Below are 96392 nucleotides of genomic sequence, written 5' to 3' on the forward strand. Positions count from 1 at the left end.
GTACCTATTCTTTCGAATAGATAGCCCTACACATTTGATTTGTCTAAAAACTTTGTTCAGTTTTCAAAGATCTACTTTTTTAATTGCCAATTGACAACCATTTAATTATATTTAATATTCCAGAAAAAGTCAACTACTTTTTTTAAATTCTCAATTACCATTAAATAATAATTTTGACAACTAAATTAGTTTAGCAATTTTATTATACAATGTCAATCATTTATTCAAATTTATTTCTATTAATTGTATATTAAAAACCATATTGAATATTCTAGTAATTCCAAAAATCTGATTTTTAGAACTATTTCAAAATTCAATATGGTTTTTTAGTCTTATCTGCTCTCTAAGTATTTAAAGTTTACTTTTCATCCAATCTTTCTGGGCGTAAGGTTGGGAATAATAGGACATCTCTAATTGAAGGTGCATCTGTCAATAACATAACTAAACGATCAATTCCAATTCCTAGACCGCCTGTCGGTGGCATACCATATTCCATAGCTTCTATATAATCTTCATCAATTCCTTCAGCTTCGTCATTGCCCGCTTGACGTTCTGCTGCTTGTGCCTCAAAACGTTGTCGTTGATCAATCGGATCATTCAATTCAGTAAAAGCATTCGCATACTCATTTCCTAAAATAAATAATTCAAATCTATCAGTAAATCTTGGATCTTTTGCATTTTTCTTAGCAAGTGGTGAAATTTCTACTGGATGACCATAAACAAATGTTGGATTGATAATCTTATCTTCACAAAATTCTTCAAAAAATGCATTAATAATATGACCTACTTGCCAATAAGGTTCATAATGAACATGCTTTTCATCAGCGATTTTTCTTGCTTGCTCTATAGTCATTTTTTGCCAAAAATCAACGCCTGTCATTTCTTTTATCAAATCAACCATGTGAACACGTTTAAATTTAATATTAAAATCTACATCTGCATTTTGATACGTAATTTTTCCATTATCAGTCACCACTTTAGCGGCAGCCTTAAAAATTCCTTCGGTTTCATCCATTACATCTTTGAAGTCAAAATATGCTGCATACGTTTCAAGCATTGTAAATTCTGGATTATGCTTGGTATCAATGCCTTCGTTCCGGAAAACACGACCAATTTCATAGACTCGTTCCATTCCACCAACAATCAAACGTTTTAAATGTAACTCTAATGCAATTCGTAAATACAGCTTTATATCTAAGGCATTATGATGCGTCATAAAGGGACGAGCTGCTGCACCACCTGCTTGATTATGTAAAACTGGTGTTTCAACTTCCAAAAAGTTCTCATTATCTAAATAATTTCGGACCGCTGAAATTATTTTACTCCGTTTTACAAATCTTTCGTAGCTTTCACGATTAGCAATCAAATCTAAGTAACGTTGCCGATAAATTTGCTCGACGTTTTGTAAACCATGAAACTTATCTGGTAAAGGTCGTAATGCTTTTGATAGAAATACCAATTTTGATACTTTAATTGTTAGTTCACCCATATCAGTTTTGATAATTTGTCCAGTAATTCCAAGATGATCACCTAAATCAGAACGTTTGAAGATATGATACATTTCTTCTCCAACTTCATCTTTACGAATATATAGTTGCATGCGGCCAGTTCGATCTTGCAAATCAGCAAAACCTACCTTTCCTTTACCACGTTTTGCAACCATACGTCCTGCGATTGTTACTTCAATCTGTTGATCATTTAATTCTTCTTTTGTCTCATCACCAAATTTTGCATGTAATTGTTCATTCATGTAGTTTCGTTCAAAACGATGGCCAAAAGGATCAATGCCTTCATCGCGTAATTCCTGAAGCTTTTCACGACGTACACGCAATTGATCATTCATGGATTGTTGACTTGTCATTAAATACTTCTCCTCGCTATCAATATTTTATACATTTTTTAGTATATCACAAAATAACTTTAATTTTTGTACGCTTTTAGCGTACTTCGCGTGCTAATGTATCTTCTAAAAATGCATCAAAAATAGATATCATCTCTAGTTCTGTCTCTGCAGAATTAAGTGCTGCTTTAGTCCTTGCAGAACGCGCAATCCCCTTCAAGTAATAAGCTGCTTGTGACCGGAATTCTCGTGGTCCCATTTTTTCACCTTTTACTTTAACAAGACGGTGTAAGTGTTCTTTAGCTACCGTTATTTTTTCTTCTGGCGTTGGTTCTGATAACATCTCTCCGCTTTCAAGGTAATGTAAAGTTTGTTTCACAATCCACGGATTTCCCAAAGCTGCTCTACCAATCATTACAGCGTCTACACCTACTTGATCTAACATAAATTTAGCATCTTGGGGTGTACGAATATCCCCATTTCCAATAAAAGGAATTTTTGTTACTTTTTGGGCAACATTATGCAATAAATCCCAATCTGCATGTCCACTATATAATTGCTTACGTGTCCTACCATGCATTGCTAATGCAGCCGCACCAGCTTCTTGTGCAGCCAAAGCATTCTCAACCGCCAAAATATGATCTTCATCCCATCCGGTCCGCATTTTAACAGTTACTGGCTTATCAATATTAGATGCTACTGCATGTATCATTTCATACACTTTATCAGGATCTAGTAACCATCTTGCCCCTGCATCTGTTTTTGTCACTTTAGGCACAGGGCAGCCCATATTAATATCAATTATATCTGCGCTAGTATTCTCAGCTACAAATTTTGCCGCTTGAACTAGCGTTTCTTTGGTCCCACCAAAGATTTGAACACTGACTGGATGTTCTGTTGGATCAACAAACAACATTCCTAATGTTTTTTTATTTCTAAATTCAATTCCTTTATCCGAAATCATCTCACATACAACTAAACCTGCGCCAAATTCTTTACAAATCAAGCGAAATGCGACATTTGTGACCCCAGCCATTGGTGCTACAACTACCTGATTAGGGATTGTGATGTCTGCAATTTTCCACTCCATTTTTTCACCTCATTAATTATTTTATTAAGTCTGACTTTTCTCACTCGTAGCATAATAACACATTTCATTTATAAATAAAAACACTTATGCTTTGGAACGTTGCACGATTTCTTTTAGCTCTTCTTCACTAAAGTTGTATTTATTGCCACAAAAGTGGCAAATTGCTTGAGCTCCATGATCCTGAGCTATCATTTCTTCAATATCTCCTACTGGTAAAGTCGCCAAAATTTGGGCAAAACGCTTTTTAGAACAATCACACTTATAAATAAACTTTTCTTTACTTAAAAACTTTATGTTTTTTTCAGTAAAAATTTCTTTCAAAATATCTTCTGGTGCTTTTTTCTTGCGCATTATTGTTGAGATAGGTTCCATATTTTGTAAACGTTTTTCGAGCTTGTTCAATATTTCATCTTGTGCACCTGGTAGCACTTGAATCATGAAACCTCCAGCTGTTTCAATACTATTGTCTTCATTAACAAAAACTGATAGTCCTACTGCTGACGGAATTTGTTCAGATTTTGCTAAATAGTAAGTGAAATCTTCACCTAATTCTCCTGACACTAAATCAACTTGTCCAGTAAAAGGTTCCTTTAAACCTAAATCTTTTGTTACAGATAAAAAGCCAGTCGTTCCAACTGCACCTTTCACATCTATTTTATGATTATTGTTGAGAGGCAAATGAATATGTGGATGTTGGATATATCCTTTTACTTCTCCTTTATAATTTGCATCTACTACTATTCCACCTACAGGTCCATCTCCGTTAATTCGAACCGTCATTTTTCCTTCATCTTTTAGTGACGCTGCAGATAACAGAATTGTCCCAACTAACGTTCTACCTAAGGCTGCTGAAGCTGCGCTCCACGTATCTTGTTTTTTTTGTGCTTCTCGAACTATCTGAGTTGCATCGACTGCATACGCTCTTAACTGTCCTTCATATACCAGACTCTTTACTAAATAATCTGCCATGTTATCCCTCTTCTCTATTCTCTATTCTCTATTCTCTATTCTCTCAATTATTTTTTACGATATCAATAAGTAACGCACGATGAAATTTCCACCGTGCGTTACTTAAAATATTAATCACCTAAAACTCAACAAGCCTTTTCTCATAAAGATGTAGCTATTATTCGTCTTTATTCTGCTTATCACTGCTATTTTTTGGATAGTAAGTGGTTGTTTGCATATCTTGTTTTTGTTCTTCAGCTTTATCGCCTGAGTTATCATCTTGATTACTTTCTTGCTTTTTTGCAGCTTCTTTACGTTCTAATGCTTCTTTAGATTCTTCAAAAGTTGCCGCTTTTTCACTTGGAAATTCATCATTAGCTTTAACAGGCATTTTTCCTGTATTGTATAAACTTAAAATTTGTTTTTCATCTAAAGTTTCATACTCTAATAATGCTTCAGCAATAATCTTATGTTGTTTACGATTAGCTTCAATGATTTCTTTAGCCTTTTGCATTCCTTCATCAGAAATACGTTTAACTTCTTCATCAATAATATTAGATGTTTGCCCTGAATAAGGAGCATTTCCACCCATTTCGCCAGCCATAATACTTGCATTACCTTCATATTGAACAGGTCCTAACTTAGAACTCATCCCATATTGTGTAACCATTGCCCGCGCTAATTGGGTTGCTTGTTGGAAATCATTTGAAGCACCTGAAGATTTCTGGTTAAAAATAATTTCTTCCGCAGCACGTCCACCCATTAAACCTGCTACTTGATCTTCCATATTCTTCTTTGAAAGTAACATTTGATCTTCTTTAGGTAACATGATAGCATATCCGCCAGCACGTCCGCGCGGTACAATAGTTACCTTATGTACAACACGAGCGTCATTTAATACTAAGCCTACAATTGTATGACCGGCTTCATGGTAAGCAACTGTCTCACGTTCTGTCTTACTGATAACACGATCACGTTTTGCTGGACCAGCGATAACGCGATCTTCTGCTTCATCTAAATCAGAAGAATCAATTTTCTTCTTATCACGACGAGCTGCTAATAAGGCCGCTTCATTTAACAGGTTCTCAAGATCAGCCCCTACAAATCCAGGCGTTTGTTTTGCAATCATCTTTAAATCGACATCTTTAGCTAATGGTTTGTTCCGTGCATGAACCTTTAAAATAGCCTCACGTCCCTTAACATCTGGACGACCAACTAAGATTTTACGGTCAAAACGTCCTGGACGTAATAACGCAGGATCTAAAACATCTGAACGGTTTGTTGCGGCCATAACAATAACACCTTCATCGCCTTCAAAACCATCCATTTCAACTAACATTTGGTTCAACGTTTGTTCACGTTCATCATGTCCACCGCCCATGCCGTTTCCACGACGACGACCAACAGCATCAATTTCATCAATAAAGATGATAGATGGTGCATTCTTTTTCGCATTTTCAAATAAGTCACGAACACGACTAGCACCAACACCGACAAACATCTCAACGAAATCAGAACCAGAAATCGAGAAGAAAGGTACCCCTGCTTCACCAGCTACAGCTTTAGCCAACAATGTTTTACCTGTACCAGGAGGCCCTTCAAGTAAGACACCAGAAGGAATACGTGCACCTAAAGCTAAGAATTTACGTGGATCACGTAAAAATTCAACAACTTCAACTAATTCCTGTTTTTCTTCTTCTGCACCCGCAACATCAGAAAAGCGAATCCGATTATTTTTCTTATCAACAGGTTTAGCTTTGGACTTGCCAAAATTCATAACTCGTCCGCTTCCGCCACCACCTTGACCGGCTTGGCCCATCATGATATAGAAGAAAATAACAATAAAAACTATAGGTAACAAGGAGACAAGTAACTGAATCCAAATGCTGCTTGATTCTTCCTCTTTAGTATTGTTTTTAATATTGTTTTTGGTAGCATATTTTTCAACTGTTTTAATAACAGTATCATTTGTTAAAACGTTACTTGTAAATCCACTGACCTTCGTGGTTGAAGCAGATAATCCTGCAAGCCCTGAAGAAGTCTTTGTTTTTTTAGCTTTGCGATAAGTACCTGTTATTTTATAGGTACTACCTGACGGTTGAATTGTGAAACTCTTGACATTATTCGTTTTCAATTCTTTGATAAATTGACTAGATTGAATTTCTTGAGTTGTTGAACTCTCCTTACTACCAAAGAAGTAGTACACCATTCCCATAAATCCAAGAAAAATCACAATATAAAATAGACTATTGCGTAACAGTCCATTTTTTTTGTTATTCATAGATTTCCTCCTCATTTACTCTTAAACAAAAAGTTTAATCATTGTAGACTATGATAGCATATTTGACTTTTATTGACTATTAATTTGGACTATTATTTATTTTCATAAACTTCGGGTTTTAAAATTCCCACATATGGCAAGTTTCGATACCTACCTGCATAATCCAATCCATATCCAACTACAAATTCATTTGGAACCTCAAAGCCAACGTAATCAGGAACAACACCTTTAACTCTTCTTTCAGGTTTATCCAGCAATGTACAAATCTTAACTGACTTTGCTTTGCGATGATGTAATAAGTCAGCTAAGCGTTCCAATGTCCGACCAGTATCAATAATATCCTCAACAATCAAAACATTGCGTCCTTCAACTGGCGTGTCTAAATCTTTGATAATTTTAACCTCACCGGTTGATTTTGTTCCATCTCCATAACTAGAAACATCCATAAAATCCATTTCACAATATGTTTTTATTTCGCGTGCAAGATCAGCCATGAATAAGACGGCACCCTTTAAAACACAAATCACTATCGGATTTTTATCTATATATTCTTCAGTAATTTGCTTACCTAGTTTTTCGGTAACAGCTTGAATTTCTTCGCGACTGTATAGTACTTTTTCGATATCATTATTCATTTCGTATCCTCTTTCCAAGTTTAACTTCTATGAACTACTATGTATTGAATTTTAGCATTTACAGACGCGTGTGACAAATTAGACTTTTTCAAATTAATAATCCAATAAATATTTTGCAATGCATCTGCAACTACCCAATACTCATTTCTTTGTTCAGTTGGTATTTTAGCATCAATCAATACTTTTTTGACTTTTTGTTTTCCAATACTTGTTAAAAGTCGATCTCCTGCCATTCGATGCCTAATCAGCAACTTAGTTTGCGGAAGTTGATTTAATTCTAAAATATCATCTTTTTCAGTTGCTTTAAATGTTTCAGACTTAAATAGTCCTATTTTACTGCCATCAGATAGCGTAATCCATTTATCAACATCAAGCTTATATTCAACTTTACTTACTTTTGTTTTTTGTGGTATCATTTCTAGCTTAAAAATTTGATACCTTTTCACCAAAAATAATTCAGATGCTAACTGTATTCTTCCTTGTGGTTTTGAATTATTTGCTAATAGTTTTACACATTCATGTATCTGCCTATAATTTAAAGTTACTTCTTTATTTCGGATAAGTTCTTTTAATATCAGTTTTTGCAAATATATTGGCACATTTCTCCACTTGTTTAATGAATAGTCTTTTGTTCCCTGAATCCGCAAGTTTCCAAGTTCATTTTGAACTAAATATTGGGTTGCTAAAGCCATATCATTCAGTTGCTCACTATAGCTTTGGATATGTTGTAAAACTTCCTTATTTTCATCCTTAAGCATTGGTACAAAATGGTGTCTTAGTCTATTTCTCTGAAAAGCATCACTTGAATTTGTTTCGTCTTCATAATATAACACGTTATGCTGCTTAGCATATATTCTTAATTGTTCTTTACTAATTCCTAATAAAGGCCGAATAAGCTTCCATTTGGTTTCAAAAGGCCGACACATTCTAATCCCGATTAGCTGTTCTAGTTCACCACCGCGAATTAGTTTCATTAAAAAAGTTTCTGCTTGATCATCACCATGATGCGCTGTCAATAAGTACATAATATCTTCTCGTTGCATAATTTTTGCAAAAAAAGTATAGCGCATCTCACGTGCTTTAGCTTCTACCCCTGTCATTGGATGCATGTCCGTTGTCCAAGTATAACAAAATAAAGGTAAATTCCGTTTATCACAGTATTGTTTAATGAACTTTGTTTCCCTTTTGCTTTGTGCACGCAAACAATGGTCTACATAGGCTACATTTATTTGAGGCCGCTCTTTTTCAGGAAGCTTCTGTAACATATCAAGTAATACCATTGAATCACAACCTGTAGAAACAGCTACTAGGATTTTTTTATGCGCTAGATTCAACTGTGACCATTTTTCTCTAAAACTATGCATTTTTCTACCTCTATTTTATTCATTAAAAAAGCAAATCAAATTTCTAATTAAAATTTGGTCTGCTTCTTTACACTATTCAAATTAACTAGTTGCGTCTTCCACCGCGACCACCACGTTTGCCTTCTGTATTTCTCTTTAAAGAAGTTAATCGATCTTCGCTTTCTTTCAAAAACCCGGCCATTAAGGAGTCAAAATCTTTTTTCTTATTTTCATTGTTACTACGTTTTGGGTTATTAAAAGAGTGACTTTTACTGTTATTATGATTTGCTCCAGTATAATTACTCTTTTTTTCATGATACTCTTTATGTCCATTACCTTGGCCATCATTTTGATGATGATAATGGTCGTTTTTTTGTGTATTTTTTTCAGATTTATCCATTGCTTTACGGATAGACAAGGCAATTTTGCCATCTTCTCCGATAGAGATAACCTTGACAGTTGTTTCATCTCCAACTGATAGCACATCATGAATATCTTTAACAAATCCATCTGAAACTTCACTAATATGAACTAATCCTGTTTTTTTATTGCCTAAATCAACAAACGCTCCAAATTTAGTAATTCCTGAAATTTTCCCAGTAACCTTAGCTCCTACTTCTACTGACATAAAAAAGTTTTTCCTCCTCAAAATTGTCTACATGGACAGTATAACACGTCAAAATAAAGATTTATACTGATAAATTTAATTTGAGTCATAAAAATTTAATTGTTAGCATCATCAGGTAAAAGATAAATTGTTTCTCCATTTTTAGAGTAGAAATATTTTGCACGAATTAGCTTTTGCAAATAGTCCGAATCCTTTAATTGTTCAATTTGTTGTTGCAATTCAGTATTCTTTGTTTGGTCTTTTTTCAATTGGCGTTTTGCTACCACCGTTTCTTGCCTAATTTCACGAATCTGTAAACGTGCTTGGACTACCCTAACTATTCCATAACAAATAATTAAACCACAAATAATACTGCCCCAAAAACGAATTCTTTTATGGCGACGTTCAAATTTAAGTTGAAGTGTGTGTTGTTTTGATTGGCGTTGTTTTCTATGAAAATATTCATTATCCAAAACTTTGATTTTAGATTTATTTTCTGCCATCTCGCTTCTCCTTTTATTTCCTAAATATACACAATTTTCCATTATATAAAACTAAAAATTCTAGCTAGCAAATCGTTATATTTGCATATTAAAAGCGATAATCTTCTTTATACTCTTCATTGAGAATCTCATACAAGTCATAAGCCTCATCTTTTTTAGTTGTATCTTTTAGCATTGTGACTTTTAATGTCGTTGTTTTATTGCCAAATTTAATAACAATCTGATCTCCCACGCTAACATCTGTTGAAGATTTTGCTATTTTGTCATTTATTGAAATTCTACCTTGATCCGCTATTTCCTTAGCTACCGTTCTTCTTTTAATGATACGAGAAACCTTCAAAAATTTGTCTAAGCGCATATTCTATCTCCTTTTTTGCCCTATCAAGTTTCCCCAAAAACGTAATAATTTTTTCCCGCCGGGGATTGTTAGCCATTCACGAATGGTAAAAGTTTTGGTTAAAACTGCACAGATAATAAATACAAAACCTCCAACAGTGATTCCGCATAATGTAATTACAAGTTCATCAAAACGACCACTAAACAAGTAGTGTTGCAGTATTTTAACAGTTAACTTTGTACTTATAGCCATGATACTAATTGTTATACCTAATTTTACCATAAAATTGTTGTTGCTAACTAATCCCTTGATTAACGAAGGCAATGAACTACTAATTACAATCTGAGCAACTAATAAACTTAGAACTGTTGCAATACTTGCTCCAGCAATTCCATAATGATAAATAAGCTGTGTATTAACACCCACTTTTACAACAATTGCACAAACTAACCCAATAATCGTTATCTTAAATTGATTCAGGCTCTGCAAAATGGATGTATACGTACTTACTAATGTTATCAATATGATGCTTAGCATATATATACTAATTGTTCCACTTAATGCAGCATTGCCAAATAAAACAGTATTTATTTCTGGCATTAAAACAATTAATCCTACCGTAGCTGCGCATCCAAGTCCTACACTTACATGCATGAAAGCACGAGCTGTTTTACGAAATTCATTTAATCTATGCGTCTGCAGCGTTTCTGTTAAAGATGGTAATAACGTTGATGAAAAACTTACAGCTACCACCATTCCTAATTGCACTAACGGTTGCGCTCTATCATAAGTTCCTTTGATATCCTTAGCTTGACTAGAATTTAAACCTATATCTTGAAGTGCTTGTTTTACAGTAAACGAATCCACTAATTGTAATAGCACCATCAACGAAGCAAATAGGCATATTATAAAACCTTCTGTAATCAAACGCTTGGCCAAAGTTAGTACATCGATGTCGACGTGAACCGTTTTTGTGTGAATAAAATCACGCATATAAAAGCGGACAAAACTTAAACTAGCACAAAATGCACCAAAAGTAGCACCACTCATTGCCCACGCTCCCATATGATAATATGTCCAATGGCGCTGAGTAAATAACCAAGCAGCAACAATAATTACAATAACACGTACTAACTGCTCTGAAACTTGTGAAATTGCCGTTGGAACCATGTTAAACACGCCTTGGTAATAACCACGACCAACAGCTAATATTGGCATAAATAAAAACATCCAAGCAACACTATTAATTAATTCAACTAATGAAGCATCACCCATTGAATTAGCAATAGCTGGTCCAAACATACGTAACATAACAAAAATCAATACTGCAAAACAGCTTAATATAAAAAATAAATAACGACTAAGTGTGATCTTTTGTTCCTTTGTTTGTTGTTCTGCTATCAATTTTGAAATAAACATTGGAAAACCACTCAAGGCAAACGTCATTCCTATCCCATAGATAGGATAGATTTGTTGATATACGTAAAACCCTGTATTTCCAACAATATTTTCAAATGGAATCCTGTAAAATGCACTCAATATTTTAGCAATTAATGACGCTACTGATAAAATAAGTGCTCCTTTCATTGCAGTTTTCATACGAAAATTTTTCTTCATTCATTACTTACCTTTTCTTTTTTTGCCGTTCTAGCATGCATCTGATCAAAGAGAACTTTAGTCAATATTTGTAATTGCTCAATAATATCTTGTTTTGACATTGTAGGCTGAACTGTAAGATCTATCTGCATACATTCATCTTTTATTCCCAGCGTTGCCGGAAATGTTGTTTGAGCAACTGCACGTAGCAATTCTTTTGCTGGTAATTGACTTGTTGTTTTTTTAGATAACTGTACTACTATTTTATTACCATTTTGCTTAATGCGGTTAATTAATGCAAAATCTGCATATAATTTTAATAAACCTATTTCAAGTAAATTAGCAACCTCTTGTGGATAATCTCCAAAACGATCAATTAAGTCTGCTTGAACTTCTCTGTACTGCTCTATATTCTCAAATTGACGAATACGCTTGTAGATTTCAATTTTCTGTCGCTGATCCTCAATATATTCAGCTGGTAAATACGCTTCAATATCCAAGTTAATTTCCGTATCACTCTTAGCCTGAATCTTCTTTCCTTGTTTTCTAGCAACTGCTTCATTAAGCATTTGTGTATATAAATCGTATCCGACAGAATCTATAAAGCCATGTTGTTGTTTACCTAAAATATTGCCAGCTCCTCGAATTGACAAATCTCTCATTGCAATCTTAAAACCTGAGCCTAATTCAGTAAAGTCTTTTATGGCTTCTAATCTTTTTTCGCTAACTTCTGTTAAAACCTTATCTGGTTGATACATGAAATAAGCGTATGCAACCCTATTTGAGCGACCGACACGTCCCCGCAATTGATAAAGCTGAGCCAATCCCATATGATCCGCTTCTTCTACAAACAAAGTATTTGCATTTGGAATATCAACCCCAGTTTCAATAATTGTTGTTGTAACTAGTACGTCGTATTCACCTGCAATAAAGTCTATCAAGATGCGCTCTAATTGAACTTCGCTCATCCGTCCATGAATATAAGCAACTCTTGCCTCAGGCACTAAACTATGCAATTCATTGACCACTCTTTCAATATCGTCAATTCGATTATGCAAATAAAATGTTTGTCCCCCTCTTGCCATTTCTCTTCTAATACCATCAACAATCACACCAAAGTTCTGTTCTAAAACATACGTCTGAATTGGGTATCTATTCATTGGCGCTGTTTCAATCACCGATAAATCACGTACTCCTAGCATAGAAAGATTTAATGTACGTGGAATTGGCGTTGCGGTTAATGTTAATACATCAACTGTTGCTTTTAACTCTTTCAAGCGTTCCTTATGCTTAACTCCAAAGCGCTGTTCTTCATCAACAATTAACAACCCTAAATCGGCAAACTTAATATCTTTTGATAATAAGCGATGCGTCCCAACAATAATATCAATCAATCCAAGACGTAAATCTTGCAATATCTTATCAACTTGCTTTTTAGTACTAAAACGAGATAGTACACCGATACTGACCGGAAAATTATCAAACCTTGTCATTAAAGTATCATAATGCTGTTGGGCTAATACAGTTGTAGGTGCTAAAAATGCAACTTGTTTACCATCTTGTATGGCTTTAAACGCTGCTCGCAATGCTACTTCAGTTTTTCCAAAACCAACATCACCAATTAAAAGCCGATCCATTGGTCGACTTAGTTCCATATCGTGTTTAATTTCCTTTGCACTACGTAATTGATCTGGTGTTTCTGTATATGGAAAGGCATCTTCAAATTCTTTTTGATATGCATCATCTAGCGAAAAGGCAAACCCTTTTTCTGATTCACGTTTGGCATATAAATCAACTAAATCATCTGCAATATCTTCAATTTTACTAGCAACTTTTTTCTTAGTTTTAAGCCACTTATCGTTACTTAAATTATTAATCCGTGGTGTTTTAGACTCTGAAGAAACGTATTTTTGAATCCTATTTAATTGAGTAACCGGAATAAATAGTTTTGCATCATCCGCATACAATAAAGTCATATAATCCTGATGCTTGCCATCAATTTTCATTGTTTCCATGCCCAAGTATTGTCCAATACCATGATTTACATGAACAACAAAGTCACCCTTTTTTAAATCTGTGTAACTTTTAAGTCGTTGTGTGTTACTCATAGTTTGTCTTTGTGCCTGTCGTTTTGTTGCTTGCGCAAATAGTTCATGCTCAGTTAGTACAATAATATGGCCTTGTGCTAATTCAAAACCTGTTTTTAAAGCACCTTTTGCTACTTGGATAACATTTTTTTGCAATGAGTTAGATGTTGTTAAAATTGCAGGAATAGAAAAATCATCTAACATCCGTGTAACTTTATCAATTCGTTCTTGTTCTGGTACTAAAATAATTACGGTTTGCTGCTGCTTTTTCCATCGATCTGCCTCTGTTTTTAAAAGTGGCATTTGACCAAAAAAGCGCTGAACTGAGCGTGCTTTTATATCAAGTTTTTGACTAAAACGCAATCCACCCATTCCTTTGCTAAATGGAGCAAGAAATACTTGTTTTTGTAGACAATTCTTTATTATTGGTTGAATTTCTTTGCTCCAGACAATTTCAGGAAACAATTCATTTTTTTCAAGTTTGTTTACTAACCAATTTTGATCATCCAGTACTAAATCTTGTTCTTTTTCTAAAATTCGCGCATAGTCATCTACCACAACTAAACTATCATCAACTAAATAATTAAGAATCCCATCTTGTTTAGGATAGATATACTCGGCAAAAGGCAGATGTTTAGCGACTAGTTCACCGTTATTCCACAAAGAAATTACTTCCTGGATTTTTTTCTCTAAATTAAGTCGGTCATCTTTTTTTATTAACGATTGTTTTTCTTGATAGAAAGTTTTGCTAATTAGTTCACTAGCATTTTGAAGTTGCTCTTTGGATGCAATAAAATCTGTTGCTGGAGATATTGTTACTTTTTCTATATTCTCTATACTTTTTTGACTAGCCGTATTAAAAGTACGCAACGAATCAATTTCTGTATCAAATAAATCAATCCGGACCGGATTATCCATATTCAGCGGATAGATATCCAATATAGACCCACGAACAGCAAAATCGCCTGGTCGATCGACTAATTTTTGGCGAATATACCCCATACTAACAAGGTTTTTTTCTACAGAGCCTAAATCAATTTCTTTCCCTAAATTAAATGTCAGCTGATACTTCGACCAATCTTGTGGGTTAGGTAAAATTCGTCTCAATCCACTTGTTGTGGTTAAAATGATTTTATGCTTTTTTTCTACTAAAGCATTTAGTGCACAAATACGTTGTTCTTTAAAATCTGGGGAACTTGTAGAAATTTCAGCTGCTAAAATTTCTTCCACTGGAAATTGACAAATTTCTTGTGGGCTAATTAAATTTTCCAAATCATCAGCTAATTGCTGCATGTGGTAAAGGTCATTTGTTATAATTAAAAGAGGTTCCTTTCTTTGCTTAAACAAACCTGCTAACAACACAGTCTTTGCTGAACCAACTAATCCAGTTAACAAATGTCTATGTCCTTGCTGACTTAGTTGTGTCGACCATTCAGCGATAGGAGATTGTTTGAACAAAGTTTCTATTAAATCCATTAACTACATTACTCCTTACTGTTGTGATTAAAATTATTCATTGTTTGCATAAAATCATTTTTTTCTATCCAATACTCCAGTGCTTTTAAAGCTTGATCTGCAGCGTTATTAAAAGCAATTTTTTGTTCATTATTGAACCTTGACAACACCCAATCAACTACACTCATTTTTTTAGGATGGTCAATTCCGATTTTTAATCGTTTAAATTGTTGTGTACCTAAATGAGCAATTATACTTTTAATTCCATTATGGCCACCAGCAGAACCCTTTTGCCGCAACCTTAGCTTCCCCACTTCTAAATCCATATCATCATGAACTACTATTATATTGTCGACTGGTATCTCAAAATAATCCATCAATGGACGAACTGCACGCCCAGACTCGTTCATATATGTTAATGGTTTAACTAATAAAATTTTTTCATTATTAATGAAAGTAGTTGCTATCAGTGCATCAAATTTCTGTTTATCAAATTCCACACCTTGTTGCTTTGCGAAGCGATCAACAATCATAAAACCAACATTATGTCTTGTCTCATCATACTTTCTACCTATATTACCTAATCCGACAATCATTTTCATTACTCTATGTTTCCTTTCAACTTTCATTATAAATTTTTATGTGGCAACTTTATATTAACAACACAAAAAGTGCTGGGACACTGTTGTCTCAGACAGATACGTTTGTAATTTTTACTAGTATAACATACTTTCAGAAAACATAATCAAAATTAAGCTGGTTCTGTTTTTGAATAAAAGGTCACAAACATTAGAAAGTAAGGGTTTTCAGTGATTTAAAATTAGTGAAAACTCATACAAATTTTCTTGAAACATGCTATAATGTGTTTGTATCAATTTAGTTTTCTTATGAAAGGATGAAGAACTGTGTCAAAAACACAAAATCATCAAAAAGTTATTTTAGTCGGCGATGGTGCCGTAGGTTCTAGTTTTGCTTATGCAATGGCTTTACAAGGTATTGCTGAAGAATTTGGTATTGTCGATGTTGTTAAAGCTCGTACAGAAGGTGACGCTTTAGATTTAGCTGATGCTACTGCTTTATCATATCCAAAGAAAATTTATTCTGCTGAATACTCAGACTGTAAAGATGCTGATTTAGTTGTCATTACAGCTGGTGCACCTCAAAAACCAGGTGAAACTCGTCTTGATTTAGTTAACAAAAACTTGAAGATCCTATCTTCAATCGTTAAACCAATTGTTGACTCTGGTTTTAGTGGTATTTTCTTAGTTGCAGCTAACCCTGTTGATATTTTAACATATGCAACATGGAAATTATCTGGCTTCCCTAAAAACAAAGTTATCGGTTCAGGTACATCATTAGATACTTCTCGTTTACGTGTAGCACTTGGAGATCTAATGGGTGTCCACGATCCTCGTTCAGTCCATGCTTATATCATGGGTGAACATGGTGATTCAGAATTTGCTGCTTACTCAGCTGCAACTGTTGGTGGTCTTCCAGTTTTAGATTGGGCAGAAAAGAACAATGTTTCGATGGATACATTGGCTAAACTTGAAGATGATGTTCGTAACAAAGCTTATGAAATCATTAACAAGAAAGGTGCAACATTCTACGGTGTTGCTACAGCCTTAGCTCGTATTTCTCGTGCTATTTTACGTGATGAAGATGCTGTTTTACCAGTTTCTGCATACATGGAAGGTCAATATGGATTAAACGATGTTTATATTGGCACACCTGCTGTTGTTAATGGTTCAGGTCTTGAATCAATTCTTGAAGTTCCTTTAAACGATGAAGAATCAGCTAAGATGACAGCATCTGCTAAAACTTTAAAAGAAGTTCTTACAGATGGTTTGAAATCTTTAGAACAAAATAAATAATTATTTTTAATCAGTTAGAAAAAGTCCAGGAATCAAAAAATCCTAGGCTTTTTTTCTGTCCAATCACATAATTTTTTATCCTTATTTAAATATAAAGCAGCCCCTCTGTATTATTAACTTTTCAATGTTAATTGCCTATTTTAATTTTATTAACTAACTCAAATCAATTTAAACTTAACTTATCATTTTTTATACTTAATCCTTATTTCTGAACCAACTTTGCTATTGCTTACACTGAACTACTAATGCTACAATAAATTAGGAAACACTTAGAAAAATACTTTATGAGGAGCCTTTATTATGCTATTAAAAACTCTAGTTAAACCTAAACAAGTTTTAACAACCATTCGTGAGGATGTTACTTTAGAAGAGGCTTTGCGTATCCTTGAAGAATCAGGTTACAGATGTGTTCCTATTTTAGATAAATCTGGTAAAATTTTCCGCGGAAATATCTATAAAATGCACATTTATCGTCACAAATCAAGAGGTGGCGATATGCAGCTACCGGTAACACACTTATTAAAAAATGCAACTAAATTTATCTCTATAAATTCAGCTTTTTTCAATGTATTCTTTTCAATTCGTGATTTACCGTTTATCGCTGTTCTTGATGACAATAATTATTTTTATGGTATTTTAACTCACAATCGTTTACTTGAAATGTTATCTCAATCTTGGAATTTCAATATTGGAAGCTATGTCCTAACTGTAATCTCATCAGGAGAACGTGGCGATTTAGTAGAGATGTCTAAAATTATCACTAAATACACTTCTATTGCTAGTTGTATAACGCTCGACGTTCAAGCAGGTGAGCTTGTTCATCGAACACTATTTACATTACCTTCTGACGTAACACCTAATAAGTTAGAAAGAATTGTCGCTAACTTAGAAAGACATAATTTTAGAGTTCCTGAAATTGAAGATTTACAAGCTTAAAAATTTGTTGCACCACTTTATTTTAAAAAGTATCCCCAAATCATCACATCTGATTTGGGGATACTTTGTTTTTTATCATCTATTACTATGTATATTGGCTAACCCAACACTTATCTTTAGTGCTTCGTCAACCTTTACCATTATGTCAACATCTGTATGTGTTATCCTATCTTTTAAACGCTGTTTATCAATTGTTCTAACTTGCTCAAGCAAAACAACTGAATCTTTTTCTAAACCATTTTTACTTGCTTTCAAACCTACATGGGTTGGCATTTTAGGTTTTGATATTCGAGATGTAATTGCAGCAATAATTACAGTTGGACTGAATTTATTGCCTATATTATTCTGCACAACTAGTACAGGTCTCATTCCACCTTGTTCCGAACCCACAACAGGAGATAAATCGGCATAAAAAATATCACCGCGCTTTATTTCCTCTTCTGCCATCGGATTCCTCTTTTCCTTTTATTTTTCTACGAGACCCAGGCCCATTGCTTCACATTCGCAATTCGAAAATTCACTGCAAATCTCACGATTTAAAGTGCCCATTTCACTATAACCCGTAATTAACGCATCTAGCTTATCACTACTCTTTTGAATATAGTCTAGCGCTTGCGAATCAACCGCTAGCGTACTAATATCATAAAAATCACAATAGCTAACGAATTTTTGATTATCTGAAACAAACTTTGCATTGATATTTTCTTCTGACCTGCCATCCATAGTAATATACCCCTCAACATTTTTTCTAACTTAAATATAACATAAAATTAAGAATTTGTAATCCTTAGTCCTGATATTTACGTAAAATTCTTTCACTTAGACAGCACGTAATTTCATAATGGATCGTTTGGGCATAATTTGCTACATCCTGCGCAGTTATTTCATTTTCCCCATCTTTTCCAATTAAGGTTACTTTAGTACCTATAGGTAATTGCGATGGTAAACGCACCATTAATTGATCCATACAAACACGCCCAACAGTCTCACAATACTTTCCTGCAACTAATAATTTAAAACCTTGCATACGACGAAGCCAACCATCTGCATAACCAATCGGAACCGTTCCAATCCATTCAGACTTTTTAGCTGTGTATGTTGAACCATATCCAACTGACTCACCAGCTGCTATTTTTTTAACATGGACTAGTTCACTGTATAAACTTAGTGCCGGTTTTATTGGTAATGGTACTTCGAGTTCATTTCCTGACGGATTCAAGCCATACATAGTAATACCATAGCGGATAACATTTCCTCCACACGCTTTATGCCATAAAGCTGCTGCGGAATTAGCTACATGCACATATCTTGGTAATGTAAGTCCCTCTGTCAATTTTTTAAACTTAGCAAGTTGTTGTTGATAATAGCTACTATCAGCAGAGTCAGCTTGTGCAAAATGTGTAAAAATGCCTTCAAATTCAAATTGTTCAGGATACTCATGCATATAATCAACTGCTTTTCTCAACGTTTGGCTTTCTTTAAAACCAATGCGGCCCATCCCTGTATCCAACGATATATGCACCCGTAATTTAAGCCCTGCTTGTGACAACTGTGGTTGTGCTGCTTGTAAAAAATCAATTGTGCTTACCGCAGTTGAGAGATTGTTCTTGGCCAAATAGACAGCTTCACTTGAAGGACTAACTCCCAATACTAAAATTGTTTCATTCACAAAACCTGCTTGACGAAGTGCAATTCCCTCATCAATTACGGCTACACAAAATCCAGTCGCTCCTGCTTTTCTCGCTGTTTTAGCAACCGGTAAAAGTCCATGACCATAAGCATTTGCTTTTACCACCGCAAAGATTTCTTGTCCTTGCGCTAATTGCTTTCTTTCTAAATTTACATTCTCAGCAATTGCTCCTAAATTAATAATTGCTTTTGTATTTCTGTGTCTTCCTACAACCATTAATTATTCATCTTCTCTCAGTTTTTCTAAAATTACTTCTGTCATTACCAACTCATCTGTATGCGATATAGAGATATGTGCTCTTAATTCATCAAAACAGGGCTGCTTTGTCATTATAGGCTTACCACTTAAATCATTCAACACTTCGATATCCAAAAATGATACTTTACTCCCTATCCCTGTTCCAAATGCTTTAGCATATGCTTCCTTGATTGAAAAACGACCAGCTAAAAATTCATTTTTTCGCTTACTGCCTAATTGATTGAAAATATCAAACTCATCTTTTGTTAATATTTTTCTTGCAAAATTACTATTTTTTTCTTGAGCTTGTTTTATCCGGTAAATACTAGCTATATCTACACCAACACCATAAATCATAATAATAGTTTGCCTCCGTATTTATTCTAGCAAATTAGCAACCTAATTGTACAATTAAAAAGTTTTTAACCACACTTGATTTTACCACTATTTTATAAGCAATACTTCTTAATTTGCTATCAAAAAAGAGGGCCGATTCCTCGCCCTCTACAAACTAGTTATTTAGTTTTTTGCTTTTTTGATCTAATTGTAAAATTACGTTTGTTAGCTTGACGACGTCCATATTTTTCACGATCTTGATCTTTTTTACTTCCAGATCTTCTTTTATCGTCACGTTTTCCGTGCCAATTGCCACCGCCACTATTGTTTCTTCTGTATTTGAATTTTCCACCATTACGTGAATCACCTTTTCTTCTTGGCAATGGACGTTCTGGTGTTATCTTAACAGGAACCTCATTAGCGTCGTCTTTAGTCATATTGTTTAATAATGCTGCGACTAAATCAACTGCATCATATTTTTCTAACAATTGTTCTGCTTGCGTTGCATATTTATCTGTTTCTGTTGTTTCAACTAGCTTTTTAATATCTGTTAAAGCTGCAGAAACTTGACCAATAAATGCCTCTTTTTCAGTTGGTGGCTTCAATGGACCCATCTTTTTCTTGGTTAACTTTTCAATAACTCTTAAATAATCCATTTCATTAGGTGTTACAAATGTTACTGAAGTGCCATGGTGACCTGCACGACCTGTTCTACCAATTCGATGAACATAACTCTCTGGATCTTGTGGAATATCATAGTTATAAACATGTGTTACTCCAGATATATCTAATCCACGCGCAGCTACATCTGTAGCTACTAAGATATCCAACTTGCCAGATTTAAACTTCTTTAAAATACTCATTCGACGTTGTTGTGTCAAATCTCCATGGATACCCGCTGCATTATAACCCCGAGCCTCTAATCCCTTAGATAATTCATCAACTCTTCGCTTAGTACGTCCAAAGATAATTGTTAATTCTGGTGCCTGTACATCAAAAATTCTTGTCATTATATCAAATTTCTCAAAATCACGCGCACGTACAAAGTACTGATCAACTAAATCTGTTGTTAATTCTTTGGTTTTGATCTTTACAATTTGAGGTTCTGTCATAAATTTCTCGCCAATTTTTAAAATTGCCTTGGGCATTGTTGCAGAGAATAGTAACGTTTGTCGACTAGCTGGAATTGCTCTAATGATACTTTCAATATCTTCCAAAAAGCCCATATCCAACATTTCGTCAGCTTCGTCTAAAATTAAGGTTTTAGCGTTACTCAAATCTACCGTTTTTCGATTAATATGGTCCAATAAACGACCTGGTGTTCCAACCAAGATTTGTGGAGTATGATGTTTTAACTGCTGAATCTGACGTCTTATATCAGCTCCTCCATAAACTACTTGAACCTTTGCACGCTTATCTTTGCCTAAACGAAACAATTCTTCTTGCGTCTGAATTGCCAGTTCACGCGTAGGTGAAATAATAACCGCTTGTATTGCATTTTGCTTAACATCTGTATGCTGCAAAATTGGTAATCCAAAAGCCGCTGTTTTTCCAGTACCAGTTTGTGCTTGTCCAATCACATCTACCCCAGATAATACCAACGGAATAGTAGCTTCTTGAATAGGCGTTGCTTCTTCAAACCCACTACGCTTGATGGCTTTCAATAAATCTGTTTCCAGACCAAGTTCACTAAATTTCAAAAAAATTTCCTCCTAATGTGTTTCATAGCTTTTTAGCTATAGTCGCATAATTGTGAATCCTAAAAAATTCACTTCACTGCTTCACAACACAGGATCGTGAAATTTTCCGTTCTGTCTTGTAAAGTAATATTTTTCTTTTGCTAAATTGCAATATCTTATTAATTATACAGGTTAATGGGATGTAAAACAAGTTTTTTTATAAGTTAGTTAGAACTTCCTCTAAATGAATCCCATGACTTCCCTTTATCACAACAATATCTTGCTTGGAAACCTCCGCTTGTAAATCAGCAATTAGCTGCTTTTTTTCTGTTGTCTCATAATAATGAACCTTATTTTCCGGATACTTTTGTTTTAAAGTAATTGCTAATTTTTCCATCATTTTTCCACATAAATAAACACTTGTTATCTTCTCTGGATCAATTGAAGACGCTAACCCTACATGCATTTGTTCAGATTGTTCTCCCAACTCCAGCATATCACCTAGAACAGCAATTCTATTTCCATCCGTTTTAACTTGTGAAAAAGCCTTTAATACTTCTTTTACTGCCGTAGGATTAGAGTTATAAACATCACTTAAAATTCGTTCACCCTTACTTCCTTGTACCCATTCAGTTCTATTCGCAGTTAAATCAAATTTTGCTAAAGCTTCTTGCATTTTAACAATGGGGATATGATACAATTCACCTACCGCTAACGCAGCCATTGCATTATTAACATTATAAGAACCTATCATTGGAATTGTAAAATTAGTGTTTTCCCAAGCAACCACTCTAAATGCTGTCTTTACATCATCACTAACTATATTAGCAGCTTGAAGATCATCATCTGCACTTGTTCCAAAAGTTCTTTTTTCCTGACTCAGTTTAGCTGTTCGCTCTCTTAATAATGGTTCATCCCCATTATATACTAAAATACCATCTTCTTTTAACCCATGTGCTATTTCCATTTTTGCATCTGCAATTCGGCCACGGTTACCAAAAAACTCAATATGAGCTTCACCAATCATTGTAATAACTGCTACATCGGGATTAACTAATTTGCTAAGTTGATCTAATTCTCCAAAATGATCCATTCCCATTTCAACTACTAAAATTTCTGTATTTGGCTCCATACTTAAAATCGTCATAGGAACACCAATATGATTGTTAAAATTGGCATGTGTTTTTTTCACATTGAATTGCGTTTTTAAAATAGCAGCAATCATATCTTTTGTTGTTGTTTTTCCATTACTACCAGTAACCGCAACAACTCCTGGATTAATTTTTTCTAAATAGTACTTACCAAGTTTCTGCAAGGCTTCAATCGTATTACTTACAATCAATTTAGGTACTTGTGTTTCAACTTGCGTATGATCTTCTTGCCACAAAGTTGCAACTGCCCCATTTTCTTGTGCATTATTGATAAAACGGTGTCCATCATTTCCAGCTGTGATAGGAATAAATAGTGCCCCTGGCTTTAAAGAACGACTATCAAAACTAACACTCGTTACACTTATATCTTCCCATTCTTCTTTTGGTTCAATCCTTAACGATCGTGCAATTTCTGCTAACTGCATTTTCATATGCTTTAGTCTTCCTTTCTAATCGATATTCGTTTAAATAATATATCACTAAATCAGCTCGTATTCTTAATCATTGTAACACACATAAAAAAAAACGATTTCCATAAAAAAATCTAAGAAAAAGAACATTTTCCTTTTTCTTAGACACTAACATATTTATTTATTCTTATAAAGTTTGACCATCAAACGCTTGCGGCTTCAACATCTCTATCTCCCATTTTCGTTTCTCTATTATATATACTAGATTACCAACTAATTTAGAATGTTCTGTCAATAATAGTGGTTCATGCCACTTTACATTGTAAGTATTATCAGATGCAATCAACAAGGGGAGCTGTATTTTCTTATTAGCTATATATAATCGACTAAAATCAAGGACTAGCCCTTCCGCAAAAAGTACTGCTAATTGTTCACCTATTTTTTTTTCGAGCGGCTCAACGTGTAAACGTAAACTTAAGATTGGTTTACGTTCACGATATACTTCCAATATTTTTTTAGTTACAGCTTGCACAAATATACTATAAAACACATCTAAGCGCCGATAATATACTTTTAATGCACCATTAGGTAGTGTAAGAAAAATAAAATTATTTTGTAACTTATAATAAAAAGGTGACTGTAAATTGGTGTATGCATGACCCAAATATAATAATTCTGAAACCTCACGTGGCGTTATATATTCTAAATCTCTAATATCATCAAAATCAATCCATTTTTGATTTTTTGTCTGTTTACTTAACAAATATGCTTGAACATTCTCCGCACCTAAAATCATGTTAAAGCCAGTGTTTATATCAATTTCACGTGTTGAATCTACTTTATTAATTAACAAAATATTTGGAGGAAAAAAACTCAATGCTGACATAAAATCACGGATTGTAATCCCATAAGATAACACCATATGTGAAACATTTTCCATTCGAATATAAAAAATATTCCCCCTCAACCTTAATTCCTCCATTCAAAGACACTACATATTACGTAAGCGTTCAATTCTTTTTTCAGTTGCTGGATGTGTATCAAACAAATGCGTCCACGAATCTGATTTAAAAGGATTAGCTATATATAATGACGAACTACTTGGATCTGCTGCTTGCATCGGTTCACTTTGCGAAATTTTTTCAAGCGCACTGATAAGCCCCTGCGGATTTCGTGTTAATTCAACAGCAGAAGCATCTGCTAAATATTCTCGATTACGTGATAAAGCCATTTGTGCTAAACTAGCCGCTAACGGTCCTAAGATAATTGCCAAAATAGACACAATAATCATTATTATCCCTAGTGCTCCACCGCCATCACGATCATTATCTCGACGACGGCCTCCACCCCATAAAAAAGAATTCGTTGCAAAATTAACCAATATTGAAATTGCTGCCGTCAAAGCTAAAGCCGTTGTTTGTAAACGAATATCGTAATTGCGGATATGCGAAACTTCATGAGCCATCACACCCTCCAACTCTTCACGATTCAGCCGTTCTAATAAACCTCTTGTCGCTGCAACTGCTGCATGCTCAGGATTTGGTCCAGTTGCAAATGCATTAGGACTCGGATCATCAATAATAAAAACTCGTGGCATAGGTACTTGACCAACTAGAGCCATATCTTCTATTACGTGCCAAAAATCTGGAGCTTGGCTTTCCGACGTTATTTCAGTTGCATTATTCATGCTCATTACGACATCAGTTGATTGTGAGAGCATTATCAACATGTAAACTGCCCCAATTAAAACTGCCATGATCATGCCAGCTACTGAACTGTTAAAAAAAACATATCCAATTGCAGCACCAATTATTGTAATTAATAGTAGAAAACCGATCATGACAAACACTGTTTTTCGTTTGTTCTGAGCGATCTGTTGATAAAGCATTAAGCAATTCCTCCCTATCTACTTAAAAGGAAACCTTTGGAGCTTCTTTTTCTTGTGTAGGCACTTCTAAATAATCAACTTTTGTAAAATGATGAATCCCAGCGACAATGTTAGAAGGGAATGTTAACAAACGTTGATTATAGTTAGCTGCTGAACTGTTAAATAATTGTCGTGAATAGGCAATTTTGTTTTCAGTATTAGTTAGTTCTTCCATTAATTTTGTAAATTCTTGATTTGCTTTTAAATCAGGATATGCTTCAGCTAATGCAAAAATTGACTTTAAAGAATCTGTTATTTGATTAGAAAGTTCCATTTTTTCAGTATGTGCATCTGCTGGCAACTGTGTCATTTGATTACGTAAATTAACAACTTGTGCAAAAGTTTCTTTTTCATGTTTTGCATAACCTTTTGTTGTTTCAACTAAATTAGGAATCAAATCATTTCTTCGTTTAAGCTGAACATCAATTTGACTCCATGATTCTTCCGTATTAACTTTAGATCTTTGCATCCCATTATACATTGATGCGTATATTAGACCTAGTATGATAACAATAACGATAACCACTATAAATGTCATTTATTTTCCTCCATATGTTTAAAACATTACAAAATGCTAACAACCTTATTCCCTATAATGATAACAAATTACTCACAGTTAATAAAGCATTTACTTCTTACGATATACTCTTAAAAGTATAATTTTATTTTAATTTCAAAACAAGAAAAGCCAAATCAAAAGTTTTATAACTTCTAACCTGGCTTTTCACTATGGCATCTACTTTTAAAGATGGACTACATAAATTCCACAATATAGAGGTAGTCAAACACACTACAATCCTGTAGTTATCGTGCCCCATTCGATATAACCACTTGTCGCCGCAGCGAAATAACTAAATCGTTATCTGGTTTTTCTCGACTCATCGCATGTGGGTAATCATATACCATTCTATATCCAAATGCAAGTTAAATAATTTTTTTATCCATCCGATGATGTACAATATTTGCATCTAAAAAGCCCTTACCAACGACTTGATAGCCCAATTTTGTGTAAAAAAGTTGAGCTTGATCTTGGGCACCCAAAGTTAAATAACTTACTTTATTTTCTCTTGCGTCACTTTCAATAGCCTTCAAGATTTGTGAACCTAATTTTTGGCCACGAAATGCCTTTAAAATAGCAACCCTTTGAAGATGCCAACCATTATCCTCTTGGACAATTACACGCGCGGTTGCAACTGGCTTATCCGCAAGATAGCCAACATAGTATATCGGACCTTTTTCAAAATCAAGTTCTAGCTGTCGATCTACTCCTTGTTCTTTAACAAAAACTTCCATTCGGATTGCTACTGCATCCGCATATACTTGACTATTTAAATCTGTTGTTGTTTTAATTTGCACTAGCATTCACCTCTAATGAAGATTATATTATATTTAAAGAAAATTAGAAAGAAGTACGAGTATACTTACATAGGGGTGATTATATGGCTCAACACTTAATGACTAAAAAACATCATATTTTTTTAAAAATGATTCTATTTCTTTCTATTTTTATGGTCACATTATACTTTCTTTTATCTATTAATATAGTTTCAACCACAGAAAAAAATAATTTTCAAAAAACAATTCCCACACTCTATATTCACGGATGGAAGGGAACTGCAGCATCAACAAATCATTTAATTGAGGCTGCAGTTGCTACAGGTAAAGCAAAAAAAGTTCTTACTATCACTGTTAGTCCAACTGGAACCTTAACTTATACAGGTAAATGGCAAAAAAAATTAAAGTACCCCCTTATTCAAGTATTGTTTCAAAATAATCAAGCGGAAATCCCACAACAAGCAAAATGGATAAATACCGTTATTCGTTCTTTACAAACACATTACGGTATCAGTGCTTTTAATATCGTTAGCCATTCAATGGGTGGGCCATCTACATATTACTGGGCAGTGCATTATTATAACCGAAGTTATCCACAGTTTAACAAATTTGTACCTATTGCCGGACCATTTGATGGTGTTATCTACATTGATGATTCACCCAATGTTAATTATTTCACTTCTACAGGTGCACCTAAAATTCAGGATACTGCCTATAAAAATTACTATCTTTTACGAAATAAGTTTCCTAAAGAAACAAAAATCTTGAATATCTATGGCAACTTAGAGGATGGTACAAGCTCTGATTCACTAGTTACTACTGTCTCTGCTCGTTCTTTAGCCTATCTATTAAAAAAACGAGTTGCATACTATCGTGAAGTTCAAATTACAGGAGCTAATGCACAACACTCAAAATTGCACAATAATGCAACTGTGAATAACTATGTAGATAAGTTTCTTTTCAAGTAATTTTTTGCAGTTTTACCTAAATACTCCTATAATAATAGTGTGGAGTTTTTCCACACTGTGGAACTTTGCGAAAAGAGGCGAAGATATGTGGCAAAGAAGTTAAGTAAAGAAGAACGCAAGGCTATGGCCCATAAAGCTATGGAGGAACGTGCAAAACAGCCTAAACCAGCAACTGGCTCAGGCTTTGCAAAGCTTGATAGTGACGCCAAAAAACTACGTTAATTAACGCAGGCCACAATTAGAAAATTTTCTATTAAGTGACAAAAAAGACGCTCTTTTTATAGAACGTCTTTTTTGCCTGACTATTTTACTAGATACTAGTATATTCAAGAGAGCGTCTAGAAATCTCATTCCAGACATTTCTCCCATTTATTTTAATTTTTTAGCTAAGTCTTTAATATAAACTTTTAAGTCAGGGCTAACTTCTGGATGCTTTAATCCAAATTCAATTGAAGTCTTCAAATAGCCAAATTTATAGCCGACATCATAGCGATCGCCCTTAAATTCATGAGCAAATACCCGTTGAATCTTATTTAAGCGATCAATTGCATCTGTTAATTGAATTTCATTGCCTGCACCTGGTTTTTGCGTTTCCAACATTTCAAAAATTTCAGGTGTTAATAAATAACGACCTATGATTGCTAAATCAGATGGTGCTTTATCAACTGCTGGCTTTTCAACAAATTGCTTAACATCATACAAGCCTGGCTTTGTTTGTGCTGCAGGGTCAATAACCCCATATTTGTTAACCTCTTCATGTGGAACACGCATAACAGCCAATGTAGATGCATGTGTATCTTCGTAACGATCCATCAATTGTTTTGTTAAAGGCTTTTTATCTTCCATGATATCATCACCTAACATAACAACAAATGGTTCGTCACCAACAAAATCCTTCGCCATTAAAACAGCATCACCTAAACCACGAGGATGCGATTGGCGAATAAAATATAAATTAATATCAGTTGTTTGTTCAACTAAACGTAAAAGGTCTGTCTTACCTTTTTCCTTTAAATTTTGTTCAAGTTCTGGTACTGAATCAAAATGATCTTCAATTGGCCGTTTTCCTTTACCAGTGACAACTAAAATATCTTCAATTCCAGATTTTTTTGCTTCTTCAATAATATATTGAATTGTTGGTTTATCAATAATTGGAAACATTTCTTTTGCTAAAGCTTTAGTAGCTGGCAAAAATCTTGTTCCTAGCCCAGCAGCTGGGATGACAGCTTTTCTTACTTTCATTAGTGTACCCCTTTGTCAAGTATTCATCACCGCTATATGATAACGATGACAATTTAATATTCAACACATATTATACCAGTATGGCTAAATTTTACAAGTTTCATAAGCATTTAATGATTTTTACTTATTTATCGTTTTTTATATCTTAGCTATCTACTTAAACTCATATTATTTTATAGTAAGTATGCTTTATCTATGTCTGGATCTTGTGATGTTAAAATTTTTGGTCCTTTGGCTGTAATCGCAATTGTATGTTCGTATTGACAAGATAAACTGCCATCTGCTGTCCGTGCTGTCCAGCCATTAGGGTCATCCATTTCAGCTTGCCAAGTTCCCATATTAATCATGGGTTCAATTGTAATTGTCATTCCTTCGCGCAAACGAACCCCATGACCTGCTTCACCATAATGCGGAACACTTGGGCTTTCATGCATAGTAGGCCCAATACCATGGCCAATGAATTCACGAACATCACCATAACCCATTTCATCTTCAGTATAGTGCTGAATAGCTGCACCAATATCACCAATTCTATTTCCTACTATTGCTTGATCTATTCCTAAATATAAAGCTTTTTTTGTTACTGTCATAAGTTTGTCAATTTCTGGTGTTGACTTACCAACCACATAGCTCCAACATGAGTCGCTCATTGCACCATGATAATTTACTACTGTATCAACTTTAATTAAATCGCCATCTTTTAAAATAACGTTTTTCCGTGGAAAACCATGGCAAATTTCATCGTTTATACTAACACAAGTTGCATACTTGTAGCCCTCAAATCCAATTTGTTCTGGAATTGCATCGTGTTCCTCAATATATTTCTTACCAAACTTCTCTATATCCCAACTTGAAATTCCTGGTTTAATGACGTTGCGTAATCCAACATGCATTCCAGCTAGAATGGCACCTGATTTAGCCATATCTTCAATTTCACGGGGTGATTTAATTGTAATCATATCTTACAAATGCCTCCAATTTTTTTCTTATACCTATTCATTATAGTCCATTATATCTTCAATAGCACGAATTCTCCGTCTTTTACTTTTCCATCAATTATTTTAAAATTAATCAGGCTTCTTTTATTATATGTCTAGTTTCAAAAAATCTGCTATAATTACCGTTGTATACTTTAAGAAAGAAGGTCTTAGTTATGGCTACTGCTAAAGTTGTTTTTGCAACAATTACCGGTAACAATGAAGATGTAGCAGATATTATTGCTGAAGAATTGGAGAAAAAAGGGGTCGACGTGTCTGTAGAAGAAATTTCCCAAGCAGATCCAGCTGACCTTGAAGATGTTGATATTTGTGTCATTTGTCCATATACATATGATGAAGGTGCCCTTCCAGATGAAGGTATGGACTTTTATGATGACCTTGAAGATGTTGATTTGAATGGCAAGGTGTATGCAGTCGCCGGCTCTGGTGATACTTTTTATGGCGAATACTTCTGTACAGCTGTTGATATGTTTGGTGCAGCGCTCGAAAATGCTGGTGCTAAACAAGGTGCTAAAACGGTGAAAATTAACCTTGCTCCCGATACAGATGAAGACATTAAAAGTTTAGAGAAACTAGCAGATGACTTAGTAGCCGCTGTTAAAGGATAACATACATGTTAAAGACATATTTTATAAAATATAAGAGCGTGATTTCATATTTATTTTTTGGTGGCTTAACCACCCTAATCAATTTGGTGGTTTTTCAAATATGTTCCGCAAACCTACACATGTACTATCAACTAGCTAATTTAATTGCGTGGTTGCTTTCTGTTTTATTTGCCTTTTTCACTAATAAGGTTTGGGTTTTTGGTTCAGAATATACAACTGTCTCTGCTTTTTTGATCGAAATGTGGTGGTTTTTCTTCTATCGCATCATTTCATTAGGATTTGATGCTGGGATTATGTATATTGGTGTATCCATTCTACAAGCTAATAAATTAGCAACAAAGTTAGTAGATCAAATTATCATTGTCATATTAAATTACTTTTTCAGCAAAGTCTTTATCTTCAAAAAACGTTCTTAACTCCTAATTGAAACATTACTAAAAAGAGAAAAAATAATTAAAGAACTTTCCTAATTAAAGCATTATTAGACTTTTTACGGTACAATAAGTCTTATGTAAACACTTTAGGGAGGGTTTTTTTGTGCAATTTTCATTTGAAAAAAGAAAGTATCAACACATATACTGGAACTACAGCATTGTTTTTGCTTGTGTTGCATTATTTGTTTATGGAACTTATCTTATCACAGGTCATGCCCTTATTTGGTACATTGATGCTGCCAACCAACACTTACCGTTATTACAAAGCTACCGCAAAGTCTTACTAAATTTTATTCATCATCCTACAAGTGGCCTTCCAACTTGGTCTTGGCATATGGGATTAGGTTCAAGTTCTTTTCAAGTCTATTCTTACTATGTCGTTGGTGATATTTTTGATTATCTTACTTTACTTGTTCCAGCAAGCAAGGTTGTCTTAGCTTATCAAATATTGATTGTTGTTCGCATGTACTTAGCTGGACTTTCTTTCACTTACTTTGCTACACATTTTAACTTTAAAAAAAGAGTTATTATTGCAGGTGCTAATATTTATATTTTTAATGCCTTTTTATTATATGCAAATATTGCGCATCCTTTTTTTACAGTACCTTTTATTCTTTTTCCATTAATCATTACATCATTGGAAAGAGTCTTGCAAAACAAAAACGCTTGGCCGTTATTAGGTATTTTTACTTGGATGCTTCTCAATAACTTCTACTTCGCTTTTATGCTAGGGATTGGCGCATTAATTTATTTAATTTTACGTGTTATCCTAACATATCGCTTTACACTTAATTACAAAAAAACGCTTTTTAAGCTTAGCTGGGCTACGATTACCAGTTTATTACTAAGTTCTTTTTTGCTGGTTCCAGAATTTGTTGCCGTTCAAGATTCAACCAGATCTGCCAGCACATTTGCTAATGGATTAAAAATTTATCCGCTATACTATTATCTAGCTCTACCATCTCAACTAATCAATGGTGGTAATCGCGATTTTTATTTCTGGAGCGCCCTAGGATTTGCCAGTATCGCTTTCTTTGCTTTAATCTACGTTTTTTCAAATTTCAGACGTTATCTCATGCTAAACACAGTCTTCATCCTCGGTTTTCTTATGTTGCTAATTCCTGCATTTGGTGCCTTATTTAATGGAGGGATGTCTCCATCAAACCGTTGGTCGCTGATGCTATGTTTACCAATGGCGCTTGCTTGTTGCTTACTACTTGAACATGCAACTCACTTATCCATAAAGACACTGAAACTTTTTATTTTTGCAACTATAATTTATACGTTTGTCCTTTGTATTGACTACTTTTTTGACAGCACTGAGAAATTATTTGTACCTATTATCTTCTTGTTTGTCACTTTAGGTGCATTAATTTGGTTTAACTTTAAACGCACAGCACACAGTACGTCTATTTTAACTTTTATCGTAATCTGTAATGTTCTACTAAATGCTGTCTACTTCGAAGCCCCTTATGATGGTGGATATTCAAATGAAATGCTGTCTAGTGGTTCATATCAAAAAATATCTAAGAAAGCTTATGCTGGTCTAAATAAGGACTTAACGAATACTAGTCAGTATCGTGTCTCTACGATTAGTAATAATTATTATTTTGGAAATGGATTTAATTTATACAATTCTCTTAATAGTAACGTTCATTCAATTAATTCGTATTATTCACTTCAAAACAATTACTTAGGTAACTTTATGAATGAAATGGGTAATACACAATATGAAGCTACCCGACCGGTAGGACAAGTTTCAGATCGAACCGTTTTAAATAATTTCTTAGGTGTTCGCTATTTATTTACTCAAATAAATCAGGCAAATTCCAGCAAAATTCCAGCTGGATATACTTTGGATGCAATGACACGTAAAATTACAAATGTTAATCATGATACAAATAAAGATTCTCAGACACGTAGATATACTACTAAATATGCTTTCCCACTTGTTTATTGGCAAAGTAGTACTATTACAACTACGCAATATAACTCACTTACTTCGACTCAAAAAGAACGTGCTCTTGCAACTGGCGTTGTTGTTTCAAAAACCGCAACTAAAAATACACATCATGTAAAGAATTCTGCATTAACAAATACTGTAATCAACGTTCCTTATAAAATCATTTCTAGTCGTGGCAACGTCATTACAACTAATAAATTAGTCAAAGAAGATAGTGATGAGAAATATAAAATTATTCTATTAACAACTTCAACTGATAAAAAAACGGCAACTAAACTAGCCAAGCTTTATGCGAATAGTGAATTACATGTTGAAATTACAAATATAAAATACACACCGTTTACCTTTAGTCAACAAATAGCTCTAGAAAAAAGAAATTCTACCTATGATTTAACAAATGGTTTGTTGGGAAATAATAGTATCCTATCGTACTATAAATATTTTAGATACCATATTCTGAAAGGTTCCCCTGATAATAGTTATTCATTAAGCGTATCTTCAAGTTTAGGTACTGAAAAAATAACCCAACCTAATCAAAACGCAACATCTTTTTATAAAGTTGTTACTGGTGGAACTTTAAATAGCGGTTATTTCACTAAACTTCCAAAGCAGTTAACCTTAACTCCATCAAAGCTCGGAACATATAGTTTTAAACTCAAAGTCGTTGCCGAACCGCTTGGCAAAAATTCGAATTATTATAAGCAGGTTAAAAGAATTCAAAAGCATGCTTTACAAAACGTAACCTATACAAACCATGGTTTTAGTGGAAAAATTACGACAACAAAAACTGGAATCCTAACATCGTCTATTCCTTATTCACGCGGATGGAGCGTTACTGTTGACGGAAAACAAGCTACTGTTTTAAAAACCAATAATGCTTTTCTTGGTGTTAAGCTTGCAGCTGGTACCCATAAAGTCCGTTTCATCTATACAACTCCTGGTGCAAATCTTGGGATTAGACTTAGTATTATTGGAGTTACACTTGTCTTTATCAGTGTTTTAGGAACATTAATTATTAAACGACGTAAAGATTAAATTTTAGGTTCTATATATTACAAATAAAAAAAGTAGCAATACTGTCTTCTCCTCTTAACTAGAAAAGATAGTATTGCTACTTTGTATATCCTTACTTAATTACCAAAAAATATACTAAAACCAGAATTCCTAAAATAATCCGATACCAACCAAAAATTTTAAAATCGTGGCTCTTAATATACTTCATTAAAAATTTAATAACTACAATTGAAGATAGAAATGCAGTAATTAATCCAACCACCATAATAACAACTTCTGTTGATGTAAACACGAAACCAAATTGAACAATTTTAAATAACGCTGCTCCAAACATTACAGGAATTGCTAAAAAGAAAGTAAATTCAGCCGCCGTCGTCCGTGAAACACCTAACAATAATGCTCCGACTATTGTTGCACCTGAACGCGATGTTCCAGGAAAAACAGCAGCAATTAGTTGAAAGAACCCAATCAGTATAACAGTGTAATAAGACAACTCTGCAATCGAATTAATATGCGCTCTATGTCCTTTGTGAATTGTTTCAATCCATATAAATGCTATACCAAAAACAATTAAAGCAATTGCTACACACGTTGGATTATAAAATAATTTTTCAAATAAATCATTGAATTTAACACCAATTATTCCGGCTGGTAAACACGCGATAAAAATTTTTATCCACATGATGAATGTATCTTTATCAATAAAACGCCAAATTCCACGTGGAGCTGAGAACCCTGTTGCATGCGAAATCTTAAATGGCCAAATTCGATTCCAATAAATTACAACGACTGCCATAATCGCACCTAGTTGAATAACAACCTCAAACATACTATAAAAGCTATTTGATACATCCAACTTAACAAACTGATCTAATAAGATCATATGACCTGTACTACTGATAGGTAACCATTCCGTAATACCTTCTACAATCCCAAAAAGGAATGCTTTAAACAATTCAATCATTAATATAATTTCCCTTCTGAATACAATAAATACCTGTGATTATAACCACTAAATTTTATTATATTCCAAATCTGTACCGACAAGCAATATTAATATTGACATTCAAATAATCTTAATGCTTAAGTATTTGATTATCAAAAGAACTCCCATACTAATACTTAACTATAAGCATCAATATAGGAGAATGTTTTTTATATTATAAGATTATTGTTTAATAATCAGTCTACAATTTCACACTTTATATTTAGTAATTTCGCAAGATTGGCAATATCTTCAACATAATCACCATAAACCAATGCAAAATGCGACTCATAACCACTTTCAATAAAATTATCCACTACTTTATCTACCGGTTGTTTTAGTTGGATTTTCCCAGAAAACCCATTATACTGCGGCTCAACATCTAACGCACGTCCCTTAAAAGCAACCAATTTATAGCCATCCGTATCATAATGAACTCGCATAACCGTCACTTTTCCCGGTTTTAAAACCGCATCTGGACTAACTGGCATTTTCCGATTTGGATGTACTCCTGCTTTAATGCCATACTTTGGATTTGCAACATCGTAAGCTCCATAGTCATGCCACATTGTTATTGTATTATCTTCTTCATCCAAGGAAGACAAATCACCTAAATAAGTGGCTGCCTTATTCGGCGTTAATTCTTGTAAGATATACATAGATAGCGCACCATGTATATCACATTCCATTGCTGTAGGTAGTTGTTCATTATCAAGTTGCGTCCAAACTGCACCTGGCGCACAACCATATTTATCAAAGAAATCAGGCCAACACCGCGAAGCAAGCGCACTAAAACCATCGCGCTTTGCCCATTGCTTCATCAAGGCGACAAACTTAACAAATTTGATTGTCTCTTTTCCATTGATATCTAAATTTTGATAATGTTCTGCTGCATAATCTAATTCTTTTTTATATATTGCTTCTTGTAATGCATCAGCAGCAATAAATGCTTCATCAATTTCATAATGCTTAAGTGTAATTCCAAAAGTAGCTTTAAGTTTTACTGCATCTGCATCTGAAAAGAAAAAGCCTGGTGGAAAAGTACCAACTACTCCGATTTTTGAGTTTGCTATCTTATCTTTTAAAAGACAAGCCTTTACAAAACCTTGGATTTTTTTCTGCACAAATATTTCATCAGGGTTACCATAGATATGCTGAAAATAATGTTTTTGGGTATGTAAATAATTAGCAGAACTTACAATCCCAGTTAAAGAATTGAAGTGTAACCACCCATGGACACTTGGCTCGCGCGGTGCTAATAGCAAAATCGGTTTTTCAGGGTAGTAACGGTGTACTAGTTTAACAAATTCTGCATCTGTGAATGTCGTATTATGAAAAATGATTCCTGCAAAATCTTGCTCCTGAACTTGACTTAAAAAACTAGCTAATTCAGTTGGATCACCTAATGCTTCTGTGGGTTCAATAACATCATATGCACTTAGCAATTCACTTAACTGTCCACGTATTGTTTCAGCAGTCTTTGCATCAAACTTACGTCTCACTACTGGTAAATATAAAATTTTGTTCATATTCTGCCTCCTATTTTGTTAATGGAATAATTTGTGTATTTGCGCCAACTACACCTATACAAGCTCCCTTTTCAACCATACGCTTGTTTTCTACGTGTGTTAGTAACCATTTATTTTTTTGAAATAAAACATCCGTTTTTTCTCTTGCATCTTCAAGTTGTGTATTTGTGTCCTTTGTCAAAACAACTAAACAACGAAATCCGCTTTTCCATACACGACATGGGGCAAAATGCAATATCGTTGGATAAATTTCAATTGCCGTTCCTTTAGGGACAAAAAATGCTTGTGCTGAACGTGTTGTTATAGTATTGTTAACAACATCTTTTTGTCGTGCTAGAAATAAAATTAAATCCGTTTGTGCAAGATTAATTTCTGAACAATTATGCCATTCAAAAGCATTGATTCGATCACTATTACCATTACAGTAGCCAATTTCAATCGCCTGCTCTCCATAAACATTTCGAGCAATATCATTTCGCATATGACTTGTAAAAAGACTTATATCATCTCTTATATAGACATTTCCTTCATGCGGAATCTGCGTACTTGCTAATTTTTTTTCAAAATCACCTTGTTCTTGTAATACAACTTTACGACCATAATCAGCAAAAGCTTTATCTGTCACACTTAGTATATCTATTTCAGGATTTTGTTCTTGAATTTTTTCCAATACATTTTGCATATTATCACCTCATTAATCTGTGACGGTTTGATCCCAAGCATCTTGAAAAACGCCTAACCCAAAATCCGTATAAGGATCATTAAAACTAGTTTCATAGACTGCTAATCCACATGTTACAATGTCAGCTCCAAATTTTGCAGCTTCAGCAATTTGTTTTCCTGTCCGTACAGCAGCAACAATAATTTCTGTCTTAAAAGAATAGGTTTGATATATATCTACGATATCTTTAATGTATTGTAGTCCATCTTCGCCATTGTCTTCTTTCCAACCAACAAATGGTGAAACATATTTCGCATTTACTTTTCCTGCAATAATTGCCTGTGATGGTGAGAAAACTAAAGTCAAATTAGTTCTTACCCCTTGCTGTTCCAATTTTCTTGCTGCTTTTACCCCTTCTGTTGTCGTTGGAATCTTAATTACAAAATTAGGAGAAAGCAAACTAATTTCTTTAGCCATTTCAATCATCTCATCCGCTTTTTTCAAATGAGGATTTATTTCAACTGATACTGGAAAATTAGGTTTATCAGCTACATATTCCGCAATATCTGCAATACATTTGCGAAAGGGTTTGCCGCTAGCCATAATATGTTTAGGGTTTGTTGTCACTCCATCAAAACCATAATCCTCATATGCTTTTTTTATCTCATCTAATTTTGCACTATCTAAAAAATATTTCATTTCAATCCAACCTTTCTAATCTTTGGTAGTCTTCTTATTACGTCGAGCAACGACTTCTTTCATAATTACCTTAAATCGTGCATCCGTGAGTGGGTAAAGTTTCAAAATCATAATTATCGCAAATATTGATAAACTTCCTGAGTATAAGAACATTAAACCTCGAATGCCAAAAATAGCTTCAGCTGTTTGTTGTTGATTAGGAACATATCCAACCCAGGCTAAAACGATTCCAGGAACAAAACCTGCTACAGCTTGTGATAGTTTTCTGAAGAATGTGAAAAATGAATATACTAATCCTTCTGATCTAACTCCTGACTGCCATTCACCGTATTCAACACAATCAGAAATCATTGACCAATTTAATGTGGTTGCAAATCCATTTCCAAAATAGGCAATTGTTGTGAAAAAAATAAATGTAGTTGCGTTGGTTGTAAAGAAAAAGCCTAAAATATCACCAATTGCCCAAATCAAGCAGCCAGCCACATAAACAATCTTTTTATCAAACTTACGGGTTAAAAAAGGCACTACAACTGCTGCAACAAGAATCATCCCAATACTAAAGAAACCTAAATATGAAACCGCTGCTGTATCTTTTAATACATACTGCGCAAAATAAACTTGAACAGTTGATTTCAAATTAAAAGATGAAAACGTCAATAAATTTACGACTGAAATGACGATTAACGGTTTATTTTTAAAAAGCGCCTTATACTGTTCTTTAAGTTCTTCTTTAGTTAATTTAGGTTTAGTCGGCACTTTATAAACCTCTTTGACATTGGCATAACAATACCATTGGCATAAAACACCTAGAATTGCAAAAATGATGACTGCTACTGCATAGCCTATTTTTTGCGTCGGTAATAATAGTACAATTGGTGTAAAACCAATTGTAGCTAACATTAGGCCTAAATTTGCACCAATTGTTCTATATGATGCAAGTTCATCCCGTTCTTGACTGTTTCTTGTCATCGTAGGTACCATTGAACCAAATGGAATATTTGAAATACTATATACCGTTCCAAAAATCATGTACGCAACATATGCATACAATAGTTTTCCTGTTACTGAGAAATTAGGAATTGTAAAATTCGCTATTAGCAATAACCCTAATGGAATTGCTGCCCACAACATAAATGGTCTAAATTTCCCACGCTTACTAATATTCGCTCTATTATCAATCCACGTTCCTACTGAGATATCCATAAAGCCATCCCATATTTTAGCAACCAGAAAAACTGTTCCTGCTAATGCACTTGGTAGACCAGCAACATCAGTAAAATATTTGAGCAAATAAAGTTGTCCCATATCAAAGAGAAAGTTATTACCCATATCTCCTACCGCATAAGCTATTTTATTTTTCAAAGTAACTGTTTTAGGCTCATCTGTTATTTTAAAGATCTCTACATTTTCTTCTGCTTTTTGTAAATTTTCCACTCAAGTTACTCCTCTCTACAATGCAATTATTTTTTGATTGGCAAATTCATATAGTGCTAATTCACTCATTTCTCTTCCATATCCTGAATTTTTTACCCCTCCAAAAGGTAGTTCTGGGTATCCACCAGCGGGTTGATTAATAAAAACCTGACCTGTTTCTAGCTGTTTAGCAATTGTAATTGCTTGGCTTGTATCATTTGTATAAATGCTACCAGCTAGTCCATATTGTGATTGATTTGCCAATCTTATAGCAGCTTCAATATCTTCTACTATATGAACTTGCCCGACTGGTCCAAAAAATTCTTCATCAAACATTGGATTGTCCGGTGTTAAATCCGTTATCAATATTGGTTTAAAAAAGAAACCAGCTCTCTTTTCAATTCCCCCATCTAATAAAATTTTGGCTCCATGCGCAATGGCCATTTCTACTTGTTTTTGTAATCTCAATTGCTGTTCTCGTGTAGCTAGGGGGGCTAACGTTGTTTGCTTTTCTAAAGGATCTCCTAGGATTTGGTTTTCAAATCCCTTTTTTACTAATTCAATAAATTCCGCAGCCTGTTCTTTAGTCACGATATAACGTTTAGCACCATTACATGCTTGACCTGCGTTACGCAATCTTGCAGTAACTGCATCAGCAGCAGCCTTTTTTAAATCTGCATCTGGTAAAACTATAAATGCATCATTACCACCTAATTCAAGCGTTGTTTTTACCAAATTAGCACTTGTCTTTCCTGCAACAATCTTACCTGCAGTGACAGAGCCTGTTAATGCTACACCTTGCACTAATGGCTGTTTAATCAATTCACCTACCTGGTCTTCATTTAAAAATAGATTTTTAAATGCACCTTTTTTGATTGTGGCTTGTTTTACAATCATTTCAAGTTCACGTGCACAACCAGCTACACTAGGTGCATGTTTTAAAATAACTGCATTCCCAAGTAAATAGTTAGGTGCAAAAACGCGCATAACTTGTGTATATGGAAAGTTCCAAGGCTCAATCGCAAGAACTATTCCAGTCGCCTCATAATGAAGAATTGCATTTTGATTACCTTTATATGTGTAATTTTTATCTTGTAAGGCTTGCGCACCATTTTCTGCATAATATTCAGCAATATTAGCTGCTGCATTCACTTCGCCTAACGCTTCAGTGTATAGTTTACCCATATTAACCGTTTCCAACCGTGCTAAGTTAGTTGCATTATCGCGAAATACTTGCGCTAACAGGTGTAATTTTTCGACTCGTTCTGCTACTTGTTGTTGTTGCGCAAAATTATAATATTTCTGTGCATTTCTATATGCGTCTACTATTTCTACCGGAGTAGCTTCTGGAAAAATTGCTTCTACCCGACCAGTATACGGATTAGTAACTTTATATATCATCTATTTTCCTCATCTCTTTGAACGAATTTTTTAAATAAATTAGTATATTTAGCTGTTCGTCGGTAAAATACTGGAATCTGCCCCAAAGGGGTTGCAACTTGCCAAACTCCACCTTTATAGACTTTTCCAGACCACAAATGAATCCACTCATCTTTGGGTAAAAAAACTTCCTTTTCAGTCTGTCCTTCTTCATATACAGGAGCAACTAACAAATCTCTACCAAATAAATACTCATATTTTTCTGTGTAGCAAGCCTCTTGTTCTTCATAATGGAAAAACAAAGGCCGTTGTGCAGGCCAGCCATTTGCTTCGCTTTCTAAAATTACTTCTTTACGATATGGAGTTAATTCTTTATAAATGGAACTGAATTTTGCTAAATGCTTAATTGCTTGCATATCGTCATATACTTGAAAATTTTCTGCTGGCCGATTTCCTTCATGCGTTCGCATTAAAGGTGTAAAACATGCCATTTCAGTCCAGCGTTCAAATAGTTCAGCTGTTCGCAAATTGCCATACATGCTCGTATAACCGCCAATATCACTATGTGTTAATGCTGTTCCAGACATTCCAAGTGACAGTGAACCACAAATAACTGATGCTAGTCCATCATCCAAACTCCAATCAACGCTCTGATCTCCTGCCCAATATATTGGGCAGAATCTACTTGCTTTAGCTGTACCTGCTCGCATAAAGTATAGAATTTCATTCTCCTTTTTTGCTTCTAATACTGCCTGTGCATTACATTTAGCCCATAGTAATGGCCACTTATTATGAGCTTCCATTGGATCAGAACCATCTGCTAAGACTACATCTACCGGTAAATATTCACCAAAATCAGCCATCCAACCTGAAATCCCCAGATTTAGCATATTGATTTTAATAATTTCTTTAAGCCAATTAAAGGCCGCTAAGTTTGTTAAATCAATCATGCCACAGTCAAATTCGCCAAAATCTACTAGATAAATGCCACCACTTTTATTTTTAACAAAATAATCTTTTTGTGCACCTTCTTTAAACATTTCTGAGGTATTTACTACATACGGATTTATGTATGCTAAGAATTCGATTTTCTTTTTTCGCCATTTCTTTATTTCGGCTTGCAAATTTGGATATAGAGTCTCACTTACAGCCCAATTCCAATAATTACGCTTACCAAAACTCGTCGTCCGTGTTCCTTCCCAATCTTGGCACCAAAGCCCAGCTAATTTTACGCTATTTGCCAACATTTTATTTTCTATATCTTTAACTCGGTTTAACCCACCTTGTAGACCTAAAATCACACCATTATTGGTCCATTCAGGCAGCTTTTTTTGTCTACCTAAAAATAGTGTTAGCTTTTCGATTAATTCAGGATAAATTGGAGCTGTTTCAACTACAAAACATTTTGGAATTCCAAAATATCGCATTTCATGAAAATCAGCATTCGAAAAATCAAATTCAGCATACATAGACCCTTCTGTATGAAAATAATACTTTTGACTAGAAATATACGTCATTTGCGGAAAATTAGTCGTGTAATAATTACCACCTGCACGGCCTTCTTCATCTGCTAATTGTGTAATCCGCGTTTTTTTATTCCGACCAATTCCAGGTTCCGATGTCCATAAGGGGAAGTTGTGTCCTCGCAAATCAAAATAAGACAATTGTTCTCCGCAACCATAAACATGTTCTTCTTTTATCGCTGGTATCCGAATTAAAAAACGATTCCACTTGTCATTTTTAATTTCAGGCATTATTTTCAAACGGCCCTTGTTATCTAAAATTATATTTAAGTGCAAGAATACCTTTTTATCATGAACCAGCTCAACTCGATATCCTTGTTTCATTTTCTGAACTTTTCCAACTATTAGTGGGTATTCCTCTTGCATTTTATCTTGAACAGTATAATTACCTCGATACATTTTTACATTTTCAATACCTCTACCGAGAGTGGCAATTATTTTTTTATTAGATTGGTTGAAAATAATTTTTTTATTATATATTAATTGTTTATTTATATAAGTGAGCTTACTTACTTCTATGTTCATCATCTCCCATATTTTTCTTAGCAGTTAATTTAAAACATACTCTACCGACAATTTATGATATGAAAATGATACAAGTATGAACATTCTATATGCTTATTTTACAAATATGAATTTTTGACGTTGAACTATGTATTAAAATTTTTTTAGCATTACTTTTAAAGCATTCGAACTACTACCTCATTCAATTTTTTTGAATTCAAAATTTCTTCACAATTATCTATCACATATTTTAATTATTTATTTACACCAAAAAAGCATTGCAAAATGATTGTAACCACTCTGCAATGCTTCTATTCTTTATTCATTAAATATCCTTATACATATATTCTCGAGTTAATGGTAAATTTTTACCACTTGATCCTTTCGAAATCAAATACTGTATACAATCTATATTACCCGATTCAAAAGATGCTGCACAAGCTTGCAAATACAAATCCCACATTCTAACAAATTTGTCACCTTGCATCTTTTCTATTTCAGGAATTGCTTTATTGAAATTATTATCCCATATTTCCAATGTATGTTGATAGTGACGACGTAATGTTTCCAAATCAGCAACTTGCATCCCTGCATCTATAATATGCTGTAAATTTTCTAACATTCCAGGAACATAACCACCTGGGAAAATATATTTATTAATCCAACCATTATATGCTCCACCTTGTTGGCGTGTAATGCCGTGAATTAAAGCAACGCCATCATTTTTTAAATATTTAGCAATTGTCTCGAAATATTCACCTAGATTTTCTTCACCAACATGTTCAAACATACCTACACTTACAATATAGTCAAATGGTTCATGCTCAATTTCGCGATAGTCTTTCAATATCACTTTAGCTTGATCTTGCAATCCAAGTTCCACAATTCTCTGATTTACAAACTTAGCTTGTTCTTCACTCAAAGTAATTCCGACAACCTTCAAATTATATTTTTTAGCGGCAGCTAACATTAAAGTTCCCCAGCCACATCCTATATCAAGTAATGTCTTCCCTGGTTTAGGATCAAGTTTCTTTAAAATGTGCTCAATTTTATTTTTTTGAGCTTTTTCTAACGATTCATCTGGTTTACGAAAATAAGCACATGAATAAGTCATTGTTTTATCTAGCCAAAGTGAATAAAAATCATTGCCTAAATCGTAGTGGCTTTGAACATCCTTAATACTACGTGATTCGGTGTGTGATTGCTTTGGTAAGAATTTTTTGAAACTCTTATTATTTAAAAAGCTATCTGCTGACTGATATGCTGAAACTATCAACTTTTGAAGTGAACCTTCAACTTCAATTTGACCATTCATATAAGCTTCACCTAAAGTAATTGAAGCATTTTTTTGCAAATCTCTGATCGAAATCTCATCATTGATTTTTATTCTTGCTTCAGGGCTTGAATCTCCATATCTCTCAGTTTTTCCGTTTGGATATGTCACCTCCACAGGAATATTAAATGAATGTTTCAATAGTTGTTTAAAAATCATATTATCAATCATAATGTATAACCACCCTTCTACATAACAATGAAAACCCAATAATTAATTTTACCACTTTTCAAGCAATCTGCTTAAGATAAAATCAACATTTTGTTCACATTGTCTTGCATTATACCGCTTAATCCAACTATCTTGATTAAAGAGAGATATTCTTTTAGGAATATTTCCCGGGTTAAGATTAAGAACATTTCCATAGTTTCCGAAGACTTATCCATATTTTTTAAATAAATTTTATCTTTTTCTTTTTTATTATTCAAAGAATCCATGCTATACTATTAAAAATATAATATAGAAACTGTCTGTTTACCGTTCAAATAGAGAGGAGATTTAAATGTTTACAACAATTGCTCGTTGTCTATGGCTTTTGCTTGCAATAATTAGCTTTATTGGTGGAATCATTGGATTAATGCTTCCTATAATCCCACAAATTCCTTTTTTCATACTTTGTTTATATAGCATCTCAAAATTTTCTCCTCGCTTTCACGCTTGGATTAAAGGAACAAAGTTATATCAAAAATACATTCTTAAATTTAAAAATATGCTTCCAGCTAAAGAAAATACAGATTAATTACAATATTTAAAAAATCATGTTTTTCATACTAAACAGAGAAAACTGAGGTGTCCCAAGATTAAACAATAATCTCGGAGGTACTTCAGTTTTTGTATTACTCACTATATCCTGTTAATTATTTTTGCTCATGGCTACCTTAAGCGCTTCTGCTAGCGCACTTTCTTGTGGTTCATTATCTTGATTGACTTTTTTTAGCAATTTTTTTTCTTCATATTTAGTCATCTTCTTACTGCGTTTCTTTTTATCCGCCATCTTATCGGTTGTTCCATCGTATTTACATCTAAAGTAATCACCATTTTTTCCAGCAACAATCAACATTTTCCGATGACATTGCGGACATCTGTGGTTAGAAACTTTTGCTTCAGCACGTCGCCGATACTTACATTCAGTATTGCTACATACGTATAGTTTACCATCACGCGCATTTTTTTCTCGCAGTAGGGAACCACATTCCGGACATTTTTTTTGCGTTAAGCTAAAATCTTGATACTTTTCCTGGCTATTCTTAATTTCTTTCACCAAATTACGCGTATCATTTTCAATTTCCTTTAAAAACTGCTTACTTGCATATTTACCAGCAGCAATTGATTCAAGTTGCTTTTCCCATTTGGCTGTAAGCTCCGGAGTTACTAACTGTGGATTAACTAACCCTAATAGTTGTTTTCCTTTAGGTGTCATCTGAACATAATTGTTCTTACGTTCCATCAAATTAGACTTGATTAATTTCTCAATAATCTCTGCACGAGTTGCTGGTGTTCCAAGTCCATATTTTTCCATTTGTGCTAATAGAGTACCTTCATTTAAGTGCGCTGGTGGAGTTGTTAGTGCTTCACTTATACTAAAATTTGGTTCAACTCTTTGGCCTTCAACCCATTTTTCTATTTTATCTAGTTTTGCTTTTTGATCAATTCTTTTCCAACCTTGTTCTAAAACAGTATTTTGATTTAGTATAAAGCTTGCCTGGCCAAATTTAATTGTTACTTTTTGTTGGCTAACTTTATGTGCCTTAGCGAATAAGCCTAAAAAACGAGCTACAATCAATCCATATATACGATGTTCATCACTCGAAAGTTTAGCATAATTAGGTTTTTGTTCTGTTGGAATCAAAGCATAATGGTCAGTTACTTTACCATCATTAAATACCCTATTCTGTACTACTTTTGCTCCATTTTTAGCATATTCTTTTGCTTCTGGATACATATCACAAACAGCTTGTAATCTTTCTTTTAACGTTGCCCTAATATCATTACTCAAATATTTACTATCTGTCCGCGGATATGACACAATTTTATGGATTTCATATAAACTTTGAATCAAAGATAATGTTCTCTTAGCAGAAAATCCATAACGCGCATTCGCTTCTCGTTGTAATTCAGTTAAATCATATGGTAAAGGCGCTGATTCTGTTTTTTCTTTAACACTTATAGAACTTACTATTCCGTGATTGTTTTGTAATTGAGTTACTAATTTTTGCGCAGCTTCTCTCGTTTTAAGTTCATAGGGATTTTTTTGCTGCAACTTTATTTTCTGACCCTTGGCTTGTAATGTAATAATATAATATTTTTGCGGAATAAAATGAGCTATCTTTTCATCTTGTTTATTTACTAATGCTACCGTAGGTGTTTGCACACGTCCTGCTGAAAGACTGTCTTGATACTTTACTGTCAGAGCTCTTGTAACGTTTAATCCAACAAGCCAGTCTGCTTTTGAACGAGCTAGCGCAGAATAATACAGATTATCATATTCCTTTGCCGACTTTAAATTAGCAAAACCTGCCTTAACCGCTTTAGTTGTTTGCGAAGATATCCATAAGCGTTTAACTGGTTTGTTAAAACGAACATACTCTAAAATCCAGCGTGCAACTAATTCCCCCTCACGGCCTGCATCAGTTGCGATAACTGCTTCAGAAATATCTTTACGCTTAGCAAGTTGACCAATCGTTTTAAGTTGTGCTCTTGTTTTTGGTAACGGTTTAATACCAATATATTTAGGAATCATCGGTAATGTTTCCATTTGCCATTGTTGCCAATTCTGATCTAAATCCTCAGGCATTTTTAAAGTTAATAAATGACCCAACGCCCACGTAACTATCACTTTGGATCCTTCAAAGTAATTTTTATTTTTCTGTGTTGCACCTAAAATATGTGCTAGATCACGGGCTACACTGGGCTTTTCAGCTAAAATTAATTGTTTCACGTTTTTTTCCTTTCACGACCTAGTTTATTTTTTATTGTACCACATCATTAAAAATACGTAGTAAAATAGATACTAACTTGACTTTCAAAGGAATGATTATTCATGACATTTAATATTGAACGGATTAAAAAACTCACAATGAACCAAAAAACTTATAATGATTTAGATAGCGATATTGTTGCTGCACGAAACCATGCTTTAAAAGCCGTTCGAAAATATAACCTTATCGTTTATCAAGAGAGTTTCTATGATTACTCTATTTTGAAAAAACTATTTGGTTCAATTGGTACCAATCCTTATATCGAACCTAATTTTTATTGTGAATTTGGGTTCAATCTTCATATTGGTAATAATTTTTTTGCTAATCATGATGTCATTTTGATGGACTGTGCTTCAATAACTATTGGTAATGATGTTAATATTGCTCCTAAAGTTGGTATTTACACTGTTAACCACGTTGAAGATCCTGTCAAAAGAGCCCATCACCAGATTTATGCCACTCCAGTTACTATTGGCAATGGTGTTTGGATTGGCGCCGGTGTCAACATTGTTGGCGGTGTTACTATAGGTGACAATGCTATTATCGGTGCCGGTAGTGTTGTAACGAGCGATATTCCTGCAAATACAGTTGCTGTTGGTAATCCCGCACACCCAATCCGTAAAATAAAAACTACTAGCTAGATTAAGCTAAGTCTTTTATACCAAAAAGAGTGGACCTAAAGACCCACTCTTTTTCTATCTATATTTAAATCTTAGTTCTAGTTTTTATAGTTTCTAACATTAATCAAAATATTCTTCTGGTATAAACAGTTCACTTAATGTTGCGGCCATAATTGCTTTAATGGAATGTAGTCTGTTTTCACCCTCTATAAAGACACGGGATTGTTTTCCTAGAAAAACTTCATCTGTTATTTCAAGTTCACTTACTTTAAATTGTTCAGCCAGTTTTTTACCCATAATCGTATTTTTATCATGAAATGCGGGTAAGCAATGCAACACTATTGTGTGTTTCTTGCCAGTGGCTGCAAGGAGCTCTTTGTTAATTTGATATGGTAACAGTTGACTAATTCTTTTAGCATAATCAATGTCTTCTCCCATTGAAATCCAAACATCTGTATATATTGCATCAGCATTCTTAACTGCAGTTTTGACATCTTCTGTAATTAGAATATTAGCTTTGCTTTCTTTAGCATATTTTTTCGCTAATGATTGAACTTCTTTCGCTGGTTGTAAATCCTTAGGTGCGGCAATGTGTATATTAACCCCCAGCATAGCGCTCGTTACTAATAAGCTGTTAGCCATATTATTCCGTCCATCGCCTACATACACCAAAGTTAGCCCTGCTAAGCTACCAAATTCTTCTTTTAGTGTCATAAAATCGGCTATCATCTGTGTTGGATGCCATTCATCCGTTAACCCATTCCACACTGGAACCCCACTATATTTTGCTAGTTCTTCAACATTTTCTTGTAAGAATCCACGAAATTCGATACCATCAAACATACTGCCAATTATTTTTGCTGTATCTGCTACGGATTCTTTGGTTCCAAACTGAATATCGTTCTTGCCTAGAAACTCAGGATGAGCACCTAAATCATTAGCAGCAACAGTAAATGCAGATCTCGTCCGCGTTGAATTTTTTTCAAATAATAATGCAATATTTTTACCTTCCAAATACTTATGTGGAATATTATTTTTCTTCATTTTTTTTAAATGTAAACTAAAATCAATTAAATAATTCAACTCTTGCGCTGTAAAATCACACTCTTTTAAAAATGATTTTCCATAAAAATGATTCATTGGCTAACCCTCCGTTACTAAACATTTTGACAATACATCTTTTATTACCTCAATACCCGCTAAAAGTTCTGATGCTGGTATTATCAGCGGTGGCAATAGCCGTAATGTATTCCCATGTGCTGACAAAGTTAGTAAGCCTTGGTTTTGTAGCTTTTTAATAACAGCGTTAACTTTTACTTTTTCATCTAAATGAATTCCTATCATTAATCCCAATCCTGTGATGTCTTCAACGCAATCTACATTAGCTAGCTCTTGTTTTAGATAATGCCATACAAATTCTGCTTTTTGTTCAACTGCATCAAGAAAATCAGGATTTAGCTTATCTAAGACGACATTAGCTGCTGCCATTGCTAATGGATTTCCTGCAAAAGTTGAACCATGACTTCCAGGGCCAAAATACTCTCCTAATTCTTTTTTTCCAACCATTGCACCCACAGGTATTCCATTAGCCAAACCTTTAGCAACAGTATAGATATCTGGTTTTAAATTAAAATGTTCAAAAGCAAATAACTTCCCTGTCCGTCCCATTCCTGTTTGAACTTCATCTACAATTAGTAAAACACCTTTTTCATGACATTTGGCTTGGACTTCGTTAAGCCATTCTCCTTGACCGCAATTTACACCGCCTTCACCTTGAACAATTTCCAAAATAACCGCTGCTAAATCAGTCGTTATTTCTTCTAAAGCATCAAAATCATTATATGCGGCAAATTTTACATCCTCTAATAATGGTAAAAAACCGGCTTTTATTTCTTCATTTCCTGTTACAGATAATGAACCATATGTCCGTCCATGAAATGAGTGGTTAAATGCTAAAAACTGCTTTTTGCCTGTTGCTTTTCGTGCTAACTTCAAAGCTGCTTCATTTGCTTCAGTTCCCGAATTACAAAAACTTACTAGATATTCTTTGCCTTTAGTTAATTTACAAGCAACTTCTTCTTGTAATTGACTTTCATACAAATTAGAAGTGTGCCAGATTAAACCTAACTGCTTGGTGACTGCATCATTTAGTTCCTTCACATTATAACCAAGGCCACAGACACCTATTCCACTAGTAAAATCACGATACTTGTTTCCCTGCTCATCCATTAGTTCATATCCATTACCAGCTACAATCTGAAATGGAAATCTGTTATACGTTGAAAATACATGCTTCATCATCATCTGTGTCCTCCTTCGTTATTATTGTTCCTGGAACTTGTAATTTATTTGTAATTGAAATTTTTTTAACACCTGCTGAACAAGCTTTAAAGGCTGCTTTAATTTTGGGTTGCATTCCTTTAGTTATTATCTTTTTAGCTGTAAGATCAGTCGCGCTTTTCCTATTTAAGCGTCTAATAATCTTACCTTCATCTAAAACACCCGCAACATCCGTCATCAAATATAGCGCTTGTGCTCCTAACAAACTGGCTACTGCTGCTGCCGCTTCATCTGCATTAACATTGAGCCAATTTCCATCTTTTGTTAGTGCTAAAGGAGCTAAAACACCTATTTTTCCATTTAAGATTGGTGTTAGTGCTTCTTGATTAACTGAAGTTATAACACCAACTTGTCCATATCCATTTTCGTCTAGATAAGTGCCTTCTAACATATTATTCATTGCTGCATTTAATCCACTAACAGCTAACTGATGGTCACTTAATTTCTGCAAAAGTAACGGCTGTGTTTGGCCTAACAAAACTAATTTAGTAAGCGTCAGCGTTTTCTCATCTGTCACACGTACTCCATTTTTCTTTAAAACCGGTATGTCTAACTGCTGACATAATTTTGATATCATCGGTCCACCACCATGAATAAGCAATATTTTTTTACCTTCACTTTGCCAAACATGAAGTTGTTCAAAAAAATCTGTGTTTAGACTGTCTAATGCATTTCCACCTACTTTAACGACAATTAACTCTTTCATTTTTTCTCTCCTAACTTCTGTATGAGGCATTGATTTGCACATATTTATATGTTAAATCACATCCCCATGCCTGCCCTTTCTTATCGCCATTATGTAAATCAACAGTTATCGTAACTTTATCTTTGCTTAATGCTTCAGCTACTTTTTCTTCTGAAAATGCTGTTCCCAAACTTTGTGTAACTACTGGAATATCATCAAAATAAATATCAACTGTATCTACATTAATATCTGCAGCTGTAATGCCAATTGCTGCGATAATTCTGCCCCAATTTGCATCACCACCAAATACTGCAGTTTTGACAAGACTTGATCCTACAATTGCTTTGGCTACCTGTTGTGCATCTACTTTTGTTTTTGCGCCTAAAACATTTGCCTCAACTAACTTGGTTGCCCCTTCTCCATCGCGTGCGATTTCTTGGGCCAATTGGCTTAACACTTGATGATAGACTTCTTTAAACACCTGATAATCTTCTGTATCTTTTATTAATTCAGGAATTTGTTGTCCCAACGCTTGCCCATTAGCCAGTGTTACAACCATATCATTAGTTGATGTATCTCCATCAACTGTTATTTGATTAAAGGTCGTTTCAACTTCATTACTTAACATCTCTTGTAACATTGACCCTGAAACTTTTGCATCTGTAACAACAAAACCTAGCATTGTTGCCATTTTAGGATGAATCATCCCCGAGCCCTTGCAAAAGCCGCTCATTGTACATAGTTTCCCAGCTTGTTCAAATTGAATAGAGATTGTCTTAGGATGTGTGTCCGTTGTTAAAATTGCTTCTGTTATTTTGGCATTTTGTGTTTTTTGTAGCTTGTTTATTCCATTCTTTATTTTTTCCATGGGCAACGTTTCTCCAATTACCCCAGTCGATGCAACTCCAATTAATTCTGGTTTAACTTCTAGTTTTTTGGCCATCAAAAGTTGTTCTGTTAATGCATCCTGCTGCCCTTGTGCTCCTGTACATGAATTAGCAATCGCACTATTTACTACTATTCCTTGCAACTGTTGCTTTAGAGCAATCGTTTTTTTAGTCAAAGCAGTGGGAGCTGCACAAAACTTATTTGTTGTATATACACCAGCTGCACTAGCTGGGACTTCTGAAAAAAACCATCCCAAATCTAATCGTTTTTTGCGCAATCCTGAATGCAACCCATCACTGTAAAATCCCTTTGGCCAAGTAAACTCAATTTCTGCTGTCTTTCCCATCTCTTACTCTTTTCCTCCCTACGGCCACATAGAAACTACTGGTAATCCAGTATTTTCGGCCATTTCAAACAATTTATTCATATTTTGGACTGCTTGTCCACTTGCTCCTTTGAGCAAATTATCAATAACGGAAACGATCATAATCGTTTGGCTTTCTTCATTATATGCAAAGCCGATATCACAATAATTTGAATATGTTACATCTTTAATATTAGGTAATCCTTCATCAAGTACTCTAACAAAAGGTTTATCAACATAATATTTATTAAAAGCCTTCTTTAAATTTTCTAAAGTACAATCTTGTTTCGGCTTTGCATAGATTGTTGCCATAATACCACGCGTAATTGGTAATAATGTTGTCGTAAACTGGATTGTTTTTATCTTTTCATCCCAGATTTTTAATTGCTGCATAATTTCAGGAATATGCTGATGCTGATTTACTTTATACACATACGCATTTTCATTAATAAATGCATAATGTGAACTAGCTGCTAACTTCTTTCCTGCACCTGAAACACCCGATTTAGCATCAACTATAATCGAATCTACCTGTACCATTTTTTCAAGGACAAGCGGTGCTAATCCTAACAAAGTTGCTGTAGCATAACAACCAGGATTTGCAATATAGTTGCTAGTTGGTGTGTTAAACTCCGCTAACCCATAACTTGCTTTAGCTAACTGGTCTACTGTAGCTGCTTTTTTGTGATACCATTTCGCATAGCATTTTGCATCTTTTAACCGCATATCACCCGATAAGTCAATAACCGGAAAATTTTTTTCCAAGTATGGCTGAACTAACTGACTCGTAACGCCAGCAGGAGTAGCAAAAAACAAAACATCGTTGTCCGCCATTATTGCAGCTGCATCGTAACGGCGTAATATGATGTGCTGATTGCGAAATGCACTTATTTCCTCGTCTAAATATCGGACTGTGTCACTCCCGTTAGCATGATCATACAAATTTATTTGTTCTATTGCAGGATGTTGCGTTAAAAGTTGATATAATACCGTACCGCTATATCCTGTTACACCTACAACTGCCGCTTGCATAATTTTCCATCTCCGTTCATTAATATAAATTAACATTCTCTTAGTGATGTTCTTAATATAATCTCATTCTATGCAAAAATCAACCCTTAAATTAATTTTTATACCATATATTTGATTTTTTTGTATATTTAGGCCCTTTATATGCATTTTATGCACAGATAAATGAATATTATTCTCTAATTTAGCTGTTACTTGTTTACTATTTTCAAGATTTAATTCCGTTTTGGTTATTTTGTTATGAAAATAATGTTATAATAATTTTGAAAATACGTCCTATAAATTAATCGTTTGAAAAATTTATTTCTTTTAATTCATTTCAAACATATTGACATTTTCGCACATCAAGTTATAATAATTACTGTATTATAATTTTTCTAAACAAGAGGGTGGAAAGGTTGAAAAAAGAGAACCTTGCTCAAAAGGTAAATATTTTACGAGCAGCTGTCATGGGTGCAAATGATGGTATTTTATCAGTTGCCGGTATTGTTATTGGTGTTGCGGGAGCATCTAATAATAATTTTGCTATTTTTATTTCAGGGATTGCTGGTATGCTTGCCGGAACTGTTTCTATGGCGATGGGCGAATATGTATCAGTTAATACTCAAAAAGATTCACAACGAAAAGCAATTATTCAGCAAAAAGCATCATTGGCTAATGACTATGCATATGAATATGAATTTGTTAAACAAAAATATGAAGCAAAAGGGATTGCACCTGCACTAGCAAAGAAAGCTACAGATGAAATGATGGCTAAGGATGCATTAGTAACAACTGTACGAGAACGTTTTGGTTTTGATCCACATCAATTCACTAGTCCATATGAAGCTGCAATTTCATCAATGATTTCATTTCCAATTGGTTCATTATTACCTTTAGCAGCTATTACTTTATTTCCAGAACAATACAAAATTCTGATGACTTTTGTTGCTGTTATTATTGCGCTTGCTTTAACTGGTTATTTTGCAGCAATCTTAAGCAAAGCAAATAAAAGAAACGGCATTATCCGTAATGTCATTTCAGGAACATTAACAATGTTAGTTACGTACGGAATTGGTATTTTAGTAGGACGCTAGAAAGGGGGAACTTACAATGATGAAAATATTAAATCGCAATACCTTAACAAAAAAGAAAAAAGATTCTCAAGCATCCATGAATGAAAAACTGAACGTTTTACGTGCAGGTGTTTTAGGCTCAAATGACGGCATATTAACTGTTGTTGGTGTTTTGTTTAGTGTCGCAGTCGCTACTCCAAATCGATTTACCATTTTTATTGCAGGCCTAGCAGATCTGATTGCTTGTGCTTTTTCAATGGCGTCTGGTGAATATGCTTCTGTTAGTACCCAACGCGATACTGAAGTGGAAACCGTTAGAAAAGAGCAAGCTTTGCTTAATACTAATTATGAAGATGAGTTAAAAAGTGTACAGAAATATTACATTTCTCGTGGCATTTCCCCAGAGACTTCGCTAGAAATTGCCCAAGATTTATTAAAGAAAAAGCCGCTAGAAACCGTTATTGACGTTAAGTATAATTTACAGTTAAATGAATATTTAAGTCCTTGGAGTGCTGCTTTTTCATCTCTTTTTTCAGCAAGTCTTGGTGGTATCTTGCCACTTGCTGCAATGACGCTTAGTCCTGCCTCACTTATGTGGCAAGCAACTATTTTAGCAGTTTGTCTTTCCGTTTCACTAACTGGACTTTTAAGTGCTAAATTAGGTAATGGCTTAGTTAGATTAGCTGTAACGCGTAATTTAATTGTTGGCATTATTACAATGATTATCCACTATTCATTAGGTATTCTATTATAAAAATAAGGTGTTTAAGCTGAACAATTAATGTTGCCCAACTTAAGCACCTTATTTATTATATAACTACTAATTTATTGGATTTTACAATCAATTGAAATCACTTAATACTAGTGATTACAACCTAACTTCAATAGAAAAATATTACGATAAACATTTTAACTTTAATTCAACAGTAGGAAAATCTCAGATTACTAAATATTTTGAATTATAAAAATATATGTCTAAATTTAAATGCTAATATCAAGTAATGTTTTTTAGGAACAGACTAATCAAAATACTTTTTCCCAACAAATGCTATTTTGTACCTACTAGCATTCTTAAAAAAATATAAAGTTAAAAGTCTTTCTGCTAAAAAGCCAATGAATCTATTTTGATATCTGCTTTCTTTTTGTTGACATTTTTCCTCTATTTTTTTCAAAATAGGAAATAACCAAGCACAATAATCTGCCAATATTTTTTTCCTAGTAATCACCATATTATACCCACTATATATTCTCTCATCAAAGATTTTTACTGCGGCTTCATAGTATTCTGGTGACATTTCTTTTAAAATATCCATCATAACAAACCAGTCTTTTTTACTATGATCTTGTTCATATGTTTTTTTTACACTAGGTATATTTACAATTGGTATTGTTAATATGGCATCTATATTTTGATGATCTAGTTTTTTTAATTCACTATAAGTTATATTAAACCATCGACGATAATGACATATTCCTACATACATCGCATTTACTCTATTTAAATTTTTCCATATCCAATATAAGCCTGTCAATTCACAATAGTTCATGTTTTTATATGATATATTATCGCCTACATCATCTTTTAGATTTGCTAAACTAACATCTGTATTATATTTTCCAACTTGCAAAGGTGTAATATACCTTGGAATCTTTGACATCATTACATTTTTATCATTATGATTACACATCATAAAAATCTCTATCGTATTACTATAACCACTGACATCAATCGATTTTCCTTTTATATCCAATGGATTTTTAATATTATTTTCTATATAATCTAACCTAAGTTCTTCCATATTTTGAGACTCAAAAGTTAAAAAATCAATGTTTATAAATTTTAACCTCCGCAAAGTATCTCTTATTTCATATTTATATTTATCTACTGTCGTTACTAAGACTAAGCTTTTCTCAACATAACTTAGTAGTTTACTAATTTCTAATACAGGAACACCTTCACATATTTTCTCGTTTTCTTTTATTGAAGTTACTGCACAACAAAATGGAACTATGTTATACGGCTCTGCTGCTAACATTTTTATCACTTGTTGTGCAATTTTCCCTGCACCATAAATTATAATGTGTTTATTTTCATTAATTGCAGAATTTATTTTTTCTCTAATCATTCTATCTTCTCCAATGTGCGGATACTATCCAAGATTTTTTTAGTATAATATCCTTCCCTTAGTTTTTTACCTACTTGGTTAGCACAATAATAAAAATGACTGTATTCATCAAAGCTTACCTTAACTTGTTTTTCTTTTATATCTTCCAAGGAATCTATAACCAGTCCACATCCATTCTCTAAAACAAATTTTGCCATCGCTGCTTGTTTCCATATAATAATTGGTATTCCTGCTGCTAAATATAATGATAGCTTATGTGGTGTATTAATTCGTAAATAATCACCATAAATTCCGTTACATGTTTTGCAGCTATCTCCGTCCCATACCAAGCCAAAACTGCCCGACAAATAATATGGCAACTCATTAGGCGAAAATGCCCCCTTGTATGATATATTAGCCTGCTCTTTTTCGGTATAACCAACCCCATATAAATTAAAAGCTATGTCTGCTGGTAAATAATTTAAATATTGTGATTTGTGTCTTCTTAAAGTGCCTGCAATTATTATAGGATCTGTAGGTGTAACTGATCTTTTTTTCATTCTATCTTCATCATATTGTGGAATTAAGTAATCAAAAGCTTCAAGCTGAATAATTTTATCTCTTTTTATATTTTTGTTGATTAAAAAATTTTTCATTTTAAAATTATGTACAACTATTTTATTGCTAATATCATATATGAAATTTTCCTCTGTCATTAAAATCCTTTTTTTATCGTCAGAAATATCATCTCTTTTAACAACTCTTAATGATTCTATATCATTCAATAAAACGATTACTCTAATACCTCTTTTTTTTAGATTTGATAATACGGCCTCTAAAAATATAGAATGTTGTAAAAATGGAAATTGAATAAATAACAGATCGTTTTTCAAAAGTCTCTTAGTTTCTTTTTTCCATAAATCTGCAACTTCTTGATGATTTTTTCGATCCGTTGATATATAATTCAAATTACCTTTTCTAGGTAAGATTTTAATAACTATCGGATTAAACCCGCTATCTTTTAAAATTATTTCAATATCATTTCTTGCCTTTGATGCAGCCGATTTCATTGTGCGACTATTAGAATACAACTCTTCTTTAATAAAATAATTCATTTTTCACTTACCCTAATGTACTTGTCCATAATACGCATTCTCTCCATGTTTTCGCAAATAGTGCTTATTCTGTATATCTTGATCTAAAATCCTTATATTTGGGCTTAATGTCATTGTATGATAATCCATTTCAGCAACTATTTCCAAAACCTTCGCATTGTAAACAGCCTCTTTTGCATCAATCCCCCAAGTAAATGGACCATGTCTGTTAACTAGAATGCCTTTCATTTCTAGCGATAGTAACTTTCTTTGCTTTAATGTTTCAACGATTACTTTTCCTGTATTTTCTTCATAATTGCTCTGTATTTCTTGTTTTACTAATTCTCTAGTGATTGGAATATCGCCATTGAAAGTATCTGCGTGCGTTGTATTCAACTCTGGAATAGATTTCCCTGCTGCAGCAAAACTAACTGCCCAAGGTGAATGTGTATGTGCAATTCCCTTTATTTCTGGAAAATGATTATATAAAACAATGTGTGTCGGTGTATCTGATGAAGGCCGTAACTTTCCCTCGACTATATTTCCCTTTAAATCAACGACAACTAAATCATCTGGACATAAATCTTTGTATGCAACACCTGATGGTTTAATAACAAATAATTTCTCTTGTCTATCTATTCCAGAAACATTTCCCCATGTAAAGTTAACTAATCCCAACTCTGTTAGTTGCATATTTGCTTCATATACTTGTTGTTTTAACTTTTCTAACATTCTTTGTTCCTCTCTTGCTTCATAATATTCAAGGTATGCGTAATTCCTAAAGTTAAATCATATTGACCTTGCCAACCAAGGTCTTCAAGTCTATCAGAACTTAACACTTGATATTGAATTGGTGAGTCGTTTTTCGACTGATCTAAACATTTGAAAACTATCTTTTTTTTAGAAATCATCGCGATTTCCTCCGCTAAACTTTTTACAGTTGTGATAGAATTAACATTTGCAATGTTGTATGCTATTTTAGTTTGACCTTTTAATAAAACTGTTATAATTCCAGCCACACAATCTGCAACATAGCAATAAGAACGTAACTGATTCCCCAGACTTTTAAGTACAATTGTCTTATCTTCCAATGCGGCTTTCAAAAACTGAACATGTGCTCTATTATCGTTATTAGTTATCCTTGGTCCATATGTATGACATGGTCGAACTACAACGATATCTAAGTGATTCTGTTCCGCAAAAGAAGCACACAAAGTTTCACATGCTCGTTTGCTATTGGGATAACAGGATCGACTATTTAATGGATCAATATGTCCCGTATGTTCTTCACCAAACTTTGTAATATCAGTAGATTCTTGCCCATAAACCTCTCCTGAAGAAACATATAAAAAGCGTTTTGTTCCCATCTGCTTCGCATATGTTAATAGATTATACGTACCGTTTATGTTCCCCATCATAGTTCCAATTGGATCTTTTTTAAACGCTTCTGGATAAGCATTACCAGCATTATGGATAATATAATCTACTTTAAATTGAAAGCTCGGTAACTTTTGATTATCAAATTCAATAAAATGTAATTTATTTGTTGCTTTTTCTTGAAAAACTCTTTGTAAATTTTTCAATTTCCTGCTAGTAGCAAAAATTTCTATCTTATTTTTGTGAAAGCTGTTATACATTAAAAGCTCATCAACTAAAAAGGAACCTATTGTGCCAGTTGCTCCAGTAACCAATATTGATTTCCCTGCAAGTTGATTAATTTTCATTGAATTTGTGATAGCTACTTTCAAGTCTTCTTGATATACACTACCATTTTTACTCATAGTCTATCCTCCACTTTATTATGCCTTTATCCATTGTGCCTTTTTAACTAATAATAGTGCTTTAAATATTTCCAAATCATCTGTTGTCGTTAACTTAATGTTTTTTTCTGATCCTAAAGAAAAATGAACATCTTGTCCTAATTCTGCAAATAATGTACATGATGCAACAGAATTTGTTATTCCTTTTTGCAAAGCTAATCGATGCATAGAACATAGCTTTCCAAGTTGAAACCCCTGTGGCGTTTGAGCTCTTAATAATTTTTCTCGCGGATAGCTTCCAATTGAATTTTGTCCATTTTCAGTTTCCATCATCGCCTCTGTACAAGGAATTGTCGCTATTGCAGATCCAAATTTTTGAGCTGTAACAATACAATCAGAGATTATATCTTCTGAAACCATTGGTCGAATCGCATCATGAACTAAAATAACATCCTGTTTATCATAATGCTTTTCTAGTTCAAACAGCCCATTACGAATTGAATCCTGGCCGTTTTCTCCTCCGGGTACAATATATTTCAATTTTGTAATATTAAATTGTTTGGCATATGCTTGTAAGACTTTTTCCCAACCAGCCACACACGCAACGGCAATTGCATCAACACTCGGATGTTTTTGAAATGCCGCTAATGTATGGATAATTACAGGACGATTATCAACTGTTAAAAACTGTTTAGGAATATCCTGATGCATTCTGCGCCCGACTCCGCCCGCAATAATTAATGCTAAATTCATTTGCTTTTACCTACCATATTCAAAATAACTTCATTTTTAATTTCTTGATGAATCATTTTGCCACTTGTTCCATCAGTATAACTATATATTTGACTAGCTAATTTTTTACGTAATTTTCTTTTTTTATCGTTACCATTAATCAAATCTTTTACAATCTGATACCATGGATAACTTGCATCATAAAAATGATAAAAAGCCTTATCTGGTAATAATATTGCTTCACCTAAAGAAACAGAATTTAAAATCATCGGTTGTTCGGTTATCGTATATAATGCCATTATTGAATTTAACTCTGAAATATAAGCATCTGATGCGCTTAAAAAGGAAAAATATTCCGGTCCATCATCATACACAATATTAGGGTATTCTGGTGAATTATTTTTTATTGCTTCAACCAGAGCATCATATTCATCCAACATATCTGGTGAAAAGTGTTCTATTGTTAGCCTTGATAAAGGATGTGGCCGCCATATTACTGCACAATTTGGATTCATTCTAGCTGCATCAAAAACCTGTTGTATAAAAGCAAAGCCACTATACTTATTGTTAATTAGATATGTACAGTTAGTATCTAATGCAAAGACGAATTTATTTTCTAATTGCTTCTTCCATTTCTCTGGAATTTTTTTCCCATCTTTTGTTGCTTGATAAACTGCATCCATTTTCGGAGATCCAAGTACTAATACTTTTTCTTCGGGTATTCCATATTTAACTGCTGCATCTTTAACAAATTGTCCAGCGACAACTAGTTTATCAATATTTTTTATAGTTGGAATAGCATAAGTTACATACTGCGCATCATTAATTAGCTTTCCAAATCCTGTAATATGATATGGTACAAAAACAAGCATGTCAGTATATTTTTTTAAATTAGATGTAAAATACTCTTTTTTCACTCTCGTAACTTCATTATAAGCATCATAAGCATTATGGATATATATAATATCCGGAGACTCTTCCTCTAAATTATATTCATTGTAGGATGTTATTTTTATATCTTTAGGGAACAAATCTCCCTCATATGTATAGATTTCTTCTTTACCCGTCAATTCATAATATGGAATTGGGACTACTTTAACTACACAATTTGGATCATTTTTAGCTTCTTCATAAATAGATGCCAAGCTATCCCACATTGTGACTTTATATGGCATAAATACAATGTTTAGTTTGTCTGGAAGATTCTTATTAACATTGATTTCTATAAATCTGACAATACTTTGGATTCTTGCTAATTGATTTTTATTAAATAAATTTTCTGTTCCATTCTCAATGTTAAATAAGTTGCGTAAGCTTTGTATATCTTTGTTAAATATTTCGTATGTCTTTTTTTCTTTTTGAAGAATATTATCTATTTTGTTTATTGCAACTGTTAAGCTTTGTAACAATAAATTCTGCATTTGAATGTTTGCATTATTTTTCATTCCTAGAAGAATTACCATTTCATTTATTGTTTTCAGCAGCTTTGTAAGCTCTTTTTTTTGTTTTAAAAAAATCACTTTTAATCCCCATTTCCTAGTAATATTCAAATAATCTATCTTTAATTAATATCTCTTCATTTATAACTATCTTATTTACTATAATCGGATATTAACAACAAAAATAAACCCTTAAAATAAAAAAACCCACTTACACATTTTTTTAATAATTTTCGAAAATGCCATGCTACTTCATTGTTTTGTACTTAATATTCTCCTTCGTTGCAAAAAACGTAACTAAGGATAATAACAAAAAAACACCTCTCATAATTGAGAAGTGTCTTGAAACATTGATATATAATATTAACGTTTTGAGAATTGTGAAGCCTTACGAGCTTTCTTAAGACCTGGTTTCTTACGTTCCTTCATACGTGCATCACGAGTTAATAAACCTGCACGCTTCAAAACGCCACGGAAATCTGGATCAACTTCGAGCAAAGCACGTGCAATACCATGACGTGTTGCACCAGCTTGACCAGAGAAGCCACCACCATTAACATTAACTAAAACATCATATGCATCTTTTGTTTCAGTAACTGCAAATGGTTGTACCATAACTTCACGTAAGTTTGCAAATGGAATGTATTCTTCAGCAGGTTTGCCATTCATAACGATTTTTCCTGTACCTGGTACTAAACGTACACGAGCAACAGAATTCTTACGGCGACCTGTACCGCTATATTGTACTTGAGCCAATTCAGTATCCTCCTAGATTAAGTTTGTAATATCTAAAACTTCTGGTTGTTGTGCTGCATGATCGTGATTTTCGCCACGATATACATGTAATTTCTTAGCTTGTTGACGGCCAAGAGAACCCTTTGGTAACATACCTTTTACAGATAATGCTATCAACTTTTCAGGATCATTAGCACGATAATCACCGGCAGTACGTTCCTTTAAACCACCTGGATGATTTGAATGATGATAATAGATCTTGTTTTTATCTTTCTTACCTGTTAAAGCAACTTTTTCTGCATTAACAACGATAACAAAGTCACCTGTGTCAACGTTGGGTGTGAATGTTGGTTTATTTTTACCACGTAATATGGAAGCTACTACAGTTGAAAGACGTCCCAAAGGAATGTCTGTAGCATCTATAACATACCATTTACGTTCTACTTCGCCTGGTTTTGCAATATATGTTGTACGCACGTTTAATTTCCTCCATTTGTTGTATACCTGTTTGACAAACAATAAGTTTAACGGGGCCTACTGTGGGGCAAACAATACCAAATACTATATTACGATTTTTATGCCACTTAGTCAATTGAAAAAGCAGTATTCCTCATTTTTTTTCATTATAATACACTTTTTTTAAATATAAACCGCTAGCAGGTGCTGTTTCACGTGCTTGATTTCTATCTTTAACCTCATATAATCTTAAAAAATCATGGACAGCACGACGACCATTGCCAATTTCAAGTAGCGTAGCCACCATTATTCGAACTTGATTATACAAAAAACCATTGCCATAAAATTCAAAAATAATCTCATTGTTTTTCTTATCTTCCGTTACAGTAGCTTCATAAATTGTACGCACATTACTTTTAACCGTACTACCGGATGCAACAAAGCTTGTAAAATCATGGGTTCCCTCCACATCAGGAAGAGCCTCTTTTATACGTTCAATATCCAATGGGTATTTATAATGTCCTGTATAAAAACGTTTGAACGGGTTAGTGAAGTGATCTAAACTTACCCGATACATATAACGTTTGCCATGTGTTGTGAAACGTGAATGAAATTCATCACTCACAATTTCACACGCTGTTATTTCGCAATCTAATGGCAGTAAACTATTGAGCCCTTTGAGCATTCCTTGTGCTGAAATAGCATGTGGAAAATCAAAATGGGCTACTTGGGCTAAAGCGTGTACTCCCGCATCAGTTCTACCTGAACCATATATTGTAATATAGTCATCTAATTTGCTCATTTTATTTACAGCCTTTTCTAACACTCCTTGAACCGTTCGCTGCTTGGGTTGTATTTGAAAACCTGCAAAATTAGTTCCATCATACGCCATTGTTATTTTATATCGTTTTGCCATAACTCAATTCCTTTACCATGTTCTTAAAAATAAAAGTGCAACTGTGACAATTGCAAATAATCCCAATGCTAATGTATCTTGTAAATGCCATATTTGCTGCCGATACTTACTTCGACCTTCACCGCCGTGATATCCACGTGCTTCCATTGCGATTGCTAAATCCTCAGCACGATTAATCGCACTGACAAAAAGGGGAATCAACAATGGAATAACTGCCTTAATTTGATCGATTAGTTTTCCTTGACCAAAATTAACCCCACGTGATCTTTGGGCATTCATAATTTTCTGAGTTTCATCCATTAAAGTCGGTACAAAACGTAATGCTATTGACAACATCAATGCGATCTCATAAACAGGTACTTTTACATATTTGAGCGGCTTCATTAATGATTCTAAGCCATCCGATATTTCTAAAGGTGAAGTCGTTAGAGTTAGCAATGTTGACATAAAGATAATCAATACAAATCGACAAAAAACATACACACCTCGCACAATACCATAGTGTGTTAAAGTTAAAATACCCCAATGCCAGTACACTGTACCACCACTTGTAAAAAAGACTTGTAGCAAAACTGTAAAAATAATTAGCCAAATCATGGCACTAACGCCCTTTAAGAAGAAACCTAGGTTAATTCGAGATAATCCCACACAACCTAAAACTACAACTAATAAAAGTGAATATGTTTGCCAATTATTAGCTAGAAAGATGATAACGATAAAGTACATACTTATTATCAATTTATCTCGTGCATCTAATTTATGCACAAGAGAATCCCCGTTAATATAACGACCTAAAATAAATCTATCCATACTCACTTGACCTCCCGTTGCAATAAAGCAGCCAGTTTTTGAGCAAGCTTTTTTTCCGTCAGCGGTAGTTCTTGCAAATTAATCCCACGTTCTTGTAATTTAAGCGCAAATGCTGTTGTTTGCGGTAAACCAAGATGATGCTTATTCAACCATTCAGGATTTGAAAAGATTTCTGTTGGAACACCTTGGCGTAACAATCTACCTTGTTCTAGCACTATCACATTGTCTGCATAATTTGCTACATCATTCATATTATGCGTTACTAAAATAATTGTTAATTTTTCCTTTTCATATAGCTGTTTGAACATCTCCATCATCTCAATTCGACCTTTGGGATCCAAACCTGCTGTTGGTTCGTCAAGCACTAAGATATTCGGTTGCATTGCTAAAATTCCAGCAATTGCCACTCTGCGCATTTGACCTCCAGAAAGTTCAAATGGTGATTTTTCCAGTACATCATCTGGCAGATTAACTAATTTAGCCTTTTGCCGAGCAATTTCAAGCGCTTCTGTTTCACTTTTTCCCAAGTTTTTTGGTCCAAAACTAATATCCTTTAAAACTGTTTCTTCAAATAACTGAGCTTCTGGAAATTGAAATACAAAACCGACTTCGTGACGCAAATCACCTAACTGCTTATTTTTAGTTTTTGTATCAATCATTTGACCATTTACTACCAATTTACCGCTAGTTGGTTTTAAAAGCCCATTTAGATGCTGTAGCAAGGTTGATTTACCACTACCTGTATGACCAATTATTGCAGTATAACTGTGATCAGCAATTGTCAAACTTATATCTTGCAAAGCATGATGTTCAAAAGGGGTACCCGTTTGATAGGTATAACTTAATTTTTCAAAAGTAATCGACATAACCAATCAATCATCCCTTCTTCTGACAAATACTCTTTAGGCACGACGACATCTAACTGTGCCAATTCTTGCTTTAAGCTTTCGGGGTATGGTACATCTAATCCCAAATCAATTAATTGCTGGCCGCGTGCAAAAATTTTTTCTGGACTGTCATCTGCTATGATTTTACCATTATCAAGTACTACAACCCGATCTGCAAGTGCTGCTTCATCTATATCATGTGTAATAGAAAGTACTGTAAATTTTTCCTCGGTATTTAATTTCTTCATTAATTTAATGATGTCACGATGGCCTTCTGGATCTAACATACTTGTAGACTCATCAAAAATAACAATGTTGGGCCGTAAAGCTAAAACACCTGCAATTGCAACTCTTTGCTTCTGGCCTCCAGAAAGGCGCACTGGCTCATGTTTTGCAAATTGAGACATATTGACCGCCGTCAAAGCTTCATGGACGCGTTTGACCATCTCAGAGCGCTCTATGCCCTGGTTCTCCATTCCAAATGCAACATCGCCTTCTACATCTGCGCCAACAAACTGATTGTCTGGATTTTGAAAAACCATTCCGATATTAGTGCGGATATCCCACACTGTATCTTCACTTAATTTAATTCCTGCTACTTTGATAGTTCCTTCTTGCGGTGCAATTAATCCATCGATTGCTTTTGCTAAAGTACTTTTTCCACTTCCATTATGTCCGACTATCGCAAGCCATTGACCTTCTTTAATACTTAAATTGATATTATCTAACGCTGGAATAATATCATCAGGTGCATAACGATATGTTAAATTTTCAATTTCAATAATTGCACTCATCGTTTTTTCCTCTCACATAAATTAATTCAATACGTTTATAATACCATATTGCACTTAATATGCGTATTCAGTTTTAATTATTGTTTATACACTATAGGAAAGTAGGTTAAATCAGATATAACTTAAGCTTTAAACTATCTGATTTACAGGGTTAAGTACAAATAGCTATCTCTTGACGAAGTTTTAATACACATTATTTAGAGATACAAAAAGGTCCGAGACTCTTTTGCCCCGGACCCTTCTCTATGAATAGATATTATTGTTATAAATAAAAAATCACTGTTTATAATGAAGGTTTCATAGATACTCTCTATTACTTAGGACTAGACTAAGTTTTTACACCAACATCATAACGCCCAGTTATCATTATAAAAGTGACAATTAATTAAATAATTATTGAATTAAACTAATTCAATTACAACCATCTTTGCAGCATCGCCGCGACGTTGTTCCATCTTAAGAATGCGTGTATAACCACCATTACGTTCAGCATAGCGAGGTGCAACATCATCAAATAATTTTTGCACAGCTGTTTGTACAACAACATTTTCGCCATCTTCTTTAACATCAGCAACAACATCCATTACAAAAGCAGCTGCATGACGACGTGATGCTAAATCGCCTTTTTTGCCAAGAGTAATCATCTTGTCAGCAAATTTGCGTACTTCTTTAGCGCGTGTTTCGGTTGTAACAATTTTGCCGTTAACCAGCAAGTCTGTTGTTAAGTTGCGTAACATTGATTTACGGTGTGCACTTGTGCGACCTAATTTACGGTAAGCCATGAACAGATTCCCTCCCTTAATAAATATTAGTCATCATGACGTAATGATAAACCAAGATCAGCTAATTTAGCTTTAACTTCTTCAAGCGATTTACGCCCTAAATTGCGAACTTTCATCATATCAGCTTCTGATTTGTTTGTTAACTCTTGAACAGTATTGATACCTGCACGTTTTAAACAGTTATAAGAACGAACAGATAAATCAAGTTCTTCAATTGTCATTTCAAGCATTTTTTCTTTATGTGTTTCTTCTTTTTCAACCATAATTTCAGCATTCTTTGCTTCATCGGTTAAATCAACAAATAAAGTTAAATGTTCAGTTAAAATCTTAGCTGACAAACTAATAGCTTCACTAGGAGTAATCGAACCATTGGTCCATACGTCAAGTGTTAATTTGTCATAATCATTTTTTTGACCAACACGTGTTTTCTCTACTTGATAATTGACACGTTCGATCGGGGTATAAATAGCGTCGATTGCTAAAACGCCGATAGGCATATCTTCAGCTTTAGCTTTGTTATCATTTGCAGAAACATAGCCACGACCCTTGTCAGCAGTCATCCGAACATGGAAAGAAGCACCTTTTGCCACAGTTGCAATATACAAATCTGGATTAAGAACTTCAACATCACCGCTACCGTTAATATCGCCCGCAGTAACCTCCATAGGACCTACAACATTGATTTCCAATGCTTGCTTATCCTCAGAGTCAATCTTCAAAGCAACCTTTTTTAAATTCAAAATAATAGTTGTAACATCTTCTAAAACTCCCTCTACTGTAGAGAATTCATGTAAGACGCCATCAATTTGAATATCAGTAATAGCAGCACCTGGTAATGAAGAAAGTAAGATACGGCGCAATGAATTTCCTAATGTCGTTCCATATCCTCGTTCCAATGGTTCAACAACAAATTTACCGTAGTCTTTTGTTTCTTCTATTTTATGAATTTTTGGTTTTTCAAATTCAATCATTCTTATCTTTACCCCTTTCAAAACGTAACGTGTAATCTGGCGAAAACATTATGAAGTTTCCCTCAATAATGAAAACTAATCCACATTAAACACGACGGCGTTTTGGAGGACGGCATCCATTATGAGGCACTGGTGTAACATCTCTAATAGCTGCAACTTCAAGACCTGTTGTTTGAAGAGCACGAATTGCAGCTTCACGACCAGAACCTGGTCCTTTAACTGCAACTTCAACAGACTTCATACCATGATCCATTGCACCTTTAGCAGCTGCTTCTGCAGCCATTTGTGCAGCAAATGGTGTAGACTTACGTGAACCCTTAAAGCCTAATGAACCTGCTGACGACCATGCTACAGCATTACCATGAACATCGGTAATCATAACAAGTGTATTGTTAAATGTTGAATGAATGTGAGCCACGCCGCTTTCAATATTCTTTTTCACACGACGCTTACGTGATTTTTTAACTGCCATGAAATAGCTAACCTCCTTTTATATTTTAATTATTTCTTTCTACCGGCAATTGAAACTGCTGGGCCTTTACGTGTACGCGCATTATTTTTCGTGTTTTGTCCACGAACTGGTAAATGACGACGATGACGCATGCCACGGTATGAGCCAATTTCTGAAAGACGTTTGATGTTTAAGGAAATTTCACGACGTAAATCACCTTCAACTTTAACTTTGTCCACTTCAGCACGGATCTTATCTTCTTGATCTGCTGTTAAATCACGAACGCGAACATCTTCAGAAACTTCTGCTGCAGCCAAAATCTTTTTAGCTGTTGTATTACCGATTCCGTAAATATAAGTTAAGCCGATAACAACACGTTTATTACGTGGTAAATCGACACCTGCGATACGAGCCATTACAATTACACCTCCTATTTATATTATCCTTGACGTTGTTTGTGCTTTGGGTTATCACAAATAACCATAACGCGACCTTTGCGTTTGATTACTTTACAGTGTTCGCACATTGGTTTAACTGATGGTCTTACTTTCATGAATTATACCTCCTATATATTATTGAAGTACAATCTATTTAAAGCGATAGGTAATGCGACCCTTAGTCAAATCATAAGGAGACATCTCAACTGTCACTTTGTCACCTGGCAAGATACGAATGTAGTGCATCCGAATTTTCCCAGAAACATGGGCCAGAATCTCATGTCCGTTCTCAAGTTCAACTTTGAACATCGCATTGGGTAACGTTTCTTTGATCGTACCCTCAATTTCAATCACATCATCTTTCGCCACGCAAAAGTACCTCCTTAAAATGGTTTTAAAACTTTACACGAAAATTGTGAGAAGCTTTTTATGGAGTCCCACCCGTTTCCGTAAGTCAGCCTACCCCTTTTCAAGGGCAAACTGAGCCTATTGAAAAGATAAACCTGAATAATCATATCACAAGCATGTAACCAATGCAAGTAACTTTTCATTTTTTTCAGTTTGAAATTGAAATGAAAAAGTGCAAGAATAAAATTTCCTACACTTTTGATGATTACTACTTTTTTAGCAGAATTGATCTAAAATCTCTTTAACTTCCTTAAAAACATCATTTATGTCTTGATTGCCATTTACTTCATGCAATATACCTTGCTCACGATAAAAATCAAGTAATGGCGTATTCATCTTAATGTTTACATCTAATCTATTCTTTACGGTTTCAGGTTTATCATCTTCACGTTGGAAAAATTCTGAACTTCCACAACGATCACAAATACCTGCTTTTTTAGTTGGGTTAAAAACTTTATGGTATGTGGCACCACAGTTGCGACAAATATAGCGGCCAGTAAGTCGCTCCATTAGTGAATCTGGATTAACATGAATATTAATCACACCTGTTAAAGAACGATTTAAATCTGTCCCAATTGTTTGAAGTGCTTTTGCTTGAGCCATATTACGTGGAAATCCATCTAATAAGAAACCTACTTTGGTATCTTCCTGGGCTAAACGTTCTTTAACAATCCCATTAGTAACTTCATCAGGTACAAGCTCACCTTTATCTATATACTTTTTTGCTTCTAATCCCATTGGCGTTTCATTTTTCATTGCAGCACGAAAAATATCCCCTGTAGAAATGTGTGGTATTTGATATGTATCTACAATTTTTTCTGCTTGTGTTCCTTTACCAGCCCCTGGAAGGCCCATTAGCATTAAGTTCATTGCCATAATAATTGAAATCCTCCTACTATTTTCATTAACTACTCTATCTATTATAAACGTAATTACTGCTTAAATAAATGAAAACTTACTATATTACTTTGATACTAAACATCTATCTAAAAATGCTCCTCACTAAATACTGCCAAATATTCGAAAGTAAAAAAAATCCGAGATTTATATCCCGGACTCTCTAAAAGAATCAATTATTCACGAATAAAACCAACATATTCCCGCTTCATCATCATTCCTTCTAATTGACGCATTGTCTCAAGGGTTACACCTACAACAATCAATAAGCTTGTCCCACCTAAACCGATTGATTCATCTAAGCCCCAAATTGCAGAAGCAACTAAAGGTATCAATGAAACCAAGCCTAAGAAGATAGAACCGACTGAACTCAAACGAACCAATAGACGAGAAACATACTTTTGCGTTTCTAGTCCAGGCCAAACTGAAGGTATGTAGCTACCTTGTTTTTGCAAATTCTCAGATAATTTCTCTGGATTAACTTGCACAAATGCATAGAAAAATGTAAATAAAACTATTAAAACAGTATATAAGGTCATCCCCGACGCTGTTGAAGTACTAAACAGGTTAGACAAAACTTTATACCATGTTGTCGTTGAATAGTTGGAAGTAAACGCAAGTAATATTGTTTGCGGCGTTGCTATAAATGAACTAGCAAAGATAACAGGAATAACACCAGCTACATTAACCTTCAATGGTAGATACGAGCTTTCCGATGCTCCAGCAAGTCTTCTTGTATATTGAATCGGTATCTTATAGTTAGCTTGTTGTACATAAGTTACAAATGTAATAATAAGCAAAATAGCTAATAAAAGAATAACCATATACAAGATTGGTTGCCACAGATTAGAATAACTATCAAATTCATCAGTGTATATTTGATAAATTCCTGTTGGAATACGAGCTAAAATACCCGCCATAATGATCATTGATACACCATTTCCTAATCCGCGTTCTGTTATCATATCACCTAGCCAGGTAGTAAACATTGTACCACCTGTCAAAATAATCCCAATACTAACATATGTTTTAACACCCGGATCATTCACTAGATTCAAGCTACTTAAAGCATTAAACCCAGCTGTAATTCCTATTGATTGTACAAACGCTAGCACAATTGTTAAGTATCTAGTCACTTGGTTTAACTTGCGACGTCCAACTTCTCCCTGCTTACTCCATTCAACAAATCGTGGCACAATATCCATTTGTAACAATTGAACCACAATTTGTGCAGTAATATATGGTGAAACTCCCATAGCGAGAATTGAATAATTAGTCAAGCCGCCACCACTAAAAGTGTTTAAGATACTAATTAACCCTGAAGACGCAACGCTTGATAAAGCTTTAGCGTTGATCCCAGGGACTGTGATATAAGTGCCTAAGCGAAATACAATCAGGACACCTAAGGTAAATAAGATTTTATTTCGAATCTCTTTTACAGCAAAGGCATTCTTCATTGTTTTAAGCATACTTAAATCACCTCAGCTTGACCGCCTGCTGCTTCGATAGCTGTTTTAGCAGATGCAGAGAACTTATTAGCTTTAACAGTTAATTTCTTGTTCAATTCACCATTACCTAAAACTTTAATACCATCTTTTTCGTCTTTGACAAGGCCAGATTCCACCAATAAAGCTGATGTTACTTCTGCACCGTCTTCAAACTTGTTTAATGTTTCTAAATTTATAATAGCGTAGTCTTTACGGTTAATGTTCTTAAAACCACGTTTAGGCATACGACGGAACAATGGCATTTGTCCACCTTCAAAACCTATACGTACTTTACTACGAGCTTTTTGACCTTTTTGACCACGACCTGCTGTTTTACCATTACCGGATGAAGTACCACGACCTACGCGATTGCGTACATGTCGTGAACCTTCTGCAGGTTGTAATTCATGTAATTTCATTAGGGTTGGCACCTCCTTATATAACTAAATATTGACTATTTAGCCAATTCAACGTCCACTAAATGATTGATTTTTCTAATCACGCCACGCATAGCTGCATTGTCAGGAACAACAACGGAACTATTTATACGTCCAAGGCCTAAACCTTTAACAATTTCGCGTTGGTTTTGAGGACGTCCAATGACAGAACGAACTAAAGTAACTTTTAAGTTAGCCATGTGTATTATGTCCTCCTTATTCAGCTAAGTGTTGTACAGATACACCGCGCAATGCAGCAACTGTCTCAGCACTCTTCATGTTTAATAAACCATCCATTGTAGCACGAACAACATTGATTGGTGTGTTTGAACCTAATGATTTACTTGTTACATCACTAACACCTGCAAGTTCCATGACGGCACGCACTGCACCACCAGCAGCAACCCCAGAACCGGCAATAGCTGGTTTTAACATGATACGACTACCACTGTACTGACCGATAACTTCATGAGGAAGTGTCGTTCCGACCATAGGAACCTCGACTAAGTTCTTACGAGCAGCTTCAACAGCCTTACGAATAGCTTCAGGAACTTCTTGTGCCTTACCTGTTCCAAAACCTACGTGGCCATTGTGATCACCAACAATAACCAAAGCAGCGAAACGTAGACGACGTCCACCTTTAACAACTTTTGTAATGCGGTTGATCGCTACAACACGATCTTCTAATTCTAATTGAGCTGGATCAATAAAAGCCATTATCGTTATTTCCTCCCTTTCCTAAAAGTCTAAGCCATTTTCGCGTGCAGATTCAGCTAAAGCTTGCACACGTCCATGATATAAATATCCGCCACGATCAAATACAACTTCTGTGATATCTTTAGCAACAGCACGTTTTGCAACAACAGCACCAACTGAAGCAGCTTGCTCCGTTTTGTTGTTGCCACTAACTTCACTGTCTAAAGTAGAGGCACTAACTAGCGTGACACCCGCTACGTCATCAATTACTTGAGCGTAGATGTTTTTGTTTGAACGATAAACATTTAAGCGTGGGCACCCAGCAGTACCAGAGATTTTTCCACGGACACGTGTATGACGTTTTTGACGTGTCTTATTTTTATCTGGTTTAGAAATCACTATTTTCACCTCTTAGATTTATTTGAACAGCAATCATGCTGCTTTATTATTTACCAGTTTTACCTTCTTTACGGCGAACATATTCACCAACATAGCGAATTCCTTTGCCTTTGTAAGGTTCTGGAGCACGAGTTGCTCGAACACGGGCAGCTACATCGCCAACAATTTCCTTGTCGATTCCAGATACAACAACCTGCGTTGCAGATGGAGTTGCAAATTCAATACCTTCTGTTTTTTCAAATTCAACAGGATGAGAGTAACCAACATTTAATACTAAAGTTGTCCCCTTCATTTGTGCACGATAACCAACACCACGAAGTTCAAGTTCTTTTTTGAAACCTTCTGTAACACCAACAACCATATTATGGAAGTTAGCTCTTGTTGTTCCATGTAAAGCTTTAGTTTTACTGTCTTCTGCTGAACGTTCAAAAGTAACTTCATTACCATCGACATTCATTTCAATTTTATCAGAAAATTCACGAGTTAATTCGCCTTTAGGTCCTTTAACAGTAACTGTGTTACCATCTTTTTTAAATTCAACACCTGTAGGGACATCAACTTTTTTATAACCAATACGACTCACTGGATAGACACCTCCTTATGGTTTATTTATATTACCAAACGTAAGCTAAAACTTCGCCACCAATTTTTTTAGCGCGAGCTTCTTTGTCCGTTACAACACCTTCTGATGTTGATACGATAGCAATACCTAAACCATTTAAAACTTTAGGAACTGCATCAGCTTTAACATATGAGCGTAATCCTGGTTTTGAAATACGACGAATACCAGAAATTACACGTTCGTTATCTTTACCATATTTCAAAAATACACGAATAACGCCTTGTTTGTCATCATCAATGTATTCAACATCGCGAATGAAACCTTCATTCTTAAGAATTTCAGCGATGTCACGTTTGATTTTTGAAGCAGGTACTTCTAGAGATTCGTGTTTTGCCATGTTAGCATTACGAATACGTGTCAAGAAGTCTGCAATTGGATCAGTCATGACCATGTTTTGTTTGCCTCCTTTGTCCTGTCTTTTATGGTTTACCAGCTAGCTTTCTTCATACCAGGGATTTGACCCTTATGAGCAAGATCTCTCAGGCAAACACGGCATAACTTAAACTTACGATATACAGAATGTGGACGACCACAGCGTTCACAACGTGAATATTCTTGTGTTGAAAACTTAGCTGGACGTTTATTCTTTGCAATTTGTGATTTCTTAGCCAATGTTATAAGCCCCCTTTATTTAGCGAATGGCATACCAAGTTGTGTTAATAATTCACGAGATTCTTCATCAGATTTAGCAGTTGTAACAACAACGATATCTAATCCACGAACCTTATTAACGTCATCAAAATCAATTTCAGGAAAGATTAATTGTTCCTTCACACCTAATGTATAGTTACCACGGCCATCGAAAGCGCGCTTGCTTACACCGTGAAAATCACGGACACGTGGCAATGATACTGAAACTAACTTATCTAAAAATTCATACATACGTTGGCCACGTAAAGTAACCTTGGCACCAATTGCCATGCCTTCACGTAAACGGAAACTAGCGATAGATTTTTTAGCACGTGTAACAACTGGTTTTTGACCAGCGATTAGTGTTAATTCTTCCACTGCTTCATCTAAATTTTTAGCGTTACTTACAGCATCACCAACACCCATGTTGAGAACAATCTTTTCAACTTTTGGTGCTTGCATGATTGATGTGTAGTTAAATTTTTCCATCATTGATGGGACAATTTCATTTTCATATTTTGCTTTTAAACGGTTAACCATGAAGAAAGTATCCTCCTTTCCTTAACTATTAAAGTGTTTTACCGGATTTTTTAGAAACACGGACTTTCTTACCATCTTCTACCTTGAAGCCAACACGAGTTGCTTCGTCGTTAGAAGGATCAATGAGCATCACATTCGAAACATGAATTGGTGCTTCAATTTCAACAATGCCACCGTTAGGATTTGCATTTGTAGGTTTTTGATGTTTCTTAATGATGTTAACACCTTTTACGATCACACGATCTTTAGTTGGGAAGACTTTTTCAACAGTTCCTTCCTTGCCTTTATCTTTACCAGCGATCACTTTAACTTTATCATTCTTTTTAACGAACATTCTTTTTGTGCACCTCCTTGCCAGATAGATGGTTACTATAATACTTCAGGTGCTAGGGAAACAATTTTCATAAAGTTTCCGTCACGCAATTCGCGAGCAACTGGTCCGAAGATACGTGTACCTTTTGGTGATTTGTCGTCACCAATGATAACAGCAGCATTTTCATCAAATTTGATGTAAGAACCATCTGCACGATGTGCACCAGATTTTGTACGAACAACAACAGCCTTAACAACGTCACCCTTTTTGACAACGCCACCTGGTGTTGCTTGTTTAACAGTAGCAACAATAATATCACCGATATTAGCTGTTTTCACACGAGAACCACCTAAAATCTTAATAACTAAGATTTCACGGGCCCCAGAGTTATCAGCGACTTTTAAACGACTTTCTTGTTGGATCACGGTATGTGTCCTCCTTTCGCTATTAGATATGAATACGAATCAACTGCAATTACACTATCTATATTTACTAAATAATGACTGCTTTTTCAACGATTTCTAATAAACGGAAACGCTTTGTAGCTGACAATGGGCGAGTTTCCATGATTTTTACGATGTCGCCAGTTTTTGCTTCATTATTTTCATCATGTGCTTTGAATTTCTTGGAATATCTAACACGTTTGCCGTAAGCTTTATGATTTTTATAAGTTTCAACAACAACTGTAATAGTTTTATCCATCTTGTCAGAAACGACACGTCCTTGGTAGACTTTGCGTTGGTTACGACCTTCACTCATTCGTGGTTAGCCTCCTTTTCGTATTCTATTTGTTCAATTCTGCTTGACGCAACGCTGTTTTAATGCGCGCAATATTCTTCCGTACTTTACTTAAGCGTGCGGTATTTTCTAATTGACCGGTAGCTAATTGGAAGCGTAGGTTGAATAATTCTTCTTTGAATTGTTTTTCTAAATCAATCAATTCAGTAGAACTTAAAGTCTTAACTTCTTCTCTGAATTGCTTATCTTTCTTTTCGAGAATTTCATTAGCCTTCATTTGATTCGCCACCTACTTCCTCGCGTTTTACAAACTTAGTCTTAATTGGGAGCTTGTGGGAAGCTAAACGTAAAGCTTCACGTGCTACTTCTTCAGAAACATCATCAATTTCAAAAAGAATTTTACCACGCTTTACAGGAGCTACCCAACCTTCTGGAGCACCTTTCCCAGAACCCATACGAACACCAATAGCTTTTGCTGTGTATGACTTATGAGGGAAAATCTTGATCCAAACTTTCCCACCACGTTTCATATAACGAGTCATCGCGATACGAGCAGCTTCAATTTGACGGTTTGTGATCCAATGTGAATCAACAGCTTGTAAACCGAATTTACCAAAAGTAACTTCTTTGCCACCTTTAGCTTCACCACGCATCTTACCACGAAATTCGCGGCGATGCTTTGTACGTTTTGGTACTAACATAGGTTATTTCCCTCCTTCTATTTTTCTTTTTTTGTAGGCAAAACTTCACCACGATAAATCCAGACTTTTACGCCTAATTTACCATATGTAGTTGTAGCTTCAACCCATGCATAATCAATATCTGCACGTAATGTATGCAAAGGAACTGTTCCTTCTGAGAATCGTTCAACACGTGACATATCTGCCCCATTTAAACGACCAGCAACTTGAACTTTAATACCTTTTGCACCAGAACGCATTGTACGTTGAATAGCTTGTTTCATTGCACGACGGAAAGCAACACGGTTTTCCAATTGTTGAGCAATGCTTTCGCCAACCAATTTAGCTTCTAAATCAGGTTTTTTAATTTCCACAATATTAATGTGAACTCTTTTACCTGTTAAATTGTTTAATTCTTTACGCAGTTTTTCTACTTCAGAACCGCCTTTACCGATAACCATACCAGGTTTTGCAGTATGGATTGAAACATTAACACGCTTTGCAGCACGCTCAATTTCAACGGTAGAAACAGCAGCGTCGGCTAATTTTGTTTCAATGTATTTACGGATGTGTAAATCTTCATGTAAATTAGAAGCAAAATCTTTTTCTGCATACCATTTTGCATCCCAGTCACGAATGATTCCGACACGTAATCCAGTTGGATTTACTTTTTGACCCACGCGTTATCCCTCCTTATTTTACAGATACAACTACTGTGATATGACTTGTACGTTTGTTGATTGGAGAAGCAGAACCTTTGGCACGTGGACGGAAACGTTTCAACGTTGGTCCTTCGTTCACGAAAGCTTCGCTAATATATAAATCTTCAACATCTAAGTCAAAATTATTTTCTGCATTAGCAACAGCAGATTTTAAAACTTTTTCGATTAATTGGGCACCAGAACGTGGTGTAAACTTCAAAATGCCCAATGCATCAGCAACTTTTTTACCACGAATAAGGTCGATCACTAGACGCGCTTTACGTGCAGGGATTCGAACTGTTTTAGCAGTTGCCTTTGCTGATGTAACTTGTTCAGCCATGTGATTTCCTCCCTATTATTTTCTTACGTCTGTTTTCTTATCGTCTGATACATGACCATGGAAAGTACGTGTTGGTGCAAATTCACCTAACTTATGACCCACCATATCCTCTTGAATATAAACTGGAACATGTTTCCGTCCATCATAAACAGCGATTGTGTAACCAATGAAGCTAGGGAAAATTGTTGAACGACGTGACCACGTCTTAATAACTGACTTTTTTTCTCTATCAGCTTGTGCTTCGACCTTTTTCATCAAATGTTCATCGACAAAAGGTCCTTTTTTCAAACTACGACTCAACTGAGTATCCTCCTCTCGGATTACAAGATAAAACACTATACAATAAACTTTAAGTGCTTATTTTTTACGTTTGCGGATGATAAATTTATTTGACTTAGCCTTCTTAGAACGAGTCTTAAGACCTGCAGTCTTCTTACCCCATGGTGACATAGGAGATGGACGACCAACTGGTGCTTTACCTTCACCACCACCATGTGGGTGATCATTAGGGTTCATTACAGATCCACGTGATTGTGGACGTTTGCCAGCCCAACGTGAACGTCCGGCTTTACCAATGTTGATCAATTCATGTTGTTCATTACCAACAGCTCCGATTGTTGCACGACATGTTACAAGAATCATACGTGTTTCACCAGAAGTTAAACGAACAATAGCATATTTATCTTCTTTACCAAGTAGTTGTGCTGATGTACCAGCAGAACGAACTAATTGGCCACCCTTACCAGGTTTTAATTCAATGTTATGGATAACTGTACCAACCGGAATATCGGCTAATGCAAGTGTATTACCTACCTTAATATCAGCTTCCTTGCCAGATTGGATTTCTTGACCTACTTTAAGGCCCTTAGGTGCAAGGATATATGACTTAACACCATCAGCATAAACCACTAAAGCGATATTAGCTGAACGGTTTGGATCATATTCGATTGCCTTAACTATTGCAGGAACATCATCTTTAATACGTTTGAAGTCAATCAAACGATATTGACGTTTATGACCACCACCACGGTGACGAACAGTAATATGACCATATGAGTTACGACCTGCAGTTTTGTTTAATGAAACAATCAAAGACTTTTCTGGTGTTGTCTTTGTGATTTCTGCAAAATCGGAACCAGTCATGTTACGACGACCATTAGAGGTTGGTTTGAATTTCTTGATTCCCACTATGTTTCCCTCCTGTTAAAAAATTTTCGATTAGTCTTCGAATAACTTAATTTCTTTTGATTCAGCAGTTAAAGTAACGATTGCTTTACGACGCTTCTTTGTGTAGCCTTCGTAACGGCCCATACGTTTCTTTTTGCCTTTAACATTAATAACGTTTAACTTAGCAACCTTTACACCAAAGACATCTTCAATAGCTACTTTGATTTGTGGTTTAGTTGCGCGTGTATCAACATCAAATGTATAACGTTTATTATCCATATCAGCCATAGAAGCTTCTGTGACGACTGGACGTAATATAATATCGCGTGTTTCCATTATGCAAGAACCTCCTCTACTTGAGAAAGAGCTCCTTGAGTGATGACTAACTTATCGTTATTAACTACATCTAAAACGTTCAAGCCTTTAGCTGGGATAACTGTTACGTTAACTAGGTTACGTCCAGCTAATGCAGCTATTTTATTGTCATCTTCAAGAACTACTAAAACTTTTGATTTAACATCTAATTTACTTAATACTTCAGCAAAATCTTTTGTTTTTGGTGCTTCAAATTTCAAAGTATCAAGAACTACTAAACTATCATCTACAACCTTTTGAGAAAGGACTGATTTAATAGCTAAACGACGAACTTTGCGTGGAAGCTTGTATGCATATGAACGAGGTGTTGGACCAAATACGGTACCACCACCAACCCATTGTGGTGAACGGATAGAACCCTGACGAGCACGGCCTGTACCCTTTTGACGCCATGGTTTCTTACCACCACCACGCACAGCACTACGGTTTTTCACTGCATGTGTTCCTTGACGCAATGAAGCACGTTGCATAAGCACTGCATCAAAAACAACATTGTTATTTGGTTCGATACCAAAAACTGTATCGTTCAATGCAACTTCACCGTTTTTAGTACCATCTTGTTTAAATAATGTAACTGTTGGCATGTTTGTTTTCCTCCCTTCCTCTAATTATTTAACTGCGCTTTTAACTACAACTAAAGATTTATTTGCCCCTGGGACATTACCCTTAATTAAAAGAACGCCATTTTCTGTATCAGCTTTAACAATTTCCAAGTTTTGGATTGTCACTCTATTGCCACCCATACGTCCAGGTAATAGCTTACCTTTCATAACACGGTTAATAATAACACCCATTGAACCTGGGCGACGATGGTAACGTGAACCGTGAGCCATAGGACCGCGTGATTGATTATGGAACTTAATCGATCCTTGGAAACCATGTCCTTTAGACGTACCTGTAACATCAACGATGTCGCCAATTTCAAACAAGCCAGCTTCTACTTCGTCACCGACCTTATATTCTCCAAGCTCTACATCGCGGATTTCACGAACGAAGCGCTTAGGAGCAGTTTTTGCTTTTGCTGCATGACCTTTAGCAGGTTTATTTGATAACACTTCACGAAGATCATCAAAGCCTAGTTGAACAGCTTCATAGCCGTCATTTTCAACTGTTTTAACTTGAAGTACGACGTTCTTGCCAACTTCAACAACAGTTACAGGCACTAATTCTCCATTTTTAGTAAAAACTTGTGTCATCCCTACTTTTTTTCCTAAGATTCCTTTAGTGGTCATGAGTACACCTCCAATTAATTTGATTTTTGTAATTATAATTTGATTTCGATATCTACACCAGATGGTAAGTCAAGTTTCATCAATGAATCAACTGTTTTTGGTGTTGGATTAACAATATCGATTAAACGCTTATGTGTACGCATTTCGAATTGCTCACGAGAATCTTTATATTTATGTGGTGAACGAATAACTGTATATAATGCCCGCTCCGTAGGTAATGGAATTGGACCAGAAATTTGTGCACCTGTTCTCTTTGCAGTTTCAACAATCTTGTCAGCAGATTGATCTAAAATGCGATGTTCGTATGCCTTCAAACGAATACGAATTTTTTGTTTTGCCATTGTATTCCCTCCTTCGTCTATTTTAAAAATAAGACTAGCTCCGTAGAAATTACCGGTACGCCCGTGGCAAAGCATCCGGGTGTGTCGCAACCTTCCACATCATAGCTCATTTAAAATGTTTGACAACAGTACTTGCTTCATCTCTTGCACAAGTACCTTTCTATAATATTACAATATAAGAACGAATGCAAGCTTTTTTATTCATATTGTTATTAAAGAATTAGAACAGGTCAGAAATTGATTAATTAGCTTAATTTAACATTATAACTTGGAGATTACTTCAATGAATTATTTTGACTAAATGTTAGGCACTCAATACCTTGAAGATAAAAAGATGCCCCCCATATAGAGGAGCATCTCAAAAATCTTTTTATACTTTAAAGATTATTATTTAGCGTTACCGCCATTTTTCTTAATAATCTCTTCTTGGATTGACTTAGGAACTGGTTCGTAATGATCCATTGTCATAGTAAATGTACCACGTCCTTGGGTAGCAGAACGTAATGTTGTAGCATAACCAAACATTTCAGCTAATGGCACAAAGGCATTAACAACTTGTGAATTACCACGAGCTTCCATACCTTCAACACGACCACGACGAGCTGTTACATGTCCCATTACATCACCTAAATTATCTTCAGGAGCAATAATTTCAACTTTCATGATTGGTTCAAGAATTACAGCACCTGCTTTAGAAGCTGCATTACGTAATGCAATCGAAGCAGCAACTTTAAAGGCAGCTTCACTTGAATCGACATCATGGTAACTACCATCGTATAACTTAGCTTTAACGTCAATTAATGGGTAACCAGCTAAGACACCGTTTTGCATAGCTTCCTTCAAACCTTGTTCAACTGATGGAATGTATTCACGAGGAACAACACCACCAACAATTGCATCTTCGAATTCGAAGCCTTTACCTTCTTCATTTGGTGTAAATTCAACCCAAACATCACCATATTGACCCTTACCACCAGATTGACGTACAAACTTACCTTGTGTAGACACTTGTTTTGTAAATGTTTCACGATAAGCAACTTGTGGTGCACCAACAGTAGCTTCAACGTTGAATTCACGACGCATACGATCAACGATAATATCTAAGTGTAACTCACCCATACCAGCAATTAATGTTTCGCCTGTTTCTGGATTTGTCTCAGCTCTAAATGTTGGATCTTCTTCTGCAAGTTTTTGCAAAGCAACATCCATCTTATCTTGATCTGCTTTTGATTTAGGTTCAACAGAAACTTGAATAACTGGGTCAGGGAATTCCATGGATTCAAGAATCAATGGGTTCTTAGGATCTGTTAAAGAGTCACCTGTTGTTGTATTCTTCAAACCAATAGCAGCAGCAATATCACCTGAAAATACTTCAGGAATTTCTGTCCGGTGGTTCGAATGCATTTGCAATAAACGACCAACACGTTCACGTTTGCCCTTTGTTGCATTTAAAATGTATGAACCAGCTTCTAGTGTACCTGTATAAACACGGAAGAATGTTAAACGTCCAACAAATGGGTCTGTTGCAATCTTAAATGCTAATCCAGCAAATGGTTTGTCATCATCAGCAATTAATTCAATTTCTTCTTCTGTATCAGGATTTGTAGCTTTATAAGCCTTAACATCCAATGGTGATGGCAAATAATCATTAACACCATCAAGCATCATTTGCACACCTTTATTCTTAAAGGCAGAACCTGCAAAAACAGGATATACTTCTAAGTTCAAAGTTGCACGACGAATTGCTTGACGAATTTCATCGTTACTAATTTCTTCGCCTTCAAGGTATTTTTCCATAATACCTTCATCGATATCAGCTAAAGCTTCAACCATTTCGTCACGACGAGCTTCTGCGTCGGCTTTATATTCTTCAGGAACATCTACTGTATCCCATTTTGAGCCTAGTTCATCTTCATCGTATAAATCGGCTTTCATTTCGATAAGGTCAATTACACCTTCAAAATCATCTTCAGCACCAATTGGCATTTGAACAGGTAATGGATTTGCTTGTAGGCGATCTTTGATTGTACTTACTGAATAATCAAAGTTTGCTCCAATTTTATCCATCTTATTAATAAATACTATACGGGGAACACCATATGTTGTAGCTTGACGCCAAACATTTTCTGTTTGTGGTTCAACACCTGATTGTGCATCCAAAACAACTACAGCACCATCTAAAACACGTAATGAACGTTCTACTTCTACAGTAAAATCAACGTGTCCTGGAGTATCGATAATGTTGATACGGTGTTTTTTCCATTCTGCCGTTGTAGCAGCAGAAGTAATTGTAATCCCACGTTCTTGTTCTTGAGCCATCCAGTCCATTTGTGAAGCACCATCATGTGTTTCACCAATTTTATGAATCTTACCAGTATAGTACAAAATACGTTCGGTTGTCGTTGTTTTACCCGCATCAATATGCGCAACAATCCCGATATTACGTGTTTGTTCCAATGGGAATTCACGTTTATTAGCCATTTGAGAATCTCTCTCCTTCCAAAATTCGAATCCTATATAACATTATTTCCTCTAAAAAAATGACTACTATAGATTGTAGCAATCTTATAATAGCCATTTTCGAAATAATTACCAGCGATAGTGAGCGAAAGCACGGTTGGCATCTGCCATCTTGTGTGTATCTTCGCGTTTTTTCACAGAAGCACCTGTATTATTAGCAGCATCCATGATTTCCTTTGCCAAACGTTCTGGCATTGTATGTTCACCACGTAAACGAGAGTAGTTAACTAACCAACGTAATCCTAAAGTTGTTCGACGATCTGGACGAACTTCGATTGGCACTTGGTAGTTAGAACCACCAACTCGACGAGCCTTAACTTCGAGAACAGGCATAATGTTCTTCATTGCTTCTTCAAATACATCCAAGGGATCATTACCTGTTTGTTCCTTAATGATATCGAATGCTTGATATAAAATTTTTGATGCAGTCCCACGCTTACCGTCTAACATTAAACGGTTGATTAAGCGAGTAACCAATTTTGAGTTATAAATTGGATCTGGGAGTACTTCGCGCTTTGCAGCGGCACCTTTTCTTGGCATCTAAAATAACCTCCTCAAATACTAGTTACTTTCGTTTATTATTTTTATTTTATTTAATTATTTTTTTGGTCTCTTTGTACCATACTTCGAACGACCTTGCATACGGCCATCAACACCAGCTGTATCCAATGCCCCACGAACGATATGATAACGAACCCCAGGTAAATCTTTTACACGACCACCACGAATAAGAACAACACTATGTTCTTGTAAATTGTGGCCAATACCAGGGATATAAGCCGTAACTTCAATTAAGTTTGACAAACGAACACGAGCATACTTACGTAATGCTGAGTTAGGCTTTTTAGGTGTCATTGTACCGACACGAGTAGCAACCCCACGTTTTTGTGGTGCAGAGTTGTTAGTTTGCACTTTCTTGAAACTGTTGTACCCAAAGTTTAAAGCTGGGGCATTAGATTTTGAACCTTTAGATTTACGACCCTTACGAACTAATTGGTTGATTGTTGGCATCTAAAGCTTCCTCCTTCCTTATTCCTAAAATAAATTAAGCACACACATCCAGGAGTTTCTTTTTTTGATTTAAAAAAAGAACGTCCCGTGTACGTTGAAATTTGTGCTAACCTTGTTCACAGCCAGCACGTTCTTAATCTTATACATTAAGAGAACTGTTCACATAAAGCACCTTTAACAGACTACCATAAATAAACTATTAAAGTCAATACCCATTTAAATTTTTCTTAGGCGTAATTTTATTAAAATATTCTACTCTTCTAGCGTATTTATATAGTAAGAAAGTGAGGTTTTTAATTTATGTTCGTTTACTATCTTTTGATTTTTATCCTAGGAAGTACTTGGTCTTCTTTTGCTTGTTGTTTTGCCTATCGCTACCAACATAACATTTCAATTATCCAACCTCATTCACGTTGTGATAATTGTCTTAAGTCCCTGAAACTCTGGCAATTAATCCCCATTTTAGGCTACTGTATTCAAAAAGGACATTGCTTTTATTGTCATGCAAAAATCCCCTGTCTAAGTGTAATCATTGAACTGTGCTTTAGTGGTTACTTAACTATTATTTGTGCTACTTACCCTATTGAAAAAACTTTTGTACTATTAGCACTTTGTTGTTGGACTTTACTTCTTATCTTAACCGATTTCTTTACTAAAACTGTCCCTACTTATTTTCTAATATCTGGTGGCTTTCTAATTTGTATTCTTAATTTTCAAAGGATACTAATTACTCTTCGTTTAAATTTGCTTTTTATGCTTTTTTTCAGTTCTATTCTAGTTTTACTTTCTTTTTTACGTATGCTAGGAAGTGGCGATACAATATTCCTAATTTTTCTTGGTTTTATCTACGGATTCATTCCTATGTTAATTGTAGTTATCATTAGTTGTCTATTTGCTCTTTGTTACTTTTTTGTTTGTAAATTTCAAAAATCAATTGCATTTTTACCTTTTATAGGTATCTCTCTTTTTCTTGTTCTATTCTTTATACACTGATAAAAATACAAAATGCCCGCTATCGTTAGTTTTTTTCTAACAGTAGCGAGCATTTTAAAATTCTAGTATTTATTTATTATCGTTTGTTGTTAAATTTCCATTTATGTTTAGTGTTTTTGCAACATCTGAGATTGAATACACACTTTTTGAAACAGAAACAACTTCATCAGGTTCAATATCACGATATTTCTTCATTCCTGTACCTGCAGGTATAATTTTCCCGATGATGACATTTTCTTTCAAACCAATCAATGGGTCATTCTTACCACGAATAGCAGCATCTGTTAAGACACGTGTTGTTTCTTGGAATGATGCGGCTGATAAGAAACTGTTTGTTTCCAATGATGCTTTAGTTATTCCAAGTAAAACTGGGCGTGCAGTAGCAGGAACATTCCCTTTAATTACTGTATCAGTATTTCGATCTTTGAAATCACTGATGTCCATTAATGTACCTGGCAATAAATCAGTATCACCCGGATCCATAACCCGAACTTTTCGTAACATCTGACGTGCCATAACTTCAATATGTTTATCAGAGATTTCTACCCCTTGCATACGATAAACTTTTTGCACTTCACGTAAAATGTAATTTTCAGTTGATAATACATCACGAACTAAAATTAATTCCTTAGGATCAACTGAACCTACAGTTAATGGATTACCTCGATGGACTGAATCACCTTCTTTTACTTTCAAAACTGAAGTAAATGGTAAATTGTATGTCCTAGTATCTGTTTCACCTTTAACTGTAATTTCTTTTGTTCTTTCTGCTGGGTTTTCCTCAATAGACTCAATGACCCCTGTTACTTCAGTAATCTGTGCACGACCTTTAGGATTACGTGCCTCAAAGATTTCTTGAACACGAGGAAGACCTTGAGTGATATCGTCACCGGCAACCCCACCAGTATGGAAAGTACGCATTGTTAACTGAGTACCAGGTTCACCAATTGACTGCGCTGCGACAGTACCTACAGCTTCACCAACTTCAACTTCATCACCTGTAGCCATATTGCGTCCATAACAATGTTCACATACACCATGACGTGTATTACATGTAAATGCAGAACGAATTGTAACTAATTGCACATCTGCATCAATAATCATCTTAGCATGTTCTTCATCAATCATAGTATTGATAGGTACAATTACTTCACCGGTTTCTGGATTCTTTACCGTCTTCATTGTATACCGACCTAAAATTCGATCATATAACGGTTCAATCATCTCATTACCTTCACGAATAGCTGTAACATCAAGTCCACGATCAGTACCACAATCTTTTTCACGGATAATAACATCTTGCGCAACATCAACTAAACGACGGGTTAAGTATCCAGAATCGGCAGTTTTCAAAGCTGTATCCGTCATACCTTTACGGGCACCGTGTGTTGAAATAAACATCTCTAACACAGATAAGCCTTCACGGAAGTTAGCTATAACTGGTAATTCCATTGTCTTACCGTTAGGAGCAGCCATCAAGCCACGCATTCCCGCTAACTGCGTAAAGTTCGAAATGTTACCACGGGCACCTGAATCACTCATCATTTGAATAGGATTAGATGCATCCATATTTTCAACTAATTTATCTTGAATATCATCTTTAGCTTTGTTCCAAATTGCAATAACCCTGTTGTAGCGTTCGTCTTCAGTTATTAAGCCACGACGGAATTGTTTAGCAACAGTGGCTACTTCTTTATGAGCTTGCTCAACAATCGCTGGTTTTTCCTTCAAATCAGTAACATCAGCAATTCCAACTGTTAGGCCAGATTTAGTTGATTCATAGTAACCTAAGTCTTTCATACGATCAAGCAATTCTGCTGTGGCCGTAACCTTATATTCTTTATAAACCTGTGCAATGATATCTGATAAGAAACTTGATTTAAACGGTCCAATTAATGGAGTCTCAGCTAAATAAGCATGAATATCTTGACCTGGTTCCAAGAAATATTTATCCGGTATTTTACCTGTTAAATTAGCACTTGTAGGCTCATTTAAATAAGGGAAGTCATCTGGTAGGATTTCATTAAATACCGCCTTACCAACAGTTGTTACTAAAATACGATCCTTTTGCCAATCAGTAAACGGCTTGCCATCTTTAGCTAAAGAAGATACTTGCAACCCAATACGTGTATGCAAATGAACATAGTTATTTTGATAGGCCGTTCTTACTTCATTTACATCCTTGAAGATCATTCCTTCGCCTTCACGATTTGCTTCTTCAATTGTGATGTAGTAATTCCCAATTGTCATATCTTGAGATGGTGAAATGATTGGTTTACCGTCTTTTGGTGCCAAAATATGATGCGCTGCTAACATTAGCAACCTTGCTTCAGCTTGCGCTTCGGCTGATAAAGGTACGTGGATAGCCATTTGATCGCCATCAAAGTCAGCATTATAAGCTTCACAGGCTAGTGGATGTAACCGCATTGCTTTGCCATCAACTAATGTTGGTTCAAAAGCTTGGATCCCTAAACGGTGTAATGTAGGTGCACGGTTTAATAATACTGGGTGTTCTTTAATAACATCTTCTAAGACATCCCAAATATCATCATCCCGACGATCAATTTTACGTTTAGCATTCTTGATGTTAGATGCCATTTCACGTTTAACTAATTCTTTCATCATAAATGGCTTGAACAATTCAAGTGCCATTTCGTGAGGAATACCCATTTGGCTAAGTTTTAATTTAGGCCCAACATCAATAACTGAACGTCCAGAATAATCAACACGTTTACCTAATAAGTTTTGACGGAAACGGCCTTGCTTACCCTTTAGCATATGCGAAAGAGATTTCAACGGACGATTACCTGGTCCAACAACAGGACGACCACGACGACCATTATCAATCAAAGCATCAACAGCTTCTTGCAACATCCGCTTTTCGTTTTGAACAATAATCCCCGGGGCATGCAAATCTAATAATCGTTGTAAACGATTATTACGATTAATTACTCGGCGATATAAGTCATTCAAATCTGATGTTGCAAAACGTCCGCCTTCAAGCTGAACCATTGGCCGTAAATCTGGTGGAATAACAGGGACTGCATCCATAACCATCCAAGCAGGATCATTACCCGACTTCAAAAAGGCCTCTAATATATCTAAGCGTCTTACCGCGCGTGTTCTTTTTTGTCCGGTTGCTTCTTTTAATTCTTCTTTAAGTTCTTCGCATTCTTTGTTTAAATCAACATCATTTAACAATGTACGAATAGCTTCAGCACCCATTGCTGCTTTAAATTTACCTGGATACTCGTCACTCTTTTCACGATATTCTCGCTCAGTCATTAACTGTTTCTTTTCAAGTGGTGTATCTCCAGGATCTGTAACTACATAAGAAGCAAAGTAAATAACTTCTTCTAAAGCTCGTGGGCTCATGTCTAAAACAAGTCCCATACGACTAGGAATACCCTTGAAGTACCAAATATGCGTCACTGGGGCAGCTAATTCGATATGTGCCATACGTTCACGACGAACCTTAGAACGTGTAACTTCGACATGACATTTATCACAAATTAAACCTTTATAACGTATTCTTTTGTACCTACCACAGGCACATTCCCAATCTTTTGTAGGCCCAAAAATTCTTTCATCAAATAAACCATCTTTTTCTGGTTTCAACGTACGGTAGTTGATAGTTTCTGGTTTTCTAACTTCACCATAAGACCAACTGCGAATCTTATCTGATGAAGCTAATCCAATCTGCATACTATCGAATTTATTGACATCGATCAAAGGACCGACCTCCCTTTCGAATTAATCGCTTATCGTTTAGTGTCTAATTTAATTTTCGATTTTTGTTTCCGGCTTAGATGTTGCCTTTTCAATCTTACTTAAATCATAAACTTTGTTGTTTTTACTGTCATTGTCTTCTTCGTCTTCATCTTCTCGATCACGAAGTTCAATTTCTTGTTTATCAGTATCAAGAACCTTCATATCTAATCCTAATGCTTGTAATTCTTTAACTAACACACGGAAAGATTCTGGCACACCAGGTTGTGGTATCTGTTCACCCTTGACAATGGCTTCATAAGTTTTAACACGACCAACAACATCATCTGATTTGTAGGTTAAGATTTCTTGTAAAGTATACGCAGCACCATAGGCTTCAAGTGCCCAAACTTCCATTTCACCAAAACGTTGTCCACCAAATTGAGCTTTACCACCAAGTGGTTGTTGTGTGACTAACGAGTATGGCCCAATCGAGCGGGCATGTATCTTATCATCAACCATATGTGCAAGTTTCATGTAATACATAACACCAACCGCTATCCGGTTATCAAATGCATCACCTGTACGTCCATCATATAAGACTGTCTTACCATCACTTGGCAAACCTGCTTCTTTTAACGCACCCCAGATATCTTCATCTCGCGCACCATCAAAAACAGGTGAGGCAACGTGAATACCTAATTTACGTGCAGCCATTCCTAAGTGTAAGTCCAAAACTTGTCCAATATTCATACGTGAAGGCACACCCATTGGTGAAAGCATGATATCAATTGGTGTTCCATCAGGCATAAATGGCATATCTTCTTCCGGAATAACAACGGAAACAGTCCCTTTGTTACCGTGACGACCAGCCATCTTATCGCCTACTTGTAACTTACGTTTTTGAGCAATATATACACGAACCATTTGGTTAACACCAGGTGACAATTCATCACCTGCTTCACGCGTGAAAATCTTAACATCTTGCACTATACCGCCACCGCCATGTGGAACGCGGAGTGATGTATCACGTACTTCACGGGCTTTTTCACCAAAAATAGCATGTAACAAACGTTCTTCAGCTGATAATTCAGTCATACCTTTTGGTGTTACTTTACCGACTAAGATATCGCCATCTTTAACTTCAGCACCAATACGAATAATTCCGAATTCATCAAGATTCTTTAATGCATCTTCACCAACATTAGGAATTTCACGAGTCATTTCTTCAGGCCCAAGTTTTGTATCACGTGCTTCTGATTCATGTTCTTCAATATGAATTGATGTATAAACATCTTCTTTAACTAAACGTTCATTAATAGCGATCGCATCTTCAAAGTTATAGCCATCCCATGTCATGAAAGCAATTAATGGGTTTTGACCTAAAGCCATCTCACCTTGTTCCATTGATGGACCATCTGCTAGAACTTCATCTACATCAACATGGTCGCCAACACGGACAATTGGTGTTTGATTGTAGTTTTTACCACCATTAGAACGACGGAACTTCATTAGTTTATACTTATCTAAAGCACCATCTTCACGTCTAACTCGAATTTCACAAGCATCCACGTATTCAACTGTCCCAGCAAAATCAGATATTAAAGCATCACCTGAGTCATGAGCTGCCTTATATTCAATCCCAGTACCCACAAGAGGTGCATGTGGCTGAATTAAAGGAACAGCTTGCCGTTGCATATTCGCTCCCATTAAGGCGCGGTTTGAATCATCATTTTCCAAGAAAGGAATACATGCCGTAGCAACAGCAACTACTTGTTTAGGTGAGACATCCATATAATCGACTTTATCAATCGAAACTTCAATATTTTCATCTTTATGACGAGCCATAACAACATTGTCAACAAATGAGCCATCATCATTTAATGGAGAGTTAGCTTGCGCAACAATGTAGTTATCTTCTTCATCAGCTGTCAAATAATCAATTTTATCTGTTACTTTATGTGTATCCCATGAGACACGACGATATGGAGATTCAACGAACCCATATCTGTTAACTCTAGCATATGATGACAAACTATTAATCAATCCAATGTTAGGTCCTTCAGGTGTTTCGATTGGACACATACGTCCATAGTGCGTATAGTGCACATCACGAACTTCATATCCTGCACGATCACGCGTCAAACCACCAGGCCCTAAGGCAGACAATCTTCTTTTATGAGTTAATTCACCCAATGGGTTAGTTTGATCCATAAATTGAGATAATTGCGAACTACCGAAGAATTCTTTAATTGAAGCAACAACCGGACGAATATTAATCAATTGTTGTGGTGTAACTGTTGCTGAATCTTGAATTGACATTCGTTCACGAACGACACGTTCCATTCTTGACAAACCAATTCTGAATTGATTTTGCAACAACTCACCCACAGAGCGAATTCGACGATTACCTAAGTGATCAATATCATCAGTTGCGCCTAAACCTTCTTGTAAATTAAAGAAATAATTCATTGAAGCTAAGATATCAGCAGGTGTAATATGCTTGAAATCAATGCTAATATTTCCATTGCCAATCACGTTAACTTCACGTTCAGGCTCAACTTGTGAATAAACTTTAATTATTTGTAAGGTCATTGGTTCTTGCACAACGCCGTCTGAAGAAGGCGTAAATGTTACCATTTTAAAATCTTCACGTGCTAAGTAAGGTGCTAATTTTTCGATAACACGTTTATCAATAACATCACCTTTATTAATCAAAATCTCACCTGTATCAGGATCGGCTAATGTTTCAGCTATACGTTGATTAAGTAACCGTGTCTTTAAATCTAACTTTTTATTTATTTTGTAACGTCCAACAGGTGCTAAATCATAGCGCTTAGGATCAAAGAAACGCGCTGTTAATAAACTACGTGATGAATCAGCAGTCTTAGGTTCGCCTGGGCGTAGACGTTCATAAATATCTTTTAATGATTCCTCGACTCTTGAATCATCCATGTTTTTGTGAACATCTTTTTCAAGAGTTAAGTTCAAACTGTCATTCTCTGTCCCTAAAATCTGAACAATCTCACTGTCTGAACCATAGCCCAAAGCACGAACTAATTCAGTTAAAGGAATTTTACGCGTACGATCAATGCGGACATAAGCAATGTTTTTTGCATCTGTTTCATACTCTAACCATGCACCTCGGTTAGGAATAACCGTTGCACCATAGTTTTCACGACCATTTTTATCCAATTCAGAATTAAAATAAACACCAGGTGAACGTACTAATTGAGAAACAATAACACGTTCTGCCCCGTTTATAATAAAAGTTCCTTGTCTTGTCATCAATGGGAAGTCCCCAAAGAAAACATCTTGTGATTTAATCTCATCTGTTTCATGATTAATTAAGCGCAAAGTAACATGCAGTGGTGCAGAGTAGTTTGCATCATGTTCGCGTGCTTCATCAACTTTGTATTTGGGATCTAATAATTGATAATCGACAAATTCAAGTGATAAGTTTCCTGCAAAATCATCAATCGGCATAATATCATCAAACATTTCTCTCAAGCCTTCATTTAAGAACCACTTATAAGAATCTGTCTGAATTTCAATTAAGTTAGGTAAGTCAAGAACTTCTTTAATCCGCGAATAACTTCTACGTACTCGATGCTTACCATATTTTACTAAATGTCCTGCCAAGTTGTTCACCTCTCAAAATATTCTGTGAATCTTTCTATTACGAAAAATTACATTTATATTACAAATAAAAAAATATAGTTAATTTCAATGAATTTTGGCAAAAAAAAACCAAAAACAGAGTCAGTTGAACTAGTTCTAACGTCACTATTTTTGCTTCTTCATCGTCTATCATGGACAATATATCACAATAGACATGTAAATTCACAGTTTTTGTATCCATAAATTATAACAACAATCCAAATAATTGTCAATATCATATAGATATATATTAAAATCTTTCTTACTTAACTGTTTGCTTTTGTTTGCTGCTATTTTCTTTGATTGATAACGAAATTTTTCCTTTTTTTGCACCTATTGTTACGGTTGCACCTTGCGCAATTTGCCCCATTAGCAATGCATCACTTAATTTATCTTCTACTTCACTTTGCAATGCTCTACGAATTGGACGTGCACCATATTCAGGATCAAACCCAATTTTCGCAACCGCATCAACTGCAGCTGGGGTTATTCGCAACTTGACATCTCTATCTTGAAGACGAGAGATAATCTTTTTCGTCATCTTTTTGACAATTTCATGTAGTTGTAGTTTATCTAAGGAATGGAAAATGACAACTTCATCAATCCTATTTAAGAATTCGGGTTTGAAACTCTTTTTTAATGACTCTCTGATTTTGGCCGACATAGCTGCATACTCATTAGCCTGTGTGGAAACTCCAAAGCCCACTGACTTTTCATCACGTAATGCAGTAGCGCCTAAATTAGATGTCATTATAATAATAGTATTTCTAAAATCGACTTTTCTTCCTTTTGAATCAGTTAGATACCCATCATCCAAAACTTGAAGCAATATATTAAATACATCCGGATGAGCTTTCTCCACTTCATCAAGTAAAACGACTGAGTATGGTTTGTTACGTACTTTTTCAGTTAGTTGCCCACCTTCATCATAACCAATATATCCTGGAGGTGAACCTATTAACCTACTAGTTGAGTATTTTTCCATGTATTCACTCATATCAACACGAATCATTGAATCTTCAGAGCCAAACATTGCTTCGGCTAATGTCTTTGCAAGTTCTGTTTTGCCAACACCAGTTGGTCCAAGAAACATAAATGAACCAATAGGACGTGTTGGATCACTTAAACCACTTCGTGCCCGTCTAATAGCTTTTGCCACAACACTAATAGCTTCCTCTTGCCCGACAACTCTTTCATGCAATATCTTTTCAAGACTAATTAAACGTTCGCTCTCACTTTTAGTCATTTGTGTCACAGGTACACCCGTCCACTCAGCAACAACTTCAGCTACATCTTCAGATTCAACACGAACTTTAAAGTTTAATGTCTCCTCGACGTTTCTCTCTTTTTCACGCAAATTAGTTACTTTACTACGTATCTTTAATTCTTTGTTTCTTAATTTAGCAGCTTCTTCAAATTGCTCAGATACCAAAGCTTCCTCTTTAGCTTCAACAATTTCTTGTAATTTGTTTTCTTCTTGTGAGATCTTATTTTTCTTTTCAGAATTAGCAATATGAACCCGCGCTGCTGATTCATCCATTAAATCAATTGCTTTATCTGGTAAAAAGCGATTAGTAATATAGCGACTACTAAAATCAACTGCTGCTATTAAAGCTGCATCTGTAATTTTGACTCTATGATGTTTTTCATAACGAGATCGTAACCCACGTAAAATTTCAAGTGTTACCTCTTTTGTAGGTTCGCTAACATTAACACGCGCAAATCTTCTTTCTAAGGCGGCATCTGTTTCAATATACTTTTGATATTCATCTAAAGTAGTTGCACCAACAACTTGAACTTCACCGCGTGCTAATGCTGGTTTTAAAATATTAGAAGCATCGATAGCACCTTCTGCGCCGCCTGCACCAATTAATGTATGCAGCTCATCAATAAATAAAATAACATTACCATCTTTATATATCTCATCAAGTACCTTTTTCAAGCGGTCTTCAAATTCACCACGATACTTAGTTCCAGCCACGAGTGAACCCATATCAAGCATCATAACACGTTTATTAACTAGATTTTCAGGTACATTTCCATCAACAACATATTGCGCTAAGCCTTCTGCAACAGCCGTTTTCCCAACGCCAGGTTCACCTAACAAGACTGGATTATTTTTTGTACGCCGACTTAAAACTTGAATAACACGTCTAATTTCAGTTTCTCGTCCTACAACAGGATCAACTTCTTGACTACGTACCATCGCTGTTAAATCACGTGCTAATTCATCAAGAGTTGGTGTGCCTGCTACCTTTTTTTTGCTAGCGTTAACTGCATTCCTATTTCCTTTACGTATTTGTGCAGTGTTTATTCCTAATTGATGATAAATAGATTGCCGTAATGTTCTAATATCAACATTTAAGCCTGCCAAAATACGAGAAGAAATAATTGTTTCATCACCTAAAAGGGCTAGTAAAATATGCTCTGTTCCAACTTTGGTTGTACTAAGCACACTCGCCTCATATTTAGCGCGTTCTAAAACCGCTTTCGCCTTTGGTGAATAGGGCAAATAGTTATCTGGGGCTTGGCGTTTTAGCGTTCCATAACCTGTTAAACGTTCAATTTCTTCACGAACATCAGTTGACGTAACCATCGCTTTTTGTAAAGCTCTACTAGCAACACCATTTTCTTCTAAGACTAAAGCTAATAATAAATGTTCCGTACCAATCGCTTGATGCTTAAAATAATTTGCCTGTTCTTGAGCAATTATCAAAACACGGTTTGCACTAGAAGTATATAATTCATCCATTCTAACCCCTTCTTTCTATATTTAATAAACTACATCATCAATCAGCACATCTCAAGCGTTCCAAAATATTGATTAATATGCGAGCACGAACTGCATCTTCAAGTTTTTTCTCTGAGAACGCTAAAGTACCACGATCAATCGTCGTTAAAATCAAATTAGCTTCCTTCTGAGTTAAAAGTTTTTCTTCATACAAACTTTGAACAACTTGAAATCCTCTTGTCGCACTAATGCTACTTCCTATATAGGCCGTTAATTCATCTAAAATATCTGTATCATCAATTAAATTTATTTTTGCTATTCTAATATAACCACCACCACCACGTTTACTTTGGACAATATATCCATTAGGAATAGTAAATCGTGTTTTGATTACATAATTAATCTGAGAAGGCACACAATTGAAATGCTCCGCAACTTCAGAACGTTTAATCTCGATTTGCTGTGAATCTGCTAAAATATCCTTTAGGTAATGCTCAATAATATCAGAAATATTGCGATTCTGCATAGAAATCCATCCTTATATTGTTTGACTAATATTGACTTTCATTATAAACGTAAAACCAGTGAAAAAGCAAAAAATTAGTCTGCTTACCTAGTAGTTAAAATAAAATAGTAGGCATCAGTTTAAAACCGTATGCCCACCATATAAATATTTTAATCGGGAAAACAAGATTTGAACTTGCGACCCCCACGTCCCGAACGTGGTGCTCTACCAAGCTGAGCTACTTCCCGTTTCTCAAAAAAACTATATTACAATTACTTTTTTAGTATACACCATTTGCTATTTCATTAACACTTATATTAAACGATTTTTTTAAGTATTTTTTCAAAAATAAAGGAATTAAAGAGACAATTATCTAGAGAATATTAACAGTACAAACAGGATAATCTCAATTTAAATTATCTAGCTCATGAATTAAGTGTCTCTTGTTTCTTTGGACACATATTCTTGTATCAACTAGCAGACAAAAATAGCCCAAGACTCTCGTCCTAGACTATTTTAAATACAGTGTACTTTATAAATCGGGAAGACAGGATTCGAACCTGCGACCCCCTGGTCCCAAACCAGGTGCTCTACCAAGCTGAGCTACTTCCCGATGAATGCACCCAGTAGGAGTCGAACCTACAACCTTCTGATTCGTAGTCAGACACTCTATCCAGTTGCGCTATGGGTGCATAAATAAAAAAAACAAAATGCCGAGGACCGGAATCGAACCGGTACGGTGATCACTCACCGCAGGATTTTAAGTCCTGTGCGTCTGCCAGTTCCGCCACCCCGGCATAATGTAAGAGCGGAAGACGGGATTCGAACCCGCGACCCCCACCTTGGCAAGGTGATGTTCTACCACTGAACTACTTCCGCATATGCCGGCTAGACGACTCGAACGCCCGACCCCCTGATTACAAATCAGATGCTCTACCAACTGAGCTAAGCCGGCAAAAGTTACTTCAATATATTAGTTATGTATGAGTCGTGACAGGCTCGAACTGTCGACCCTCTGATTAAAAGTCAGATGCTCTACCAACTGAGCTAACGACTCATTGAAATGGAGGATACAGGGCTCGAACCTGTGACCCTCTGCTTGTAAGGCAGACGCTCTCCCAACTGAGCTAATCCTCCATTGTGCACGGCAACGTCCTACCCTCGCAGGAGGCGATCCTCCAACTACTCTCAGCGCTATGAAGCTTAACTTCTGTGTTCGGAATGGGAACAGGTGTAGCCTTCATGCCATCATCACCGCACTATTTTTCTAAGAGAACTTATTCTCTCAAAACTAGATATATTCTTTTCTTTTATTTAAAAACCAAAAACTCACGTTTTTGTACTTGGTTAAGTCCTCGACCGATTAGTAATGGTCCGCTTCA

97 protein-coding genes, 8 tRNA genes, 1 rRNA gene and 1 pseudogene are annotated in these 96392 nt (G+C 35.1%); 12 read left to right on the forward strand and 95 right to left on the reverse strand.

Going from position 1 to position 96392, the window contains the following annotated elements; all coding sequences use genetic code 11:
• Nucleotides 1-358: 358 nt before the first annotated feature.
• The 12 genes from lysS to pth form a co-directional block, all read right to left on the reverse strand.
• A complete protein-coding gene (gene lysS, locus LB941_RS05625) occupies nucleotides 359-1861 on the reverse strand; it encodes a lysine--tRNA ligase (protein ID WP_253360214.1) in 1503 nt (500 codons plus the stop codon).
• A 76-nt stretch (nucleotides 1862-1937) separates the two neighbouring features.
• On the reverse strand, nucleotides 1938-2930 hold the full coding sequence (dusB, locus tag LB941_RS05630) for a tRNA dihydrouridine synthase DusB (protein WP_253360216.1): 993 nt from the start codon (nucleotides 2928-2930) through the stop codon (nucleotides 1938-1940).
• Between the two features lie 84 nt (nucleotides 2931-3014).
• Nucleotides 3015-3899: an Hsp33 family molecular chaperone HslO gene (hslO, locus tag LB941_RS05635; protein ID WP_253360219.1), complete on the reverse strand. Its 885-nt coding sequence runs from the start codon at nucleotides 3897-3899 to the stop codon at nucleotides 3015-3017.
• Nucleotides 3900-4056: 157 nt separating this feature from the next.
• The gene (gene ftsH, locus LB941_RS05640; RefSeq protein WP_253360221.1) at nucleotides 4057-6159 is read right to left on the reverse strand and encodes an ATP-dependent zinc metalloprotease FtsH; all 2103 of its coding nucleotides are present in this window, start codon (nucleotides 6157-6159) and stop codon (nucleotides 4057-4059) included.
• Between the two features lie 92 nt (nucleotides 6160-6251).
• Nucleotides 6252-6794 carry a hypoxanthine phosphoribosyltransferase gene (hpt, locus tag LB941_RS05645; RefSeq protein WP_253360223.1) on the reverse strand — a complete coding sequence of 181 codons (543 nt, stop codon included), beginning with the start codon at nucleotides 6792-6794 and terminating at the stop codon, nucleotides 6252-6254.
• Nucleotides 6795-6814: 20 nt separating this feature from the next.
• On the reverse strand, nucleotides 6815-8158 hold the full coding sequence (gene tilS, locus LB941_RS05650; protein WP_253360225.1) for a tRNA lysidine(34) synthetase TilS: 1344 nt from the start codon (nucleotides 8156-8158) through the stop codon (nucleotides 6815-6817).
• 85 nt (nucleotides 8159-8243) lie between these two features.
• The gene (locus tag LB941_RS05655; protein ID WP_253360227.1) at nucleotides 8244-8765 is read right to left on the reverse strand and encodes a S1 domain-containing RNA-binding protein; all 522 of its coding nucleotides are present in this window, start codon (nucleotides 8763-8765) and stop codon (nucleotides 8244-8246) included.
• 95 nt (nucleotides 8766-8860) lie between these two features.
• Nucleotides 8861-9247, reverse strand: a complete 387-nt coding sequence (locus tag LB941_RS05660; protein WP_253360229.1) for an FtsB family cell division protein — start codon at nucleotides 9245-9247, stop codon at nucleotides 8861-8863.
• Nucleotides 9248-9335: 88 nt separating this feature from the next.
• A complete protein-coding gene (locus LB941_RS05665) occupies nucleotides 9336-9605 on the reverse strand; it encodes an RNA-binding S4 domain-containing protein (RefSeq protein WP_253360231.1) in 270 nt (89 codons plus the stop codon).
• 3 nt (nucleotides 9606-9608) lie between these two features.
• Entirely contained in the window at nucleotides 9609-11201 is a 1593-nt protein-coding gene (locus tag LB941_RS05670) for a putative polysaccharide biosynthesis protein (protein WP_253360233.1), read from the reverse strand.
• The gene (gene mfd / locus LB941_RS05675; RefSeq protein ID WP_253360235.1) at nucleotides 11198-14743 is read right to left on the reverse strand and encodes a transcription-repair coupling factor; all 3546 of its coding nucleotides are present in this window, start codon (nucleotides 14741-14743) and stop codon (nucleotides 11198-11200) included. The genes LB941_RS05670 and mfd overlap by 4 nt, the downstream gene beginning before the upstream one ends.
• Before the next feature lie 8 nt (nucleotides 14744-14751).
• Nucleotides 14752-15324 carry an aminoacyl-tRNA hydrolase gene (gene pth / locus LB941_RS05680; protein WP_253360237.1) on the reverse strand — a complete coding sequence of 191 codons (573 nt, stop codon included), beginning with the start codon at nucleotides 15322-15324 and terminating at the stop codon, nucleotides 14752-14754.
• A gap of 303 nt (nucleotides 15325-15627) precedes the next feature.
• Here pth and LB941_RS05685 point away from each other — a divergent pair, with 303 nt between their 5' ends.
• Nucleotides 15628-16596 carry an L-lactate dehydrogenase gene (locus LB941_RS05685; protein WP_253360238.1) on the forward strand — a complete coding sequence of 323 codons (969 nt, stop codon included), beginning with the start codon at nucleotides 15628-15630 and terminating at the stop codon, nucleotides 16594-16596.
• Between the two features lie 300 nt (nucleotides 16597-16896).
• Nucleotides 16897-17532, forward strand: a complete 636-nt coding sequence (gene cbpA, locus LB941_RS05690; protein ID WP_253360239.1) for a cyclic di-AMP binding protein CbpA — start codon at nucleotides 16897-16899, stop codon at nucleotides 17530-17532.
• Between the two features lie 75 nt (nucleotides 17533-17607).
• Here the strand turns inward: cbpA and LB941_RS05695 are convergent, their stop codons facing one another.
• From LB941_RS05695 to LB941_RS05740, 10 genes are all read right to left on the reverse strand, one after another.
• Nucleotides 17608-17979, reverse strand: a complete 372-nt coding sequence (locus tag LB941_RS05695; RefSeq protein ID WP_253360240.1) for a type II toxin-antitoxin system PemK/MazF family toxin — start codon at nucleotides 17977-17979, stop codon at nucleotides 17608-17610.
• Between the two features lie 18 nt (nucleotides 17980-17997).
• Entirely contained in the window at nucleotides 17998-18255 is a 258-nt protein-coding gene (locus LB941_RS05700; RefSeq protein WP_253360241.1) for an antitoxin, read from the reverse strand.
• 64 nt (nucleotides 18256-18319) lie between these two features.
• Nucleotides 18320-19438: an alanine racemase gene (gene alr, locus LB941_RS05705; RefSeq protein ID WP_253360242.1), complete on the reverse strand. Its 1119-nt coding sequence runs from the start codon at nucleotides 19436-19438 to the stop codon at nucleotides 18320-18322.
• 3 nt (nucleotides 19439-19441) lie between these two features.
• Nucleotides 19442-19816, reverse strand: coding sequence for a holo-ACP synthase (gene acpS / locus LB941_RS05710; RefSeq protein ID WP_253360243.1), 375 nt, complete (start codon nucleotides 19814-19816; stop codon nucleotides 19442-19444).
• Nucleotides 19817-19974: 158 nt separating this feature from the next.
• Entirely contained in the window at nucleotides 19975-21495 is a 1521-nt protein-coding gene (gene cshA / locus LB941_RS05715) for a degradosome RNA helicase CshA (protein WP_253360244.1), read from the reverse strand.
• Nucleotides 21496-21691: 196 nt separating this feature from the next.
• Nucleotides 21692-23056 carry a UDP-N-acetylmuramoyl-tripeptide--D-alanyl-D-alanine ligase gene (locus tag LB941_RS05720; RefSeq protein WP_253360245.1) on the reverse strand — a complete coding sequence of 455 codons (1365 nt, stop codon included), beginning with the start codon at nucleotides 23054-23056 and terminating at the stop codon, nucleotides 21692-21694.
• A gap of 166 nt (nucleotides 23057-23222) precedes the next feature.
• Nucleotides 23223-24002: a hypothetical protein gene (locus LB941_RS05725; protein ID WP_253360246.1), complete on the reverse strand. Its 780-nt coding sequence runs from the start codon at nucleotides 24000-24002 to the stop codon at nucleotides 23223-23225.
• 24 nt (nucleotides 24003-24026) lie between these two features.
• The gene (gene htpX / locus LB941_RS05730; RefSeq protein ID WP_253360247.1) at nucleotides 24027-24923 is read right to left on the reverse strand and encodes a zinc metalloprotease HtpX; all 897 of its coding nucleotides are present in this window, start codon (nucleotides 24921-24923) and stop codon (nucleotides 24027-24029) included.
• Between the two features lie 22 nt (nucleotides 24924-24945).
• On the reverse strand, nucleotides 24946-25500 hold the full coding sequence (locus LB941_RS05735; RefSeq protein WP_253360248.1) for a LemA family protein: 555 nt from the start codon (nucleotides 25498-25500) through the stop codon (nucleotides 24946-24948).
• Between the two features lie 386 nt (nucleotides 25501-25886).
• Nucleotides 25887-26324: a GNAT family N-acetyltransferase gene (locus LB941_RS05740; protein ID WP_253360249.1), complete on the reverse strand. Its 438-nt coding sequence runs from the start codon at nucleotides 26322-26324 to the stop codon at nucleotides 25887-25889.
• A 77-nt stretch (nucleotides 26325-26401) separates the two neighbouring features.
• Between LB941_RS05740 and LB941_RS05745 the strand changes: the two genes are divergently transcribed.
• Nucleotides 26402-27265, forward strand: a complete 864-nt coding sequence (locus LB941_RS05745) for an alpha/beta hydrolase (RefSeq protein ID WP_253360250.1) — start codon at nucleotides 26402-26404, stop codon at nucleotides 27263-27265.
• A gap of 87 nt (nucleotides 27266-27352) precedes the next feature.
• The gene (locus LB941_RS12540; RefSeq protein WP_275980000.1) at nucleotides 27353-27487 is read left to right on the forward strand and encodes a hypothetical protein; all 135 of its coding nucleotides are present in this window, start codon (nucleotides 27353-27355) and stop codon (nucleotides 27485-27487) included.
• A gap of 147 nt (nucleotides 27488-27634) precedes the next feature.
• Here LB941_RS12540 and galU read toward each other — a convergent pair whose 3' ends face one another.
• Entirely contained in the window at nucleotides 27635-28507 is an 873-nt protein-coding gene (gene galU, locus LB941_RS05750) for a UTP--glucose-1-phosphate uridylyltransferase GalU (protein ID WP_253360251.1), read from the reverse strand.
• A 173-nt stretch (nucleotides 28508-28680) separates the two neighbouring features.
• Nucleotides 28681-29466: a type I methionyl aminopeptidase gene (gene map / locus LB941_RS05755; RefSeq protein ID WP_253360252.1), complete on the reverse strand. Its 786-nt coding sequence runs from the start codon at nucleotides 29464-29466 to the stop codon at nucleotides 28681-28683.
• Between the two features lie 194 nt (nucleotides 29467-29660).
• Here map and LB941_RS05760 point away from each other — a divergent pair, with 194 nt between their 5' ends.
• The 3 genes from LB941_RS05760 to LB941_RS05770 all read left to right on the forward strand — a co-directional run bounded on the left by LB941_RS05760 (nucleotide 29661) and on the right by LB941_RS05770 (nucleotide 33545).
• Nucleotides 29661-30113: a flavodoxin gene (locus LB941_RS05760; protein ID WP_253360253.1), complete on the forward strand. Its 453-nt coding sequence runs from the start codon at nucleotides 29661-29663 to the stop codon at nucleotides 30111-30113.
• A gap of 5 nt (nucleotides 30114-30118) precedes the next feature.
• Nucleotides 30119-30529 carry a GtrA family protein gene (locus LB941_RS05765; RefSeq protein WP_253360254.1) on the forward strand — a complete coding sequence of 137 codons (411 nt, stop codon included), beginning with the start codon at nucleotides 30119-30121 and terminating at the stop codon, nucleotides 30527-30529.
• 121 nt (nucleotides 30530-30650) lie between these two features.
• Nucleotides 30651-33545 (forward strand): YfhO family protein, encoded by a 2895-nt coding sequence (locus tag LB941_RS05770; protein WP_253360255.1) that lies wholly within the window; start codon nucleotides 30651-30653, stop codon nucleotides 33543-33545.
• Nucleotides 33546-33636: 91 nt separating this feature from the next.
• On the opposite strand, the gene LB941_RS05775 is transcribed toward LB941_RS05770, so the two are convergent.
• The 8 genes from LB941_RS05775 to LB941_RS05810 form a co-directional block, all read right to left on the reverse strand.
• Nucleotides 33637-34488 (reverse strand): undecaprenyl-diphosphate phosphatase, encoded by an 852-nt coding sequence (locus LB941_RS05775; protein WP_253360256.1) that lies wholly within the window; start codon nucleotides 34486-34488, stop codon nucleotides 33637-33639.
• Nucleotides 34489-34706: 218 nt separating this feature from the next.
• The gene (locus LB941_RS05780) at nucleotides 34707-36038 is read right to left on the reverse strand and encodes a hypothetical protein (protein WP_253360257.1); all 1332 of its coding nucleotides are present in this window, start codon (nucleotides 36036-36038) and stop codon (nucleotides 34707-34709) included.
• 10 nt (nucleotides 36039-36048) lie between these two features.
• On the reverse strand, nucleotides 36049-36720 hold the full coding sequence (locus tag LB941_RS05785) for a DUF4867 family protein (RefSeq protein WP_253360258.1): 672 nt from the start codon (nucleotides 36718-36720) through the stop codon (nucleotides 36049-36051).
• Nucleotides 36721-36732: 12 nt separating this feature from the next.
• Complete coding sequence (locus LB941_RS05790) at nucleotides 36733-37398, reverse strand: transaldolase family protein (protein WP_253360259.1); 666 nt, start codon at nucleotides 37396-37398, stop codon at nucleotides 36733-36735.
• 15 nt (nucleotides 37399-37413) lie between these two features.
• On the reverse strand, nucleotides 37414-38832 hold the full coding sequence (locus tag LB941_RS05795; protein WP_253360260.1) for a glycoside-pentoside-hexuronide (GPH):cation symporter: 1419 nt from the start codon (nucleotides 38830-38832) through the stop codon (nucleotides 37414-37416).
• Nucleotides 38833-38847: 15 nt separating this feature from the next.
• Entirely contained in the window at nucleotides 38848-40212 is a 1365-nt protein-coding gene (locus LB941_RS05800; RefSeq protein ID WP_253360261.1) for an aldehyde dehydrogenase family protein, read from the reverse strand.
• Nucleotides 40209-42242: an alpha-glucosidase gene (locus tag LB941_RS05805; protein WP_253360262.1), complete on the reverse strand. Its 2034-nt coding sequence runs from the start codon at nucleotides 42240-42242 to the stop codon at nucleotides 40209-40211. The genes LB941_RS05800 and LB941_RS05805 overlap by 4 nt, the downstream gene beginning before the upstream one ends.
• A gap of 301 nt (nucleotides 42243-42543) precedes the next feature.
• A complete protein-coding gene (locus LB941_RS05810; protein WP_253360263.1) occupies nucleotides 42544-43722 on the reverse strand; it encodes an SAM-dependent methyltransferase in 1179 nt (392 codons plus the stop codon).
• Nucleotides 43723-44053: 331 nt separating this feature from the next.
• Here LB941_RS05810 and LB941_RS05815 point away from each other — a divergent pair, with 331 nt between their 5' ends.
• Nucleotides 44054-44290, forward strand: coding sequence for a DUF454 family protein (locus LB941_RS05815; protein WP_253360265.1), 237 nt, complete (start codon nucleotides 44054-44056; stop codon nucleotides 44288-44290).
• A 114-nt stretch (nucleotides 44291-44404) separates the two neighbouring features.
• On the opposite strand, the gene LB941_RS05820 is transcribed toward LB941_RS05815, so the two are convergent.
• Complete coding sequence (locus tag LB941_RS05820) at nucleotides 44405-46489, reverse strand: DNA topoisomerase III (RefSeq protein ID WP_253360267.1); 2085 nt, start codon at nucleotides 46487-46489, stop codon at nucleotides 44405-44407.
• A gap of 138 nt (nucleotides 46490-46627) precedes the next feature.
• On the opposite strand from LB941_RS05820, the gene LB941_RS05825 reads away from it, so the two are divergent.
• Nucleotides 46628-47170, forward strand: a complete 543-nt coding sequence (locus LB941_RS05825) for a sugar O-acetyltransferase (RefSeq protein ID WP_253360269.1) — start codon at nucleotides 46628-46630, stop codon at nucleotides 47168-47170.
• Nucleotides 47171-47269: 99 nt separating this feature from the next.
• Here the strand turns inward: LB941_RS05825 and argF are convergent, their stop codons facing one another.
• The 5 genes from argF to argC are packed head-to-tail and all read right to left on the reverse strand — an operon-like array spanning nucleotide 47270 to nucleotide 52458.
• The gene (gene argF, locus LB941_RS05830; RefSeq protein ID WP_253360271.1) at nucleotides 47270-48289 is read right to left on the reverse strand and encodes an ornithine carbamoyltransferase; all 1020 of its coding nucleotides are present in this window, start codon (nucleotides 48287-48289) and stop codon (nucleotides 47270-47272) included.
• Between the two features lie 3 nt (nucleotides 48290-48292).
• Complete coding sequence (gene argD, locus LB941_RS05835; protein WP_253360273.1) at nucleotides 48293-49453, reverse strand: acetylornithine transaminase; 1161 nt, start codon at nucleotides 49451-49453, stop codon at nucleotides 48293-48295.
• Complete coding sequence (gene argB, locus LB941_RS05840) at nucleotides 49422-50195, reverse strand: acetylglutamate kinase (RefSeq protein ID WP_253360276.1); 774 nt, start codon at nucleotides 50193-50195, stop codon at nucleotides 49422-49424. Before argB ends, argD begins: the two co-directional genes overlap by 32 nt.
• A gap of 10 nt (nucleotides 50196-50205) precedes the next feature.
• Nucleotides 50206-51408, reverse strand: coding sequence for a bifunctional glutamate N-acetyltransferase/amino-acid acetyltransferase ArgJ (gene argJ, locus LB941_RS05845; RefSeq protein ID WP_253360278.1), 1203 nt, complete (start codon nucleotides 51406-51408; stop codon nucleotides 50206-50208).
• 18 nt (nucleotides 51409-51426) lie between these two features.
• Entirely contained in the window at nucleotides 51427-52458 is a 1032-nt protein-coding gene (argC, locus tag LB941_RS05850; protein WP_253360280.1) for an N-acetyl-gamma-glutamyl-phosphate reductase, read from the reverse strand.
• Between the two features lie 395 nt (nucleotides 52459-52853).
• Between argC and LB941_RS05855 the strand changes: the two genes are divergently transcribed.
• Together LB941_RS05855 and LB941_RS05860 are read left to right on the forward strand one after the other, a co-directional pair.
• Nucleotides 52854-53531, forward strand: coding sequence for a VIT1/CCC1 transporter family protein (locus tag LB941_RS05855; protein WP_275980001.1), 678 nt, complete (start codon nucleotides 52854-52856; stop codon nucleotides 53529-53531).
• A gap of 19 nt (nucleotides 53532-53550) precedes the next feature.
• Complete coding sequence (locus LB941_RS05860) at nucleotides 53551-54264, forward strand: VIT1/CCC1 transporter family protein (RefSeq protein WP_425270507.1); 714 nt, start codon at nucleotides 53551-53553, stop codon at nucleotides 54262-54264.
• Nucleotides 54265-54529: 265 nt separating this feature from the next.
• Here the strand turns inward: LB941_RS05860 and LB941_RS05865 are convergent, their stop codons facing one another.
• From LB941_RS05865 to rpsL, 44 genes are all read right to left on the reverse strand, one after another.
• Nucleotides 54530-55636: a DUF4422 domain-containing protein gene (locus LB941_RS05865; protein ID WP_253360284.1), complete on the reverse strand. Its 1107-nt coding sequence runs from the start codon at nucleotides 55634-55636 to the stop codon at nucleotides 54530-54532.
• On the reverse strand, nucleotides 55633-56730 hold the full coding sequence (locus LB941_RS05870; protein WP_253360286.1) for a glycosyltransferase: 1098 nt from the start codon (nucleotides 56728-56730) through the stop codon (nucleotides 55633-55635). The genes LB941_RS05865 and LB941_RS05870 overlap by 4 nt, the downstream gene beginning before the upstream one ends.
• Before the next feature lie 12 nt (nucleotides 56731-56742).
• Complete coding sequence (locus LB941_RS05875) at nucleotides 56743-57441, reverse strand: L-ribulose-5-phosphate 4-epimerase (protein ID WP_253360288.1); 699 nt, start codon at nucleotides 57439-57441, stop codon at nucleotides 56743-56745.
• Complete coding sequence (locus LB941_RS05880) at nucleotides 57435-58490, reverse strand: NAD-dependent epimerase/dehydratase family protein (RefSeq protein WP_253360291.1); 1056 nt, start codon at nucleotides 58488-58490, stop codon at nucleotides 57435-57437. The genes LB941_RS05875 and LB941_RS05880 overlap by 7 nt, the downstream gene beginning before the upstream one ends.
• An 18-nt stretch (nucleotides 58491-58508) precedes the next feature.
• The gene (locus tag LB941_RS05885) at nucleotides 58509-59222 is read right to left on the reverse strand and encodes an IspD/TarI family cytidylyltransferase (RefSeq protein WP_253360293.1); all 714 of its coding nucleotides are present in this window, start codon (nucleotides 59220-59222) and stop codon (nucleotides 58509-58511) included.
• Nucleotides 59219-60721 carry a CDP-glycerol glycerophosphotransferase family protein gene (locus LB941_RS05890; RefSeq protein ID WP_253360295.1) on the reverse strand — a complete coding sequence of 501 codons (1503 nt, stop codon included), beginning with the start codon at nucleotides 60719-60721 and terminating at the stop codon, nucleotides 59219-59221. The genes LB941_RS05885 and LB941_RS05890 overlap by 4 nt, the downstream gene beginning before the upstream one ends.
• A 282-nt stretch (nucleotides 60722-61003) precedes the next feature.
• Complete coding sequence (gene rpsI / locus LB941_RS05895) at nucleotides 61004-61396, reverse strand: 30S ribosomal protein S9 (protein ID WP_253360297.1); 393 nt, start codon at nucleotides 61394-61396, stop codon at nucleotides 61004-61006.
• A gap of 12 nt (nucleotides 61397-61408) precedes the next feature.
• A complete protein-coding gene (gene rplM / locus LB941_RS05900; RefSeq protein ID WP_341869226.1) occupies nucleotides 61409-61852 on the reverse strand; it encodes a 50S ribosomal protein L13 in 444 nt (147 codons plus the stop codon).
• Nucleotides 61853-61985: 133 nt separating this feature from the next.
• Nucleotides 61986-62747 carry a tRNA pseudouridine(38-40) synthase TruA gene (gene truA, locus LB941_RS05905; protein WP_253360303.1) on the reverse strand — a complete coding sequence of 254 codons (762 nt, stop codon included), beginning with the start codon at nucleotides 62745-62747 and terminating at the stop codon, nucleotides 61986-61988.
• 12 nt (nucleotides 62748-62759) lie between these two features.
• Nucleotides 62760-63557 (reverse strand): energy-coupling factor transporter transmembrane component T family protein, encoded by a 798-nt coding sequence (locus LB941_RS05910; RefSeq protein ID WP_253360305.1) that lies wholly within the window; start codon nucleotides 63555-63557, stop codon nucleotides 62760-62762.
• A 2-nt stretch (nucleotides 63558-63559) separates the two neighbouring features.
• The gene (locus LB941_RS05915; RefSeq protein ID WP_253360307.1) at nucleotides 63560-64423 is read right to left on the reverse strand and encodes an energy-coupling factor ABC transporter ATP-binding protein; all 864 of its coding nucleotides are present in this window, start codon (nucleotides 64421-64423) and stop codon (nucleotides 63560-63562) included.
• On the reverse strand, nucleotides 64399-65238 hold the full coding sequence (locus tag LB941_RS05920; RefSeq protein ID WP_253360309.1) for an energy-coupling factor ABC transporter ATP-binding protein: 840 nt from the start codon (nucleotides 65236-65238) through the stop codon (nucleotides 64399-64401). Before LB941_RS05920 ends, LB941_RS05915 begins: the two co-directional genes overlap by 25 nt.
• A 401-nt stretch (nucleotides 65239-65639) precedes the next feature.
• Nucleotides 65640-66020, reverse strand: coding sequence for a 50S ribosomal protein L17 (rplQ, locus tag LB941_RS05925; protein WP_253360311.1), 381 nt, complete (start codon nucleotides 66018-66020; stop codon nucleotides 65640-65642).
• Between the two features lie 26 nt (nucleotides 66021-66046).
• Complete coding sequence (locus tag LB941_RS05930; protein ID WP_253360313.1) at nucleotides 66047-66991, reverse strand: DNA-directed RNA polymerase subunit alpha; 945 nt, start codon at nucleotides 66989-66991, stop codon at nucleotides 66047-66049.
• 85 nt (nucleotides 66992-67076) lie between these two features.
• Nucleotides 67077-67463 carry a 30S ribosomal protein S11 gene (gene rpsK, locus LB941_RS05935; RefSeq protein WP_253360314.1) on the reverse strand — a complete coding sequence of 129 codons (387 nt, stop codon included), beginning with the start codon at nucleotides 67461-67463 and terminating at the stop codon, nucleotides 67077-67079.
• Between the two features lie 29 nt (nucleotides 67464-67492).
• Complete coding sequence (gene rpsM, locus LB941_RS05940) at nucleotides 67493-67858, reverse strand: 30S ribosomal protein S13 (protein WP_253360317.1); 366 nt, start codon at nucleotides 67856-67858, stop codon at nucleotides 67493-67495.
• A gap of 23 nt (nucleotides 67859-67881) precedes the next feature.
• The gene (gene rpmJ, locus LB941_RS05945) at nucleotides 67882-67995 is read right to left on the reverse strand and encodes a 50S ribosomal protein L36 (protein WP_003696792.1); all 114 of its coding nucleotides are present in this window, start codon (nucleotides 67993-67995) and stop codon (nucleotides 67882-67884) included.
• A gap of 34 nt (nucleotides 67996-68029) precedes the next feature.
• Entirely contained in the window at nucleotides 68030-68248 is a 219-nt protein-coding gene (gene infA, locus LB941_RS05950) for a translation initiation factor IF-1 (protein WP_003689399.1), read from the reverse strand.
• Nucleotides 68249-68503: 255 nt separating this feature from the next.
• Entirely contained in the window at nucleotides 68504-69163 is a 660-nt protein-coding gene (locus tag LB941_RS05955; protein WP_253360320.1) for an adenylate kinase, read from the reverse strand.
• A gap of 197 nt (nucleotides 69164-69360) precedes the next feature.
• Complete coding sequence (gene secY / locus LB941_RS05960) at nucleotides 69361-70653, reverse strand: preprotein translocase subunit SecY (protein ID WP_253360322.1); 1293 nt, start codon at nucleotides 70651-70653, stop codon at nucleotides 69361-69363.
• 2 nt (nucleotides 70654-70655) lie between these two features.
• Nucleotides 70656-71090 carry a 50S ribosomal protein L15 gene (rplO, locus tag LB941_RS05965; protein ID WP_253360324.1) on the reverse strand — a complete coding sequence of 145 codons (435 nt, stop codon included), beginning with the start codon at nucleotides 71088-71090 and terminating at the stop codon, nucleotides 70656-70658.
• Between the two features lie 35 nt (nucleotides 71091-71125).
• Nucleotides 71126-71308, reverse strand: a complete 183-nt coding sequence (rpmD, locus tag LB941_RS05970; protein ID WP_253360326.1) for a 50S ribosomal protein L30 — start codon at nucleotides 71306-71308, stop codon at nucleotides 71126-71128.
• 16 nt (nucleotides 71309-71324) lie between these two features.
• Nucleotides 71325-71825 (reverse strand): 30S ribosomal protein S5, encoded by a 501-nt coding sequence (gene rpsE, locus LB941_RS05975; RefSeq protein WP_253360329.1) that lies wholly within the window; start codon nucleotides 71823-71825, stop codon nucleotides 71325-71327.
• A gap of 21 nt (nucleotides 71826-71846) precedes the next feature.
• On the reverse strand, nucleotides 71847-72203 hold the full coding sequence (gene rplR / locus LB941_RS05980) for a 50S ribosomal protein L18 (RefSeq protein WP_253360331.1): 357 nt from the start codon (nucleotides 72201-72203) through the stop codon (nucleotides 71847-71849).
• Nucleotides 72204-72249: 46 nt separating this feature from the next.
• The gene (rplF, locus tag LB941_RS05985; RefSeq protein WP_253360333.1) at nucleotides 72250-72786 is read right to left on the reverse strand and encodes a 50S ribosomal protein L6; all 537 of its coding nucleotides are present in this window, start codon (nucleotides 72784-72786) and stop codon (nucleotides 72250-72252) included.
• 31 nt (nucleotides 72787-72817) lie between these two features.
• Entirely contained in the window at nucleotides 72818-73216 is a 399-nt protein-coding gene (rpsH, locus tag LB941_RS05990; RefSeq protein WP_253360335.1) for a 30S ribosomal protein S8, read from the reverse strand.
• A gap of 35 nt (nucleotides 73217-73251) precedes the next feature.
• Entirely contained in the window at nucleotides 73252-73437 is a 186-nt protein-coding gene (locus LB941_RS05995; RefSeq protein WP_082174170.1) for a type Z 30S ribosomal protein S14, read from the reverse strand.
• A 15-nt stretch (nucleotides 73438-73452) separates the two neighbouring features.
• Nucleotides 73453-73995, reverse strand: coding sequence for a 50S ribosomal protein L5 (rplE, locus tag LB941_RS06000; RefSeq protein WP_253360337.1), 543 nt, complete (start codon nucleotides 73993-73995; stop codon nucleotides 73453-73455).
• A 28-nt stretch (nucleotides 73996-74023) separates the two neighbouring features.
• Nucleotides 74024-74329, reverse strand: a complete 306-nt coding sequence (rplX, locus tag LB941_RS06005) for a 50S ribosomal protein L24 (RefSeq protein ID WP_253360339.1) — start codon at nucleotides 74327-74329, stop codon at nucleotides 74024-74026.
• Between the two features lie 35 nt (nucleotides 74330-74364).
• A complete protein-coding gene (gene rplN / locus LB941_RS06010) occupies nucleotides 74365-74733 on the reverse strand; it encodes a 50S ribosomal protein L14 (RefSeq protein WP_004050293.1) in 369 nt (122 codons plus the stop codon).
• A 67-nt stretch (nucleotides 74734-74800) separates the two neighbouring features.
• Nucleotides 74801-75067 carry a 30S ribosomal protein S17 gene (rpsQ, locus tag LB941_RS06015; RefSeq protein WP_253360341.1) on the reverse strand — a complete coding sequence of 89 codons (267 nt, stop codon included), beginning with the start codon at nucleotides 75065-75067 and terminating at the stop codon, nucleotides 74801-74803.
• 25 nt (nucleotides 75068-75092) lie between these two features.
• Nucleotides 75093-75323, reverse strand: coding sequence for a 50S ribosomal protein L29 (gene rpmC / locus LB941_RS06020; RefSeq protein WP_253360343.1), 231 nt, complete (start codon nucleotides 75321-75323; stop codon nucleotides 75093-75095).
• On the reverse strand, nucleotides 75313-75747 hold the full coding sequence (gene rplP, locus LB941_RS06025; RefSeq protein ID WP_253360345.1) for a 50S ribosomal protein L16: 435 nt from the start codon (nucleotides 75745-75747) through the stop codon (nucleotides 75313-75315). The genes rpmC and rplP overlap by 11 nt, the downstream gene beginning before the upstream one ends.
• 17 nt (nucleotides 75748-75764) lie before the next feature.
• On the reverse strand, nucleotides 75765-76406 hold the full coding sequence (gene rpsC, locus LB941_RS06030; protein WP_253360347.1) for a 30S ribosomal protein S3: 642 nt from the start codon (nucleotides 76404-76406) through the stop codon (nucleotides 75765-75767).
• 13 nt (nucleotides 76407-76419) lie between these two features.
• Nucleotides 76420-76767: a 50S ribosomal protein L22 gene (rplV, locus tag LB941_RS06035; protein WP_253360349.1), complete on the reverse strand. Its 348-nt coding sequence runs from the start codon at nucleotides 76765-76767 to the stop codon at nucleotides 76420-76422.
• 15 nt (nucleotides 76768-76782) lie between these two features.
• Nucleotides 76783-77067 (reverse strand): 30S ribosomal protein S19, encoded by a 285-nt coding sequence (rpsS, locus tag LB941_RS06040; protein WP_253360351.1) that lies wholly within the window; start codon nucleotides 77065-77067, stop codon nucleotides 76783-76785.
• Between the two features lie 57 nt (nucleotides 77068-77124).
• Nucleotides 77125-77955, reverse strand: a complete 831-nt coding sequence (gene rplB, locus LB941_RS06045) for a 50S ribosomal protein L2 (RefSeq protein ID WP_253360353.1) — start codon at nucleotides 77953-77955, stop codon at nucleotides 77125-77127.
• 30 nt (nucleotides 77956-77985) lie between these two features.
• Nucleotides 77986-78270, reverse strand: coding sequence for a 50S ribosomal protein L23 (gene rplW / locus LB941_RS06050; protein ID WP_253360355.1), 285 nt, complete (start codon nucleotides 78268-78270; stop codon nucleotides 77986-77988).
• The gene (gene rplD, locus LB941_RS06055) at nucleotides 78270-78893 is read right to left on the reverse strand and encodes a 50S ribosomal protein L4 (protein ID WP_253360357.1); all 624 of its coding nucleotides are present in this window, start codon (nucleotides 78891-78893) and stop codon (nucleotides 78270-78272) included. Before rplD ends, rplW begins: the two co-directional genes overlap by 1 nt.
• A gap of 24 nt (nucleotides 78894-78917) precedes the next feature.
• A complete protein-coding gene (rplC, locus tag LB941_RS06060) occupies nucleotides 78918-79541 on the reverse strand; it encodes a 50S ribosomal protein L3 (RefSeq protein WP_253360359.1) in 624 nt (207 codons plus the stop codon).
• A 32-nt stretch (nucleotides 79542-79573) separates the two neighbouring features.
• Nucleotides 79574-79882 carry a 30S ribosomal protein S10 gene (gene rpsJ / locus LB941_RS06065; protein WP_253360361.1) on the reverse strand — a complete coding sequence of 103 codons (309 nt, stop codon included), beginning with the start codon at nucleotides 79880-79882 and terminating at the stop codon, nucleotides 79574-79576.
• Between the two features lie 387 nt (nucleotides 79883-80269).
• Nucleotides 80270-82363 (reverse strand): elongation factor G, encoded by a 2094-nt coding sequence (fusA, locus tag LB941_RS06070; RefSeq protein WP_253360363.1) that lies wholly within the window; start codon nucleotides 82361-82363, stop codon nucleotides 80270-80272.
• Between the two features lie 108 nt (nucleotides 82364-82471).
• Nucleotides 82472-82942 carry a 30S ribosomal protein S7 gene (rpsG, locus tag LB941_RS06075; RefSeq protein WP_253360365.1) on the reverse strand — a complete coding sequence of 157 codons (471 nt, stop codon included), beginning with the start codon at nucleotides 82940-82942 and terminating at the stop codon, nucleotides 82472-82474.
• Nucleotides 82943-82999: 57 nt separating this feature from the next.
• On the reverse strand, nucleotides 83000-83413 hold the full coding sequence (rpsL, locus tag LB941_RS06080; protein ID WP_253360368.1) for a 30S ribosomal protein S12: 414 nt from the start codon (nucleotides 83411-83413) through the stop codon (nucleotides 83000-83002).
• Nucleotides 83414-83713: 300 nt separating this feature from the next.
• Here rpsL and LB941_RS12590 point away from each other — a divergent pair, with 300 nt between their 5' ends.
• Nucleotides 83714-84406: a prepilin peptidase gene (locus LB941_RS12590; RefSeq protein ID WP_425270506.1), complete on the forward strand. Its 693-nt coding sequence runs from the start codon at nucleotides 83714-83716 to the stop codon at nucleotides 84404-84406.
• 69 nt (nucleotides 84407-84475) lie between these two features.
• Here the strand turns inward: LB941_RS12590 and rpoC are convergent, their stop codons facing one another.
• From rpoC to rrf, 13 genes and pseudogenes are all read right to left on the reverse strand, one after another.
• Nucleotides 84476-88138, reverse strand: coding sequence for a DNA-directed RNA polymerase subunit beta' (gene rpoC / locus LB941_RS06085; RefSeq protein ID WP_253360370.1), 3663 nt, complete (start codon nucleotides 88136-88138; stop codon nucleotides 84476-84478).
• Nucleotides 88139-88276: 138 nt separating this feature from the next.
• A pseudogene (rpoB, locus tag LB941_RS06090) lies at nucleotides 88277-91765 on the reverse strand (DNA-directed RNA polymerase subunit beta); the annotation flags it as partial.
• 271 nt (nucleotides 91766-92036) lie between these two features.
• Nucleotides 92037-94526, reverse strand: a complete 2490-nt coding sequence (locus LB941_RS06095; RefSeq protein WP_253360374.1) for an ATP-dependent Clp protease ATP-binding subunit — start codon at nucleotides 94524-94526, stop codon at nucleotides 92037-92039.
• Between the two features lie 37 nt (nucleotides 94527-94563).
• Nucleotides 94564-95031 (reverse strand): CtsR family transcriptional regulator, encoded by a 468-nt coding sequence (locus tag LB941_RS06100; protein ID WP_253360376.1) that lies wholly within the window; start codon nucleotides 95029-95031, stop codon nucleotides 94564-94566.
• Between the two features lie 153 nt (nucleotides 95032-95184).
• Nucleotides 95185-95258 (reverse strand) — tRNA-Pro (locus LB941_RS06105).
• Nucleotides 95259-95549: 291 nt separating this feature from the next.
• Nucleotides 95550-95623, reverse strand: a tRNA-Pro gene (locus LB941_RS06110).
• A gap of 5 nt (nucleotides 95624-95628) precedes the next feature.
• Nucleotides 95629-95702 (reverse strand) — tRNA-Arg (locus LB941_RS06115).
• 19 nt (nucleotides 95703-95721) lie between these two features.
• Nucleotides 95722-95807 (reverse strand) — tRNA-Leu (locus LB941_RS06120).
• Nucleotides 95808-95817: 10 nt separating this feature from the next.
• Nucleotides 95818-95889: transfer RNA gene (locus LB941_RS06125), tRNA-Gly, on the reverse strand.
• A 3-nt stretch (nucleotides 95890-95892) separates the two neighbouring features.
• Nucleotides 95893-95965 (reverse strand) — tRNA-Thr (locus LB941_RS06130).
• Nucleotides 95966-95994: 29 nt separating this feature from the next.
• A tRNA-Lys gene (locus LB941_RS06135) sits at nucleotides 95995-96067 on the reverse strand.
• Between the two features lie 7 nt (nucleotides 96068-96074).
• Nucleotides 96075-96147, reverse strand: a tRNA-Val gene (locus LB941_RS06140).
• A gap of 5 nt (nucleotides 96148-96152) precedes the next feature.
• Nucleotides 96153-96269: ribosomal RNA gene (rrf, locus tag LB941_RS06145) — 5S ribosomal RNA — on the reverse strand.
• Nucleotides 96270-96392 lie beyond the last annotated feature (123 nt).

Origin of the sequence: Ligilactobacillus ubinensis, assembly GCF_024160875.1 — a bacterium.
GTDB lineage: Bacteria > Bacillota > Bacilli > Lactobacillales > Lactobacillaceae > Ligilactobacillus > Ligilactobacillus ubinensis.

Coding starts and splice junctions, on each gene's coding strand:
- LB941_RS05775 (WP_253360256.1), bottom strand. CDS start 34,488: ATGATTGAATTGTTTAAAGCATTCCTTTTTGGGATTGTAGAAGGTATT.
- LB941_RS05810 (WP_253360263.1), bottom strand. CDS start 43,722: ATGATTGATAATATGATTTTTAAACAACTATTGAAACATTCATTTAAT.
- LB941_RS05735 (WP_253360248.1), bottom strand. CDS start 25,500: ATGACATTTATAGTGGTTATCGTTATTGTTATCATACTAGGTCTAATA.
- LB941_RS05815 (WP_253360265.1), top strand. CDS start 44,054: ATGTTTACAACAATTGCTCGTTGTCTATGGCTTTTGCTTGCAATAATT.
- lysS (WP_253360214.1), bottom strand. CDS start 1,861: ATGACAAGTCAACAATCCATGAATGATCAATTGCGTGTACGTCGTGAA.
- LB941_RS05885 (WP_253360293.1), bottom strand. CDS start 59,222: ATGAATTTAGCATTAATTATTGCGGGCGGAGTCGGGCGCAGAATGCAT.
- rplW (WP_253360355.1), bottom strand. CDS start 78,270: ATGGAAACACGCGATATTATATTACGTCCAGTCGTCACAGAAGCTTCT.
- LB941_RS12590 (WP_425270506.1), top strand. CDS start 83,714: ATGTTCGTTTACTATCTTTTGATTTTTATCCTAGGAAGTACTTGGTCT.
- rpsL (WP_253360368.1), bottom strand. CDS start 83,413: ATGCCAACAATCAACCAATTAGTTCGTAAGGGTCGTAAATCTAAAGGT.
- tilS (WP_253360225.1), bottom strand. CDS start 8,158: ATGCATAGTTTTAGAGAAAAATGGTCACAGTTGAATCTAGCGCATAAA.
- LB941_RS05910 (WP_253360305.1), bottom strand. CDS start 63,557: ATGGATAGATTTATTTTAGGTCGTTATATTAACGGGGATTCTCTTGTG.
- LB941_RS05760 (WP_253360253.1), top strand. CDS start 29,661: ATGGCTACTGCTAAAGTTGTTTTTGCAACAATTACCGGTAACAATGAA.
- LB941_RS05870 (WP_253360286.1), bottom strand. CDS start 56,730: ATGAATTATTTTATTAAAGAAGAGTTGTATTCTAATAGTCGCACAATG.
- acpS (WP_253360243.1), bottom strand. CDS start 19,816: ATGATTTATGGTGTTGGTGTAGATATAGCTAGTATTTACCGGATAAAA.
- LB941_RS05805 (WP_253360262.1), bottom strand. CDS start 42,242: ATGATGAACATAGAAGTAAGTAAGCTCACTTATATAAATAAACAATTA.
- hpt (WP_253360223.1), bottom strand. CDS start 6,794: ATGAATAATGATATCGAAAAAGTACTATACAGTCGCGAAGAAATTCAA.
- hslO (WP_253360219.1), bottom strand. CDS start 3,899: ATGGCAGATTATTTAGTAAAGAGTCTGGTATATGAAGGACAGTTAAGA.
- rpsK (WP_253360314.1), bottom strand. CDS start 67,463: ATGGCAGTTAAAAAATCACGTAAGCGTCGTGTGAAAAAGAATATTGAA.
- argJ (WP_253360278.1), bottom strand. CDS start 51,408: ATGGGAAAGACAGCAGAAATTGAGTTTACTTGGCCAAAGGGATTTTAC.
- LB941_RS05860 (WP_425270507.1), top strand. CDS start 53,551: ATGAAAATATTAAATCGCAATACCTTAACAAAAAAGAAAAAAGATTCT.
- argC (WP_253360280.1), bottom strand. CDS start 52,458: ATGCAAGCGGCAGTTGTAGGTGTAACAGGATATAGCGGTACGGTATTA.
- LB941_RS05780 (WP_253360257.1), bottom strand. CDS start 36,038: ATGAACAAAATTTTATATTTACCAGTAGTGAGACGTAAGTTTGATGCA.
- LB941_RS05880 (WP_253360291.1), bottom strand. CDS start 58,490: ATGAGTAAAAATGGTAGTGTATATCAAGAAGACTTGAAAGTAGCTATC.
- LB941_RS05785 (WP_253360258.1), bottom strand. CDS start 36,720: ATGCAAAATGTATTGGAAAAAATTCAAGAACAAAATCCTGAAATAGAT.
- rpmJ (WP_003696792.1), bottom strand. CDS start 67,995: ATGAAAGTAAGACCATCAGTTAAACCAATGTGCGAACACTGTAAAGTA.
- truA (WP_253360303.1), bottom strand. CDS start 62,747: ATGGCAAAACGATATAAAATAACAATGGCGTATGATGGAACTAATTTT.
- LB941_RS05670 (WP_253360233.1), bottom strand. CDS start 11,201: ATGAAGAAAAATTTTCGTATGAAAACTGCAATGAAAGGAGCACTTATT.
- LB941_RS05765 (WP_253360254.1), top strand. CDS start 30,119: ATGTTAAAGACATATTTTATAAAATATAAGAGCGTGATTTCATATTTA.
- htpX (WP_253360247.1), bottom strand. CDS start 24,923: ATGCTTTATCAACAGATCGCTCAGAACAAACGAAAAACAGTGTTTGTC.
- LB941_RS05790 (WP_253360259.1), bottom strand. CDS start 37,398: ATGAAATATTTTTTAGATAGTGCAAAATTAGATGAGATAAAAAAAGCA.
- alr (WP_253360242.1), bottom strand. CDS start 19,438: ATGGTTGTAGGAAGACACAGAAATACAAAAGCAATTATTAATTTAGGA.
- rplP (WP_253360345.1), bottom strand. CDS start 75,747: ATGTTAGTACCAAAACGTACAAAGCATCGCCGCGAATTTCGTGGTAAG.
- rpsG (WP_253360365.1), bottom strand. CDS start 82,942: ATGCCAAGAAAAGGTGCCGCTGCAAAGCGCGAAGTACTCCCAGATCCA.
- dusB (WP_253360216.1), bottom strand. CDS start 2,930: ATGGAGTGGAAAATTGCAGACATCACAATCCCTAATCAGGTAGTTGTA.
- LB941_RS05745 (WP_253360250.1), top strand. CDS start 26,402: ATGGCTCAACACTTAATGACTAAAAAACATCATATTTTTTTAAAAATG.
- map (WP_253360252.1), bottom strand. CDS start 29,466: ATGATTACAATTAAATCACCCCGTGAAATTGAAGATATGGCTAAATCA.
- pth (WP_253360237.1), bottom strand. CDS start 15,324: ATGAAAATGATTGTCGGATTAGGTAATATAGGTAGAAAGTATGATGAG.
- LB941_RS05920 (WP_253360309.1), bottom strand. CDS start 65,238: ATGAGTGCAATTATTGAAATTGAAAATTTAACATATCGTTATGCACCT.
- argD (WP_253360273.1), bottom strand. CDS start 49,453: ATGATGATGAAGCATGTATTTTCAACGTATAACAGATTTCCATTTCAG.
- rplO (WP_253360324.1), bottom strand. CDS start 71,090: ATGAAATTACATGAATTACAACCTGCAGAAGGTTCACGACATGTACGC.
- LB941_RS05740 (WP_253360249.1), bottom strand. CDS start 26,324: ATGCTAGTGCAAATTAAAACAACAACAGATTTAAATAGTCAAGTATAT.
- rpsE (WP_253360329.1), bottom strand. CDS start 71,825: ATGGCTTTTATTGATCCAGCTCAATTAGAATTAGAAGATCGTGTTGTA.
- rplE (WP_253360337.1), bottom strand. CDS start 73,995: ATGGTTAACCGTTTAAAAGCAAAATATGAAAATGAAATTGTCCCATCA.
- mfd (WP_253360235.1), bottom strand. CDS start 14,743: ATGGATTTAATAGAAACTTTGTTCAAACAATCTCCTATCGCTGAATGG.
- rpsQ (WP_253360341.1), bottom strand. CDS start 75,067: ATGAGTGAAGGTCGTAACCAACGCAAAGTCTACCAAGGACGTGTCGTT.
- rpsJ (WP_253360361.1), bottom strand. CDS start 79,882: ATGGCAAAACAAAAAATTCGTATTCGTTTGAAGGCATACGAACATCGC.
- rplD (WP_253360357.1), bottom strand. CDS start 78,893: ATGCCAACAGTTACATTATTTAAACAAGATGGTACTAAAAACGGTGAA.
- rplQ (WP_253360311.1), bottom strand. CDS start 66,020: ATGGCTTACCGTAAATTAGGTCGCACAAGTGCACACCGTAAATCAATG.
- rpsM (WP_253360317.1), bottom strand. CDS start 67,858: ATGGCTCGTATCGCAGGTGTCGATTTACCACGTAATAAACGTGTTGTT.
- LB941_RS05700 (WP_253360241.1), bottom strand. CDS start 18,255: ATGGATGGCAGGTCAGAAGAAAATATCAATGCAAAGTTTGTTTCAGAT.
- ftsH (WP_253360221.1), bottom strand. CDS start 6,159: ATGAATAACAAAAAAAATGGACTGTTACGCAATAGTCTATTTTATATT.
- argB (WP_253360276.1), bottom strand. CDS start 50,195: ATGAAAGAGTTAATTGTCGTTAAAGTAGGTGGAAATGCATTAGACAGT.
- argF (WP_253360271.1), bottom strand. CDS start 48,289: ATGAATCATTTTTATGGAAAATCATTTTTAAAAGAGTGTGATTTTACA.
- cbpA (WP_253360239.1), top strand. CDS start 16,897: ATGCTATTAAAAACTCTAGTTAAACCTAAACAAGTTTTAACAACCATT.
- LB941_RS05825 (WP_253360269.1), top strand. CDS start 46,628: ATGAACCAAAAAACTTATAATGATTTAGATAGCGATATTGTTGCTGCA.
- rpmC (WP_253360343.1), bottom strand. CDS start 75,323: ATGAAGGCTAATGAAATTCTCGAAAAGAAAGATAAGCAATTCAGAGAA.
- galU (WP_253360251.1), bottom strand. CDS start 28,507: ATGAAAGTAAGAAAAGCTGTCATCCCAGCTGCTGGGCTAGGAACAAGA.
- LB941_RS05720 (WP_253360245.1), bottom strand. CDS start 23,056: ATGAAAATGCAGTTAGCAGAAATTGCACGATCGTTAAGGATTGAACCA.
- LB941_RS05915 (WP_253360307.1), bottom strand. CDS start 64,423: ATGTCGATTACTTTTGAAAAATTAAGTTATACCTATCAAACGGGTACC.
- LB941_RS06100 (WP_253360376.1), bottom strand. CDS start 95,031: ATGCAGAATCGCAATATTTCTGATATTATTGAGCATTACCTAAAGGAT.
- LB941_RS05695 (WP_253360240.1), bottom strand. CDS start 17,979: ATGGCAGAAGAGGAAATAAAGCGCGGTGATATTTTTTATGCCGATTTA.
- LB941_RS06095 (WP_253360374.1), bottom strand. CDS start 94,526: ATGGATGAATTATATACTTCTAGTGCAAACCGTGTTTTGATAATTGCT.
- LB941_RS05665 (WP_253360231.1), bottom strand. CDS start 9,605: ATGCGCTTAGACAAATTTTTGAAGGTTTCTCGTATCATTAAAAGAAGA.
- rplX (WP_253360339.1), bottom strand. CDS start 74,329: ATGTTCGTTAAAAAGAATGATAAAGTTAAAGTGATCGCTGGTAAAGAT.
- secY (WP_253360322.1), bottom strand. CDS start 70,653: ATGCTTAAAACAATGAAGAATGCCTTTGCTGTAAAAGAGATTCGAAAT.
- LB941_RS05930 (WP_253360313.1), bottom strand. CDS start 66,991: ATGATTGAATTTGAAAAACCAAAAATTCATAAAATAGAAGAAACAAAA.
- rpsH (WP_253360335.1), bottom strand. CDS start 73,216: ATGGTCATGACTGATCCAATTGCAGACTTCTTGACACGTATTCGTAAT.
- LB941_RS05655 (WP_253360227.1), bottom strand. CDS start 8,765: ATGTCAGTAGAAGTAGGAGCTAAGGTTACTGGGAAAATTTCAGGAATT.
- LB941_RS05955 (WP_253360320.1), bottom strand. CDS start 69,163: ATGGCAATGAACTTAATGCTAATGGGCCTTCCAGGGGCTGGTAAAGGA.
- LB941_RS05800 (WP_253360261.1), bottom strand. CDS start 40,212: ATGATATATAAAGTTACTAATCCGTATACTGGTCGGGTAGAAGCAATT.
- rplC (WP_253360359.1), bottom strand. CDS start 79,541: ATGACCACTAAAGGAATCTTAGGAAAAAAAGTAGGGATGACACAAGTT.
- LB941_RS05660 (WP_253360229.1), bottom strand. CDS start 9,247: ATGGCAGAAAATAAATCTAAAATCAAAGTTTTGGATAATGAATATTTT.
- fusA (WP_253360363.1), bottom strand. CDS start 82,363: ATGGCTAATAAACGTGAATTCCCATTGGAACAAACACGTAATATCGGG.
- rplV (WP_253360349.1), bottom strand. CDS start 76,767: ATGGCTGAACAAGTTACATCAGCAAAGGCAACTGCTAAAACAGTTCGA.
- LB941_RS05875 (WP_253360288.1), bottom strand. CDS start 57,441: ATGTTAGAAAAGTTAAAACAACAAGTATATGAAGCAAATATGCAACTA.
- rpmD (WP_253360326.1), bottom strand. CDS start 71,308: ATGGCTAACTTAAAAGTTACTTTAGTTCGTTCTGTCATTGGACGTCCT.
- LB941_RS05865 (WP_253360284.1), bottom strand. CDS start 55,636: ATGATTAGAGAAAAAATAAATTCTGCAATTAATGAAAATAAACACATT.